This is a genomic window from Aeromonas encheleia (assembly GCF_900637545.1).
GTDB classification, from domain to species: domain Bacteria; phylum Pseudomonadota; class Gammaproteobacteria; order Enterobacterales; family Aeromonadaceae; genus Aeromonas; species Aeromonas encheleia.
In genome coordinates, this window is record NZ_LR134376.1 from 3,005,221 (window position 1) to 3,120,563 (window position 115,343).

General features: G+C 57.9%; 109 protein-coding genes, 1 tRNA gene and 1 pseudogene (2 of these 111 only partly in view). 31 read left to right on the forward strand and 80 right to left on the reverse strand.

Annotated elements, in window-relative coordinates:
- From EL255_RS13920 to EL255_RS13945, 4 genes are all read left to right on the forward strand, one after another.
- A protein-coding gene (locus EL255_RS13920) for a formate C-acetyltransferase/glycerol dehydratase family glycyl radical enzyme (RefSeq protein WP_042654908.1) crosses the window boundary here: on the forward strand, positions 1-2,399 show its 3' portion. Its footprint begins 34 nt before the window's first position; the window shows 2,399 of its 2,433 coding nt (coding positions 35-2,433); its start codon lies beyond the left edge, outside the window; its stop codon occupies positions 2,397-2,399.
- 500 nt (positions 2,400-2,899) lie between these two features.
- Positions 2,900-3,646: a DeoR/GlpR family DNA-binding transcription regulator gene (locus EL255_RS13935; RefSeq protein WP_042654943.1), complete on the forward strand. Its 747-nt coding sequence runs from the start codon at positions 2,900-2,902 to the stop codon at positions 3,644-3,646.
- 117 nt (positions 3,647-3,763) lie between these two features.
- Positions 3,764-4,657 (forward strand): EamA family transporter, encoded by an 894-nt coding sequence (locus EL255_RS13940; protein WP_042654909.1) that lies wholly within the window; start codon positions 3,764-3,766, stop codon positions 4,655-4,657.
- Between the two features lie 114 nt (positions 4,658-4,771).
- On the forward strand, positions 4,772-6,622 hold the full coding sequence (locus EL255_RS13945) for an extracellular solute-binding protein (RefSeq protein WP_042654910.1): 1,851 nt from the start codon (positions 4,772-4,774) through the stop codon (positions 6,620-6,622).
- Positions 6,623-6,691: 69 nt separating this feature from the next.
- Here EL255_RS13945 and EL255_RS13950 read toward each other — a convergent pair whose 3' ends face one another.
- Entirely contained in the window at positions 6,692-7,084 is a 393-nt protein-coding gene (locus EL255_RS13950; protein WP_042654911.1) for a DUF2750 domain-containing protein, read from the reverse strand.
- A gap of 91 nt (positions 7,085-7,175) precedes the next feature.
- The gene (locus EL255_RS13955; RefSeq protein ID WP_042654912.1) at positions 7,176-7,733 is read right to left on the reverse strand and encodes a hypothetical protein; all 558 of its coding nucleotides are present in this window, start codon (positions 7,731-7,733) and stop codon (positions 7,176-7,178) included.
- A 244-nt stretch (positions 7,734-7,977) separates the two neighbouring features.
- Between EL255_RS13955 and EL255_RS13960 the strand changes: the two genes are divergently transcribed.
- Positions 7,978-8,226 carry a TIGR02647 family protein gene (locus EL255_RS13960; RefSeq protein WP_042654913.1) on the forward strand — a complete coding sequence of 83 codons (249 nt, stop codon included), beginning with the start codon at positions 7,978-7,980 and terminating at the stop codon, positions 8,224-8,226.
- Here the strand turns inward: EL255_RS13960 and EL255_RS13965 are convergent.
- The 7 genes from EL255_RS13965 to EL255_RS13995 form a co-directional block, all read right to left on the reverse strand.
- Positions 8,213-8,518, reverse strand: coding sequence for a hypothetical protein (locus EL255_RS13965; protein ID WP_042654944.1), 306 nt, complete (start codon positions 8,516-8,518; stop codon positions 8,213-8,215). The genes EL255_RS13960 and EL255_RS13965 overlap by 14 nt on opposite strands.
- A 95-nt stretch (positions 8,519-8,613) precedes the next feature.
- A complete protein-coding gene (locus EL255_RS13970) occupies positions 8,614-8,823 on the reverse strand; it encodes a cold-shock protein (RefSeq protein ID WP_005331438.1) in 210 nt (69 codons plus the stop codon).
- 206 nt (positions 8,824-9,029) lie between these two features.
- The gene (locus tag EL255_RS13975) at positions 9,030-10,130 is read right to left on the reverse strand and encodes a dihydrolipoamide acetyltransferase family protein (protein WP_042654914.1); all 1,101 of its coding nucleotides are present in this window, start codon (positions 10,128-10,130) and stop codon (positions 9,030-9,032) included.
- Positions 10,127-11,110 (reverse strand): alpha-ketoacid dehydrogenase subunit beta, encoded by a 984-nt coding sequence (locus EL255_RS13980; RefSeq protein WP_042654915.1) that lies wholly within the window; start codon positions 11,108-11,110, stop codon positions 10,127-10,129. Before EL255_RS13980 ends, EL255_RS13975 begins: the two co-directional genes overlap by 4 nt.
- Positions 11,103-12,200, reverse strand: a complete 1,098-nt coding sequence (gene pdhA, locus EL255_RS13985; RefSeq protein WP_042654916.1) for a pyruvate dehydrogenase (acetyl-transferring) E1 component subunit alpha — start codon at positions 12,198-12,200, stop codon at positions 11,103-11,105. The genes EL255_RS13980 and pdhA overlap by 8 nt, the downstream gene beginning before the upstream one ends.
- 261 nt (positions 12,201-12,461) lie before the next feature.
- Entirely contained in the window at positions 12,462-13,487 is a 1,026-nt protein-coding gene (gene astE, locus EL255_RS13990; protein WP_042654917.1) for a succinylglutamate desuccinylase, read from the reverse strand.
- A gap of 285 nt (positions 13,488-13,772) precedes the next feature.
- Positions 13,773-13,982, reverse strand: coding sequence for a DUF1127 domain-containing protein (locus tag EL255_RS13995; protein WP_042654918.1), 210 nt, complete (start codon positions 13,980-13,982; stop codon positions 13,773-13,775).
- A gap of 523 nt (positions 13,983-14,505) precedes the next feature.
- Here EL255_RS13995 and EL255_RS14000 point away from each other — a divergent pair.
- The gene (locus tag EL255_RS14000; protein ID WP_042654919.1) at positions 14,506-15,399 is read left to right on the forward strand and encodes a DNA replication terminus site-binding protein; all 894 of its coding nucleotides are present in this window, start codon (positions 14,506-14,508) and stop codon (positions 15,397-15,399) included.
- A 131-nt stretch (positions 15,400-15,530) separates the two neighbouring features.
- On the opposite strand, the gene EL255_RS14005 is transcribed toward EL255_RS14000, so the two are convergent.
- The 25 genes from EL255_RS14005 to rfbB all read right to left on the reverse strand — a co-directional run bounded on the left by EL255_RS14005 (position 15,531) and on the right by rfbB (position 46,967).
- A complete protein-coding gene (locus tag EL255_RS14005; protein ID WP_042654920.1) occupies positions 15,531-19,373 on the reverse strand; it encodes a DEAD/DEAH box helicase in 3,843 nt (1,280 codons plus the stop codon).
- A 221-nt stretch (positions 19,374-19,594) separates the two neighbouring features.
- The gene (locus EL255_RS14010) at positions 19,595-20,248 is read right to left on the reverse strand and encodes a YceH family protein (RefSeq protein WP_042654921.1); all 654 of its coding nucleotides are present in this window, start codon (positions 20,246-20,248) and stop codon (positions 19,595-19,597) included.
- 296 nt (positions 20,249-20,544) lie between these two features.
- Positions 20,545-20,997, reverse strand: a complete 453-nt coding sequence (locus EL255_RS14015) for a glycine zipper 2TM domain-containing protein (protein WP_042654945.1) — start codon at positions 20,995-20,997, stop codon at positions 20,545-20,547.
- 179 nt (positions 20,998-21,176) lie between these two features.
- On the reverse strand, positions 21,177-22,868 hold the full coding sequence (locus tag EL255_RS14020; protein WP_170176011.1) for a PglL family O-oligosaccharyltransferase: 1,692 nt from the start codon (positions 22,866-22,868) through the stop codon (positions 21,177-21,179).
- 124 nt (positions 22,869-22,992) lie between these two features.
- Positions 22,993-24,063: an LPS O-antigen chain length determinant protein WzzB gene (locus tag EL255_RS14025; protein WP_048823243.1), complete on the reverse strand. Its 1,071-nt coding sequence runs from the start codon at positions 24,061-24,063 to the stop codon at positions 22,993-22,995.
- Positions 24,064-24,178: 115 nt separating this feature from the next.
- The gene (gene wbaP / locus EL255_RS14030) at positions 24,179-25,651 is read right to left on the reverse strand and encodes an undecaprenyl-phosphate galactose phosphotransferase WbaP (protein WP_084228425.1); all 1,473 of its coding nucleotides are present in this window, start codon (positions 25,649-25,651) and stop codon (positions 24,179-24,181) included.
- Positions 25,652-25,702: 51 nt separating this feature from the next.
- Positions 25,703-27,133, reverse strand: a complete 1,431-nt coding sequence (locus tag EL255_RS14035; protein ID WP_042654923.1) for a phosphomannomutase — start codon at positions 27,131-27,133, stop codon at positions 25,703-25,705.
- A gap of 108 nt (positions 27,134-27,241) precedes the next feature.
- On the reverse strand, positions 27,242-28,639 hold the full coding sequence (locus EL255_RS14040) for a mannose-1-phosphate guanylyltransferase/mannose-6-phosphate isomerase (protein WP_269746812.1): 1,398 nt from the start codon (positions 28,637-28,639) through the stop codon (positions 27,242-27,244).
- A 14-nt stretch (positions 28,640-28,653) separates the two neighbouring features.
- Positions 28,654-29,574, reverse strand: a complete 921-nt coding sequence (locus tag EL255_RS14045; RefSeq protein WP_084228418.1) for a glycosyltransferase family 2 protein — start codon at positions 29,572-29,574, stop codon at positions 28,654-28,656.
- Positions 29,571-30,638: a glycosyltransferase family 4 protein gene (locus EL255_RS14050; protein ID WP_084228419.1), complete on the reverse strand. Its 1,068-nt coding sequence runs from the start codon at positions 30,636-30,638 to the stop codon at positions 29,571-29,573. The genes EL255_RS14045 and EL255_RS14050 overlap by 4 nt, the downstream gene beginning before the upstream one ends.
- Positions 30,616-31,164, reverse strand: a complete 549-nt coding sequence (locus EL255_RS14055) for a polymerase (RefSeq protein WP_126623369.1) — start codon at positions 31,162-31,164, stop codon at positions 30,616-30,618. The genes EL255_RS14050 and EL255_RS14055 overlap by 23 nt, the downstream gene beginning before the upstream one ends.
- A 700-nt stretch (positions 31,165-31,864) precedes the next feature.
- Positions 31,865-33,013 (reverse strand): glycosyltransferase family 4 protein, encoded by a 1,149-nt coding sequence (locus EL255_RS14060; protein ID WP_084228420.1) that lies wholly within the window; start codon positions 33,011-33,013, stop codon positions 31,865-31,867.
- Entirely contained in the window at positions 33,010-33,615 is a 606-nt protein-coding gene (locus EL255_RS14065) for an acyltransferase (protein WP_084228421.1), read from the reverse strand. The genes EL255_RS14060 and EL255_RS14065 overlap by 4 nt, the downstream gene beginning before the upstream one ends.
- Before the next feature lies 1 nt (position 33,616).
- Positions 33,617-34,444 (reverse strand): glycosyltransferase family 2 protein, encoded by an 828-nt coding sequence (locus EL255_RS14070; protein WP_084228422.1) that lies wholly within the window; start codon positions 34,442-34,444, stop codon positions 33,617-33,619.
- Entirely contained in the window at positions 34,441-35,790 is a 1,350-nt protein-coding gene (locus EL255_RS14075) for an MATE family efflux transporter (protein WP_126623370.1), read from the reverse strand. The genes EL255_RS14070 and EL255_RS14075 overlap by 4 nt, the downstream gene beginning before the upstream one ends.
- A 577-nt stretch (positions 35,791-36,367) precedes the next feature.
- The gene (locus EL255_RS14080; RefSeq protein ID WP_042654925.1) at positions 36,368-37,300 is read right to left on the reverse strand and encodes an NAD-dependent epimerase/dehydratase family protein; all 933 of its coding nucleotides are present in this window, start codon (positions 37,298-37,300) and stop codon (positions 36,368-36,370) included.
- A gap of 2 nt (positions 37,301-37,302) precedes the next feature.
- Complete coding sequence (locus EL255_RS14085) at positions 37,303-39,006, reverse strand: thiamine pyrophosphate-binding protein (RefSeq protein ID WP_042654926.1); 1,704 nt, start codon at positions 39,004-39,006, stop codon at positions 37,303-37,305.
- A 69-nt stretch (positions 39,007-39,075) separates the two neighbouring features.
- Positions 39,076-40,389 carry a lipopolysaccharide biosynthesis protein RfbH gene (rfbH, locus tag EL255_RS14090; RefSeq protein WP_042654927.1) on the reverse strand — a complete coding sequence of 438 codons (1,314 nt, stop codon included), beginning with the start codon at positions 40,387-40,389 and terminating at the stop codon, positions 39,076-39,078.
- 143 nt (positions 40,390-40,532) lie between these two features.
- Entirely contained in the window at positions 40,533-41,612 is a 1,080-nt protein-coding gene (rfbG, locus tag EL255_RS14095; protein ID WP_126623371.1) for a CDP-glucose 4,6-dehydratase, read from the reverse strand.
- Entirely contained in the window at positions 41,612-42,385 is a 774-nt protein-coding gene (rfbF, locus tag EL255_RS14100; RefSeq protein WP_042654928.1) for a glucose-1-phosphate cytidylyltransferase, read from the reverse strand. Before rfbF ends, rfbG begins: the two co-directional genes overlap by 1 nt.
- Positions 42,386-42,397: 12 nt before the next feature.
- On the reverse strand, positions 42,398-43,372 hold the full coding sequence (locus tag EL255_RS14105; protein ID WP_084228424.1) for an FAD-binding oxidoreductase: 975 nt from the start codon (positions 43,370-43,372) through the stop codon (positions 42,398-42,400).
- Positions 43,373-43,375: 3 nt separating this feature from the next.
- Positions 43,376-43,924, reverse strand: a complete 549-nt coding sequence (rfbC, locus tag EL255_RS14110) for a dTDP-4-dehydrorhamnose 3,5-epimerase (protein ID WP_042654929.1) — start codon at positions 43,922-43,924, stop codon at positions 43,376-43,378.
- 61 nt (positions 43,925-43,985) lie between these two features.
- On the reverse strand, positions 43,986-44,864 hold the full coding sequence (gene rfbA, locus EL255_RS14115) for a glucose-1-phosphate thymidylyltransferase RfbA (RefSeq protein WP_042654930.1): 879 nt from the start codon (positions 44,862-44,864) through the stop codon (positions 43,986-43,988).
- A gap of 130 nt (positions 44,865-44,994) precedes the next feature.
- Positions 44,995-45,882: a dTDP-4-dehydrorhamnose reductase gene (gene rfbD / locus EL255_RS14120; RefSeq protein ID WP_042654931.1), complete on the reverse strand. Its 888-nt coding sequence runs from the start codon at positions 45,880-45,882 to the stop codon at positions 44,995-44,997.
- Entirely contained in the window at positions 45,882-46,967 is a 1,086-nt protein-coding gene (gene rfbB, locus EL255_RS14125) for a dTDP-glucose 4,6-dehydratase (RefSeq protein ID WP_042654932.1), read from the reverse strand. The genes rfbD and rfbB overlap by 1 nt, the downstream gene beginning before the upstream one ends.
- A gap of 774 nt (positions 46,968-47,741) precedes the next feature.
- On the opposite strand from rfbB, the gene EL255_RS14130 reads away from it, so the two are divergent.
- Together EL255_RS14130 and EL255_RS14135 are read left to right on the forward strand one after the other, a co-directional pair.
- On the forward strand, positions 47,742-48,416 hold the full coding sequence (locus EL255_RS14130; protein ID WP_042654933.1) for a response regulator transcription factor: 675 nt from the start codon (positions 47,742-47,744) through the stop codon (positions 48,414-48,416).
- A 39-nt stretch (positions 48,417-48,455) separates the two neighbouring features.
- On the forward strand, positions 48,456-49,814 hold the full coding sequence (locus tag EL255_RS14135; RefSeq protein ID WP_042654934.1) for an ATP-binding protein: 1,359 nt from the start codon (positions 48,456-48,458) through the stop codon (positions 49,812-49,814).
- Positions 49,815-50,438: 624 nt separating this feature from the next.
- Here the strand turns inward: EL255_RS14135 and glk are convergent.
- Entirely contained in the window at positions 50,439-51,407 is a 969-nt protein-coding gene (gene glk / locus EL255_RS14140) for a glucokinase (RefSeq protein ID WP_042654935.1), read from the reverse strand.
- Positions 51,408-51,754: 347 nt separating this feature from the next.
- Here glk and EL255_RS14145 point away from each other — a divergent pair, with 347 nt between their 5' ends.
- On the forward strand, positions 51,755-52,609 hold the full coding sequence (locus EL255_RS14145) for a MurR/RpiR family transcriptional regulator (RefSeq protein WP_170176012.1): 855 nt from the start codon (positions 51,755-51,757) through the stop codon (positions 52,607-52,609).
- A 161-nt stretch (positions 52,610-52,770) separates the two neighbouring features.
- On the forward strand, positions 52,771-54,210 hold the full coding sequence (gene pyk / locus EL255_RS14150) for a pyruvate kinase (protein ID WP_042654937.1): 1,440 nt from the start codon (positions 52,771-52,773) through the stop codon (positions 54,208-54,210).
- A 59-nt stretch (positions 54,211-54,269) separates the two neighbouring features.
- Here pyk and EL255_RS14155 read toward each other — a convergent pair whose 3' ends face one another.
- The 4 genes from EL255_RS14155 to EL255_RS14170 form a co-directional block, all read right to left on the reverse strand.
- Positions 54,270-55,304 carry an efflux RND transporter periplasmic adaptor subunit gene (locus tag EL255_RS14155; protein WP_042654938.1) on the reverse strand — a complete coding sequence of 345 codons (1,035 nt, stop codon included), beginning with the start codon at positions 55,302-55,304 and terminating at the stop codon, positions 54,270-54,272.
- A gap of 13 nt (positions 55,305-55,317) precedes the next feature.
- A complete protein-coding gene (locus tag EL255_RS14160; RefSeq protein ID WP_042654939.1) occupies positions 55,318-58,380 on the reverse strand; it encodes an efflux RND transporter permease subunit in 3,063 nt (1,020 codons plus the stop codon).
- 162 nt (positions 58,381-58,542) lie between these two features.
- Entirely contained in the window at positions 58,543-60,867 is a 2,325-nt protein-coding gene (locus tag EL255_RS14165) for an acyl-CoA dehydrogenase (RefSeq protein ID WP_033129884.1), read from the reverse strand.
- A gap of 48 nt (positions 60,868-60,915) precedes the next feature.
- Positions 60,916-61,569, reverse strand: coding sequence for a TetR family transcriptional repressor PsrA (locus EL255_RS14170; RefSeq protein ID WP_033129885.1), 654 nt, complete (start codon positions 61,567-61,569; stop codon positions 60,916-60,918).
- Between the two features lie 488 nt (positions 61,570-62,057).
- On the opposite strand from EL255_RS14170, the gene EL255_RS14175 reads away from it, so the two are divergent.
- The 3 genes from EL255_RS14175 to EL255_RS14185 all read left to right on the forward strand — a co-directional run bounded on the left by EL255_RS14175 (position 62,058) and on the right by EL255_RS14185 (position 64,059).
- Positions 62,058-62,798 carry a phosphatase gene (locus EL255_RS14175; RefSeq protein WP_042654940.1) on the forward strand — a complete coding sequence of 247 codons (741 nt, stop codon included), beginning with the start codon at positions 62,058-62,060 and terminating at the stop codon, positions 62,796-62,798.
- Between the two features lie 86 nt (positions 62,799-62,884).
- Positions 62,885-62,960, forward strand: a tRNA-Thr gene (locus EL255_RS14180).
- Between the two features lie 541 nt (positions 62,961-63,501).
- Positions 63,502-64,059: a hypothetical protein gene (locus tag EL255_RS14185; protein WP_197720894.1), complete on the forward strand. Its 558-nt coding sequence runs from the start codon at positions 63,502-63,504 to the stop codon at positions 64,057-64,059.
- On the opposite strand, the gene EL255_RS14190 is transcribed toward EL255_RS14185, so the two are convergent.
- From EL255_RS14190 to sctW, 32 genes and pseudogenes are all read right to left on the reverse strand, one after another.
- Positions 64,048-65,252 (reverse strand): IS3 family transposase gene (locus EL255_RS14190; RefSeq protein ID WP_126623264.1). Its coding sequence is split into 2 segments (ribosomal slippage): positions 64,048-64,934 and positions 64,934-65,252, totalling 1,206 coding nucleotides; the frame shifts between segments, so codons are not numbered across the junction. The two genes, EL255_RS14185 and EL255_RS14190, sit on opposite strands and share 12 nt — an antisense overlap.
- 260 nt (positions 65,253-65,512) lie before the next feature.
- Positions 65,513-65,768 (reverse strand): annotated as a pseudogene (locus EL255_RS21625) (IS3 family transposase); the annotation flags it as partial.
- Positions 65,769-65,954: 186 nt separating this feature from the next.
- Positions 65,955-66,353, reverse strand: a complete 399-nt coding sequence (locus tag EL255_RS14200) for a type III secretion system chaperone family protein (RefSeq protein WP_042654950.1) — start codon at positions 66,351-66,353, stop codon at positions 65,955-65,957.
- 2 nt (positions 66,354-66,355) lie between these two features.
- Entirely contained in the window at positions 66,356-68,365 is a 2,010-nt protein-coding gene (locus EL255_RS14205; protein WP_197720895.1) for a patatin-like phospholipase family protein, read from the reverse strand.
- Between the two features lie 95 nt (positions 68,366-68,460).
- Positions 68,461-69,099 carry an HrpE/YscL family type III secretion apparatus protein gene (locus EL255_RS14210; protein ID WP_042654951.1) on the reverse strand — a complete coding sequence of 213 codons (639 nt, stop codon included), beginning with the start codon at positions 69,097-69,099 and terminating at the stop codon, positions 68,461-68,463.
- A complete protein-coding gene (locus EL255_RS14215) occupies positions 69,078-69,704 on the reverse strand; it encodes a Yop proteins translocation protein K (RefSeq protein ID WP_042654952.1) in 627 nt (208 codons plus the stop codon). Before EL255_RS14215 ends, EL255_RS14210 begins: the two co-directional genes overlap by 22 nt.
- Complete coding sequence (sctJ, locus tag EL255_RS14220; protein WP_197720896.1) at positions 69,704-70,441, reverse strand: type III secretion system inner membrane ring lipoprotein SctJ; 738 nt, start codon at positions 70,439-70,441, stop codon at positions 69,704-69,706. Before sctJ ends, EL255_RS14215 begins: the two co-directional genes overlap by 1 nt.
- Positions 70,442-70,447: 6 nt before the next feature.
- Positions 70,448-70,786 carry a type III secretion system inner rod subunit SctI gene (gene sctI / locus EL255_RS14225; RefSeq protein ID WP_042654954.1) on the reverse strand — a complete coding sequence of 113 codons (339 nt, stop codon included), beginning with the start codon at positions 70,784-70,786 and terminating at the stop codon, positions 70,448-70,450.
- Positions 70,786-71,343 (reverse strand): YopR family T3SS polymerization control protein, encoded by a 558-nt coding sequence (locus EL255_RS14230; RefSeq protein WP_042654955.1) that lies wholly within the window; start codon positions 71,341-71,343, stop codon positions 70,786-70,788. Before EL255_RS14230 ends, sctI begins: the two co-directional genes overlap by 1 nt.
- Entirely contained in the window at positions 71,340-71,693 is a 354-nt protein-coding gene (locus EL255_RS14235) for a YscG family type III secretion system chaperone (protein ID WP_042654956.1), read from the reverse strand. The genes EL255_RS14230 and EL255_RS14235 overlap by 4 nt, the downstream gene beginning before the upstream one ends.
- A complete protein-coding gene (gene sctF / locus EL255_RS14240) occupies positions 71,693-71,962 on the reverse strand; it encodes a type III secretion system needle filament subunit SctF (RefSeq protein WP_408608776.1) in 270 nt (89 codons plus the stop codon). The genes EL255_RS14235 and sctF overlap by 1 nt, the downstream gene beginning before the upstream one ends.
- The gene (locus EL255_RS14245) at positions 71,959-72,162 is read right to left on the reverse strand and encodes an EscE/YscE/SsaE family type III secretion system needle protein co-chaperone (RefSeq protein WP_042654958.1); all 204 of its coding nucleotides are present in this window, start codon (positions 72,160-72,162) and stop codon (positions 71,959-71,961) included. Before EL255_RS14245 ends, sctF begins: the two co-directional genes overlap by 4 nt.
- Positions 72,125-73,426 carry a type III secretion system inner membrane ring subunit SctD gene (sctD, locus tag EL255_RS14250; RefSeq protein WP_042654959.1) on the reverse strand — a complete coding sequence of 434 codons (1,302 nt, stop codon included), beginning with the start codon at positions 73,424-73,426 and terminating at the stop codon, positions 72,125-72,127. Before sctD ends, EL255_RS14245 begins: the two co-directional genes overlap by 38 nt.
- Complete coding sequence (gene sctC, locus EL255_RS14255; RefSeq protein WP_170176013.1) at positions 73,423-75,276, reverse strand: type III secretion system outer membrane ring subunit SctC; 1,854 nt, start codon at positions 75,274-75,276, stop codon at positions 73,423-73,425. Before sctC ends, sctD begins: the two co-directional genes overlap by 4 nt.
- Positions 75,249-75,674 (reverse strand): YscB family type III secretion system chaperone, encoded by a 426-nt coding sequence (locus tag EL255_RS14260; protein WP_042654961.1) that lies wholly within the window; start codon positions 75,672-75,674, stop codon positions 75,249-75,251. Before EL255_RS14260 ends, sctC begins: the two co-directional genes overlap by 28 nt.
- Positions 75,675-75,689: 15 nt before the next feature.
- Positions 75,690-76,370 (reverse strand): T3SS regulon anti-activator ExsD domain-containing protein, encoded by a 681-nt coding sequence (locus tag EL255_RS14265; RefSeq protein WP_269471657.1) that lies wholly within the window; start codon positions 76,368-76,370, stop codon positions 75,690-75,692.
- Positions 76,371-76,624: 254 nt separating this feature from the next.
- On the reverse strand, positions 76,625-77,440 hold the full coding sequence (locus EL255_RS14270) for an AraC family transcriptional regulator (protein WP_042654963.1): 816 nt from the start codon (positions 77,438-77,440) through the stop codon (positions 76,625-76,627).
- A gap of 336 nt (positions 77,441-77,776) precedes the next feature.
- On the reverse strand, positions 77,777-78,181 hold the full coding sequence (locus tag EL255_RS14275; RefSeq protein ID WP_042654964.1) for a YscW family type III secretion system pilotin: 405 nt from the start codon (positions 78,179-78,181) through the stop codon (positions 77,777-77,779).
- On the reverse strand, positions 78,178-78,411 hold the full coding sequence (locus EL255_RS14280; RefSeq protein ID WP_042654965.1) for a T3SS regulon translocated regulator ExsE family protein: 234 nt from the start codon (positions 78,409-78,411) through the stop codon (positions 78,178-78,180). Before EL255_RS14280 ends, EL255_RS14275 begins: the two co-directional genes overlap by 4 nt.
- 2 nt (positions 78,412-78,413) lie before the next feature.
- The gene (locus tag EL255_RS14285; protein ID WP_042654966.1) at positions 78,414-78,857 is read right to left on the reverse strand and encodes a type III secretion system chaperone; all 444 of its coding nucleotides are present in this window, start codon (positions 78,855-78,857) and stop codon (positions 78,414-78,416) included.
- 135 nt (positions 78,858-78,992) lie between these two features.
- Entirely contained in the window at positions 78,993-79,889 is an 897-nt protein-coding gene (locus EL255_RS14290) for a YopD family type III secretion system translocon subunit (RefSeq protein ID WP_084228427.1), read from the reverse strand.
- A 12-nt stretch (positions 79,890-79,901) separates the two neighbouring features.
- A complete protein-coding gene (sctE, locus tag EL255_RS14295; protein WP_042654967.1) occupies positions 79,902-80,945 on the reverse strand; it encodes a type III secretion system translocon subunit SseC family protein in 1,044 nt (347 codons plus the stop codon).
- Entirely contained in the window at positions 80,926-81,423 is a 498-nt protein-coding gene (locus EL255_RS14300) for a SycD/LcrH family type III secretion system chaperone (RefSeq protein ID WP_042654968.1), read from the reverse strand. The genes sctE and EL255_RS14300 overlap by 20 nt, the downstream gene beginning before the upstream one ends.
- A 15-nt stretch (positions 81,424-81,438) precedes the next feature.
- Complete coding sequence (locus tag EL255_RS21695; protein ID WP_042654969.1) at positions 81,439-82,557, reverse strand: virulence-associated V antigen; 1,119 nt, start codon at positions 82,555-82,557, stop codon at positions 81,439-81,441.
- Positions 82,558-82,566: 9 nt separating this feature from the next.
- Positions 82,567-82,854, reverse strand: a complete 288-nt coding sequence (locus EL255_RS14310) for an LcrG family type III secretion system chaperone (protein WP_042654970.1) — start codon at positions 82,852-82,854, stop codon at positions 82,567-82,569.
- Positions 82,855-82,893: 39 nt separating this feature from the next.
- Positions 82,894-83,334 (reverse strand): LcrR family type III secretion system chaperone, encoded by a 441-nt coding sequence (locus EL255_RS14315; RefSeq protein ID WP_042654971.1) that lies wholly within the window; start codon positions 83,332-83,334, stop codon positions 82,894-82,896.
- Positions 83,331-85,496: a SctV family type III secretion system export apparatus subunit AscV gene (ascV, locus tag EL255_RS14320; RefSeq protein ID WP_269471658.1), complete on the reverse strand. Its 2,166-nt coding sequence runs from the start codon at positions 85,494-85,496 to the stop codon at positions 83,331-83,333. Before ascV ends, EL255_RS14315 begins: the two co-directional genes overlap by 4 nt.
- Complete coding sequence (gene ascY / locus EL255_RS14325; protein ID WP_042655014.1) at positions 85,429-85,773, reverse strand: type III secretion system chaperone AscY; 345 nt, start codon at positions 85,771-85,773, stop codon at positions 85,429-85,431. The genes ascV and ascY overlap by 68 nt, the downstream gene beginning before the upstream one ends.
- A gap of 8 nt (positions 85,774-85,781) precedes the next feature.
- Complete coding sequence (gene ascX / locus EL255_RS14330) at positions 85,782-86,147, reverse strand: type III secretion system protein AscX (RefSeq protein ID WP_042654973.1); 366 nt, start codon at positions 86,145-86,147, stop codon at positions 85,782-85,784.
- Entirely contained in the window at positions 86,144-86,515 is a 372-nt protein-coding gene (acr2, locus tag EL255_RS14335; protein ID WP_042654974.1) for a SycN family type III secretion system chaperone Acr2, read from the reverse strand. Before acr2 ends, ascX begins: the two co-directional genes overlap by 4 nt.
- Entirely contained in the window at positions 86,512-86,793 is a 282-nt protein-coding gene (gene acr1 / locus EL255_RS14340; RefSeq protein ID WP_042654975.1) for a type III secretion system gatekeeper subunit Acr1, read from the reverse strand. Before acr1 ends, acr2 begins: the two co-directional genes overlap by 4 nt.
- A complete protein-coding gene (sctW, locus tag EL255_RS14345; protein ID WP_042654976.1) occupies positions 86,774-87,652 on the reverse strand; it encodes a type III secretion system gatekeeper subunit SctW in 879 nt (292 codons plus the stop codon). The genes acr1 and sctW overlap by 20 nt, the downstream gene beginning before the upstream one ends.
- A gap of 189 nt (positions 87,653-87,841) precedes the next feature.
- Here sctW and ascN point away from each other — a divergent pair, with 189 nt between their 5' ends.
- The 11 genes from ascN (at position 87,842) to EL255_RS14400 (ending at position 96,988) form a co-directional block, all read left to right on the forward strand.
- On the forward strand, positions 87,842-89,164 hold the full coding sequence (ascN, locus tag EL255_RS14350) for a SctN family type III secretion system ATPase AscN (protein WP_042654977.1): 1,323 nt from the start codon (positions 87,842-87,844) through the stop codon (positions 89,162-89,164).
- The gene (gene sctO, locus EL255_RS14355) at positions 89,161-89,622 is read left to right on the forward strand and encodes a type III secretion system stalk subunit SctO (protein WP_042654978.1); all 462 of its coding nucleotides are present in this window, start codon (positions 89,161-89,163) and stop codon (positions 89,620-89,622) included. The genes ascN and sctO overlap by 4 nt, the downstream gene beginning before the upstream one ends.
- 570 nt (positions 89,623-90,192) lie before the next feature.
- Positions 90,193-90,759 carry a type III secretion system needle length determinant gene (locus tag EL255_RS21635; RefSeq protein WP_269471659.1) on the forward strand — a complete coding sequence of 189 codons (567 nt, stop codon included), beginning with the start codon at positions 90,193-90,195 and terminating at the stop codon, positions 90,757-90,759.
- Positions 90,756-91,676, forward strand: coding sequence for a type III secretion system cytoplasmic ring protein SctQ (sctQ, locus tag EL255_RS14365; RefSeq protein WP_042654980.1), 921 nt, complete (start codon positions 90,756-90,758; stop codon positions 91,674-91,676). The genes EL255_RS21635 and sctQ overlap by 4 nt, the downstream gene beginning before the upstream one ends.
- Positions 91,673-92,326, forward strand: a complete 654-nt coding sequence (gene ascR, locus EL255_RS14370) for a SctR family type III secretion system export apparatus subunit AscR (protein ID WP_042654981.1) — start codon at positions 91,673-91,675, stop codon at positions 92,324-92,326. The genes sctQ and ascR overlap by 4 nt, the downstream gene beginning before the upstream one ends.
- 1 nt (position 92,327) lies before the next feature.
- Entirely contained in the window at positions 92,328-92,594 is a 267-nt protein-coding gene (ascS, locus tag EL255_RS14375) for a SctS family type III secretion system export apparatus subunit AscS (RefSeq protein ID WP_042654982.1), read from the forward strand.
- Positions 92,591-93,379 carry a type III secretion system export apparatus subunit SctT gene (sctT, locus tag EL255_RS14380; protein WP_042654983.1) on the forward strand — a complete coding sequence of 263 codons (789 nt, stop codon included), beginning with the start codon at positions 92,591-92,593 and terminating at the stop codon, positions 93,377-93,379. The genes ascS and sctT overlap by 4 nt, the downstream gene beginning before the upstream one ends.
- Entirely contained in the window at positions 93,376-94,434 is a 1,059-nt protein-coding gene (gene sctU, locus EL255_RS14385; RefSeq protein ID WP_042654984.1) for a type III secretion system export apparatus subunit SctU, read from the forward strand. Before sctT ends, sctU begins: the two co-directional genes overlap by 4 nt.
- 119 nt (positions 94,435-94,553) lie before the next feature.
- Positions 94,554-94,979, forward strand: a complete 426-nt coding sequence (locus tag EL255_RS14390; protein WP_170176014.1) for a type III secretion system chaperone — start codon at positions 94,554-94,556, stop codon at positions 94,977-94,979.
- 3 nt (positions 94,980-94,982) lie between these two features.
- Positions 94,983-96,164, forward strand: coding sequence for an anthrax toxin lethal factor-related metalloendopeptidase (locus tag EL255_RS14395; protein ID WP_048823247.1), 1,182 nt, complete (start codon positions 94,983-94,985; stop codon positions 96,162-96,164).
- Between the two features lie 440 nt (positions 96,165-96,604).
- Positions 96,605-96,988, forward strand: coding sequence for a type III secretion system chaperone family protein (locus EL255_RS14400; protein WP_042654986.1), 384 nt, complete (start codon positions 96,605-96,607; stop codon positions 96,986-96,988).
- A gap of 110 nt (positions 96,989-97,098) precedes the next feature.
- Here the strand turns inward: EL255_RS14400 and EL255_RS14405 are convergent, their stop codons facing one another.
- The 3 genes from EL255_RS14405 to EL255_RS14415 are packed head-to-tail and all read right to left on the reverse strand — an operon-like array spanning position 97,099 to position 102,861.
- Positions 97,099-98,511, reverse strand: a complete 1,413-nt coding sequence (locus EL255_RS14405) for an efflux transporter outer membrane subunit (protein ID WP_042654987.1) — start codon at positions 98,509-98,511, stop codon at positions 97,099-97,101.
- The gene (locus EL255_RS14410; protein ID WP_042654988.1) at positions 98,504-101,653 is read right to left on the reverse strand and encodes an efflux RND transporter permease subunit; all 3,150 of its coding nucleotides are present in this window, start codon (positions 101,651-101,653) and stop codon (positions 98,504-98,506) included. Before EL255_RS14410 ends, EL255_RS14405 begins: the two co-directional genes overlap by 8 nt.
- Positions 101,654-101,670: 17 nt before the next feature.
- A complete protein-coding gene (locus tag EL255_RS14415; RefSeq protein ID WP_042654989.1) occupies positions 101,671-102,861 on the reverse strand; it encodes an efflux RND transporter periplasmic adaptor subunit in 1,191 nt (396 codons plus the stop codon).
- A gap of 153 nt (positions 102,862-103,014) precedes the next feature.
- Here EL255_RS14415 and EL255_RS14420 point away from each other — a divergent pair, with 153 nt between their 5' ends.
- The 3 genes from EL255_RS14420 (at position 103,015) to EL255_RS14430 (ending at position 105,750) form a co-directional block, all read left to right on the forward strand.
- Positions 103,015-103,656 carry a TetR family transcriptional regulator gene (locus tag EL255_RS14420; protein ID WP_042654990.1) on the forward strand — a complete coding sequence of 214 codons (642 nt, stop codon included), beginning with the start codon at positions 103,015-103,017 and terminating at the stop codon, positions 103,654-103,656.
- 126 nt (positions 103,657-103,782) lie between these two features.
- Positions 103,783-104,454 carry a class I SAM-dependent methyltransferase gene (locus EL255_RS14425; RefSeq protein ID WP_048823250.1) on the forward strand — a complete coding sequence of 224 codons (672 nt, stop codon included), beginning with the start codon at positions 103,783-103,785 and terminating at the stop codon, positions 104,452-104,454.
- 117 nt (positions 104,455-104,571) lie between these two features.
- A complete protein-coding gene (locus EL255_RS14430; protein ID WP_042654991.1) occupies positions 104,572-105,750 on the forward strand; it encodes a dicarboxylate/amino acid:cation symporter in 1,179 nt (392 codons plus the stop codon).
- A 61-nt stretch (positions 105,751-105,811) separates the two neighbouring features.
- Here the strand turns inward: EL255_RS14430 and tesB are convergent, their stop codons facing one another.
- The 6 genes from tesB to rnm all read right to left on the reverse strand — a co-directional run bounded on the left by tesB (position 105,812) and on the right by rnm (position 111,063).
- Entirely contained in the window at positions 105,812-106,675 is an 864-nt protein-coding gene (gene tesB, locus EL255_RS14435) for an acyl-CoA thioesterase II (RefSeq protein ID WP_042654992.1), read from the reverse strand.
- A 144-nt stretch (positions 106,676-106,819) separates the two neighbouring features.
- Positions 106,820-107,743, reverse strand: coding sequence for a 23S rRNA pseudouridine(2605) synthase RluB (gene rluB / locus EL255_RS14440; RefSeq protein WP_042654993.1), 924 nt, complete (start codon positions 107,741-107,743; stop codon positions 106,820-106,822).
- Between the two features lie 151 nt (positions 107,744-107,894).
- Complete coding sequence (gene scpB / locus EL255_RS14445; protein ID WP_042654994.1) at positions 107,895-108,464, reverse strand: SMC-Scp complex subunit ScpB; 570 nt, start codon at positions 108,462-108,464, stop codon at positions 107,895-107,897.
- Positions 108,465-108,532: 68 nt separating this feature from the next.
- Positions 108,533-109,417 carry a segregation and condensation protein A gene (locus EL255_RS14450; RefSeq protein WP_408608777.1) on the reverse strand — a complete coding sequence of 295 codons (885 nt, stop codon included), beginning with the start codon at positions 109,415-109,417 and terminating at the stop codon, positions 108,533-108,535.
- Positions 109,410-110,030 carry an L-threonylcarbamoyladenylate synthase gene (locus tag EL255_RS14455; RefSeq protein ID WP_033129896.1) on the reverse strand — a complete coding sequence of 207 codons (621 nt, stop codon included), beginning with the start codon at positions 110,028-110,030 and terminating at the stop codon, positions 109,410-109,412. The genes EL255_RS14450 and EL255_RS14455 overlap by 8 nt, the downstream gene beginning before the upstream one ends.
- A gap of 151 nt (positions 110,031-110,181) precedes the next feature.
- Entirely contained in the window at positions 110,182-111,063 is an 882-nt protein-coding gene (gene rnm / locus EL255_RS14460; RefSeq protein WP_042654995.1) for an RNase RNM, read from the reverse strand.
- A 441-nt stretch (positions 111,064-111,504) separates the two neighbouring features.
- Here rnm and EL255_RS14465 point away from each other — a divergent pair, with 441 nt between their 5' ends.
- The 4 genes in view from EL255_RS14465 to trpCF are tightly spaced (at most 9 nt apart) and all read left to right on the forward strand, a layout consistent with a single transcriptional unit that may run on beyond the window.
- Positions 111,505-113,169, forward strand: a complete 1,665-nt coding sequence (locus tag EL255_RS14465; protein ID WP_042654996.1) for an anthranilate synthase component 1 — start codon at positions 111,505-111,507, stop codon at positions 113,167-113,169.
- On the forward strand, positions 113,162-113,761 hold the full coding sequence (locus tag EL255_RS14470; RefSeq protein ID WP_033129899.1) for an aminodeoxychorismate/anthranilate synthase component II: 600 nt from the start codon (positions 113,162-113,164) through the stop codon (positions 113,759-113,761). The genes EL255_RS14465 and EL255_RS14470 overlap by 8 nt, the downstream gene beginning before the upstream one ends.
- A gap of 9 nt (positions 113,762-113,770) precedes the next feature.
- Entirely contained in the window at positions 113,771-114,784 is a 1,014-nt protein-coding gene (gene trpD, locus EL255_RS14475) for an anthranilate phosphoribosyltransferase (RefSeq protein ID WP_042654997.1), read from the forward strand.
- A protein-coding gene (trpCF, locus tag EL255_RS14480; protein ID WP_042654998.1) for a bifunctional indole-3-glycerol-phosphate synthase TrpC/phosphoribosylanthranilate isomerase TrpF crosses the window boundary here: on the forward strand, positions 114,784-115,343 show its beginning. The gene runs 937 nt beyond the window's last position; 560 of the gene's 1,497 nt are visible here — the first part of the coding sequence; it begins with the start codon at positions 114,784-114,786; its stop codon lies off the right edge, out of view. The genes trpD and trpCF overlap by 1 nt, the downstream gene beginning before the upstream one ends.

The following is a 115,343-nucleotide window of genomic DNA, read 5'->3' on the forward strand; positions in this document are numbered from 1 at the left end:
GGATCCGCGCCCACAAGGAGAGCCTGATCCACATAGTCCAGCCGCCGGTCTGCACCGAGCGCGCCCGCCACTACACGCAAGCCTATCAGGCGCACCTGGCCCGGCCGCTGCCGGTGCGCCGCGCCCTGGCGCTGGCTCACCACCTCAAGGAGCGCAGCATCTGGATCAAGCACGACGAGCTGATCGTCGGTAACCAGGCGAGCCAGGTGCGCGGAGCCCCGCTCTTCCCCGAGTACACGGTGGGCTGGATTGAGAAGGAGATAGACGAGCTGGCGGACAGGCCCGGCGCCGGCTTTGCGGTGAGCGAAGCCGACAAGGCGACCATTCACGCCCTCACCCCCTTCTGGCGCGGCCAGACAGTGCAGGATCGCTGCCTCGGCATCTTCACCGACGAGCAGAAGGCGCTGCTGGAGAGTGGCATCATCAAGGCCGAGGGCAACATGACCTCGGGGGATGCCCACCTCGCGGTCAACTTCGAGGAGTTGCTCGCCAAGGGGCTGGCCGGGGTCAAGGCGCGGGTGGCCGAGCGGCGCACCCGGCTCGATCTCGCCGACTGGGCGGATCTGCGGCGCGAGCAGTTCCTGCAGGCGGTGGCCATCACGCTCGATGCGGTGAGCGATCAGATAGAGCGCTACGCCACCCTGGCCCGCGAGATGGCCGAGAGTGAATCCCGTACAGAGCGTCGCAACGAGTTGCTGGCCATGGCCGCCAACTGCGAGCGCATCGCCCACCAGCCGCCGGAAACCTTCTGGCAGGCGCTGCAGCTCTGCTACTTCATCCAGCTCATCTTGCAGATCGAGTCCAACGGCCACTCCGTCTCCTTCGGCCGGATGGATCAGTACCTCTATCCCTGGTATCGCCGCGAGGTTGAGCTGTCAGAGACCCTGCCCCGCGAGCGTGCCATCGAGCTGCTGCAAGGGTGCTGGCTGAAATTGCTGGAGGTGAACAAGATCCGCTCCGGCACCCACTCCAAGGCCTCCGCCGGCAGCCCGCTCTACCAGAACGTCACCATAGGCGGCCAGAACTGGCGCGATGGCCAGGCCCATGACGCGGTCAACGGTCTGTCCTATGCCATCCTCGAGTCCTGCGGCCAGCTGCGCTCGACCCAGCCCAACCTCTCGGTGCGCTACCATGCCGGCATGAGCGAGGCGTTCCTCGACGCCTGCATCCAGGTGATCCGCTGCGGCTTCGGCATGCCGGCCTTCAACAACGATGAGGTCGTCATCCCCGAGTTCATCAGGCTGGGGGTGAGCGTGGAGGATGCCCACCACTACGCCGCCATCGGCTGCATCGAGACAGCGGTGCCCGGCAAGTGGGGCTATCGCTGCACCGGCATGAGCTTCATCAACTTCGCCCGCATCCTGCTGGCGGCGCTGGATGGCGGCCGCGATGCCACCACGGGCCGGGTGTTCCTGCCCCAGGCCCAGTCGCTGCGCCAAGGCAACTTCGGCTCCTTCGAGGAGGTGATGGCCCGCTGGGACGAGCAGGTGCGCTACTTCACCCGCAAGTCCATCGAGATCGACTGCGTGGTGGACAGCGTGCTGGAGGAGCAGGCCCACGACATCCTCTGCAGCACGCTAGTGAATGACTGCATCGAGCGCGGCAAGACCATCAAGCAGGGCGGCGCCGTCTATGACTGGGTCTCAGGCCTGCAGGTGGGGATAGCGAACCTTGGCAACAGCCTGGCGGCGCTGAAGAAGCTGGTGTTCGAGCAGGGCATCGTCGATCAGGCGGTGCTGGCCGAGGCTCTGGAGCAGGACTTCGCCGGACTGGCGGGGGAGCAGTTGCGCCAGCGCCTCACCCACGCGGCCCCCAAGTACGGCAACGATCTGGACGAGGTGGATCTGCTGCTGGTGCGCGCCTACCAGAGCTACATCGATGAGCTCAAGGGGCTGCACAACACCCGCTTCGGCCGGGGTCCCATCGGCGGCACCTACTACGCCGGCACCTCCTCCATCTCCGCCAACGTGCCCTTCGGGGCGGCCACCCAGGCCACCCCGGACGGCCGTCACGCCCACACCCCGCTGGCGGAAGGGGCCAGCCCGGCCTCGGGTTCGGATCGCCTCGGCCCCACCGCCGTGTTCAATTCGCTGGGCAAGCTGCCCACCGCCGCCATCCTCGGCGGGGTGCTGCTCAACCAGAAGCTGAGCCCGGCGAGCCTGGAGAACGAGCAGGACAAGGCCAAGCTGATGAGCCTGCTGCGCACCTTCTTCGAGGTACACAAGGGCTGGCACGTGCAGTACAACATCGTCTCGCGCGAGACCCTGCTGGCGGCCAAGGCTGACCCCGATCAATACCGGGATCTGGTGGTGCGGGTGGCGGGCTACTCCGCCTTCTTCACCGCGCTCTCCCCGGATGCGCAGGATGACATCATCGCCCGTACCGAGCACAGCCTCTGACGGATGTGCCGAAGGCAACTGAGGGTGGCGACGATCTACCCGATCTTCTTCACGGCGCTCTCCCCGGATGCGCAGGATGACATCATCGCCCGTACCGAGCACAGCCTCTGACGGATGTGCCGAAGGCAACTGAGGGTGGCGACGATCTACCCGATCTTCTTCACCGCGCTCTCCCCGGATGCGCAGGATGACATCATCGCCCGTACCGAGCACAGTCTCTGACGGATGTGCCGAAGGCAACTGAGGGTGGCGACGATCTACCCGATCTTCTTCGCCGCGCTCTCCCCGGATGCGCAGGATGACATCATAGCCCGCACCGAACACAGCCTCTGACGGGCATGGCAGGTGCAAGCGGCGACCTGCCACTCGCGCGCCGGCGCCATCTTATCGCCGGATGCGCGAGGTGATATCATCGCCGCGCCGAGCAGCATCGCTGATCGGCGACCCTCATGGCGGCACTGGCCGCCATGCTTCTCCATCGTTCGAATCGAGCCATCACCATGAACCTACGCCGCCAACAGATCCTCACCCTGGTCCATCAGGCTCGCAAGATGAGCGTGAGCGAGCTGGCTGAACAGACCGGTGTGTCCGAGGTCACGGTGCGCAACGACCTCACCGCGCTGGAGAAACAGGGGCTGCTCAAGCGGGTGCACGGCTCGGCCATGGCGCTGGACAGCGATGATCCCGATGCCCGCATGAACATCAACTACCTGCTCAAGGAGCGCCTCGCCGAGCGGGCCGCCCAGCTGGTGGACGATGGCGAGACGGTGTTTATCGAGGGGGGCAGCGCCAACTCCCTGCTGGCCCGCCATCTGGCCCTGAACAAGCGGGTCACCATCATCACCATCAGCAGCTTCATCGCCCACCTACTCAAAGACACCCAGACCCCGGTGGTGCTGCTTGGCGGCCTCTACCAGCAGCAGAGCGAGAGCGTGGTGGGGCCGCTCACCCGGCTCTGTATCGAGCAGGTGCACTTCTCCAAGGCCTTCATCGGGGTCGATGGTTTTCATCCCGAGGTGGGCTTCACCGGCCGCGACATGATGCGGGCCGACGTGGTCAACAGCGTGCTGGCCAAGGGGGTGACCAACGTGGTCATCACCGACAGCAGCAAGTTTGGCGCCATCCATCCCAGCCAGCTAGGCCGACCCGGTCAGATCGGAGTGCTGGTCACCGACGATGCCCTGTCCGCCCCCATGCGTGAGGCACTCATGGCCCGTGGCGTGACACTGCACTGCGTCGCCGCCTGATGCCCTGATTGCACAGTGCCGGCTTGACGCCGGTCACCCCTTAGAGGTTATGCTCGAGTCTCTGTCGACTCACCGGCCCGTCCGGCGAGCGCCTCCCTGATCCAACAAGGAAGTGTCATGCAAACCAAGGACAAGTGTCTGGCCGCCCTGGTCATCCTCTGCTGGGGGCTCAACTTCGTGGTGATCAAGTGGGGGCTGGACGGCATACCGCCGCTGCTGCTGGGGGCGCTGCGCTTCATCGGGGTGGTCTTCCCCGCCATCCTGCTGGTGCCCAGGCCCGCCATGCCCTGGCGCTGGCTGCTGGCCTACGGCGGCGCCATCAGCCTGGGGCAGTTCGCCTTCCTGTTCAGCGCCATGAAGTTCGGCATGCCGGCGGGCATGGCCTCCCTGGTGCTGCAATCCCAGGTGCTGTTCACCCTGCTGTTCGCCATGATCTGGCTGGGGGAGCGCTGGCAGACCCACCACTGGGTCGCCCTGCCCCTGGCGGGGGGCGGCCTCTATCTGATCGCCGCCAACGGCGAGGGCAACCTGACCCTGCTCGGCTTCGTCTTGACTCTGTGCGCCTCCGCCTGCTGGGGGCTTGGCAACGTCATCAACCGCCAGATAGGCCTGCGCTACCAGACCTCCCTGCCGAGCCTCATCGCCTGGGGTGGCCTGGTGCCCATCTTGCCGTTCCTCGCCCTCTCCTGGTTGTTCGAGGGGCAGGCGCGCATCGTCGACAGCCTGCAGCACTTCAGCTGGCAGGGGTTGCTGTGCGTGCTTTATCTGTCGCTGGTCGCCACCTGGCTCGGCTACGGCCTCTGGGGCCGCCTGCTGATGCGCTACCCGGTGGCCCAGGTCGCGCCGCTCTCCCTGCTGGTGCCCTGCGTCGGCATGGTGACCGCCGCCATCCTGCTCGATGAACATCCCACCCCCTTGCAATGGCTGGGCTCAGGGCTGGTGCTGCTCGGCTTCGTGGTGCACCTGCTGGGGGGACGACTGCGGCTGTTCAAGGCACAGCCCAACCACTGAGTCGTCACGCCGCCCATTGACCAATGCGGGGAAAGTTCCCATTCTGAGACAGGCCCTCGCGGGCCTGATATCGTTTGATCCCGGCAGGACGCCGAACCTCAGGAGAGCAAGGACATGCTGCACAATTCATCATCGGCTAGCCACCCCTTATCGCGCGTGCTCCGCACCACGGCGATGGCCCTCACCCTCTGCTGGAGCGCCGCCGGCTGGAGTGCCAGCCTGCCGGCGGATCTCGCGTGGGAGAGCAACGACACCGACCCTGTCTACGCCGATCCGGCCGCCCGGCGTGGTGGCACCTTCCACGACTTCATGATCAGCTTCCCGCTCACCTTGCGTAAATTCGGGCCGGATTCCAACGGTGGCTTCGCCGGTTACATCAGGGAGACCACCCTGCCCCTGCTCGCCACCCATCCACTCACCGGCAAGCCCATGCCCATGCTGGCCAACCAGTGGGCTTTCGGTGCCGATCACAAGACGCTCTACTTCAGGATCAACCCCAAGGCTCGCTGGTCAGACGGCCAGCCGGTCAGCGCCGACGACTGGCTGTTCACCCTCAAGATGATGCGCAGCAAGGAGATCAACGATCCCTGGTACAACAACTACTACTCGACCCAGATAGTGGAGGTCACCAAGTTCGACGACAAGACCTTCTCCATCACCAGCGGCAGTGAGAAGAGCCGCGAGGATCTGCTCGACTCGCTCCCCTTCGCCCCCGAGCCGAGCCACGCCATCGCGCTCACCGCCAACTGGGTCAAGGAGTACAACTGGAAGGTGCTGCCGGTCACTGGCGCCTATCGGATCGACCAGGTGAAGAAGGGCAAGTCCGTCAGCTTCGTGCGGGTCAAGGATTGGTGGGGCAGCGACGAGCGTTACTTCCAGCACCGCTTCAACCCGGACAGGATAGAGATCAAGGTGCTGCGGGATCAGAACATCGCCTGGCAGCACTTCCTGCGCGGCGAGCTGGACAGCTTCCCGCTGACCATCCCCAGCTGGTGGCACGACAAGAGCAAGACCGCCGAATTCGAGAAGGGTTACATCGAGAGGCTCTGGTTCTATACCCGAACGCCGCAATCACCCACCGGGCTCTACCTCAACACCGCCGATCCGCTGCTCAAGGATCTCGATGTGCGGCTCGGCATCCAGCATGCGCTGGCCATCGACAAGATGATCGCGACCCTGCTGCGCGGTGACTATCAGCGCCTCAACAGCTATGGCTCGGGCCAGGGTGCCTTCACCAACACAGATCTCAAGGCACGCCCCTTCGATCCCAAGCTCGCCCGGGAGTACTTCGCCAAGGCGGGCTTCACCAGCACGGGGCCGGATGGCATCCTGCAAAACGCCAAGGGGCAGCCGCTGAGCCTCAGCATCACCTACACCACGGCGGAGCATGCCCAGCGCCTGACCCTGCTGCGGGAGGAGGCGAAGAAGGCGGGTCTCAATCTGGAGCTGAACCTGATGGATGCCTCCGCCGGCTTCAAGTCCATGCTGGAGAAGAAACACCAGAGCGCCTGGATGGCCTGGAGCGGCAGCCGCTACCCCGCCTATTGGGAGTTCTTCCACAAGATCAATGCCAACAAGCCGCAGACCAACAACATCATGAACATCGACGACGACGCCATCTCGGCCCTGGTGGAGCAGTATGACAAGGCGTTCGACTTCGCCAGGAAGGCCGAGCTGTCGCGCCAGATCCAGCAGCGGCTCTTTGAACTGGCAAGCTTCGTACCCGCCTATCAGGTGCCCTACACCCGGGCCGGCGCCTGGCGCTGGGTGCGCCTGCCCAAGATCCCAGCGACGCCCCAGAGCGATGTGCTCTACTGGCCGCTCGATGGGGCCAACTCGGGTTACAGCTTCGGCGGCCTGTTCTGGCTTGACGAGAAGCTGAAGGCAGAGACGCTGGCCGCCATCAAGAGCGGGCAGCGCTTCCCCCCCGTCACCCTGATCGACACCCGCTATCGGCAGCCTTGAGCGCAGCTGCAAACAAAAAGACCCCGCACAGGCGGGGTCTTTTCATGGTGACAGCACCAGCGACGAGGCTTAGCCGCGCTTGGCCTGTTTCTGGGCGATGGCGTCGGCCACGTCGGCCGGCTCCAGCACTATGCCTTCCTGATCCGGGGTCGGGAACACGGCGACGCAGAGTTCGTCCTGCTCCATGCCATCGACCCAGCGCTCCAGCCACACCTTGAGGGTGATGGATTGCGGCTTGCAGTCGGCCCACTCGCCTTCGGCCCACGCCTTGGCGTATTCCGGGTGCGGCCAGACCGGGATGCAGTCTTCATCTTCGGTGGTCAGCATCATGACGCCGTGTTCGTCGGTCAGGACATACAGCTCTTCGTGCTCGACCAGCTTGCTGATGAAGTGATCGAAGCGGTAGTCGGCGTTCAGTTGCAGCGCTGCATTGCGCTCGGTGTCGCTAAGTTCATAGCTCATCGGTCAAGTCTCTCATTCAATAAAGGGCGACATGTTCACATCTTGCCGACGGCTTGTCCAGCATGAGCATGCGGTCGACCGGCTGGATGGCTCAACCCAGGGCCGGGGTGATCAGGGTGATCTCCGGGGTTTCGGTGAAACGCTGGCGCAGCCAGTAGGCAGACTCCACCTCCACGAAGCAGAGCTGGGAGCGGCCGGCCTGCACGCCCTGCATGATCTGCTCGAAACGAGCCTGCTGCTGCTGCTCCCAGGCGGCCGCCAGTTTGGTGCCATGGGCTTCATCCACCACCCCACGGCGCAGCTCGAACAGGTTATCGGTGATCGGGCTGTTTATCTTGCCCGGGCTGTGCCAGTACATCAGCAGGTTGTCCAGCATCTCTTCATCGTAACTCGCCAGCCCATCGAGCTCGGGGGTATCGCCCGCCTCGCCGGCCGCGAAGTCACACCACCCCGCCGCCAGCGGCGCCAGCAGCTGAGCACTCTTGGCTTTGGCATGCTGACGCAGGGCTGTCATGTCCCCCCCCTTGATGGCCGGCAGCCAGAGATCGCCCTGATGCTCATCGAGCAGGGGGAGCAGCAAGGAGGAGGCATAGACCGGAAAGCGGGGACCTAGGGAGTGCAGCAGAGAGACCAGAGTGACTGTGATCATGAGAGACGCCTTGAGCTGGAAGACCGGTGTTCAACCTGGCCAGAAAGACAAAAGTGGGACTATCCTACCATGTTTGGCGACCCGAGGCCTGAGCCATCACGCCTGCCAGACGCGGGCTTGCGGCCAAAAAAGCAGCATTCGCACCGCACCGGTCCGGACAAAGCCCAATAGTTTGAGCCAGCGCCCACTAAAGTAAAACCGGGAATGCTAGTTTGCATACATCTTTAGCGTAAGGAGTGCATCCATGAGTGGGATCGACCAGGTTTCTGACGATTTTGTGAATGAGCTGAAAATACTGGCATGCTTTGATCCGGCCAACATGAGTCTGGGGATCAAGTTACGCAGCGACATGTCTGACGAGCTGTGCCTGGCGGCGGAGCGTCTGCATCAGCAAGGCCTGATCAGCGCAACCGATGGCGGCTATCTGACTCCTTTCGGCATGACCATGCTCGAGCACCTCCAACACCTGCTGGTGGCACTCAAACCGAGTTGATCTCCTGCGGCGCCCAGAGCGAGAAGTTGAGCAACTTCCAATGCTCCCCCTGCTGCAGCAGACAAGCAAACAGCAAAGGACCTTCGGGTCCTTTTATCTTGCCGTCGATCAACCACTCCCCCGCCCGTTTCGGCACAGGCAGCGCCCTGATCTCCTCGGGCAGTTCAGCCTTGCCCAGACGTACCTGCACGAATTGCTGGCACACGGTCACGGCCTCGCTTGCCACAGGATCCGGCACGGGGGACTTGGCAAGAGTGGACAGCGTCACGGCGAACAAGAGTGATGAGAGCATGATGATCATCAGAAGCAGATGTGGTGTATGAATATGCCATAAAACAAAAAGCCGTGGCACCAGAGGTACCACGGCTTTCTTAAATTCTGTAAGAATTACAGAGCAGTTACGTTCTCAGCCTGCGGGCCTTTCTGACCTTGGGTCACGGAGAACTGTACGCGCTGACCTTCAGCCAGGGTACGGAAGCCGTTACCGCTGATAGCGCTGAAGTGAACGAAAACGTCCGGGCCGTTTTCTTGCTGGATGAAGCCAAAACCTTTGGTTTCGTTGAAAAACTTAACGGTACCGGTGATCATGTTAGACATATCTTTAACCTGTATTCAAAATAATTACTTAATGCTTTTCAGCGGGTAAAGCTCAAAAATGGGATTAACTTATGAACAACAGGGAAAGATGCAAAACATCATACTCATTGACATAACTAATGCCCTTTCAAGCTGGTTTAGATTATACGTGCCTTTGTTGATTACGCAACCAAATTTGCACCCTGCCAGGGGCAGGGTGCAATCGCTTACGCATCCGCTGCTTCCAGTGCCTGAACCAGAGCTTTGAGGAAGCGCGCCGCCTCGCCGCCGGTGCAGGCGCGGTGGTCGAAAGTCATCGACAGTGGCAGTGCCCGGACCGGCCGCGCCTCCCCATGGATGAAGACCACTTTTTCAAACAACTTGCCCGCCCCTATGATGGCCACCTGTGGCGGCGTGACTATGGGACTGGCGTAGCGACCCGCGATGGCGCCGAAGTTGGTGAGGGTAATGGTCGCCCCTTGCAACATCTCCCGCGGCACGGCTCGCGCCTTCACGTCGGCGATCATCCGGTCCAGCCCCTGGCGGATATCCGCCCTCTCCCGCTCGGCCACGTTCTCCATCACCGGCACATAGAGCCCGTGTTTGGAGTCAACCGCGATGGCCACGTTGACCTCCCTGAACAGCCGTCTCGACAGGGTATCCCCGTCAAACCAGGCATTCATGGAGGGCTCGGCGCGACAGGCCACACCGATGGCCTTGATGAGGCGCACTGTGACGTCCTCATCGGCCCGCCAGTGGCGCAAGTCCACCTCGTCGGTGATGCTGACCGGCACCACCGTCTGGTGGGAGAGCTCCATCGCCTTGGCCATGGCCCGGCGCGAACCCTTGAGGAACTCGTTGCCGCTGCTCTGCAGCGCTTCGAAGGCGGTCTGCACATCCTGCTCGGTCACCATGCCGGCATGGCCGCTGCCCTTGAGCCTGTCGATGTCCAGCCCCAGCTTCTGCGCCAGCAGGCGCACCGCCGGCATGGCCTGCACCAGGGAGCCTCCGGGCGCCATTGTCCCCACCACGAAGTGATCCTCGATGTGTTGCTGATGGGCGCTGACCTTGCCCACCACGGTGCCATCGTCTTCGCCCCCTTCAAACTCCACCAGCGGCGCGCCGATATGGAGTATGTCCCCCTCCTGGCCGCAGAGTCGGGCGATCACCCCCGCCACCGGCGAGGGCACATCCACCAGCGCCTTGGCGGTCTCCACCGACAGCAGCACCTGATCGACACTCACGGTATCGCCGGCACTCACCTTCCATTCGACGATCTCGGCCTCGGCCAATCCTTCGCCCAGATCCGGTAATTTGAAAAATTTCATGACCATTTCTCCATCAGCTGGTGAGCCGCATCCGCAATATCCTGCTCGGTGATGAGGTAATACTCTTCGTTGCGATAGTAGGGCACGGCGGCATCCACCCCGGTGAGCCGTTTGGGCGGCGCCTTGAGGCTGGTGAGCGCCTCCTCGGTGACCCGCGCCACTATTTCGGCACCGACTCCGAAACTGCCGCACGCCTCGTGCACCACCAGCAGGCGGCCAGTCTTGCGCACCGAGGCCAAAATGCTCTCCATGTCCAGCGGCTTGATGGTGGCGAGATCCAGCACCTCACACTGGATGTCCTGCTCCGCCAGCAGCGCGGCGGCCCGCATCACCTCCTGGATGCAGGCGCCCCAGGCGACTATGGTGAGATCCCGTCCGGGCCTCAGGGTGAAGCAGACATCCAGCGGCAGGCCGACGCCGTCATCCACCACGTCCGACTTCATGGAGCGATAGATGCGATCCGGCTCGAAGAACATCACCGGATCCGGGTCGCGGATGGCCGAGAGCAGCAAGCCATATGCCCGTCTCGGGCTGGAGGGGATGACCACCCGCAGGCCCGGAATATGGGCGAACAGCGCCTCGACGCTCTCGCTGTGGTGCTCAGGCGAGTGGATACCGGCGCCATAGGGCGAGCGGTAGACGATGGGGCAAGAGAGTCGGCCACGGGTGCGATTGCGCATCCGTGCCGCCTGGCAGATGATCTGCTCCATGCCGGGGAAGATGAACCCCTGGAACTGGAACTCGGCCACCGGCTTGAGCCCCTGGGTCGCCATGCCGACCGCCACCCCGGCGATCAGCCCCTCCGCCAGCGGGGTGTCGATCACCCGCTTGAAACCGAACTTGTCGCGCAGGCCCACAGTGGCGCGAAACACCCCGCCGTTGACCCCCACATCCTCACCCAGCACCACCACGTCGGGGTCGCGCGCCATCTCATGGTGCAACGCCAGATTGATGGCTTCGAGCAGTGTGATGTCACTCATGGTGTGTCTCCCCGCCGTGCAGCTGCATGCCCTTGGCGATGATGCGTTGGCGCTGCGCCCGATAATCCTTGGGCAGCTCGGCAAACTGGTAATCGAGCACGGTTTCCGGCACCTGCCGTATCGTGCTCTCGTAAGCGGCGACGGCTCGCTCGACCTCCCGGCTGGCCTCCGTCAGCAGCGCCTGCTCCTGATGCTCGTCCCACCAGCCCTGCGCGGCCATGAACTGGCGCAGCCGCTTGACCGGCTCCTTGGCCCAGGCGGCTTCCACCTCGGCGGCATCGCGGTAGCGGGTCGCATCATCGGCGGTGGTGTGATCCCCGAGCCGGTAGCTGATGGCCTCGATCAGGGTCGGCCCCTTGCCGGCACGCGCCCGCTCGACGGCGGCGCGGGTCGCCTCATAGACGGCCACCACGTCGTTGCCGTCGACCTGAATGCTGCGCACCCCGGCCCCTATCCCTTTCTGGGCCAGAGTGGGGGCGCTCGACTGCAACTTGCGCGGCACCGAGATGGCCCACTGGTTGTTGTTGATGACCATCACCATCGGCAGATGCCAGACGCCGGCGCAGTTGAGCCCCTCCAGGAAGTCTCCCTTGGAGGTGCCGCCGTCGCCTATGGTGACCACGGCGACGCGGGGCTGGTTGCGCAGCTTGAAGGCAGCCGCGATGCCGGCGGCGTGGGTGATCTGGGTGGCGATGGGAACGCAGATGGGCAAGTCTTCCGACAGCTCGCCATCGGCCTTGTAGAAGACGCTGCCCCGTTCATCCCCACCCCAATACTGCAGGTTCTGCTCCATGGGCACGCCCCGCACATAGAGGGTGGGCATGTCCCGGTAGTAGGGCACATAGACATCCTGAGGCTGCATGGCGAGACCGACCCCAATCCCGACCGCCTCTGCCCCCAGGTGGGAGGGAAAGGTGCCGAGCTTGCCGGTTCGCTGCAGTGCAATCGCTTTCTTGTCATAGCTGCGCACCATCACCATGTTGCGGTAGAAGGTGTGCAGGGTCGCCTTGTCCAGCCAGGTCGGTAGTGTCTCGACCGGGCGCCCTTCCTCATCGAGGTAGCGAAGGAAAGGGATGTCGACATGGGTCATAACTGGCTCCTTGCCGTTGTCAACGTCACCACCATGAGGTGACACCTGAAATGTAAACAACATGTTAAGCAAAGGGCAATGGGATTTAACCAGGTAAGACCAGTAGAAACTTCTTTAATTTCAGAAAGAAGATAAGATTTTCGGCGAGCGGAAACGAAGAAGGGAGCCCTTTCGGGCTCCCTGTCATGCTGAGTTCGGGATCACTGCCATAATCCGATAGCCGCCAGGGGCGCAGGTTCGGCGTGCAGAGGTAGGCTCAGATCACTCCCACAGGCGGGTCGGCACCACCAGCAGCATGGTGCGCTGACCGATGGCCACGCTGGCATTGGGGAACACCACCGCCTCCCGCGGTTTCTCTACCCTGTATTGCAGATCGCCGTCTTCTGCCAGCACAAATCCCTGGGGAAACTCGGTGAAATTGTCCACATCGCTGGCGAACAGGAAACGAAACTGCGCCGAGCGCTTGTTGATCACCCGATCGATGGCAAAGATGGTGAAGTCATCCGCCCGCCAGGGCTCGAGCACCACTTCTTCTTGGGTCACCAGCTCCTGCAACGCCTGACGCGCCTCGATGAAGCGAGTCATGTCGTTCTCGCCAAAGGGACGCACCTTGCCGAGCTCCACCGTGAAGGCATGGGCACCATGCTGGTGCGAGCTGTAATAGCTGAAGGTGGTGGTCGGGCCGCTGGAAAGCAGTATGGTACGCACCCCGCAGGCGCCGAGGAACTGCACCTGCTCCTTGCAGTGCGGCCGCTCGTGGGGGAAGGGATAGACTGCAAACTTCTCGTGACGCGAGCCGCGGATGGCGGTGTGCAGATCGTAGTGATAGCGGGGCCTGGCGGGATCGGCGAAGAAGCGGCTCACATACTGCTCGAGGCGCATGGCGCGGATCCGCTCCCTGTTGCACAACCCCTCCCCCTTGCCGCCTGTGCCAGAATGCGCGCCGGAGAAGAGCCGGTTCATGTTCTCCTCCACCTCCCGCAGCCCCAGGTTCATGGCCGCCGGGTTGCCAAACAGGAACAGCACCCGGTGGCGAGCCCTGAGTTCCCCGCTGAGCAGCCGGGTCAGCAGCTGGTTGCAGATCTCGATGGGGGCAGTCTCGTTACCGTGGATGCCGCAGGAGAGCACTATGTCCTTGCGTCCCCCCGCCCCATTGGCGGGCTCCAGGCAGAGCACGCCGGTGTCCCACACGCTCACCCGGGAGCCATCCGGCAGATCGAAGGCAAAGGGATCAAGCTGCCATTCGTGGCGGCGGGTCAGGGCCAAAAAGTCATGCTGGGGAATCATCCGTCTCACCCTCTTGTCTGGAATGCTATGGCCGGATTATACCCAAGGCGGGCAGGCTTAAAATCGATTTTTAAACAAATTCAAACAGTAAGGATACAAAGATGGCGATAGCTGGTGACAAGTCGAATTGCACGGGGAACAGATGAGGGAGATTTCAGGACTGAGGCTTCAAGGGGAAAAACGCGTCATGGGGCTGGAGTGGCAAAGCGCCACATCGGCAAGCGGGATGCCGGGGAAGACGGAATACGGGATCAGCAGAAAAACGAGGCATCCATGCCCGGCTGATCAACCACGCCAGAACGGCTTGGTGGTCTCTTGATAGCGGTCGGCTTCGTTCAGGCCGATGTCCTTGAGCAGATAGGCGGGCAGCTCGGAGAGCTGGCGACGGCTGCGGCTGCGTTCCAGCCAGGTCACTACGGTCGTTTTCACGCGAGCAGCCAGATTCGATTGGCTGGAATGCTGATAACCGGCTTCGGTATACGTCATGTTGGCCATGATATGGCTCCTCTCTCTAGTTCTGCGCAAGGCTCGGATTTGATGCGCAAAGCTTAGTCAGGCGGAGGGAGTGGCTCAATTGACGAATTTTGATACAACACATGAGTAAAACTAATGGCTGATATGGCCAATCACCAAGACATAACCGATTGATTCTAAATGATTAAATTGTGGTCTCATTTCCCTGCACGACCGGGCAGCATATTCTCCTGCATGCGCTACTTCTAACTATGCAGTTTCCAGCAGTAGCTATGCAGCCCAGGTATTTTGGGGAGGACGCTGTCACGGGGCATTCACATCCAGTTGTTAATCAAGAGATCTTTTATTGATCCTTATTTAACAGACAGATACAAAATATACACTCTCAAATGGCTACCATTTTCAGGCCGCACCGAATCCTCATAACAGGAGACACTTGGCGCGCTTTCGGCATGCTGGTATGGTTATTTATACAGTAGTTTAGCCATGTATCCCGTCGGCCTCATTGCGAGCGCCGGATCGGATGCGATCACAGGATAAGCCGATGGACACCTTTACCCCGACCGCCGCCTTGCGTCAACAGATGGAGGCCCTCGAAGCGGCGCTGGCCCGCCTGGCTCAGCAGTTGAGTCGACTCCCGCTGCAAGAGGGCCATGTCTATCCCCTCCCCGCCGTGCCGCAGGGAGAGGAGCACGATCCCATCGCCCAAATAGAGGTCGGTTATCTGGGGGGCGACGCGGCGCTGGCCGCCGCGATCGCCGCCTATCAGGATCACAGCGCCCGCCCCGGCTGCTCAACCAAGGCGACCCACCGGCTGCCCGGCTGGCTACGCTTCCCCGCCGCCAGCGCCAGCCTGCTGCGCCCGCTGCTCGATGAGATCAACGCCCACAAGCTCGCCTTCAAGGCCCTGGTGCAGCAGGCGGGAGGGCGGGATGAGAAGTTCGAGTTGGTGCACCAGGCGTTGCCCGGGGTCATCACCCTGCAGGTCTACCGCAAGCTGACCCTGCTGGAGGGGGAGCTGCATTCGCTGGGCTTTACCTGGGCCGACAAGCAGAGTATCAGTCGCCTCAGCCGCGATCAGGTGCTCGAGATGCTGGAGCGCAGCCGCCGCTATATCCCGGCGCTCTCCAACAACGAGGAGTGGAGCAAGATGGTGGATCAGGAGGTGTATGACATTCGCCGTCTGCCCGCCGACGCCGAGCTGCGGATCCGGCGGCCGGTCAAGACCCATCCCATGATCAACCTGCTCTGGCAGGACAGGGAGCCGCGCAAGCAGCAGCTCAAGGCGAGCCTGCCGCTGCTGCTCTGCTCGGACACCCCGCCCAGCGTCACCCACCTCGGCCACTACCCGCCCAAGCTGCGCCAGGCGCGGCGGGATCGCAAGATAGGCGGCGAGGCCATCATAGAGCGACTGCACCTCTATCGCTATCAGGGCTAGCCGCTCCCTCAGCCAGACATATTGCAGAGATGCCCTGACGCTGGAAATGAGCGCCCTGAAGCACTGAAAAAAGACGAGGGGGATGGTCACCGGACCATCCCCCTCTCGCACACAGGCAACCACCGCCGTCATCAGCTCATCAGCAGGGCGCGCAGGCTCTCCACATCCAGGCCACGGACCTCGGACTGACCGCTGAGCAAGCCATCGGCCAGTGCCCGCTTCTCGTCGTGCAGCGCCACTATTTTCTCCTCCACCGTCTGCTCGCACACCAGCCGATACACGGTCACCGGCTGGGTCTGCCCCATCCGGTGGGCCCGATCGCTCGCCTGATCCTCCACCGCCGGGTTCCACCAGGGATCCAGGTGCAACACGGTATCGGCCTGGGTCAGGTTCAGACCGGTGCCACCGGCCTTGAGGCTGATGAGGAACAGCGGGACAGGTTCGTGACGGAACCGCAGGATGGACTCCTGGCGGGACTTGGCGGAGCAGCCGCCGTCCAGATAGCAGTAGTCCCACTGCTTCTGCTCGATGCGGGCCCGCAGCAGGCTCAGCAGATCGACGAACTGGCTGAACACCAGCACCCGATGACCGCCGTCGATGGCCTCCTCGAGCAGCCCCATGGCCTCGTCCAGCTTGCTGCTGGTCTGACTCCACTCCGGCATCACCAGCTTGGGGGAGCAGCAGAGCCGGCGCAACCGAGTCAGGCCGCTCAGCACATGCATCAGGGCGCGGCCATCGGCGCTCTGCACCTGCTGCACCACCTCGCGCCGGGTCGCCTCGTAGAGCTGGCGCTCCTCGGGGGAGAGGCTGATGTGATGGATGATCTCGGTTTTGTCCGGCAGCTCGGTCAGCACCTGCTGCTTGAGGCGGCGCAGGATGAAGGGGCTGATCACCGCCCGCAGCAACGCCATGTGCTGGGGATCCTTCACCGCCTTGCCGAAGCGACGCTTGAACTCGCCGAGGCTACCGAGCAGACCCGGGTTGATGAAGGTGAACAGACTCCACAGTTCCCCCAGATGGTTCTCGATGGGGGTGCCGGAGAGGGCCAGACGAAAATCCCCCTCGAGCTGGAACAGCAGCTTGGCGCGCTGGGTGCCGGCATTCTTGATCTGCTGGGCCTCGTCCAGCACCATGCTCGCCCAGCGGCGGGACTTGAGTGCCTGCGCCAGGCTGCCGAGCATGCCGTAGTTGACCAGGATGATCTGGCCGGCCCTGGCATCGCGGATCAGCCCTTCCCGCTCGGAGGGCTGCTCGAACACCACCACCTCCAGCTCGGGGGCGAAGCGAGCCACCTCCTCCTGCCAGTTGGTGACCACTGACTTGGGCACCACCACCAGCGCCGGGCCCAGATGCTGGCGCATGCGCAGCACGACCAGCGCCTGCAGCGTCTTGCCAAGCCCCATGTCATCGGCCAGACAGGCGCCGAAGCCGTGATGGGCCAGGGTCGCCATCCAGCGCACCCCGTCCTTCTGATAGTCCCGCAGTGCCGTCAACAGCTCGGGGGCACAGTCTACCTCCTGCTGCCACTCCTGCTGCAACGACTGCCAGGCATCATCCCCTGCGGTGGTCACCGCCGACAGCAGGCGGGCCAGCGGATAGGCCAGCTTGTTGTTGATGCGCTGATCGGCGTCCAGCATGGCACCCAGCATGGTGAGTCGCTCCACCAGCTTGTCGCTCAGCATCAGGCTGGTCTTCTCGTCGAGCTGGACGGTGCGCTGACCCGGGGTCAGCTGGCGCAGGATGAGGCGAAGGTCGAGGATCTGGTGCTCGTCCAGCGCCAGGGCACCTTCAATCTGGAACCAGTCCTGGCGCCGCTCGATGCGCAGGCTGAGGGCCGCCTCGTCGAGGCTCTTGAGGCGAGCGCTGTCCTGGTGCCAGTGAATGACCACTCCGGCCTCCACCAGCTCGGGCAGCGAGTTGACCAGGGTCAGCGCCTGCTCACCCTCCAGCTTCCATTCGTTGCCTGGCAGCCCGATGGGCAGCTGGTTGCGCAGCAGCTGGGCCTCGCCCTTCTCGGCGGCGAGATCCCGCTGCCAGTAGTGATAATCCCTGACCCCCTGCCGCACTATGGCCTCCCCCTTGCCGAGCGGCAACGGTGGCAACTCCCCCTGCCGGGTCACCAGCTGGACCACCAGCTGGCCATCCTGCCAATCCAGCTGGACCGAGGGCACCCCGGGCCAGGGGGCGAGTTCGGCATTGCCCTGCAGCCCCGCCACCTGGCTGTGCCATGGCAGCTCGGGGATGGCGTCCAGGGTGCGTTGCAGCTCCGCCAGCCCGGCCTCGGGCAACAGGGGAATGGATTCGAGCGCGGGCAGTCTGTCCAGCAGGGCTTGCGGAGTCAGGATGAGCTGCCACAGGTCCTGGGCCAGGGGCACTATGTGCGCCCCGCGCGCCGCGGCAAGCGGGCTCAGCACGGCGCTCATGCCCTGCTCGGTGGCCACTATCTGCAGCAAGGGGGCACTGATGGCCAGTTGCAGCTTCTGCCCCTTGGCGTTGAACAGGCGGGGGTGCTCGGCGAGCGGCGCCCAAGCCTCCCGCGGCAGCTTGCTCATCACCCGCGGCAGGGTGCGCACCAGCGCCCAGTCCGCCTCGTCGAGCATGGCGGCGTACTGGGTGGAGAGCAGAGCCGGATCGACCCGGCGACCGGCGGTCCACTCCCCCTTGGTGCTCTGCTTCTGGATCTTGCACTCCAGCTCGGGGCCATCCGCATGGAGCAGCCATACCAGCCGCTCTTGCGCCTTGCGCACGCCGCTGGAGCGCCCCAGCCCCTGCAGCCAGTTGAGCCAGCTGGCCGAGGCGGGCGTCTTGTCTTCGTCATCCTGCTCATCGGCCGCGTCCACCTCAGCGGCGGCGCGCAGCCGCTGCAACGGGGCGTGCTGCGCCCCCATGCCCAGCAAGAGTCGCAGCAGATCCTGACAGAAGGCCATCAGGCGGTGACGCGGGCTCGCCTCCAGCACATGGGAGAGATCCCACTTGTGCAGTATGGCCACCTGGGGGCTCTGCTCACCGTGCCGCGCCAGGGCGCAGAGATCGAGCCAGAGATAGCCCCAATGGAGCTCCTCCAGCGGCAGTTGCAGGGTATCGAACAGACCGACCGACTGGCCGTGGCGATCACCGGCCCACTGGCCCAGCAGATCGCTCAGCAGCGGGAAATGATTGCCCAGACTGCGCTGCCACTTCTTGCGCTGCTCGCTGGCGAGCACGGGATCGGCCTGTTGCAGCCAGCCCAGCCAGAGCAGGGCGCTGAACAGCCGGGGCCAGGGCTCTTGCGCCGCCGGCGCCTGCCACTGCCCCAGCGCGCTGAGCAGCCGCTCGGCCAGGGGTTGATCTCCCCCCCGCTCGGCCAGCTGCTGCAGAGCCGGCCAGTAAGTGGTTACCTCGCCGTCCGGCGCGCCACAGAGCCAGCTCCACTCCGCGGCCAGCGTCTCGACCCGGCCCGCCAGCGCAGGGGCACAGGCCGCCGTGACGCGCGCCAGCGGCCAACCGTCCTCGGGCTCGGCGTCGAGCAGGGTCTGCAGGGCGAAATGCTCGAGCAGCAGCCCTTGCCACTCGGGGCTTGAGCCCGGCAGCAGGCGGTGAGCATCGGGCAAGTCCAGCAGGCTCAAGAGCTCCGCGCTCTGGTAATAGGCCGGGATCTGACCCGCCTCCCCCAGGCAGAGTTCACGCACCAGGGCCTGCGCCAGCTCCTGGCCGGTGACCGAGGGGACCCGGGTCCAGTCCGGCATGGGGCATTCCCCCGCCCGTACCGCCAGGATCAGGGCCAGGGTACCTTCCGCCGTCAGGCTCCACTGCTGCTCCCCGCGCAGCCGCACCAGCCCTTGCTGCTGCAGCTGGTTCAGCCGGTCAGCCAGCGCCAGCCCGGGCGAGTGCTGGGCGTGCAGCATCTCCTGCAAATAGCGGGTACTGGCGGCGCGCTGCAGTTGCAGCTCGCTGAGCAGGGCATGGCAATCCGAAGAGAGGGTGAAGGCTGACATCAGAACTCGCGGGCAGGTGCAAAGGCGGAATTTTAACGGGAAAGCGGCGGCGGCTCGACCCTTAACCGCGAATTAGTACAAAAAAAAGCGCAGGGCGCATAAAACGAGGGGATAGTGCGGGCAGAGATCGCCGCCATGACGCGGTGAAGAAGAGCGGAAATACCCCACCAAAGCGCCATAAAAAAAGGCGCCTGAGCGCCTCTTTGCAATGACGGGATGATTCAGCCTTCCAGCTGGGCCAGCCGTGCCTCCAGGGCCTGTAACTGGGCCTTGAGGCTGTCTACTTCCTCTTCCAGCACGCTCAGTCGATCGGCGGCGGGAGAGGCAGAGTGACTGGCGGGGGCGGCCTCGGCCAGCGCTTGCAGATCGATCTCGCCGCTGAACAGGTGGGCGTAACGGGATTCCCGTTTGCCCGGCTCGCGCGGCAGCTTGACCACATAGGGTCCCTGCTCGCTGAGCTCGGCCAGCACGGCATCCACCTGGGTCACATCATCGAAGCTGCACAGGCGGTTGGTGCGCGAGCGCAGCTCGCCCGGGGTCTGCGGGCCACGCAACAGCAGCTCGCAGAGGATGCCGAGCGCCTGCGCCGAGAATTTCAGCTCGCCGAATTCGGTATTGCAGAAGCGGTGTTGATAACGGGGCACCCGCGCGTTGAAGCCGGCGGTGTTGACCACCAGCCGACGGCGGATCAGTTCATCCACCACGGCGCGGATATCCAGCTCGGAGAGCTCCAGCACGGGTTCGCGGTTGCTCTTCTGGTTGCAGGCATTGACCAGCGCGTTGAGAGAGAGGGGGTATTGATCCGGCGTGCAGATCTCTTTCTCTATCAGGCAGCCGATCACGCGCGCCTCGAGTGGGCCTAGTACTAACTCCATTTCAACCTCCCTTGCCAAACGTTAAGGGCCTCATCTTAACCAAGGCGTCCTCCTCGTCCAGCAGAGAAACCTGTTTTTGCGAGCCGGTGAAAACCTTGATGAAACATCGCACAACCCAGAAGGCAGCACCCGGTGAACAGCCAGCCTCTTTCGGGGCCTGGTATCGGTTCACTCAGAGTCGCACATCAACCGTACTGAACCCGGATGGTGCCATAGCCCGGCAGCCGAGCCCTCCTCTCCCCGGTTTATGCTCGCCATGGGACACGGCCTGGATGCCATGACCGAGCAAAGCCCCCTTAGACCGACTTGTCGACCTGGGTATCCGTCCCCGTGGTCAGGATGCGCACCTTGTCGCCCTTGTTGAAGATGAGATTGGGATCGTTCTCCTGCACGACGTTGAGCAGTTTCCCTGCCTGAGTCTTGATCTGCAGCTCGACCGTCTGCTTGCCCTGGGTGGTGCCCTGTTCACTCTGGCGACGGCGTGAGGCCTCGGCCCCCGCAACCGCTCCCACTGTGGTGGCGACGGTCTGGCCCGAGCCACCGCCGAATTGACTGCCGACGGCAGCCCCCAGGGCGGCGGCGCCTATGGTGCGCAGCGGTCGGGCGCCCTGATGAGTGGCGGTATTCGCCTGGGTGATGATGCGGCTCTCCTGCACTGTCCCGTATTCCACCTGGCTACTGGTGCCGGCCATGCCGGGTGAACTGATCAGGATGAGCAGGCTGGCGGCGATAGATGCTATTTTCTTCACGATGTCGACTCCGATGACAAAGGCGCCCCGGCGTTGGGCACCTGGCTTGCGGATGGCTGCTAATTGCTGCCATTTTTTCAAGAGACTACACCGCCGATCCTGACTGTGAGCTTGCCCGAAACAAAAATGGCGGCAGCCTCTTCCTTGTCATAGAACCAGAATAAATCCTTGGCACAACATCAACTTGACGGCTTGCGCTCCAGGGTCGCCGCGACCGACTTGGCCGCCGAGCCGGTGAGCAAGGGCTCACCCGGATAGAGCATCAGTGCCTGGGTACGCAGGCGCTTCGCCTCCTCCTGCCGCCCCAGCGCATCGAGGGCTAGCACCATGTTGGCGTAGATGTTGGCTCTGGGGGTGTGGTGCACGAACTCCTGCCCCCAGTCGAGATACGCCTCCAGCTCCGCCTTATTGTGAGCCTGCAGGCCGACCATCAGGCGCACCGCATTCACGTCGAACTCCACCCGGGTCAGCCAGGCCATGGGGTTGATGATGTCCAGCAACAGGGTCGGCTGCTTGTAGCCACCACGCTCATACTTGGTCACCACCCAGGCGGTATGAATGGCCGTGAGCATGAAGGGCACCACGACCAGTGGAATACCGATGGCCAGGAAGCGCAGCAACAGCCAGGGGCGATAGACATATTCCCGCCAGTTGGCGTGGCCAAAGGCCTGCGCCCCCTCCTCCACTTCCGCATCCAGCACATAGATGAGCAGCAACAGGGCCCACCACAGGGCGATGGCATGATAGAGGGGATACTCGGTCTGGGTATGCAGCAGGATGGGCGTGATCAGCGCCAGCAGCGCCAGGCCCTGCGACCAGCCGGCCTTGGTCAATCGCCACAGCAGGGTGCCGGCCATCAGCAGCATGCCGAGCATGGAGGCAAGCCCACCTTCCACCGCCCAGTAGAGAAACTCGTTGTGGGGGTGATCCAGGTTGTATTCGATCTGCACCATGGCGGGATTCTGCGCCTTGTCGGCCATGTAGTGCTGCAGGAAGACGGGCTCGAAACTGCCGTAACCCCAACCGGTCCAGGGCGCCTCGGCGATCAGTTTGGCGCAATAAACCCAATAAATGGGCCGATAACCTCCGGATTGATAAATCTCGACACCGCGTTTCAATCCCACTATCCCGTATTGAGAAGCCAGCCCTAGCACAACCCCTAATCCAACCAGACCCAGAACATGCGCCAATAGCCGCTGACGATAAAGTTGCGGTGCAAGCAGGAGCAGTGCCAGCAAGCCACCCAGCTGCCCCACCCGCGACTGCAGCACCACCAACAGCAGGCTGGCGGCCAGGATCACGCCATAACGCAGTCCCCGCAGCCAGCCACGGGCCTGCCCCCGCAGCTCAAGCCAGATGGCGAGGGATAACCCGGTCGCCATGAAGCTGGCCATCACATTGGGTTGCTGAAAGATGCCGTAAGGGCGGTTGGTCTGGGTGTCATAACCGAGCCAGTTGCCTGGCGTCAGCAGGTAGTACTGCACCAGCCCAAGCAGTGCCTCAATAACCACCGCCCCCAGCAGCAGATAGAGCAGCCGGTCACGCGCCTCGCGAGCCAGTTGCCACTGGTAGAGGCAGAACAGAAACAGCAAGCCGGTGAACAGCCCCAGCAGACGGGGAATGGCGTAATCCTTGAGCTCAAAACTCGGGTATGCCATGGGCAGCAGTAGCAGCAATCCACTTAGCCATAGCCCGGCCTGCAAGGACGAGAAGACCAGCTTCTGCTGCAGCGTGACCTGCCACAGTCCCATACCGATGACCAGACTGGCAAAGATCCAGCCCCAGGCATTGAATGGCAGATAGAGCCCGGCGCCCCCCGGGTTGTGCATGAAAAAATGCATGCCCAGCAGCCAATAGAGCACACTGACCATCCCAAAGGCCTTTATGGTTACCTTCATTTTCCCTGACCCCCACGCACTCAGATTCATAGCACCATCACCAGTATCCCAAGAAGCAAAAAGGGGGCTCAGCCCCCTTTGATTCACATAGCAACGATTATGCCTGTTCTGGCCTGCGAAAGGCATGCCGAACCAAGACAATACCAACTCCCAGCATACCGCCAAGCAAAGTGGCCAGCACCACGATCAGGGGACGCTTGGGCTTATCGCGGCTCATCGGCTCGTCGGGTGCATCCAGATAGGAGAAGGGACGGAAGCTTATTCCTTCCAAAGAAATACGCTTGAGGCGCGCCATCTGTGCCTGCAGCGCCTGCAACTCGGGTTGGTAATACTCAAGTTCGATGGATTTTAACAAGCTCAGTTTTGCTTCCAGCCCCTTCGAGCCCAGTGAGATGGGAAAACGCTCCTGGTTGGTGTAGTTTTCCAAAGGTGCGGTAGCCCCTGCAGCCTTGGCCACGCTATTAGCCAGTCTGGTCTCGGAGATATCCTGCTGCAACATGCGTTTGGCATCTTCTTGCATCACGGCATAGCGGGTTGCTACCTCTTCCAGTTGCAGGGTGCGTTTCTCATTCAAACGCTGGATCAACTGTTGCTGCTGTCGTTTGATGACGTAATCGATATACCCTTCCAGCAGTGTCAAAGAGGCATCCGCGGTGGGTGCGGCAAGAGTGAGCTCAATCCCCGGATCCTCACCTTTCTTGTCAACGGGTTGGGCCGTAACCAGCTTGCTCCAGTCGCGCAACCAGCGCCGCTGAGACTTGTCGTCCAGTCCCTTATCTTTTATCTGCTCGGCAAACAGCGGGCTGCCCTTAAGGTAATCCCGGCGGTTCTCAAAAGAGTTGAACTCCTGAACAAAGTCTTTGTAAAGCTTTTCACCCGTAGGAAACTCTTTGAGTCCCAATGCGGTAGCCTGAGCCTCCACCTTCTGCATCGGCAACAGCTCTTCCGGCTTGGGCTCCGCGATCACCGCCTTGGCGGACCACTGCTGGGGGGCAAACAAGGCATAGCCTACCCCCACAGCAGCAAACAGCGCCGTGACCAGCAGGATCAACAGTTTCTGGCGCCACAGCACAAGTGCCAGCTCACGCAGATCAATTTCGCCGGAAGCGACTTGCCAACCCTGTGGTAGATGAGCATCAGGTTTGGGGGTTATCTCTTTATTGGTCATAACGACGCTGGTTTCCTAGTCAGTTTGGAGAGGAAATAAAACATACTAAATAGTATGGTTTCACCATTTAGTATTGAGTAAATCAACATATAGAGTTAAATCCAAAACTTTTAAATTAATACGCTCCATCACGTTTCAAGACTACATTTATTGTCTTGAAAAGAATCGCGATGTCATTCCACAATCCCCAGTTCTTAACATACCAGCTATCAAAATAAACACGAGTCGCATAATCAACATCATTACGGCCACTTACCTGCCAGAGTCCGGTCATACCCGGCTTTGCCATCAGATAATAGGTTTTATCATCACCATAGCGTTCAAGTTCTTCTTCGACAACAGGTCGGGGGCCGACAAGGCTCATCTCACCACGTAATACATTAATGAGCTGTGGTAATTCATCGAGACTGGTTTTCCGAAGAAAATGCCCAATAGGAGTGATTCGTGGATCATTTCTTAATTTAAAATCCTTTTCCCACTCAGCTCTAGCCTCAGGGTCTGTCGCCAACAACTGAGCAAGCACTTCTTTGGAATTGATAATCATGGAACGGAACTTGAGGCATTTAAATTTATTGCCAAACTGACCAACACGTTCATGCCCATAGAAAGGAGAGGCACCATCCCTAGATACTTTAAACCCAATATATACAAAAAAGGGCGACAACAATACAAGCAAGGATATCGAAGTCAGAATATCAAAGCCTCTCTTTATAATTCGAGAAGATAGTCGCGCCAAGTTATTTTTAACTCGTAACATCATCAATTCATGGCTAAAGAAGTGCGACATATCAGTTCCATACAAAGGCACACCACGCATCGCCGGAATGACTGATATGTTTCTCACACCGTGAGAGCATAAATATCTCAGCCATTTATCGCCAAGGTCACTCTGCTCATATTCAAGCGCAATAAAGAATTTGCAGCTTCTGTATTGATTAACCAAATCATCTGCATCTCCCATAAACAAGGGTATGGAAGACATTGGAGAACTCGTACAATGCTGACCAGGTGCAACAAATGCTATCACTTCAAACCCAAGCATTTTCTCACTGTTAATCGCTAAAAAAGCCTCTTTGGCATTATTATCGCACCCAATGATCAAGCTTGGCATCCCCCAACATCCAAACTTGATCAATTGACATTTAACACCCCAACGGAATAAGGGCAGCAGTAAGATACTAAGCGACCAGAAAGAGAACCATTGATAGCGAGAAAAGTTCCATTTTGAAATAGCCACCACGGCTAAATCAGCAATAGCAAAACAGATTAGCATAAGCAGAATTTCTTTTAACTCACTCCAAAACGGTTTGCGGTAAGTATAATGACGCAGATAGACCCATGAACACAAAATAAGCGCAATAGCGATGACCAAAAAGCTCCAGACACGATCTAAATCAGAACCTGTTCGCATTACCTGCGACAATGACAAACCGGTTCGTAAGCTTTCAAACCACCATGAAAGTACAAACGCAGCTGCCATAGCAACAAAGTCGCTGCTCATGATAGCCAAGCGGTTGATATTTGCCGAGTATCGACTTGATAGAGTTTTAACCTCATCCTGTAAATGGCTAAAATTCTTGAATTCCATATATTCTACCCGATTATTAATAATAACGACAATGACACAAACCATGATGTATCAAATGTTTTTCTTTTGTATCACGCTCAGCACATTGACAACGATTTGATAAGCCACATTAAAATTATCTGCTTCGGCATAACAACGTAGTTCTGGGGCATTTCCAGAGGGACGAAGGTGGATAATTGTCTTATCATCCAGATACAATCTCAAACCATCGGTGAGATCTATTGACTCTACTTGGTGATGAGTCAGAGCCAGTTCATTTAACAAAGATTGAGGGGATATTCTTCCCTGCTCCATAATATTTTTACTGAGTGTTGCCGGGAAATTAGTCAGGCGATCAGAATGAGTGAATCGCTGAGGGAGACCTTCACTTAAGTGTGATATTCCCTGTTTATATCCCGACTTGATGACCATCAGGGCTGGCAACACGGCATCACGAGTCGGCAATGCGCTCAAAAGGCGGCCTGACACCTCTATATTACTGCCAAGCAAGAAACCACCATTAGCCTCAAAACCAGCAACCCGCTCATATCCCTGTCTCAATTGGACAAACTGCTCAATCACATAAGGCGACCCGATTTTGGTCAATGAAACAGTTTTGAAGCGTCCGCAATGCACGACTGACGTATTGCAACTGATTGGAACAGCCAGTGCCTCTATCGACAAGGCATCTGCACAGAGCAAGCCCAGAATATCCCCACGTAACCACTCCCCTCTTTCATCAGCCAACAAAGGGCGATCCCCATCGCCATCGGTCGAAAAAATGGCATCCAGACGATACTCTCTGGACCAAAGACGAGCTCGATTTTTGTCCTCTTCGCTGACCGCCTCCGTGTCGATGGGGACAAATTCATCGCTGCGACCGATCCGAATTACCTCAGCGCCCAGTGACTCAAAGAGCGGTGCATAAAGATCCCGGCCAGCACTGGAATGCTCATAAATACCGATCCGCTTGCCAATCAATAAGTCAGGGGAGAACAGCGAACGGTAACGTTCACAATAGGACTCCGCAGCACGGGTGCTGACCACCAACGGGGACAATTTAAAACACGATGAAAAATCGACATTGGCTGAAAGGATCGCCAGTTCATCATCCTTTGTGATCTCGCCATCGGGGCGATAGAACTTGAGACCATTGCGATCAAAAGGAATATGACTGCCCGTCACCATGATACAGGACATATTGTCTTGCATTGCTTGATATGCCAAAGCAGGGGTGGGTATTACACCATAATAAACCGGCTCAATCCCCACTTGCATAAGCGCAACAGCGCAAGCTTGCGCCATCTCATAACTGCTTGGCCGGTTGTCTATCGCAATAGCCATGTGCGTCACTTCAAACTCACGTCGCATCACAGCAACAAAGGCATGAGTGAATGCCGCACAGATTTCAGGTGTGAAATCGGTAACCAGCCCACGGGCACCGCTGGTACCAAAAGCAACGCCGCCACTGGATATCAGAGATGAGCTATTGAGAACTGTCATGATGGGAATTTCCTACTAACGAAACAAGAACAGCGAGAGAGCTCAATTAGAGCACACTGGCAGCCTTAGGTAACCAAGGTAAAATAAAAAAAGGAGGCAGGCAGACGATCACTCAATACGAACGATATCATCTTCACCTAAATAAGAGCCAGAACGAACCTCGATGAGTTCAAGCGGGAGCCTGCCAGAGTTTTCTAAACCATGTATGACACCGATGGGGATAAAGGTGGACTCATTCTCGGTAATAAAGAACACATCACTACCATTTGTCACCTTGGCTGTTCCGGACACAACCACCCAGTGTTCCGCACGGTGATGGTGCATCTGTAGAGATAACTTCTCACCCGGTTTGACCGTGATGCGCTTGACCTCGTAACGCTCCCCTTTATCAATGGCATCCTGGCGTCCCCAAGGGCGATAAATTTCACGATGAACTTTATGTTCACTGCGCCCAGCGGCTTTGAGTCCATCGACGATCTTCTTGACGTCTTGTACCTTGTTCTGGTTAACGACCAGTACGGCATCCTTGGTTTGTACCACGACGAGATCCTCGACCCCAACCAGGCTCACCAGGCTGCTCTCGGCAAACACATAGTTGTTCTGGCTGGCGTGTTGCATCACATCACCACGAAATACGTTACCAGCTTTATCTTTATCGGAGATCTCCCACAACGATGACCAGGAACCGACGTCAGACCAACCGGCATCCATCGGCACCACCATCGCATCCGCCGTCTTCTCCATCACTGCATAGTCGATGGAATCACTCGGGCAGGCTAAAAATGCAGACTTATCAACGCGAACAAAATCCAGATCAGGGTTGATGGTCCCGACTGCCTGCACGCAGGCAGCATGGATATCCGGACAAAATGCCTTCAGTTCTGCCAGAAAGCGGCTGGCACGGAACAGGAACATGCCGCTGTTCCAGTAATATTCCCCGCTGGCCAGATACTCTTTGGCGGTCGCCACATCAGGCTTTTCAACAAACTGCGCTACTGCAAAGGCTCCGCTCTGCTCGGCACCACGGCGGATATAGCCATAACCCGTCTCGGCATGGGTCGGCACAATGCCGAAGGTCACCAGCTTGCCAGCCTCGGCATGGGGAATAGCCTGCTGCACGGATGCGGTGAACGCAGCATCATCACGAATGACGTGATCGGCAGCCAGTACCAGCAGCAAGGGATCCTCAATTTCGCTGGCCCTTTGCAGCGCCGTCAGTGCAGCCAGTGCGATAGCGGGCGCCGTATTGCGCCCGGCTGGTTCCAAAATGATGTTATGGGCCAGCTTATTCAGATGACGAAGCTGCTCAGCTACCAGAAAACGGTGTTCTTCGTTACAGATCACCAATGGTTGAGCACAGGCAAGCTTATTTAAACGGTTGACCGTCGCCTGCAACAGGGTGACATCACCATCGAGTGCGAGAAATTGCTTGGGATAATGTTCACGAGAAAGTGGCCATAAGCGGCTGCCAGAGCCGCCAGCCATAATAACAGGCAGAATAACCAATATTTGTCCCTTATCTATTTGCTTTGTTGCAGCCAGTAGCTCTTATACATGCTTAGTTTTGGCCGCCAAGACTTGGGTAGCTTCTTATAGTTTTTACCCAATTTATAACCGACCAATTTACAAGCTGTTGTCAATAAAGCACGTGGAATCCACAGGGGAGCATGACGCCATAGGTAACTCAGTTCAGATTTGACAAACCGCAACCCTTCACCCGATGCCCCACCGAGCTTTTCCTGTATCCAGGGCTCACAAGCATGAAAAACACCGATATCAAAATAACGCCGAAACTCTTCCCATGGGGTGTAATTATGGGAGTGCCTAACCGCAGCCTCAGCGCAATAAGCGACTTTATAGCCAGCTAGGATCATCTTGCTCGCCATATACATATCTTCAGCAAGAATGGTGTTCTCAGGAAAGCCGCCTAACTTTTCAAATACGTCACGACGATAGGCTGCAAATGAGTTAGACATAAATGCAACCTTTAACCCTAGCCTTGTAATATCATCTGTATTTTTCGTTTCACTTTCCAAGGGATAGTTAAAGAGTCGAGCATGTGCAGCTAATGGATTCGCATCAAGGTGGGGTAACTGGCGACCACAGACCGCCGCTACATGTGGATTTGAAAAACAATCAAGGATTTTTGCTAATGCATCTGATTCATTAAGAATGGCATCCTGAGTAAAATAAATAATAACCTCTGAATCAAATGCATATTTTACAGCGAAGTTTCGTGTCCCCCCATGATTGAAATCATTAGGAGATATAATGATTGGCTCAATACCAACCTGACGTGATAAAGATACTGTGTTATCTGTAGAACTTGAGTCGACCATTATAATCTGAGATGGATAAATTAGCTGCATCTTTAACGATTCAAGCCATTCAGTCCAGATGTCACCTGCTTGATAAGTCAAAACAATCAATGTGAACTTCATTTTTCTATTTTCTCAATCCATGAACCTAACATATTTCGCATAACATCTGAAGTATATTTTCCAGCGCATGCTTGAGCGTAAAAAAGAGATGCATTATCGAGAGGTAATTTCTCTAATGCTAGTGTCCAACTTATCGTTGAACATGGATCAACATAAATTGCCGCATCACCTAATATTTCATGAAATACTTCAATGTCAGAGACAATCACAGGAGTAAGAGAAGACATAGCCTCAACAGGTGGAATTCCAAACCCTTCATCTAAGGAGGGGTAAACTAATGCCGAAGCGGCACTATATAAATCCACCAAATCAGTAAACTCTATATTGTGTCTAAATTCCACACATTCTGAAAGATTATTTTCGATAACGTATTTTTTTAAATCAGACACATAAACCGTCTCCCCACAAACGATTACCAGCTTAAACTTATCAATCCAGAGAGAATGTACTTTTAGGAATGAATCAATGTTTTTATGATGCCAAGATGAGCCAACAGCAAGAAGAAAAAGCTGCTTCTCTAATGAAGGCTTAAACTCTTTTGCATTAATTGAATTATAAATCACCGAAATTTTATCCATAGGGTATTTATAGCACTGTGATATTTTCTGCTTCACTGTCTGCGAAACGGTAATAATATGACAACAACGCTTCAGAGTGATCGGCAACAAAATACGGAAAAAACATCGCTGAAGTAGCGAATCAGGATATTTATAAGGCCGTAGATCATGTATTGTTATAATCTGTTTTTTAATAATTGGCAAGGCATGATGAGTGGTTGAAACTATAACTTCACTGCCTTCCCTACACATGATGCGCAATGAAATAAAAAAACTGTATACGAACCAAAGTAAAGGTCTTATCTTTGAAATTTTAGAGGTATTAGAAACCAAATCAGGCACTCGTATTATTTCAACCCCAAACTTTGATAACTTCTCAACATTACCTTCTGAACAGATAATTGCAGATAATACATCTAGCTTTTTAAGCTCCTCAATAAAATTCAAAGAGTAATTCCACATGCCTGTTCCAGAACGACCTATCCTAGAAAGATTTACTATAAACATTTAATAGTCTCACAAAAAAAAGTATACAGATAAAAATAAACACAGCTAATAATATATGCTCTATAAAAAGCCATCCAGTTCCAAGAGTAAGCAATTCCACGCCAGCAAGAAAAATAAATGGAACAAAGAAATACGCCCCACCATCTATTCTAAGCTGATTTCTGAACATTCCAACGAGGGTGCCTTTTAAAAAAAACAGAATAGATATGATGATATGGGTTAAATATCCGAAATCCGCATAGTAAGAACCGAAGCCAAACGATGGCGCGCCTTGATTCAAATAAAATGCCTCAGGAAAATAGACCTTCGCTAGCTCAAGATAGCCAAAGTCATTAGGTTTATCAGGAAAAAGTGCTCGTGGCACTCGAGAATAAAACTCTGTTTCAATCAATAACCGCCCCATTTCGAAGTCAATGTTTTTCTCATAAAGCAATATAGCATTTCTTGTGTAATCGGAATATCCAGCCATGGCCAAAAACACTTGCGTAATTTCAATGTTATATGTCAACCAAAAAAACATAGACATCAATAATGCTATTAACGAAACAAATAAAATAACATACTTAAAATTATAAGTTTTGTTGCTAATGGAGCTTTTATACAATAAATATATTAAGAAAACAGATAGAATTGCCGTCTTTGAACCATGTAAGTATATTACAATTAGACTGAGTGAAAATGAAATTAAAATTAAAAGCTTGTATCTATGATAGCTATACAAACAAAACAACAATGATAACAAAGCCAATAAATTAGATATGAAGAATGATAATCCGTAGCCGGTTCTTGTTAGTTCATATATTCGCCTGGGATTTACTAAATACTCTTTAAATTCAATAATTATTGGTAAATATAATAGAAAACCAAGAAAAGATGACAGTACCGCCATTACCATATAACACTGTGACAACCTATAGTCACTATATCGATGCATTGTTCTTTGTTGGAATATTACTACTTTATTAGAAATAGAGTATATATACCCTAAAACCAATGCTACAGCAGAAAATGAGTATAAAGAAAAGAAATAAAAATAAGCAGATAAATTTAGGCTTTTAGGTGTCAAGTATACATAAATAAACTCAAAAAAATAACACGTAGGGAAAAAAGTAAAAAGTGCTGGAGTCATAAAATTTATAGAGTTTCTTTCGACTCGAGATACAATATAATACCCACCCATCCATAACAAAGCTGAAAATACAATAACAAACAAAACATTTAAATTATTATTGTTCTCTATCACGACTACAACCCCCTAAAAATGCACTGAGATCAACTCTATGCTCATCTTCCGAATGCTTGAATTGTCTACATCGTGCTAAATATTGGGGGTCTGTAAGACAATTAAATAGGCATTCAACAATAGTCTCCACATCAAGTTTAAATAGAGCGCACTCATTTAGGTAATCGACCATGCCATCAGCATTAGAAGCGACTATTGGAATTTCTAAAGCTATGGCTTCTAACATTACTAATGGCACTCCTTCAAAATGCGAGGGTATAACCAGCAAATTAGGCTCAACAGAAACCATCCACCATTTGTCAGCCCAACCATGAAAGATAAACGCATCACTCTCTTCTGTATTGTCATAGATATATTTCTTAAGCAAATCTAAATCTGGGCCATCACCAACAAAGTGAAAGTTCACTTTGTTATCAAAGCAGTTCTTATAACGCTGAAGCAATTTTATAAATGCCTCAGCCGCAATATCCTGAGCTTTTTGTGAAAAAACCACTCTGCCAACCACAAATATATTAAAAGTGTTGCTTTTAATTGTACAGCTAGAAGTGCATTCTATTTCATTAACCCTCTCAGGCGTAATGAAGTTCCTACAAATATTTACAACTGCGGTTTTATTATAACAAAGCAATTGATCCTTAAACACATCGGAAATAGTTATATAGTTACTGCACATTTTGTAATAAAATTTAGAGATGAGTTCTCGAATATAAGAAAACTTTAATTTTAGTCGAATGGCTGAATGTGCAAAGGGAACGTATGACACCAACGGTATATTTAATATCCAGCTCCAAAAAATAAAATCCGCCCCTAGTTCAATACTTCCTTGAATCAAGTAAACATTTCTATCACTTGAAAAAAACGCAGCACGCTGAAGAACATCAATCACAGTGATTGAATTTTTTACATGTAATAAATGCGTTACGGGTTTCATTTTTGAGGTGTATCCAACAAACTCCTCATAATTAATATTTGCTTTAAGCAAAGCATTCTTTAGTGAGATATTCTCTTTGTTGATGTAAGCTAAAACCGAAACAGAGTGGCACGTCTTTAAACTATTTATAATTTCCATAGCCATTATTTCATGGCCACCAAAGTAAACAGAAGGAAAAACAAAAGCAATTTTTTTGCTCATGACAACACTCTCGCTCGGAGTAGCTTAGCTGGAGCACCAACCACTATCTGATTATCAAGAACATCATGTGTTACAACAGAACCCGCAGCAATGACACACCCTGAGCCAATCGTCACTCCTGGCAATATAATACTACCAGCACCAATCCATGTATTATCACCTATTGAGACATTCCGTTTAACATTATCCCATTCATGCTCTATCATATTCCCCCCTAAATCTACCACATGGTTTGATGCAACAATGGTGACAAATTGAGCAATCATACAGTGTTTTCCAATATAAATATCCCCTCCCGCGGCACGAATATTAGTGTATTCATTGATTGATGTTCCTTCCCCAATCCGTAGTGACGAAGTAATACCATTCGCAGACTTTTCATCCGAAACAATAATAAGAGAACCATGACCAATACAAACTTTTGGTTCAAGCGTTAACTTATACCATGAGTCGACTTGAATGATTGCTGATGATGAGCAATGACATTTAAGCTCGAAAATTTTCGCCCTTAAGATCGCCGCTTTAAAATATTTAATTAGGGGTATAACAACCTGAGCTATAATGTATATAGATCTTGACATCAATAAAGAAACACTCTTCATATTAAAATGCCCTCAACCTATGAAACCATGACTTTACTTTAAGTATTGAACGTCTAAAAATAAACCTATGCTCTCTGCGATTATCATTGATAAATGTAAGCCACTCATGTGTTTGAAGCCCTTTTTTCCGAGCAATAGCTTCTGTATCAGTATTGGAATGTCGTCTATATAAAAAACCTGGCTGTTCAATATACACAAAGTCACCCGCAGATTTTTTTAAAATATCAAACGCAAACTGCAGATCACTTAGCCAGCTAAATTTAGCTTGAAACCGAACATCCCTAATAGCAATAACTCGAAGCATGGTATTGCTTGGCCCACCCAACAAATTTTGAGCCTTTTCCATACTTTTAAACATTATGGTCTCAGGGTTTACTCTGAGGACCTCTTTTCCTGCTTCCTTCAAAAACGAATAGTGGATTCCACTATTAAGATCTTCATTTGTGATCATCATAGAACAGGAGGCGATATCAACCCTATCATCGTTAGATAATATCTCGACCTGCCGATTTATTATATTAGGTAGCAAAACATCATCAGATGATAATATTTTCAGAAAATCATAGCCAAACTCTATTGCGTATTCTATGCATAAATTATGATTAGGGATAGCCCCCACATTAATATCATTGCAAATTAATGATACAGATTCATATTTACTTGCAATAGTTCTTATCACATTAACACTATCATCTGTGGATGCATTATCAAACACAACTACATCAATATTAAACCCAACTGAGAGCTGCTGATTCAACACACTAAAAATAGCATCTTTGATAAAAGGTGCATTATTGAAGTTCGGTATCGCAATCAATATTTTTTTCATTTTAAAACTACACCTTGACGATATCTAATAAAAATAAACAATACCCAAGGGAACGATATGAATGTTGTCACTATGCAATAATATAATATTGTCATGCTATCGCTATGCAGGCTGCCAATAAATACCAGCGATGATGTAACAATACCAGAAATCAGTGAGCACTTAACTAATGGCTCCTCTTTAAATGCTCGCATGTATAGTGCCATACAGAAAATCAAGTGGTTTATAATTGTCACGAAAGATAACATAGCAATAATGCCTAGTGATGGCAAACGCTGTACTAGTGGAATTTCATACGCCCCTAATAGAATAACAAAAAAATCAAACAACATAACTACAATCAAATTTACTAGAGAAGACCTGAAAACTAGCGCTCGAAAAATTTCATTAACGGTAGAAAAATCTTTTTGGGCGATCAATCGACTCATTGTAGGTATTTTGGCATTAACCCAACTCATTGAAATTGACAACATTGTGGAATAAATAGTCAATGCAAGGCCGACTTTCCCCGCAATGTCAGCTCCTTGATTTTTGAACAAAAAGGGGTTGAACAACTGAAAAATAAGATATCCACTAAACCAACTAATTGCTAACTTTGATTGCAAAGGCCGAATATCACGCCACCAAGACACTTTATCAGAAATAAAATTGTGACTATGTCGATATTTATAAAAAGCATCAGGATATGATAAAGAACGGAAAGTTCTAATTACCCAAAAGGTGCTAATTAAGGCAGCAATCCCACTAACGAAAGGTAGAGAATAAAGCCCACAATTAAAGAACAACGCTAATATAAATAAAGTATACCCAACTACAGATTGAATTAAACGTATTTTGGCAACTCTGGCAACATAACCGAATCCTTCCATAACTGAAAGATATGGGCTAAGAAAAAGACACACTGCCGTGAAAAAAGTTACAAGCCCCCATACAGGCAACCATTTATAAAAACCTAGTGCACTACCCCAAAAAAACATTACTCCAAGAGAGAACACAACTATAAAAAAAATGGATGCGATATTTATATACCATTTTGGAATTGCTTCAATCAACGAACTAACTTTATATAAAGATTTAAAGTTTCCATCTAGCGCCAAATTATTACACATCTTAATGTGTGCCATTTCATGGCTTATTGTCTGTGTTATTACAAAGTTAAATCCGAGTTCAAAAAACACTTGTAACGCAATAAGGCTAGAGATCGTAAAATAATACCCTTGTTCATCAGGGGAAAGATAAGTTGGTATGATGAACAGTAAGATGCCTCCAGCTAAAATGGTCCACACTCGGTATAATAATGTCACTCCGATATCTATATCTACACCCATTCTATTTAGAAGTTTCATCACAAACCCAGTGTTATAATGTAGTGAATTGTTAACAATAAAAGCACATCATGATTAACTGTATTTAAATACACCCTATGAGGTCATACTTGACTGTACAGTTTTTCTATACAACCCTATAATTCCTGACAAAACCACTTACTCTAAATAAGCGTTATTCACAGACACAATCTTTTACTTGATAAATGCTGACATGCCCAGATTGCAGTAGAGCGAACATTGATATAATTCAGATAGTGGCAATGCTGAAAATGGCCTAAGAGATATCCTCTATCTTGAATCACAACAAATGAAATGACACTTGGGCTACGCCAATACAGTCAGATATAAATAACTTAACAGCTCAATTTAATATGGGAGTACAAAAACTTTTCATAAAAAGTATCGGTTAACATGGCGTGACTCCGAAATAATAATATCAGGATAAACGCATACGAACTTTATTCGTATCCTTACATCAATACTACACTCAGAAAGATAACTTAATACAGAACATATGCTACACAAGAATATTTACTGTTTTGATAATACGTATGCGTAAAAATGTAAAAATGTAAAAATGTAAAAAGTGGTATCACTAGGCACCTAGAATTGCAGATACTTCCATTACTATATTTTCTAAAGATGTATACTTAGGTATGAATCCAAATTCAGCTAATTTATTATTTTTGCTAAAATAGTTAACTTTGTTCCCAGTGGCACAAATTACATCAGGATTGTCTAAAATACAATATTGCAATCCAAACCTGCTTTTCATTTCTGCAAGCAGGTGGAATTTATCTATTTCACCTGCAGAATAGCAGTCTACAGCCAAATTCATTTTTGGAGATGATAATATACAATCGATTATCTGCTTGAAATCCTCCGGATGTAAATAGTCTCTGACCATAACCTCTGCGCTAACTTCACATTTTTTATTGTTTTGTATTGCTCTTATCAAGTCAGATAAAAAAAATCTAGTTGACAGGTCTTGATTTCGGCTGAAAAAGCTAAAAACCCTGACGTCAACAATTGACATATTGTATAAATCTCTGTGCTTTACTTCAGTAATAAATTTTGCGAGACTATATTTTTCGCTATTGACACTAGAGTTTATATTGAAGGTTGCCATTTTACTTGGTGTTGCCGGTTTAGAAAAATCATGACCGTAAACAGCACCACTACTTAAGAATAAGTATTTACAGCTTGGTCTATCTTTTAAGTACTTGATGACTAAATCATCATAAAACGATGTTATTGATAATATACTGTCTCCCATTTTTTTGGCCTTTGCGGGGTCTCCCACACCAATGAAATTAATAATTGCATCATAATCACCATCCACAGGAAATAGTTTTAAATCTAGTGGAAATAAATCTATTCCTGCATGATTTATATCATAAAGAAATTTATTAACTTTTTCTATATCCCTTGCATAGAGATGGACTTCATGGTTTATTCCACAGATAACCCACTGCCTTAGTAATTCTTGGGCAATAAAACTTGTCGCACCCATTATAGCTATTTTCATCATTAACCTTTTAATGGAAATTGTTTGTCAATCGGCTGACCAAATGCAAGACGGGGACGACACTCTCTCGCATCACTCATCAGCACTTCTATCAACATGGGCTCGGGATGAGAGGCAAACCTGAGAAGCAATGACTCGAACTCAGCAATATTTGAGGTAGAGAATGAGAGGATATTATAAGCCCGCCCAAGGCTACAGAATGAAGAGCTATAACCATTCCAGTATGTTGATTCATTTCTGCCATCAAAATACATTTCTTGGAATGCTCGCACCATGCCCAACGATTCATTATTAAAAACAATCGTCAATACTGGTAGCCGTTCACGAGCAATAATATCCAGCTCTTGGATATTAAGTTGTGCGCCACCATCACCAGTCAAGACAACAACAGGATCTTTGGTCGCATAAGCCACACCAATGGCTGTCGGAATGGCAAAGCCCATTGCACCCAAGCCACCGGAATGGTGAATTGCCTGCCCTTGGTTCAATAGTATTGAATGAGCAGCCCACATCTGATTGTTACCGACATCGGCAACATAATGAACAGGAATAGACTTGAAACTTTCTTCCAGTTTTTTACAAATATCAAATGGGCTCATACTCCAGTCTTGATACTCATCAACATAATTATCAGACCAGTGCTTATGCAACTCTGATGTCCACCCCTCGGTCATAACAAGACCATTGGCAAGCTCATCGTCATAACAGGAGAAAAATTTCTCACAGTCTGCATTTACATCCAGATCAGCTTTAATTCTATTAGCAAGTTGGGCTGCATCTATATCAATCTGGATAATGTCTGCATTACGGGCAAAATCATTCGTATCTGCCCCAGTTTGACGAACATCCATTCTACTGCCCAAAACAACTAACAAATCACAATTTTGAATAGCGTAATTCGCCGTTCGAGTGCCGTAGCTACCGATCAGACCATAATAACTTTGAAGTGATTGGCATTTCTCGCTGCCTTTCAGGCTAGCGACATGGGGTATGCCCATGCGGGCTATTTTTTGTTGCCAAAGAGAAAAATTGTCAGCATTCACCGCACCACCACCGATCAAAAACAGCGGCTTTTTTGCTTGCGCGAGCCGTTGAAAAACAGAAGAAAAATTCGCGGTGTTCGAAGTCACAGCACTGGGTTCTGGCGATGACTGCTTCAAATAGTCGAGAACATCATCTGGCAACTCAGCACGCTGTAAATCCATCGGTATATCTAATAAGACAGGTCCAGGGCGGCCACTTTTAGCAATATTGATTGCTTCCTGCAATTTTGGAATTAATTCATCCTTAGTCTTAATTTGATAAGAAAATTTAGTAATACTTTTTACTATGCTGATAATATCCAGTTCTTGGAAACCTTGCTGCCTAATCGCTCTATCTTGCTTTAACTCATAGGTGTTCACTTGCCCGGTAAGAAAAATACAGGGGTAGCTATCCAACCAGCAATCTGCAATTCCCGTTACTAGATTTGTTGCACCTGGCCCGCTAGTGCCTAAAGCCAGTCCAATCTGTTTGTTATTACTTGCCCGAGCAACACCCCCCGCAGCGAATGCAGCAGCTTGTTCATGATGAAGTGAGATCAGTTTCGTTTTGCCAATTTGATTAATGCTGTCAACCAAATGAGCAATCATGCCACCAATCAGCTCAAAGCCGTGAGTGACATTATTAGCGCCCAGTACATGAGCCACCGCATCAGATGCTTTCATCAACAAACCTCAATGTAAAATAGGAGCCAACTATTGTTGGCTCACTGAATTATCTTTTGTTCAAAAAATTTAGAAACTAACGCCAAAGAACTCTTCAAACTTGGCAATCACGTAATCCAAATGATCATGAGCCAAGCCTGGGTAGATACCGATCCAGAAAGTCTGATTCATCACACGGTCAGTGTTGGTCAGCTCACCAACAACACGATATTCACGACCAGCGAAATACGGCTGACGAGTCAGGTTCCCAGCGAACAGCAGGCGAGTACCCACCTTGGCCTCGTCAAGGAACTTGACCAGCTCAAGACGACTGACACCTGCAGTTTCCTTCAGCGTTATCGGGAAACCAAACCAGGACGGTTCAGAGTTTTCGGTGGCTTCCGGCAGTTCGAGGAAATCGACACAGTTGGCCAAGCCCGCCTTCAGGTATGCGAAGTTAGCTTTGCGCTGCTCGACGAACTCTTCTACACGCTCCAACTGGGCCAGACCACAGGCCGCCTGCATGTCAGTGATCTTGAGGTTGTACCCCAGGTGGGAGTAGGTGTACTTGTGGTCATAGCCTTCCGGCAGGGAGCCAAGCTGTTGACTGAAACGCTTGCCACAGGTGTTGTCGCAACCCGGTGCGCAGTAGCAATCACGACCCCAGTCACGGAAGGATTCGATAATCTTCTTCAGTTCGCTGGACTTGGTGAACACGGCCCCACCCTCACCCATGGTGATATGGTGCGCCGGGTAGAAGCTGACGGTGCCGATATCACCAAAAGTACCGACCATTTTGCCATCGTAACGGGTACCTAGGGCATCACAGCAATCTTCGATCAACCAGAGGTTGTACTTGTCGGCGATGCGACGCACCTCGGCCAGATTGAACGGGTTACCCAGAGTATGGGCGACCATGATGGCTTTGGTTTTATCCGTTACGGCGGCCTCGATCAGAGTGGGATCGATATTATAAGTCGGGATATCTACATCCACGAATACCGGGATCAGGCCATTCTGGATGGTCGGATTGACCGTGGTCGGGAAGCCGGCCGCAACGGTGATCACTTCATCACCCGGTTTGAGTGCACGTTCACCCAGCTTGTGGGAAGTCAGCGCCGTCAGGGCCAGCAGGTTGGCGGAAGAGCCTGACGTGGTGGTCAACACATGGGGTACGCCGATGTATTCACCCAGCTTCTTCTCGAAAGCATCGTTGAAACGACCGGTGGTCAACCAGCCATCCAGCGAAGCCTCAACCATCAGCTGCAGTTCACGGGCACCGATCACCTTGCCAGACGGCGGGACGACGCTACTACCCGCCACGAACGGCTTGGGTGCCATCGCCTGCTCGGCATACTGAGCTACCAGTTGGGAAATTTGTTCACGCAGAGCTTGTGCACTCATTTATCTCTTCCTGTTAAAAGTCTTGCCAATGCCTGGTTTCGACATCTGTTTCGACAATGGGTTGTGGTTCGTTGATCGAAGGGGCCGGATGTTACCTAGCTAATGCTATTTAGCCAACGGGAAAACCACCAGACCCGTTGGTATCAGTGGGCTGCCATATAGTCGCGGATCTCGTGCAGGGTAACCTCACGCATATCTTCACCGGCCAGCCAGGCCTTGTGCCACTTGATGATGCGATCCAGAGTGGTGACAAGATCCCAACGCGGTTGCCAGCCCATCCGCAGCTTGGCTTTGGAGCAATCGAGCTTGAGGTAATGAGCTTCGTGAGGATGATCGGCACCATCGAGTTGCCAGCTGGCGTTGCCGCCCCACAACTGCACCATCTTCTCGACAATAAACTGCACCGGCTGAGCATCGTTGTCGTTGGGCCCGAAGTTCCACCCTTCTGCATAGGCACAGCCATCGCGATAGAGATGCTGTGCAACCAGCAAATAGCCTGACAAGGGTTCGAGCACATGCTGCCACGGTCGGATTGAATGAGGATTGCGAATAACCACCGGCTGGTCGTTCTGGAAGGAGCGCAAGATATCCGGGATCAAACGATCTTTGGCCCAATCCCCGCCGCCAATCACATTGCCAGCGCGTACCGATGCCAAGGCCACGCCATGGCGTGCATAATCCTTCGGATTAAAGAAAGAGCTACGGTACGCAGAGGCGATCAACTCCGCACAGCCCTTGCTGTTGGAATAGGGATCATAACCCCCCATGGCCTCATCTTCACGATACCCCCACACCCATTCGCGGTTTTCATAACACTTGTCGCTGGTGATATTGACTACCGCCTTGACGCCACCGACCGCCTTGATGGCTTCAAGCACATAGACGGTACCCATGACATTGGTGGAATAAGTCTCGATAGGATCGTCATAGGAGAGTCGTACCAACGGTTGGGCAGCCATATGAAATACGATCTCGGGTTTGAAGTCGGTCATGGCTTCTCGCAGATGGAAGAAGTCACGAATATCGCCATCTTCCGACAACAACCCCTGCCGAACCTTGGCCACGTCGAAGAGGCTGGGTTCAGTGGGAGCAGGAAGAGAGTAGCCACGCACTATGGCTCCCATTTCCTCCAGCCACAGCGCCAGCCAGCCACCTTTAAAACCGGAGTGGCCGGTCATAAAGACCCGCTTATTTTTCCAGAAATCAGGATCGATCACGCTCATTACTCCCATACCTTCCAGGGGGCCTTGCCTTTTTCCCAAAGCCCTTCCAGATAGTGCTTATCACGCAGGGTATCCATCGGCTGCCAGAATCCACCGTGCTCAAATGCCATTAGCTCATTTTGTTCAGCAAGGCTCATTAGCGGCTCTTGCTCCCAAGTGGTCGCATCATTGTCTATCAAGTCGATCACCTTGGGACTTAATACAAAGAAGCCGCCATTGATCAAGGCACCATCACCTCTTGGTTTTTCTTTGAAGGAGAGGATCTGATTATTCTGGATATCCAGCGCACCGAAGCGACCTGGGGGATACGTTGCCGTAAGTGTCGCCAATTTTCCGTGGCTCATATGAAAGTCGATACTCGCCCTGATATCGACATCTGACACACCGTCCCCATAAGTAAACAGGAATGCTTCATCATCTTTCACATACTCAGCAACACGCTTAAGACGGCCACCCGTCATGGATGCATCCCCAGTATCAACCAGAGTCACATTCCATGGCTCTGCACGTTTCTCATGCACTTCCATCCGGTTTTCGGCCATATGAAAAGTGACATCAGACATATGAAGAAAATAGTTAGCGAAATATTCCTTGATGACATATCCCTTGTAACCACAGCAGATGATGAAGTCATTGATACCGTGTGCAGAATACATCTTCATAATGTGCCAGAGGATCGGCTTGCCCCCGATCTCGACCATCGGCTTAGGTTTTACAATAGTTTCTTCACTTAGACGGGTGCCCAGGCCACCGGCAAGAATTACCGCTTTCATGTTTTCTCCCACTTATTTTGATACCGTAAAGGCATCAGAAAAAAATTGTTTTTCCGAAAGTCCAACTTTGACGAAATCTTCTTTCGCGGCCGCGATCATCTGAGGTGAACCGCAGGCATAAACACAGTAATCAGATAGACTACCAAAATCTTGCAATACTGCTTGATGGACAAGTCCAGTGCGTCCACTCCAGCCTGAATCGCTACCAGAAACAACCGGAATGAAGGTAATATTTTCATGCTTATTTTCCCACTCGGAAGGAAGCTTAGAATAGAAGTCCTGAGATTTACTCATGCCCCAATAGATATTAATTTTTCGTGCTGAATTGCTATTTATGAGGGCCTCTACCATAGACTTAACCGGAGCGAATCCGGTACCACCAGCCAAGAAAATAATGGGGCGATTATCCTCTCTGATGAAAAAGGTACCAATAGGGCCATCTATTCTCATCAGAGAATCTAGCTTGACGCCAGCACAAAGCAATTTACTCATTGCACCATCGGGAACAAGGCGAATATGGAGTTCAATTCCATCTTTACTGTTGGCATTGGCGATGGAGTAGCTTCTGGTGATTCCTTGATAGCTAAGGTTGATATACTGTCCAGGTAAATAATCAAAGCCCGCAGCAGGAGGAAGTCTGAACTTTAAGATCAGAAATTCATTATCAATCTCTGCCAATGTCACTTTACATGGCACGGTTTTACGAGAGAGGCAAGCCAGTTCGGGGTAGTATTCAGCTTCAATAATTAACTCTGCACAGGCACTCTTGCATTGACATGTCAAAAAATTCTGCCCTGCAGAGAATACATTACCTTGCTCATTAATCACTTTACCTTCTATGAGCTTTGACTCACACAGTCCACAAGAACCATTTTTACAACTATGTTCCAGTATGACTCCAGCACGAATTGCTGACTCCAGAATCGTTGCATTCTCAATTGCATGAAAATTAATATCTGATGGTTTTATTCTAATAATCGGTGTCATAAATCACTCAAAACAAACAGCATCTTGTAAACAGATACCTTGCAAATCTTTAGAGGATAATTGTGGTTCAAATTCAAACGGCCATTCAATCGCAATATCTGTATCGTCCCACGTTATGCAGGCCTCACATTGAGGGGCATAATATTCTGTCGTCTTGTATAGAAACTCGGCTGTCTCACTTAACGTAACAAAACCATGAGCAAATCCTTCCGGAATCCATAATTGGCGCTTGTTCTCGGCTGACAAATGCACTCCAACCCACTGACCAAAAGTGGGGGAGCTTTTGCGAATATCGACCGCGACGTCAAATACCTCACCAGCGACACAACGCACCAGCTTGCATTGCGCGTGGGGCGGTAACTGATAGTGCAAGCCGCGCAATACCCCTCTGGATGACTTGGAGTGGTTATCCTGCACAAATGTCACTTGATGGCCAATCGCTGCTTCAAATTGCTGGTGGTTGAAACTCTCAAAGAAAAAACCACGTTCATCACCAAATACTTTTGGCTCAAAGATAAGGACTTCAGGTATCGCTGTCTTGATTACATTCATCTTTAATATCCAAATCGAATTTATATAGTATTGTGGGAGGGAACCTCCTCTCAATATCACATCAGGCTTTGGCAACCATTTTAAGTAGATATTGACCGTACGCATTTTTGATCAGCGGGGCGGCTAATTTCCTCACCTGATCTGCATCGATGAATTTTTGGCGATACGCAATCTCTTCCGGACAGGCCACTTTCAACCCCTGGCGAGTCTCGATGGTCTGAATAAAGTTACTCGCCTCAATCAGGCTCTCATGGGTGCCGGTATCAAGCCAGGCATAACCACGGCCCATCATGGCCACCGACAGATTACCCTGCTCAAGGTAGATGCGGTTGACGTCGGTGATCTCCAGCTCGCCGCGGGGGGATGGCGTCAGGCTCTTGGCAATCTCCACCACGCTGTTGTCATAAAAATAGAGACCCGTTACCGCGTAGTTGCTCTTGGGCTCCAGCGGCTTCTCTTCCAGCGAGATGGCCGTCCCCTTGCTGTCAAACTCCACCACCCCGTAGCGCTCCGGGTCATGAACGTGATAGGCAAAGACGGTGGCACCATTTGGTTGGGCGGCAGCGGCTTCCAAGTGCTTTTGTAGGTCGTGGCCGTAGAAGATATTGTCGCCCAGCACCAGCGCACAGGGATCTGAGCCGATGAACTCTTCCCCCAGAATAAAGGCTTGTGCCAACCCGTCCGGACTTGGCTGCACCTTGTACTGCAAGTTCAGGCCCCACTGGCTGCCATCACCCAGCAACTGTTCAAAACGGGGGGTATCTTGCGGTGTGCTGATGATCAAGATATCGCGGATCCCCGCCAGCATCAGGGTGCTCAGCGGGTAATAGATCATCGGTTTGTCATAGATAGGCAGCAGCTGCTTGCTGACGGCCATGGTGACGGGATAGAGACGGGTGCCAGAGCCTCCGGCCAGAATAATGCCTTTACGTTTAGTCATGATGTTTAATTTCTTATATTTGAATTACGCAACCATCAAAAAGAGTGTGCCTAATAGCTACTCTTGTTGTGTTTTATCCCTGTTGGCGAGAGGTGTATATTCCCATGCCACTCACCCTCTTCTTTACTTGTTACTTGCCGAGGATCTCGGTCAGCATCCGATCGACGCCTACGCTCCAGTCCGGCAACACCAGATCGAAGGTGCGCTGGAACTTGGTGGTATCGAGCCGTGAGTTATGGGGGCGCTTGGCGGGCGTCGGGAAGGCGCTGGTCGGCACGGCATTGACCTGAGTCACGGCCAACTCGACACCGGCTTTCCGCGCTTTGGCGAAGACTCGCTGGGAATAATCAAACCAGGTGGTGGTACCGGAGGCGATCAGATGATAGAGGCCCGCCACCTCGGGTTTGCCTTGTGCCGTGCGGATTGCATGGGCCGTGCAGTCGGCCAGCAACTCCGCACCGGTCGGTGCACCGAATTGGTCGTTGATGACCGACATCTCGCTGCGCTCCTTGCCAACTCGCAGCATGGTCTTGGCGAAGTTGGCACCGCGGGCGGCATAGACCCAGCTGGTGCGGAAGATGAGGTGGCGGGCACACAGTGCTGCTGCATGCTCACCCGCCAGCTTGGTCTCGCCATAGACGTTGAGCGGCGCTGTCTGGTCGCTCTCGACCCAGGGGCGCTCGCCACTGCCATCGAACACGTAGTCGGTGGAGTAATGCACCAGCCAAGCGCCCAAGGCCTCTGCCTCTGTGGCAATCGCCTCGACACTGGTGGCATTGAGCAGCTCGGCAAATTCCCGTTCGCTCTCGGCCTTGTCGACCGCGGTGTGAGCCGCGGCATTGACAATTACATCCGGCTTGAGCAAGCGTACCGTCTCGGCCACCCCGGCCGGGTTGCTGAAATCACCGGAGTAGTCGGTGGAGTCAAAATCAACGGCGGTAATGCGCCCCAGTGGCGCCAAGGCGCGCTGCAGCTCCCATCCCACCTGGCCGTTTTTGCCAAACAGCAAAATATGCATCAGGCACGCTCCCCGTAGTTCTGTTCAATCCAGGATTGATAGGCACCGCTCTTGACGTTGCTGACCCACTGCTGGTTACCCAGATACCACTGCACCGTCTTGCGAATGCCGGACTCGAAGGTCTCTTGCGGTTGCCAATCAAGCTCGCGACTCATCTTGCTGGCATCGATGGCATAGCGGCGGTCGTGACCGGGACGGTCTGTGACATAGGTAATTTGATCGCGATAAGAGCCCGCCTTGGGCACCATCTCATCGAGCAGATCGCAGATGGTGTGCACCACCTCCAGGTTCTGCTTCTCGTTGTGGCCACCGATATTGTAGGTCTCACCCATCACACCCGTGGTGACCACGGCATAGAGAGCCCGCGCATGATCTTCCACATAGAGCCAGTCACGGATCTGGTCGCCCTTGCCATACACCGGCAGCGGCTTGCCATCCAACGCGTTCAAGATCACCAGCGGGATCAGCTTCTCGGGGAAGTGATAGGGGCCGTAGTTGTTGGAGCAGTTGGTGACCACGGTCGGCAGACCGTAAGTCCGGCGCCAGGCGCGCACCAGATGGTCGCTGGAGGCCTTGGAGGCAGAATAGGGGCTGCTGGGGGCATAGGGGGTGGTTTCGGTAAAGAGCGGCAGCACCTCGCCGGTATGCACCTCATCCGGGTGGGGCAAGTCCCCATATACCTCATCGGTGGAGATATGGTGGAAGCGGAAAGCGCTCTTGCGACTCTCATCCAGACCGTTCCAGTAAGCACGGGCCGCTTCCAGTAACACATAGGTGCCGACGATATTGGTCTCGATAAAATCGGCGGGCCCGGTGATGGAGCGATCGACGTGACTCTCGGCAGCCAAGTGCATCACGGCATCGGGTTGATGCGCGGCAAACACCCGGTCCAGCTCGGCGCGGTTGCAGATATCCACCTGCTCGAAGGCATAGCTATCACTGGTCGAAACTTCGGCCAAGGACTCCAGATTGCCCGCATAGGTGAGTTTATCGAGGTTGACGACGGCATCCTGCGTATCACGGATGATGTGGCGAACAACGGCAGAACCGATAAAGCCGGCGCCACCAGTCACAAGGATTTTCATATAGATTAGTGCTCTCGCAAGATAATTAAATTGAACGAAGAGAATGAGACATGATAGGGGGAGTGGATGATGATCATACCGCTGTGATGGCATAGAAAATCGGTAAAAGGAAACCAGATAACGCTCTTATCCTGACCGCGACGTTGGCTACCGCCCCTGAGTTTCAGCTCCCAGCATGCTGCCTTTAACCTGATTGCGCGCGCTGTTGGTCATCATATCCTCCAGCTTCTTGTCTTGATTGATGCTTAGCAATGATTCCCTATCACCTTACGCATCGGAAAATGCAGGATGCGTGCACTACTCACATCTAGGCCAGATAGGGCCATCAACCCGATTTAACCTCGGATTCTACCTCGTTTTCCCCAAGAATGAACAGTCAAAACATAGGAGGCCGACAACCCAAGAATGTACGAAAAGAGGCATCATACGAACACCTGTAGGAGCAGGTTCAACTTGTACACCCACTAACAATTACACAATGTGTCTGTATAACCATACGAAAAACACCAATTTTTCAACTTGTTAAGATCTTATCTTTGCTGTTGGAAGATGAACTAGGAGGCTACTCACCCACAAGTTTTCACCACCTCATCCACCCATCAACCACCGACCTTCCGGCAATTGGCCACCACTTTCATAGTCAGGGAGTGACGCATCCTCTAAAGGGTTATGTGATTCAGTCCCGATACAGGGGTGACTGGTTAGGATCCGCATTGACTCTCCTTCCTATACACCCTCTAATTGACAGCCTGGACCCTCATAATCATGCATCTTATGAAAATTCTATTGGTCGAAGACGACAAGCTGCTCAATCACCATCTTACTACGCTGTTGACCGAGGCCCAGAATCAGGTCCACAGCACCGACAGCGCCCAGATTGCGCTGCATTATGCTCGCGACTATCCCATCGATGTGGCCATCATCGATCTCGGCCTGCCGGACATGGACGGTCTGCAACTCATCAGCCAGTTGAGGGAGCAACAGATCCCCTTCCCCATCATCGTCTTGACTGCCCGTGGCAACTGGCAGGACAAGGTAGAGGGGCTGGAGGCTGGTGCCGATGATTATCTGGTCAAGCCGTTCCAGAAAGACGAGCTGCTGGCCCGTCTCAACGCCCTGGTGCGCCGCAGCGCCGGCTTCATTTCCCCCAGGGTGAAGGCGGGTGAATACGAGCTTGATCTGTCTCGCAAGGAGCTGAGCATCGCTGGGGAAGTCACTGTGCTGACCAGCTTCGAGTACCTGATCCTGGAGTACCTGATGCGCAATGCCCGCCAGGTGGTTTCCAAGCAGCAGTTGCTGGATCAGCTCTACGGCGATGGTGAAGGGGACCCGAATACCATAGAGGTCATGGTAAGCCGGCTGCGCAAGAAGCTGGATCCGGAAGGAACAGTCTCCCCCATCTCCACCATCCGGCGTCAAGGCTATATCTTTAACCTTTCATGCAGTTGAGCGCCGCATCTTGCCGCCCTCTCCGCCAATGAGCGCCCTATGTATCTGATCAGCCGATCCCTCCACATCAAGCTGATGATGAGTGCCATGCTGGTCATCGCTATCATCATGTCCTTCTCGGTCTATATCCTCTACCTCGGTCACACCGAGGAGCAGGCCCAGAAGGCCAGCACCCGCATGCAGGAGAATCTCTCCAAGCTGTTCTCCTCCAAGCAACCGGATCCCCGTGCCATCACGGATCTCGGCAACATCACCCCGGATGCCATCGACCCCAACCTCGATACCCTCATCTGCCGGGCCGATGGGGAACTGAGCTGGTCCAGCCTGCATATACCTGAGGTGATCTCGGTCAAGAAGACCATCTGTCAGGATCTGATGAAACACCTGGGTGGGTTGGATCAGGACTACTTCTTCAAGCTCCATACCATCAAGAATGGCGAGAGCTACTTCATCTACAGTCTGCGCTTCCTGCGCAATCATGGTAAGGGCCCCACCACCTACTACGTGGTAATGGTCGATTCCGCCAAACGCTATCTGGCCCAGACTCAGGCCTATCTCTACCAATGCATCCGCCAGGCGCTGCTCTCCTACTGCCTGCTCGGTGCCTTGCTGCTGCTCACCAGCTTCTGGAGCCTCTCCTCCCTGCGCACCATGGCGCGGCAGATAGACGAGATCCGGGCCGGCAAGCGGGAGGCACTCTCCAGCGACTACGAACGGGAGCTGCAGCCCCTGACCGAATCGGTCAACCAACTGCTGGAAAACGAACGCCAGCAGACCCAGCGCTACCAGCATGCCCTGAACGATCTGGCTCACAGCCTGAAGACACGGCTGGCACTCATCCAGATCACGGCCCAGGAGCTCAAGCTCGGCCACGACATCCATGACAACATCAACGAACAGATCACCACCATGGATCAGATCATCCAGTACCAGCTGCGCCGCGCCGTCACCGGCCGCAAGCGCCTTGCCAGCAAGGGCACCGAGCCGGTACCGCTCATCGAGAAGCTGCTGGCCAGCCTCTCCAAGGTCTATCGCCACAAGAAGCTGCAAACCAGCTTCCAGTTCGATGACGACGTCTTCTTCAGCGGTGAGCAGGGCGATCTGATGGAGTTGATGGGCAACCTGCTCGACAACGCCTGCAAGTTTGCCATCAGCGAGATCCGGGTGCAGGTGCGTCGCCAGGAAAACAACCTGCTCATCGTGGTGGAAGACGACGGCCCCGGCATCGATCCCGGCAAGTCACAGCAGATCTTCCAGCGCGGGGTGCGGGCCGACAGCTCCTGTGGCCAGGGCATCGGCCTCGCGGTGGTGACCGAGATAGTGCACAGCTACGGCGGCAAGATCCGGGTGGACGAGTCACCGCTCGGCGGCGCCAGATTCCACATGACGCTTCCCTGATACCGCAGGGGCCCAAGGCATGGGCTATGGATCAGTCCATGGCCCATGCCGGCCCGTCTAAGCGCGAAAGCGTATCTCTCATCGAGCTACATCAGAAAGCTCATCTGCGCCGTGGCGTGACTCAACATCAGCGACTATCGCACGGCTGTTATCGGTCGACTGCCATCCCCCTCTTCCGGCCTCAACAACTGCTGCTTCTGCTCACAAGGGCCAGCACCAGCCGCACCGCCCCATAACTCTCAGACCATCGATTCCCGTATCGATCAGACCCGCCTTCTGGCCAGCAACCTCGCCAGCAGTGCAAGGCCGGCAAAACCGCCCTAGCCAGCCGTACCATGGCCGAACTGGCACGGCTTGCAGGATGAAGTGACCACTGAGTCGCTCGCCCTGTGATGGCGGGAGAATGGCGGCTAGGCAAAGAAATTCGAGGCGAACAGGCATAAAAAAACCGGCCGCGAGGGCCGGTGAAACAGTTCAGGCTTGTCAGGTGACAAACGCACCCAGCGGGTGAGAGCTGGTTTCAATTCCTTATGAAGACCCGCCCTCTTGAGTACGTGGGATCACTCTACACCAGGGTCACTGAATCAAGGCTGAACCATGGTGAAATCGTTTTCTTGGCCTGTTTCAGAGCCAGATCCCGAGGGACTGGCGCAGATAGGCGCCGGCGCCGAGCAGACCCGGCCCCTCGTGGGTGATGAGGAAAACAGGAATGTCTTTCAGATAGGGTTTGAAGCGTCCTTTATCTTCGAATGACACTCTGAAACCAGAGCCGAGGAAGAACTCCTGGAAGCGGGGCACTATGCCGCCGGCGATATAGACGCCGCCGAAGGTGCCCAGGTTGAGCGCCAGATTGCCGGCAAAGCGCCCCATCAGCACGCAGAACAGGCTCAGGGTGCGGCGACAGTCGAGGCAGGAGCCCGCCAACGCCCGCTCGGTGATGTCTTTGGGCAGCAGCGCCTCGGGCTCACGGCCATCGGACTTCACCAGGCCGCGGTAGATGTTGACGAGGCCGGGACCGGAGAGCAGCCGCTCGGCCGAGACGTGGCCGAGCTCCGCGCGCATCACCTGCAGCACCGCATCCTCTTCCTCGCTGTTGGCAGCGAAATCCACATGACCGCCCTCCCCCGGCAGGCTGAGCCACCGCTCGCCGGCCTGCACCAGGTGCGCGACCCCCAGGCCTGTGCCTGCGCCATAGATGGCGATGGGCTTGCCGGCCACCGGTGCCGCCCCCCCCAGCTGGATGCGATCGGCCTCCGTCAGCACGGGCACCGCCATGGAGACGGCGGTAAAGTCGTTGATGACCTGCAGCCGGGTCAGGCCGAGATTGGCCTGCATCTCGCTGATGGAGAACTCCCAGCTGTGGTTGGTCATGGCGACCCAGTCGCCGTTGATCGGGCAGGCAATGGCGATACAGGCCTCGCCAACCTTGGCGGAATGCTCTGTCAGATAGAGGCGCACCACGGCCTCCAGGCTGGGATGAGCCAGGCCGGAATAGGTCTTTGCTTGGGAAATGACACCGGTTGCCAGCTCACAGAGGGCCAGCCGGGCGTTGGTGCCGCCGACGTCGCCGACCAGCGCATGGGTATGCTGCATAACAAACTCCTTCGTTACCGACTCGGGGCGGCCCTTACCGTCCCGACATTGTTATTTGGCTGCGATTCTACCCGAGCCCTCCCCCGGGCGGCGCCTTTGATGAATGCATCTGTGCACTCGCTCACAGTGTTGTTGCTTTGCAACATTTGTAAGCGTTTTCAGGGGCTGAATGAAAGTTTGTAACCCAAAATACGAAATAATTAGACATGAGTCATACTTTACAGGGCCGAGATTAGTTTCGGTAAGAGCTTGTCTTGTATAGTCATCGGGTCGATAGGAAAGCTGCTTGACCGTGAATTTAGTGCATAGACACTGAAGTTAAATTACAAAAATGCCTGGTGGTAATGATGAATACCCTCGATAAGATCACTAACAACTTAGAAAGTTTCAGTAAATCAGAGCGTAAGGTAGCGGAGGTGATTCTGGCATCGCCCCAGACCGCCATCCACTCCAGTATTGCCACCCTGGCCAAGATGGCTGATGTCAGTGAGCCGACCGTCAACCGCTTCTGTCGTCGCCTCGATACCAAGGGTTTCCCCGATTTCAAACTGCACCTGGCCCAGAGCCTGGCCAACGGCACGCCTTATGTGAATCGCCATGTCGAGGCGGAAGACGGGCCCGATACCTACACCGCCAAGATCTTCGAGTCCACCATGGCCTGCCTCGATGCCGCCAAGAACAGTCTGGACATCTCCGCCATCAATCGCTGCGTCGATATCCTTACCCAGTCCAAGAAGATCAGCTTCTTCGGCCTCGGTGCCTCCTCGGCCGTGGCGCGGGATGCCCAGAACAAGTTCTTCCGCTTCAACATCCCGGTGGTGAGCTTCGAGGACATCGTCATGATGCGCATGAGCTGCATCAACAGCAGCGAAGGGGATGTGGTGGTGCTGATCTCCCACACCGGCCGCACCAAGGCGCTGGTGGAGATCGCGGCCCTGGCCCGTGAAAACGACGCCACCGTGATCGGCATGACCGCCAAGGATTCCCCGCTGGCGCGCGAGTGCAATCTGGTGCTCTCCATGGATGTGCCGGAAGACACCGACGTCTACATGCCGATGGCCTCCCGCATCGCCCAGCTGGCGTTGGTAGATGTATTGGCGACCGGTTTTACCCTGCGCCGTGGCATGAAATTTCGCGAAAACCTGAAGAAAGTCAAAGAAGGTTTGCGCGAATCCCGCTTCGATACCCCGCACAATTCCTGAAGGTTCGGGGGCCCGTCCCCCGGCTGTCTATGCCATTCAGCTTGGTGTAGTATTGTAATTTAATAACATAAGGCCACTCAGATGGCCTGCAAGCGGGCGCCATGCCATGTGCTTGACGGGGCAGTATTTCAAGTCATATCAACTTCACATTGGAGTCTTTCATGCCAAGACGTACAAAGATTGTAACCACACTCGGTCCGGCGACCGATCGCGACGGCATCCTCGAGGGGATCATCCGCGCCGGTGCCGACATGGTGCGGATGAATTTCTCTCACGGCACTCCTGAAGATCATATCCTGCGCGCCACCCAGGTGCGTGAAATCGCCGCCAAGCTCGGCCGCCACGTCGCCATCATGGGCGATCTGCAAGGCCCCAAGATCCGCGTCTCTACCTTCAAGGATGGCAAGATTTACTTGGCCATCGGTGACAAGTTCGTGCTCGATGCCGCGCTCGGCAAGGGCGAAGGCTGCCAGGAGCAGGTCGGCATCGACTACAAGAGCCTGCCAAACGACGTGGTCCCGGGCGACATCCTGTTGCTGGATGACGGCCGGGTACAGCTGAGAGTCGAACAGGTCGAAGGCACCCGCATTCACACCGCGGTGACCGTGGCTGGCCCCCTCTCCAACAACAAGGGCATCAACAAGAAAGGCGGCGGTCTCTCCGCCCCGGCCCTGACCGAGAAGGATAAGGAAGACATCAAGACCGCGGCCCGCATGAACGTGGATTACCTGGCTGTCTCCTTCCCCCGTAACGGCGACGACCTGCGTTACGCCCGCGAACTGGCCCGCGAGGCCGGCTCCAACGCCAAGATAGTGGCCAAGGTCGAGCGCGCCGAAACCGTCGCCACCGACGAGGCGATGGAAGACATCATCCTCGGCTCCGACGCCGTCATGGTGGCCCGTGGCGATCTCGGCGTCGAGATCGGTGATCCCGAACTGGTGGGCGTGCAGAAGAAGCTGATCCGTCACTCCCGTCGCCTGAACCGGGTGGTGATCACCGCGACCCAGATGATGGAGTCCATGATCAATGCCCCGCTGCCGACCCGTGCCGAGGTCATGGACGTGGCCAACGCCGTGCTGGACGGCACCGATGCGGTGATGCTCTCAGCCGAGACCGCCGCCGGTCAGTTCCCCATCGAGACGGTGACCTCCATGGCCAGCGTCTGCGTGGGCGCCGAGAAGCACCCGAGCCTGAACGTCTCCAACCACCGCATGAGCTACACCTTCACCTCGGTAGAAGAAGCCGTGGCCATGTCCACCATGTATGCCGCCAACCACCTGGAAGGGGTCAAGGCGATCGTGGCACTGACCGAGTCCGGCACTACCCCGCTGCTGATGTCCCGCATCAGCTCAGGCCTGCCGATCTTCGCCATGTCTCCCCACAACAAGACCCTGGCCTGGACCAACCTCTACCGTGGCGTCACACCCGTGCTGTTTGACGGCGACGAGAGCAAGCCGGTCTATGAGGTGTGCCGCGAGGCACTGGATGCCCTCAAGGCCAAGGGCCTGGTCCAGAGCGGTGACATGGTGCTGCTGACTCACGGCGACAAGATGGAAACCGTGGGCAGTACCAACACCTGCAAGGTGATGATGGTCGAGTAACTCGCCCGTCAACAAAAACGGCTCCCGCGGGAGCCGTTTTTCATGGGGCCATGGCCGGATCAGCCGCGAAACAGCTCCACCTTGTCGCCGTCCTGCAGGCTGCCGGCGCCGCGCACCACCACCCTGTCCCCCTGCTTGAGCGCGCCGCTCACTGCCACCTGCTGGCTGTCGCCAAACAGCACAGTCACCGGTACCCGGTTCACCTTCAGCTCCTTGCCGCTCTGCTCCACCCTATAAACCACGCTGCCCTCGGTGTTGAGCACCAGCGCATCCCGTGGCAGCAACATGGTCTGCTGCTGCCCGAGCGGCAGCGCCACCCGCACCGGCGAGCCGATGATGAACTGACCCGGCTCGGGCTTGAGGCGCAACTCGATGAGGCGGGACTTGGGGTCTGCGCTCGCCGCACGCTGATAGTAGACCGCATGGCTGCTGAGCTGATCGCCCTCGACCCGCAGCCGGGCCTGGGCTGGCAGCTGCCCGGCCCAGATGATGGGCGCCCGCAGCCGGATGTCCGGTTGATCCGGGTTGACCAGCTCCAGCGCCCGCTCGCCCGCATCCACGTGTTCCCCCGGCTGGATAAAGTGATCGTTCACAACTCCGTCGAACGGGGCGAAGATGTGGGTCCTGCGCAGCTGCTCCTCGATCTGGCGCACCTGCACCCGGGCCAGCCGCTCGGCCAGCTCGGCCTGCTCCACATCATAGCGCGCCTTGTCATGCTGGCTGAGGGAGGCGTTGTTCTGCTGGCGCAGCCGATCCAGGCGCTGGAACTCGGCGCGGGCGTAGCGCACATTGCTGTCCCACTTGGCCTGCTCGGCCTGGGACTGCTCCAATGAGAGCCGCAGCGCCGCACTGTCGAGGCGCAGCAACTCATCCCCCGCCTTGACCCGGCTGCCGAACTCGGCGATCCACTCCACCCGCCCGCTCACCTCGGCGCTGAGCGCCGCCTGCTGACGGCTCGCCACGGTGCCGCTGACCCAGATGCTGGCCGCCGCGTCCCCCTGGGTCACGTCCGCCAGGGTCACCATCTTGGCCTGGCTCGGCAGGCTCAACCCCAGCACGCCGACCAGCACCATCCTTGTCATCACTCGTTTCATATGAGCTCCTTGCTCAGGCCCGCTGCCGGAGGGCGTGCGGCACGTCGACCTGCTCACCCAGCCGCAGGAAGGCGGGTAACAGGATCAGGGTAAACAGGGTGCTGCAGCTCATGCCGCCGACGATGACGGTGGCCAGCCCCCGATAGATCTCGCTGCCCTCGCTCGGGCTCAGCATCAGCGGCAACATGCCGAAGATGCTGGTCAGGCTGGTCATGGCGATGGGCCGCATCCGGCTCTGCAGCGCATCAGCCACCGCCGACTGACGATTCATGCCCTCCCTCTCGGCCATCCGGGTCTGATGTACCAGCAGGATGGCGTTGTTGACCACCAGCCCCAGCAGGATGACGAAGCCGATGATGGTCAAGAGATCCATCGGCAAGGGCACCAGCAGGCCGCTCAGGTGCAGCGCCAGCACCCCGCCGACGGTGGCGAGCGGCAGGGTCAGCAGCACCAGGATGGCATCCTTGAGGGAGGCGAAGACCCCCCACAGCAGGATCAGCAGTATCATGATGGCGAACAGGAAGATGCCGCCGAGGTTGTCCAGCGCCTGCTGCAGGCTGTCGGCGTTGCCCGCGACCTGCAGCTCGCCCCCCGCCGGCAACAACGGCCGGATGGCGGCGAAGCTCTTGGTCTGCAGGGTGTCGAGCACCTGTTCCATGCTCATGCCGGCCGGTGGCTCTATCAACAGCTGGATGCTGCGCCGGCCATCGGCCCGGAAGATGCTGGCCGGCCCCAGGCTGTGCTCCACCCGCAGCAGCTCGCCGAGCGGCACTATGCGACCGGACGGGGTGGCCAGCGGCACGGCCTTGAGCTCATCCGGGTTGGCCGAGCTCTGCCCCATCAGCAGGATGTCGAGCCGGTCCTCGCCGTCGAAATATTCGCCGACCCGCAGGCCATCGCCGAAGGTCTGGATGATGGTCGGCATGGGGGTACGATCCCAGCCCACCTCGGCGAGGCGCCGATCCTGCGGCACCAGCCGCAGCTCGGGGGCGGTGAAGTCGAGCCCGGGCTCCGGCCTGATCTGGGCCCCCGGCAAGTCGCGCTGCACTATGGCCATGCTCTCGCGGGCCGCCTGGTAGAGCTCGGGCAGGGTCCCGCCCTGGATCAGCAGGGAGATGCTGTTCTCGCTGTCGAAGCCGCCAAACAGCGAGCCCTGGCCACCGAACGCCTTGGTATCCGGGATATTGGCCAGCAAGTCGTCCATCAGCAGGCGCTCCAGCTCCTTGATCCTGGCCTCATCCCTGGGGCGCACCCCGATCTGGGCACCGCCCGGATAGCGCAAAATGTAGTAGTTCTTGAGGGCGGGCTCCTTTTCTCCCTTCATGTAGGGCGCGAGCCGGGCTATCAGGGTGTCGATCACCTCCTCGCGCTGGGCCTTGAGATTGACGCCCGGGGTGAAGGTCATCCACACATCGATGGCATCCCGCTTCACGTCCGGCAGATAGTTCATCTTGGGCAGCAGCAGCCAGCTCGCCAGCACGGGTCCGCTCATCATCAGGGTGATGATGGCCCAGCGTCTGGGGGCCGTGTTGGTCCAGCGGATCACCCGCTGGGTGGTACGCCGCCACAAACCATCGTAGGGATCGAGCAGCCGCTCGCGCCCCATCCAGCGCGCCGCCACCGCTGGCAATACGGTCACCGCCACCAGCATGGAGACGGTCACGGCGCAGGCGATGGTGAGCGCGAGATCCGCAAACAGTTGCCCCTCCACGTCGTTGAGCAGCAGCACCGGCAGGAAGATGGCGACCGTGGTCAGGGTCGAGGCCACCAGCGCGGTCCACACCTGCTGGGTACCCGCCAGCGCCGCCTCGGCCTTGCTCAGATCCCCCCGCTCATGGCGCCGATAGATGCTCTCCAGCACCACTATGGCCGCATCCAGCACCATGCCGACCGCGAAGGCGATGCCCGCCAGCGAGATGATGTTGAGGGTCCTGTCCAGAATCTTGAGCAGACAGAAGGTGAGCATGATGCTGATGGGGATGGCGAGCGCTATCATCAGGGTCGCCTTCAGCTGGCGCAGGAAGAGCCAGAGGATGGCGCAGGAGAGCAGCACGCCGAGCCCCAGGTTGGCGGTCACCATGCCCACCGCCCGGTTGATGTAGAGGGAGGCATCGAACGACTGCTCCATGTGCAGCCCGACCGGCTCCAGCACGTCGCGATTGAGCTCGCCGACCTTGGCCTTTATCCCCTCCAGCGCCGCCAGCGCATTGGCCCCGCTCTCCTTGAAGATCTGCGCCGCGATGGCGGTGTTGCCATTCTGGATGCGCAGCACCGGGTTCTCCTCCCGGGCCAGCCGGATTTCGGCCACGTCCCTCAGATAGATGGGCAGGCCATCGCGCCAGTCCACCACCTTGTCACCCAGGGTCGCCACGTCATAGCGACCGGCGAAGCGCAGCTTGTACTCCCAGCGCCCGATGTCGAGGGTGCCGGCCGACACATCCCAGCCGGTGCTGGCCCGGCTGGCGAGCACGGGGATCTCCACCCCCAGCTCGGCGGCGCGATAGGGGTCGAAGCGGATCTGGATCTGGCGCTCGTTGATCCCCTCCACCTCCACGGTCGACACCCCGGGGATCCGCTCCAGCTCGGGCTTGACCCGCGCCTCGATCAGCGCCTGATGATCATCTATCTCCCCCTTGGCCCCCGGCAGCTGCTGGATGAAGAAGAAGGTGAGGGTGTCGTTGCTGCTGTAGTTGTTGACGTAGGGGCCATCGATGCGGTCCGGCAGGCCGGAGACCCGGTTCAGGCGCGAGATGACGTCGAGCTGGGCCCGCTGCATATCGGTGCCGAGCGCAAATGCCATGTTGATCTCGGTGAAACCGGGGTAGCTGTTGCTGCCGAGGCTCATCAGCCCCTGCACCCCCTGCATCTCCTGCTCGATGGGGTCGGTTATCTCAGACTCCATCTCCTGGGGCGAGGCCGAGCGCCAGCTCACCGAGATGTTGAGGTGGGGACGTTCTATGTCGGGGAACAGCTGGACCGACAGCCCCCGGATGCTGAGCAGGCCCAGCAAGAAAACAAGCACGACCGAGACCACCACCCAGATGGGGCGTTCGATCGCCGTTTTGGCGAGGTTCATTCACTCTTCCTGAGTTGTTGTTATCGGCCATTCCGCTGGCCTGGCTTCCTGCCCCAAGGGTGGGGGCCATTGCATTAAACTGGAATTAATCGATATTGTAAATGCTTGGTTAACAAACGAAAAAACCGGCCACTTGGGCCGGTTTTCGGTTCGGGTTCAGACTCAGGCGGCGTGCACCACCGGGGCCGGTTGAGACAGTCCTTCCAGCTCGCCCGGGGCGAAGTTGTCAACCTGGATCGCCTCGTAGCGCAGGGCGTCGGCGGCCAGCAGCTTGTCGGCCTCCTCCTGGCTCAGGATGGACTGGGACAGGGCGGCAGCCACCAGCTCAGGCAGCGCCATCTTGCGTGGCAGCCTGCCCTCTTTCTGGGCCTGCACCAGCTTCTTCTCGATGGGCTGTACCGACACCATGGCCAGGAAGGCACGCTCCATCTGGCCGACCGGATCCGACTCCTCCTTGCCCACGTAGCAGAGCGCGGTCAGACGGTCGCGGAACTCGCCCGGCTTCATCATGGCCGAGCAGATGGCGTGGCAACGATCGTCGGCCGGCATCTGGTAACCGACGCCGAACGGGAACACCACCCGCTTGAGCACGGCCCCCACCACCTTGTTCGGGAAGTTCTGGAAGAAGCCCTCGAACGCCTTGCCGATCAGATAGAGGTTGCGCTCCACCGCATACTGCACGAACGGCAGATCCGAGACCATACGGCCCTGATCCTCGTAGTGCTTGAGGGTGGAAGAGGCCAGATAGAGGTGGCTCAGCACGTCACCCAGGCGGGCGGAGATCATCTCCTTGCGCTTGAGATCGCCCCCCAGCATCAGCATGGATACGTCGGCGCAGAGCGCCAGCCCCTTACTCATGCGGGACAGCTGCTTGTAGTAGCGGGCGGTCTCTCCCCCCACCGGGGCGCCGTTGAACTGGCCCAGGGTCAGCCCCTGGAACAGGGCGCCGAAGAAGTTGCCGGCACCGAACGCCACGTGCTTCATCAGCAGGCCGTCGAACTTCTCGAGGCCGCGCTCCACGTCGGTGTCGGCCGCCGCTTCCAGCTCGGCAAACACGTAGGGATGGCAACGGGTCGCCCCCTGGCCGAAGATCATCAGGTTGCGGGTCAGGATGTTGGCCCCCTCCACCGTGATGGCCACCGGAATGCCCATGTAGGCGTAGCCGGTGTAGTTCTTCGGACCCAGCTGGATGGCGCGCCCGGCGTGGATGTCCATGGAGTCATCCATGATCTGGCGCGCCATTTCGGTCATGTGGTACTTGGAGATGGCGGTGACGATGGCCGGTGCCTGGCCCAAGTCCAGCGAGCCTGCGGTCATGCGACGGGCCCCTTCCAGCTGATAGGTCAGGCCGCCGATGCGGGCCAGCGCCTCCTGCACCCCCTCGAACTTGCCGATGGACATGCCGAACTGCTTGCGCACATAGGAGTAGGCGCTCACGGTGCGGCTCGCCATGTGACCACAGGCGGTACCGAGCGCAGGCAGCGAGATGCCGCGGCCGGCGGAGAGGCATTCGACCAGCATGCGCCAGCCGCGACCGGCGTATTCCGGGCCGCCGATGATCCAGTCGAGCGGGATGAACACATCCTTGCCGAAGGTCGGGCCATTCAGGAACGCCAGCCCCATGGGATAGTGGCGATCGCCGACCCGCACACCCGGGTGGCTGGTCGGGATCAGGGCACAGGTGATGCCGAGCTCTTCCTTGCCACCCAGCAGTTTTTCCGGGTCATACAGCTTGAACGCCAGCCCCAGCACGGTGGCGCGCGGCGCCAGGGTGATGTAACGCTTGTTCCAGTTCAGGCGGATGCCGAGCACTTCCTCACCCTTGTACAGCCCCTTGCAGACGATCCCCTTGTCCGGGATGGCGCCCGCATCGGAGCCCGCTTCCGGGCCGGTCAGGGCGAAACAGGGCACCTCTTTGCCATTGGCCAGCCCCGGCAGCCAGAAATCCTTCTGGGCCTGGGTGCCGTAGTGCATCAGCAGCTCGCCCGGGCCGAGGGAGTTCGGCACCATGACGGTGACCGCCACGCTCAGGCTCTTGGTGGCGATGCGGGTGACTATGGTGGAGTTGGCGATGGCGGAGAACTCACGGCCACCGTAAGATTTCGGGATGATCAGGGCGAAGAAGCCTTCCTTCTTCAGATAATCCCAGACCTGCTCCGGCAACTCCTTGGTCTCGTTGACGATCTTGAAGTCGTCCACCATGGCGAGCAGGGTCTCGACCTGATGGTCGATGAAGGCCTGCTCCTCGGCGCTCAGCTCGGCCTTGCCGTAGCCGTGCAGCTTCTTCCAGTCGGGGTTGCCGCGGAACAGCTCGCCATCCCACCAGACGGAGCCGGCTTCCATGGCCTCCCGCTCGGTGGCCGACAGGGGCGGCAGTATCTTCTTGAAGACGCCGAACACGGGACGGGTCACCACCTTTTTACGGATGGCGGGCACGCCGAGCACAACGGCTATCGCCAGCACCAGCAGGATAAGCAATGTGATCATACTCAAGTTCCTTCTATTTCACTGTTTCCGTTGATTTATTGTTAGCTGTTACACGGCCAGGGATAGCCTGGTCGACTCCACGGGCGCCCCGACACCGGACGCCAGGTAAGGAATAACGTTGCGCACCAGCCCTTCCACATCGAGCTGCTGACCGAAGTCGGCCTGAGCGATGTCGCGCAGGGCATCGGCGGAGGCCATGGTGAACACGACCGTGCCCAGGGTGAAGTGCAGGCGCCAGAACAGATCCGCCGGCGACAGCGCCGGATTGGCCTTGGAAATCGCCTGGGTGATCCGCTGCAGGGTCGCGCCATAGTGGGTAGTGATGAAGCGACGCAGGTGACCCTGGCTGTCGATGTAGCCACGGCCCAGCAGTTGCATGAAGATGGCGGGACCATTGGCACGCACCGCCACCAGCTTCATCAGGGGCTCGACAAAGCTCTCGAACACCTGCAGCAGGGTCAGCTGCTCCTGCGCCATCAGGGTATGCAGGCGCGCATCCAGCTCCGGCATGAACAGGCTCAGATAGCGATCGAGCACCGCCTGGATCAGCTCCTTCTTGGAGCCAAAGTGGTAGTTGACCGACGCCAGGTTGACGTCGGCTTCGCTGGTGATCAGACGCAGGGAGGTATCGGCGAACCCCCGTTCGGCGAACAACACCTCGGCGGCATCGAGAATACGGTTTTTGGTATCGATTTTGCTCACTGGACACCTCACTTAAACGAATGTTTAAAAAGTACGTTTCATGCACATCCATGTCAAGAGAATGTGAACAGGCGTTAGCGAAATGTTTTAATCAAAAAAGGGAGAACAGGGTGGGAACTTAGCTGACCAACGGGACTCTATATCTATGCCACTGCAATTAAACATTAAGTCTCGCCCAACCTGCGCCATGCTCGTTGGGCCTTTTTTTATACGGCTTTTATCCGGCAAGGCACGATGGCGGCCCTTCGGTGAAAAATCGGGCAAAAAAAACCGTCGCAGGGGCGACGGTGGGGAAAAGAGAGCCAAACCATCCTGATCCGGCTCATCGATGGGTGTTCAGGCTTGCATCGATGGCTCCATCCTGACAGGCAAAGATGGTCAGACTTTGTCAGTCTCGCCGTAATTTGTGACAAAGTATGGCAGGCCACCACATGGCCCGACTCCGCTAATCTTGCTATGCTGACGCCTCATGCCAGAGGGGAGATAAGATGAAGTACCAGGTCGATACCCACACGCACACCGTCGCCAGCACCCACGCCTACAGCACCATTCATGACTACCTGCCCATCGCCAAGGCGAAGGGGATCAAGCTGTTTGCCACCACGGATCACGGCCCGGATATGGCCGACGCCCCCCACTTCTGGCACTTCGTCAACCTGCATGTGTTGCCCAGGGTGGTCGACGGGGTCGGCATCCTGCGCGGCATCGAAGCCAACATCAAGAACATCGACGGCGAGATCGACTTCCCCGAGCGCTACGAGTCGCGGCTCGACATGATCATGGCCGGTTTCCATGAGCCGGTGTTTCCCCCCTGCGATCAGGCCACCCACACCCAGGCCATGATCAACGCCATCAAGAGTGGCCGGGTCGACATGATAAGCCACCCCGGCAACCCTGCCTTCCCCATCGACATCCAGGCGGTGGTCAAGGCAGCGGCCGAATATCGGGTAGCGCTGGAGCTCAACAACTCCTCATTCATCCACTCCCGCCCCGGCAGCGAAGGCAACTGCCGCGCCATCGTCGAGGCGGCGCGCGATCTGGGCGCCTATCTCACCTTTGGTTCCGACTCCCACGTGGCCTTCAGCCTGGGGGATTTTGAACACTGTCAGCGACTGGTCAACGAGGCCGGCTTCCCCGAGGAGCGGATCCTGGCGCGTTCCCCTCGCGCCCTGCTCGAGTTTCTCGAGAGCCGTGGCCGCGCCCATATCCCGGAGTTTGTGGATCTCTGAAGAGCGCCTGTAACTCCATGAGCTGACACATGAAATTGATTCAGGCTCATTGACTTGCCAGGACATTTTCGGGAATCTAACGACAGGCCGGTATAGCTCAGTTGGTAGAGCAGCGCATTCGTAATGCGAAGGTCGGGGGTTCGACTCCTCTTACCGGCACCAGATACAACAAGGCCCGCAGCGATGCGGGCCTTGTTAATTTCATGCCTGGGGTTACATGTCGGGTAAGGCAATAGCCCCGTTGATCCACTACAAGCCGTCGAATTGAACCAGCAGGAAACTATCAACGCTTGGCCCGGGACTACTCGTACCGGGTGTGGGAGGTCAGTTCCAGCAGCGTTGGTTATCCGAAATTCGGGATGGGTCGAAATGGCCGTCGTTCTTAGGGCCTCAACTGACTGGATCTTTTAATTGGCATTTGCGCTCGGATGGCCTTGAACCGGTACTGACGACGGAAGGCCGCAGTCACCGGGTACATGGCCCACTACGCAAACCCCACTTCCTACTCCACACCACCGGCATCAATAAAAAACCAAAACACCGTTACAGAAGAAAAGCTGGCCACATATCGTAATGGGTTTTTATATGTGCCTTAACGAACCGACAGCCCTCCGTATACCCCTCATAGTCTCCGTATTTGCAGAAACCTCGATTGCAAGAGAGCCCATCCCAGACCCATCCATGATGCCTTGACAGGTAAATCATGAGCCTTCATGCCTCTTCAGCGAGCTGCAGACAGTGGAGCAAGCATGCATATTTCAAACCGGGAACAGAGCGAATTGATGTCTCATCATGGCCCATCATCGAGGGCAAGCCGATGAGTAGCTGGCACACCAGGCTGTTTGGCCATCAAGCGCCTTGGCAAAATGACGTGCCCATCCGGGAAGAGCTGTTCGGTATCGAGCGGTTGGAACTTCATGCCATGACGTTGGCAGCGGCGCAAGCTGTCACGACCCAGCCCATTGCGGTGCAACCGCTACATCGCCGTTTGAAAGAAAATGAGAGGGTCTTGCTCACCGCCTACCGAGCCAGCGCGGCCGAGCTGGAGCAGGGGCGCGAACTGACTCATGCGGCTGAGTGGTTCCTCGATAATTATCATCTGGTCGAAACCCAGATCCAGGAGATCCGCAGCAGTCTTCCCGCCGCTTACTACCGCCAACTGCCAAAGCTGGCGGAGGGGCCACTGGCCGGTTACCCCAGGGTCTTCGGGATTGGATTTGACCCCATAGATCCAGACACTTTTTCCCGCTTAGGGTTGTGATACCCGACTGCGCAGAAATTCCCGGGGTGAACGGTATCCCAAGGCGCTGTGCGGGTGGTGCTCGTTATAATGCTCAAACGCGATGGCCAAATTGCCTACCGCTGTTCGGCTATCTGGTTTCGGCATCATCTCGATATAGTCTCGCTTCATCGTCTTCACGAAACTCTCCGCTATACCGTTGCTCTGTGGGCTTCTCACCGCAGTCGTTCTGGGCTCCAAGCCGATTTCTCGTGCAAACGCGCGAGTCTCATGGGCTCGATACGCCGAACCATTATCAGTCAGCCACTCCACCGGTGATGCCGGCAACACATCCCCGAAGCGACGTTCGACAGACCTCAGCATGACATCTTGCACCGTGTCACTGTCGTAACCCCCAGTACTGGCAGCCCAGTCCAAGGTTTCCCTGTCACAGCAGTCCATGGCGAACGTGACACGTAGTTTCTCACCGTTATCGCAGCGAAACTCGAAGCCATCTGAGCACCAACGTCGATTGCTCTCTTTGACGGCAACACGCCCCTTATGTGCCTGCTGGGTCAATGATGCTGCCGGTTTTCTTTCGAGCAGCAGGCCATGATCGCGCATGACGCGATATACCCGCTTGGCGTTTACCACAGGCTGTCGTGTTGCCTCTGACTGACGCCGTAACAGCGCCCAGACTCGGCGATAGCCATAGGAGGGAAGCTCTGCCATCGCCTCCATGATCCGGCCAAGTAAGGCAGCATCATCACGCTGGCGATGATGACGACCATCTTGCCAACCCGGTTTTCGATGAACACGAACGGATAGCTGCGCACGCGATACATTAAGGGCCTGGCTCACAGCACTTAATCGTCGTCCCCCGGCAACAAGGGCGCATGCGCAATCCATTTTTTTGCTCGGCCATACTCCACGGCTTCTTTGAGGATCTCGTTCTCCATGGTCTTCTTCCCGAGCAGACGCTGGAGCTCTCGGATCTGCTTGATGGCAGCAGCCAACTCTGAGGCTGGAACAACATCCTCACCGGCGGTGATCGCCGTGAGAGAGCCTTCCTGGAATTGTTTGCGCCATTTGAAAAGCTGGTTGGCGTTGACGTCGTGCAAGCGAGCAACATGAGAGACGGTCATCCCGGGCTCAAAGGTCTGCTGCACAATGGTGATTTTTTCTTGCGGAGTCCGGCGTCGACGGCGCTCGGCTCCTGTTAACACTTCGACCATCTTCTCGTTGCGACTAGTACTGAACATAGTTCCAAGACTACCTCTTAAGTTAAGAGGGGCGAAGTGTCAGGATCCTCCAGGGGCCAATCTAGACAACGGGTACGATCAATGTGTCGCCCTTGCGTATGAACTTGAACAGTTCGGCGAACTCTGGACGCAGTATGAATCGCCGCCACTTTCCTGCCAGGACTGTTTGACCAATCCAATTAACCGCTCGCCCTCTCGCTGGCGCGTAGGTCAATTGAATCTACAGTGGCCTCCTTTAAGATATTTCTCTCTTCGGTACCTTGACGCAGTTCGGCTTTATAGCCGACGAATTGCAGCTTGCAGCTTGCAGCTTGCAGCGCAGACTCTTCATGTCGCGGCTCTGGGGAACTCCCATATTACTTGAGCCCAGCATACCCCCTACGGCAAAAGACCCGCGGGTACGGAAAACATCCACCACCAGCGACCACGCTCGGTGGTCTGCTTGACGGACTCGCTCTTGAATATTTCTGGATAACGCTGACGGGTCATAACCCCCCCAATAGTCACCTCATTTTAAGGCATTGGAGTGTCTAGAGAACTGGGGGAAATTCAGGGAGCAATTCACTTTTTCATGCTTTGGTGAAGCTCAGAACAAAATGGCGTCGACGCCAAAAACGTTCGAATAACTCCGCGCATCCGCATAATAAAAGAGGGCGGTAGCCCTCTTTTATTTACTTAGACAAACAGACTACCTCCCCGGACAGGAATGCTTTCCTCCGGAGCCTGCAATAAAGGAAGCAGCGCGTGGTACCCGCCATGCAACAGATCGCAGGCGGACTGACACGCCGATTGCTCCGCCTGTTCATCCAAGGCATACCACAGCAGCAGCTGGCCCTGACCATCGACGGTCAGTCTGGCCGGTTGCAATGTAGAGAGTGGACTGTTGACCTGCAACAGCAGCAGCATGACACCGACGAGCATCTTGGAGGGAAGCGGTGCCAGCGGCAGTGCCAGCACATATTGCCCGCCAATCTTCTCGAGCCATAACTCTGGTGCGTCCTCAAACCGGATTAAGCGGCTCTCACCCGCCGCAGGCAAGGTCAGTCCTGACGCACTCAACCAATCGGCCAGCATGCTCACTCCTTCATCATCCAGGATCGGGCCTGGGTAACAGTGGTGGATGAGAGAGGCTTGCTCCAGGGTTTGTTGCGGGCCCCATAGTTGTCGGCCAGCTCCCCCAGGGCCGCATTGACTTCGGCCGGTGCAATGGCGTCGATGAGGGCGTGTTCGGTTTTGCGCAGCAGCGCAACATTGGCGTCTGGCTGGCCAGGACGGAACAAGGAAGGATAAATCACCTCCTGAATGATGTTGTGGGCCACCGTCGCCACCTCACGACGTTTGGCCTCTTCCTTGCCCTGATCCAGCACAGTGAAACGCCCGGTCGGACTCGGGGTATCGAGCAGCCGTGCCAGCGCAGGGTTGTCCCCTTGGTTAAACTTAGTGGCAAGCCAGTCCCGCCGGGCCGGTGAATCTACCAGCTCACCAAGCTGCCCAAGAGCCTGGGCCAGGGAGCCCGACAGCTCGAGTCGGACCGACGGGTCCTGACTCAGAACCGATGCCACGACGACGGAGAGCTGCTCCTGAGCGGCCTGACGAAAATGAGCCGTCGCCTGCACCTCGGGGGAGCTCTCCCGGGCCACCGCAGCAAAATCCCGCTCGGAGAGCGCCAACAGGGCCGATTCCAGATCCTGGAACTGGTAAGCCTTGCGGTCGCTTGCTCTGACGTCCAGATGTTGTCCCACCGCCTCGGCCAGCTTCTCCTGCAGATGCTGCTTGTCGGCATCGCTCATGGTGAAGTTGAGTGTGCCGCTCAAGGTCCCGGTGAAGTCGCCGTGCTCGCTCTTGAGAGGCACTGTCACCATCTGATCGGCAAACGCATCCAGCCCCCTGGTTTGCAGCGCAGAACGGGCGCCGACCGGCGCACCAACCACCCAGTCCGCCACCGCCCCCTTGAGAGTACCGCGATCGGCCGCTTTGCCGCTGTCACCCTCGAACTTGAGGATCAGGTTATCGTGCTCGGAGATGGTCGCCCCCCTGGCCTCGGGATGGATGAGTTCGGGCACCGGGACATTGAGCATGACGCCGCCATCTTGCAGTGACAGCCGGTCGCCCTGCGCCAGGAAAGGCTGGTGTTGCTCCTCTGGACGACTGAAGACGATCGGGAACGAGCCGGAGATATGGGCGGCGCGAGCAATCTCCATGTCCGGCGTCAGGCTGGCGTTGAACAGGATCATCTGGGGACGGCCATCGAACATGCCGGTACCCGTGATATTCAGCTCCTTGATGGCCGGGATGTGGCGGCTAAGCCGGGCCAGATCGCCGAAGGTCACACCGCCCCCCTGTTCGAGGCGCTGCCGAATGCTTGCAATTTCGGGTCGGCTGGCCAGCTCAGGATGCGCCTTCAATTGCGCCAGTACAGAGCGACCCGACTCCTGCTTGAGCGTCTTTTCAAGCGGGACTGCCTCCGATTTCAGGCGCGGCAAGATGTTGCTCAGCAGTTGTACGAAGCTGCCCAGCTTGCCGAGCTTGAGCTTTTCGAGCACGCCGGCGATCGTCTTGCCACTCTCCCCGCTCATGTGCTGCGCCAGATTGATACTTTTCACCGGCGAATCGAGCAGACAGATGAAGTCCATCTTGTCGGACAGGGCCTTGAACTCGCTGGCATTCATGCCTGCAGCAAGCAGGGCTGCCGTGATGGCCCCGGCGGAGGAGCCGGAAAGAGTGCGGATCCCCTCCAGTTTGCCCTGTGCCTCCAGCGCCTGAATGGCACCAGGATAGGCCGCCCCCTTGGCGCCGCCGCCACTGAGCACCAGGCTGGTGAGCGGCGGTCGCTGCAGGGTGACGGACGCCGAACCATCCTGCTGACGGGTGATGGTCACCTGGCGGGGACCACAACCTTCGCAGATCATGTCGTGCTTCGAAGATGCGGCCAAGGGGGCGTGGCTCACCGACTCCAGTTGTGGACCTGCTACGCCTCCCAGCGTAGCCGCAAGGCTGGGGGCGATCTCCTGCCGTTGACTCGGGGATGGTTCAACCACACCTGACTGGGTCGGGTGGGAAAGACGGGGGGCTTGCTGAATCTGCATGGCGCTTCTCCTGTTACGATGGAATTGTGTCCATTTTAGGGAAGCGATCGGTGGTCGTTTGGCAACAAAAGCCGCGATTTTGTCGATGCTGGCGTTTATTTCATCCCGTGGGCTTCGGCTCGATCCAAGGTTGCCGACATCGCCCGCGACAAGGCGTCCAGTTGACCATCAAGGCTGGCATCGATGATCCCCACCTCCGTCTCCAGGATGCAGCCTCCCTGATCGAGCCGCGCATCGGCCGAGATCTCCAGATAGCCAATCTCGGGAAAATCCTTGTGCACCAGGGCAATCTGCTCACGTACGGCCTGCACTTGGTCGGGATGAATGCGCACCGTCACCTGCTTCTGGTTACTCACCAGAGAGAGCGCCTCACGTACCACCTTGAGGGTGAGTGCCACCTGATCATAATCTTGCAAGATCTTGCGCACGGCCTGCAGCACGACCTCGCTCATCTGCTGCTCGACCGTGCGGTAGTATGTCTGGCACTGCAACTGGGTCTGGTGAACGAGCACCGCCTGTTCACAGCGGGCCTCTTCAATGCCCGCCTGCCAGCCGAGCGCCTTCTGCTGCTCGTAAACCGCGTGGGCCTCCTGCACTATCTCGGCCGCCTGCGCCCGGGCCGCCTCCACCAACGCCTGGGCGCTGAGGTAGGATTGGTAATCCTGACTGCGCAAGATGCGCTGGCTCGGCGCCAGTTGCAGGTGCTCACTCTTTATTTCAACAAATGGCAGCATTGTGGTGTTACCTGTTTGGCTATCTTGAGACAGAGCGCCCGAGCCAGCGGCAGCTGTTCGGCAACCAGGCGCCACGATGAAGCCTGCGTCGCAGGCGGGAGCCGCAGGGCGAGACGGCGAGCCCAATCAGGATCCGCATCCCCCACCGCTGCCAGCCAGAATTGCAACCCAGCCTGCTCCAGATATGCCCCATCCAGCTGTGCTGGCAGTGGTCGCTGCCACCCCGCAGGCCAGGGTCCTATGAGCAGATCGAGCTGGGAGAGCACGGTCTTGTGCCCCTCCTCCCCCAGCAAGGCAATGATCTCGCGCAGGGCGGGAGCCAGCAGACAATGCCGAATCCCCTCCCCGTGCAGCACGGCGCCGAGACGGCGCAGCACCAGCGCAAGTTCCGCCAGGGGGAAGAGGGCCAGCCCCCCCAAGCGAGCAGGCATCTCGTAATCAATCCCCAAGGCCAGCTCGTCGAGCAGGGCACCGTTGATGGCTGGCAGCCTCCGCCAATCCGATAACGGCGCCTGCAGCCAGCACCATGCGGCGGGAAAGTGGGCCTCATGGAGGTAGCTGGCCGGGCAGAAACGCAACTGGTAAGGCGTCAAACCGACGGCCATCAGCGACTCCGGCTCCGATGCCACAGGTATTGGGCCAGGTTGGTGGTCACCAGCAGTGCCAGCAACAGGGCTATCAAGCCTGACAGGCGCCACTTGGACGCTTCGCTCACCTCAATGGCGAAGAGACTGGTGTTGCGCGACATCAACGGCATCTGGCGGATATCGGCCGACGGTACCAGCACCACGCTGATCCTGTCGTAAGCCAAGCCCTCGATGCTGTTGTTGACCAACTGCTTGATCTGCGGGATATAGGTGTCCAGCTGGATATCTGCGGCATGCTTGATAAAAACGGATGCCGAGGCGGGAGAGGTCTTCTTGCCGAACCCCTCATTGCCTTCCGGCAGCACCACGTGCACCCTGGCCACCAGCACGCCGTCTATCTCGGAAAGGGTATGTGAGATCTCCTGCGCCTTGGCGTAGTTGAGGCGGGCCCGCTCCTCGGTCGGTGAGGAGATGAGGCCGTCCTTGGGAAACACATCCTGCAGGGTGGAGAAACTTTCACGCGGATACCCCTTGCGCTTGAGAGTCTCGATGGCTTGCGCCACATCGGACTCCTCCACCAACAGCTTGATATTGCCGTCCTTGTCCGGCTGCTTGTCCGAGGAGATCCCCTCGGTACGCAGCAACGCCAGCATCTCGTTGCCCTCTTTCTGGCTGACCCCGGTATAGAGTTCCACTTTGCAGCCACTGAGGAGCAGGGAGGTGAATACCACCCCCATCAGCATCGATCTCTTCACACTACCTCACTGGGTCTTCAACAGGGTTTCTACGTTCTGGCTCATCTTACCCACCGTCTTGGCGATCAACTCCTCCTGCATGGTGATGCGCATCAGCGACCACTGCATCTGCATCAGGCTGTTGGGATCATCCCCCGGTGTGGCCAATTCGGCCTCAAGGCTCTTCTTGGCCTCGACGAACTGCTGCTTTATCTCTCCGAGATCCCCCAGCAGCGAGCCTCCCAACCCCTGTGAGGATGCCCCCATCGCCTGCTCGAAGCTGGCAACCTGGGCAGAGGAGGCGTCCGCTGTTTTCAACTCATCCAGGCTGGTCACGACCGCCTGGGCAGACTGTGCAATTTCCATCACGCCTCCAGATCAAGTTTGTGCGAATAGCGCATCAGATTATTCACCATGCTGTTGAGCGGGATCAGGGTCATCAGCTCGCGGCGAGCCAGTTCCCCCAGATACTCCCGCTCGGGAGGCAGTGTCCCCTGCTCACCCTTGAGGTCCGCCATCATATTCAGCAGTACTTTTTCCCGTCGTGATGCCAGCGGATCAAATTCCCGCATCATGGCCCGTAATTCGGGCAAGTCGATGGCAGAGACGACGGGTAACTCGCGCCCACCGAACCGCTCGATCAGTTGCTGAGTCACCGGTTGGAACAACTGCTTGCCAATCTCCTGTGCCGGTTTGCCCTCCTGCTGGTAGATCTGCCACAGCAGATCCCGCTGTGCGGCCGGGGGAACCTTGTCCAACAGGTTCTTGAGCGGCTCCCCCTGTTGCCGGCGAGCAAACAGATCAGGTTCTACCCCTTTGACCAGCAATCGTTCGAACTGACGCTGGGCTGCCGGCTCGGGGGGGCGCGCCTGCAACTCCTGCCCCCCCTGCCGAGCGGAATGCTCGTTGCTGTCAATTTTCATGACGCCATCTGCTCACGCAGACCCGCCGCAAACTGCTGCAGGGTCGGCTGGGTGCTGGTTTCCAGCCGGGCGAGTCGCGCCGCCAACGCATCAGACTGGCCAAGCCGCCATTCACAGAGCGCCAACCAGGGCTCGATGTCCGGGCTCCCCTGCGCCGCGCCCATCAGCAACGCGCCCTGGTAGTCTCCCTGATTCATCAGAGATGAGAGGCGGATCAGCGTCACACACTCCGCCATGCCAGTTTCACCCGCCAGCCAATCGGCTATGGTTGCCGCCTCTTGGTGACAGTGATGTCCAGTACCTGCCAGCGCCAGTTCGGCAAGCTGTCGTTTGAGTTGAGCGTTCATCATCAGATCTTCTGCAAGATGCCCTGCATCAGGTCTTTCATGGCGCGGGTCACGGTGGAGTTGATGTTGTAGATAACCGACCACTTGTTGATCTTGTGCTGCAGTTCGGCAAGCAACGCGGGGTTGTCCGGGGTAGACTTCATATCAGCAATAGCGTCATTGACTGCTTTATTGCTTGCATTTGCCTGTTCTTTCAGAGAATTAGCAACACTATCTAGGGTGTTGTTATTCTCTCCTCCACCTACAAAAATTGGGCTACTAGCCATGGTCATTCTCCCTTTATTTTCTCAATGATCTTCAGTCCCGCCTCGATGGCGTCGACTTCCTGCTGCCACTGCCGGTACTGCTGCGGGGTACCACCACGCAGCAGTTGCCGCTTCAACGTCCCTTGTGCCTGGATAAACTGCCCATGCAGCTCACGGACAAACGCGGGATCAGCGCCTGACAGTTGCACTTCCAAATGGGTCATCATGACGCTCGTCTCCTGTTAACCTGACGATGTATTGCTGTTTGCCCTTGCTCACCACCACCGCATCACGACGAATGGCCAGTACCCGCACCCCGTTGGTGGTCGCCCCCCCGACGGGGTAGCGCAGATTGTTCGCCAGGATCACGTAGGGAACCCGGCCAAGCGACACGCTGCGCACATCAAACTCCAGTTCATCCTGGCGGGGGGTCCGATCCGGGCTGAGCAGCACCAGCACAGGATGGCTACCAAACTCCTTGCGAAACTGCTGCTGAACCAGTTGAAGCTGCCCCATCCGACCCTCATCCAATGAGCCTGAGACTTCGATGCGATCGCCAACCTCCTTCACCCGCAAGAGCCCCGCCAGCCCATGACCCTGCAACAGGGCATCGAGCCGTTTGCGAGAAACGCCGGCAATCTGCACCTGATTCTCGACCCCCAATACACCGGGGACTTCCTGTTTGAGCAGCGACTCTATCTGGCTCCACTTCGCATGCTGTGTATCGATCTCACCGCTTAGCCGTAGCCAACCCGGCGCCTTGCCATTGCGAACCTGAAGCTGCTCATACCCCAGCTTTTGCAGGATGAAACCGGCCCCCTGGCGCAAATCCTCCATGCTGCGCAGCTCGAGCCGGTAACTGAAACCGTTGCCCTCGAGGTATTGCTGCAGTGCGAGGCGGGAGCTGTTCTCATCGACATAACCAGACAGCTGCCAGAGCCCAGATTCCGCATGCTTGAGCACCACCTGTTGATAGGCCGGGGCCGCAAGAAAACGCTTCAACATCTGCTCACCACGGGCGACGTCACTCTCATCACGGCCCTGCCACCAGCCATAACCGAGCAGGGTCAACACGCCCCCGACCATTGCCAGACAGAGCATCACCATCCAGATGTCGGCACGACCGGCACGCGGCCGCTGGCGAGGGGGGGCGGCCAGGATAGTCGACACCTCCAGCTGCTCAGGCAGCGAGCGGCCACTGTCGCAGAAACTCCAGAGCAAGGTGCCAGCCTCAAGCCGTGTCCCGGCCATGAGCAAGGCGCCGGCCTCAAGCGTCATGCCATCCTGAGTCGGGGTAATGCCCTCGGCCCACTCCTGCAGGGTGATCCCCTCGGCAGTCACCATCAGCACCAGATGCACAGGTGCCATGCCTTCATCCACCAGCACCAAATCGGCCTGCAGAGGATCGGCCCCTATGACCAGGCGCCCCTCCGGCAAGGGGACTTCGACCCCGCGGTTGAGCCCGCGATACACGCGGCATTTCCAGCTCATCGGGCTGCACCGTCGTTGACTGCCTGCATGCACCATTGGGCGGCAGGGCTGCACTTCTGTTCCTTGCTCATCTCAACCAGTCGCCAGCCCAGCTCGCCACCCATCCGGCATTGCGTCAGGGAGGAGCTCTTGCCCGCCTGGCGCATCAGTTGCTGCACCTCGCGAGCGGCCGCCAGTGGCTGGCACTGGGCGCCACTCAACACCTTGCCAAGAGAGAGGCTCTGGTTGGAAAACTCATCGGCCCCCAGCACGCCGGCCCGCAGATCCTGACCATTGCCCAGAGACAGATAGTGGGCGATGCCATCATCGATCAGCTTCGGTTCGATGATGAAGAGTCGTACCGAGCGCCGGGTCTGACTCTCCTTGCTCCGAAACAGCACGCCCAGATAGGGAATATCGCCAAGGAAAGGCACCTTGCTCAGACTCTCGCTCAGCGCGTCACGGTAGATGCCCCCAATCAGCAGACTCTGGCCGTGCCCGACCCTGGCTATGGTGTCCACCACGGTGCGGCTGATCGTTGGAATACCGTCCGTGCCGGAGCTGTTGGGCTTTTGACTACCATCCTCGATATGCAGGCTCAGGCTGATCTCGGGTCTCTCACCCATCTGGATCACCCGTGGCGTCATCCGCAGCATGGTGCCGTAGGTGATCCCCTGCAGTTCGGCCACCCGCTCACCGCTGATCTTGACGTAGTAAGTCTCGCTGTGGTCGATCACCGCCTGAGTATTCTCCTGGGTCAACAGGGTCGGACGGGAAATCACCTGGGCATTTCCCTCGTTTTCCAGCAGATTGACCCTGGCCAGCAGATAGTCGAGTCCTTTGGTATCTACCAGGCTACCCAGTGCAGCCCCAGCATCAATCCCCTCGCGATCGCCGGTGGTCTTGATGATCACCTGCTGGTTGGAACCGGTGCTGATCCCGACTCGCCAGTCCACCCCCAGTTGGGAGAGATCCTCGGCATTGATGTCGATGATGGAGAGCGCCACTTCGATGCGCGCCGCCGGTTTATCCAGCGCCGCAATCAATTTGCCGTACATCGCCATCCGCTCCGGCGCATCGCGCACTATCACGGCGTTGAGAGAGGGATCGGCCTGGACTATGGCCTGACCCGACACGGAGGCACCGCCCTTCTTCCCTTCCCCGTTGACCATCTGCACCCCGGCATCGCTGAGCAGCCGAGCCAGAATGGTCGCCACACCGGGAGCCTCCACATCGGTGTCGCGATACTGGATAGAACGATCGACCGCCGAAGCATATTTGAGCGGGAAAACCTCGATGGCCAGCGGACCCGTCTTCTCACTGCGCAGTTGAGACTGCTGCTCCAGCGCCACCGCGGTCTGTTCAATCAATTCGAGGTAGCGCGGTGGGCCGGAAACATAGACCAGGCGGTTGTCCGCATCGGGGCGCCAGCCAAAACGGGGCTCCCAGATCCCGGCACGCTGCAATGCCTGTTTCAACTCGGCCGCACCTGTCTGCTCCAGATTGATGAGACGGGACTGCACCTCGCTGTTCTTGAAGACATAGAGCACATTGCCGTCGTAGTACCAGACCAGATTGTAGAGGGAGGCGAGTTGCTGCAAGAAAGCCAGCGGCTCGTCATGCTCGAACTGACCATTGACCTGATCATTGACCTTGTCGCTGACCACCACCGACACCTCGTAGTTGGCTCCAAAGTTGACCAACACATCGCGCAGACTCTCCCCTTCCGCGACGTAGCTGTACGGCATGGGTATCCAGTCCAGCTCCTGGGCCACGACGGGCCGCAGCCAGGCGGTCGCACCTATGCAGAGCCACAAGAAAGGGCGAACCAGTCTTTGCACACTCAAGGGTGCCATATCATCTGTCTCCATTGGGGGGCCAATGCGGCCTCGGTCAATTGGGGTTCCAGCCGCTCCAGCAAGGTAATATGCTGGCTCAGGTGCTCTTCCAGGCGCTGCTCATCCAACCCCTCCAGCCCAAGCCTGGCTTCCAGTTGCAGGTTGCCCAGCTCGTCCAGCACCAGGGCATGAGGAGCATGGCGCCCCCAGGCCACCACTTGTTGCAGCAAGCGCTTCAACAGCGCCGGATCATAGGCCTCCCCCTGCGCGGCCTGACTGCTTTCTAGGGGGGTGCTCAGCAACAATTCACCCGCCCTCGGCGTCAAGAAAAGAGGGTAACCATCGAGCCGCAGATGGTATTTACCCTGTGCATCGGCAATAAAAGCCCCTTGGCCAAGCTTTGCGGCCAATCGATTCAGTAGAGTGTGCATAATTCCTCGGGCTATCTAACGCGCGGGCGGTTGCCAGTAGAAGTGATCCTGAGCCAGGGAGATCCCCCGGCTAGCCAGCCATTCGTGCAGGGTCTGCGCCGCAGCGGGTTGATGAGGCAGAGCCTGCAGGGCATGCCAGAATGCGCCGAGCTCCAGCGGTACCGGCATCAGGCTATCCGGATCACCTTCTTTGCTCTGCAGCTCATACCAGGCAGGCCAGGCCAGCTGGAGACGCTGCTCACACTGTGCCTGCAACTGCTGTAACTCCTGCTCACGCTGGTCCAACTGGGCAAGCTGGGCCTCAATCCGGGTCTCAAGATCCACCGGCACATCGACGACCGTCTGCCAGAATACCGCCTGAGCACGGAGCTGCCGCCGCATGACCTGCAGCTGTTCCTTCTCGTTGAGCCAGCTACCGTAGAGGGGCTCCAGACGCTGAACCCACCAGTGATGCAGGGGATAGAGCACCCAGTGCCACAGCAGGCTGCGATCCGCCAGATTGATGCTGTCCCCCAGTTGTTGCAACCAGTCGTGGCCTTCACTGCCCGCCAGTCGCAGGATCTGCTGCAGTTCCTGGCGCGACACGACCAGCGCCGCATCCAGGCGACGTTGGAACCAGATAGAACCCAACAAAGTCTCCAGCTGGGTTCTTGGCAACAAGCGTTGCAGTAACCCCATCTGCTGCGATGTGATCACTCCGGCATCCTGATAACGGAGCGCGGACAGTCGCCCGACCAAGCGATCCCGACTCAGGGTGTCAGCTTGGACAACGGTAACCCGACGACCTGCAAACAGGCCCTGGTTAGGTGAATGGTGATCTTGCTGACTCATGCTATGCCTTGCTCATCTTGCTGCGGGCAATAATGGGATAATGCTGCGATATGTGGGTCATTCTATACATTGCCCCCTCTCCTGGCTTATAAAAAACGTCAGATTATTTTAGTCCGGCGTTAATCTCCGCCATGCCTGGCACGGCTTGGTGTGCACCCGAAACGACGGCGATAGCTCTGGGTAAAATAGGACTGACTGGAGAAGCCGGCCTCCATTGCAATATCGACGATGCTCATTTCACTATTGAGCAATAACTGATGAGCGTAGAGGATACGCCGTTCACTGATCCAAGCCCGGGGGGAGACGCCATATATCGAGCCAAATAACTCCTTGAAGGTAGTCAATCCCATGCCAAATTCTTTGGCAAATACGCTCAACTTCCACTCCATCAGATAATGCTTTTCCATGAAGTGTTGTAACCGCTCGACCTGGCGATTGCTCAACTGCCGTAAGATGGACATCAATTGGGCACCCTGCTCGCCAAATGCCAGCAGGAATAACAACTCCTCGGTGCGCAATTGGGCAAGAGCGGGTGGATGCGCATGCTCCGTCAAGCCGCACAAACCCTGAATACACTGCGTCAGCAAGGGGGACGTGTTGAAAGGCAATAAGCTGGGTGCCATGCCATCGACTCTGGCTACTTCACTGAGCAGTGAGCCAAAACGTTGTAAGAAGCCTTGCAGGAAGGTACTGGAAAAGGGTAGCCAAAGCAGGCGACAAGGGCCTTCACCGGTACAGACCGCATAGTTGCCACGGCGCACGAACATCAGTTCGTTGGAGGATAACTCGTAGGTGTCGGTGCAGTCTTGCCACTTCATCGAGCCTTCCAAGAGAATATATATTCCCTCTTGTGAATGTTCGATGACGTTAAAAGCAGACATGCGCCACTGGAGCAGGGCTATATCGCCCTTCTCTGCGGTAGTAATGCCCTTCATATGTCGTTTTCCTGAATCTGCGCGTAGTGCCAGTAACATCTCAGCTGAATAAGGCTTCCGCTGGACATCTTATTATTGGCGTTTTATTTATTTTTGTGTGACGTAATCAATTTCAAGGCGACAAATTAATCACCATTGAAATTCGGGAGGGCATCCTACAACAGCCATCAACAGAAAAACCAGCCAAATATTAGAGCTAGTGCACTATTTGTGCATTTATCTAATTATTACAAAAAGTAACCATCCCATTGGAAGATAGTTCGTTACAAAAAAAAACATTTAATACCGCATGATAAACAAATAACTGTTTGATTTCAGACTTGTTTATTAATCACCTTACTGCTGACATTGTGGATAACAGGTTTTTGGCTGCAATTTAATAACTATTTTCTCATTATTAAAAGCCTTAAAAACTTTCTGCTGATGAGTGGCTTGTATCCCCGAACTGCCGCTGAAACGCAAGCGGGTACGCAGATAGAGCTCCCCTTCTGCAAGCTGCAAGGGTGTCAGCCGCACATCAAATGCCAGCGGCAATATGCTCACCTCATATTCGGTGGCCGCAACCTGCAGCAGACGCCCCTTGATCACACTCAGCACCGCCACCTCCACGATGGCTGGTCGTGGCAATACCCCGGCAAGCTGCACCTCCCCCTCCAGTTGCAGCAGGGGGGGTTGCACCACCGGTGTCGAGACGCAGCCCGACAACATGACTATCAGCAGCAAGGCAAGCAGGCGGCTCATAGCACGCGGATCTTGCGTTCGGCCAGCGGCATGTGCTCGCCCTGTTGCAAACGCTGAAGTGCCAACTCCTGCACCCGATTAAGGATAACGGCAGGACGTAGCAAGGCCGACAAGGGCAGCTGACCAGCGGCAACCTGCATGGAGCTCATTGCTCTGCCGGCAAAGTCTTTCGCCGTGTTCTGGCCAATAGTCTGCAGCGCGGCACTACCGGGTGATTCCTGAATCTTCATGGTTATACCCGCACCCCCATCACCTCATCACTGCTATCACTCGGCTGCTCTTGGGATCGCAGCAACTCCTGCCAAAACTCGGCATGCTCGAGCATGCTGGCGAGACTCTCTTCAAACTGCACCAGCGTCAGTCGGCTGGCCGCCATCTGGCGATAGAGTTGTACCGTCAGGCTCTCTTCATCGAACCCGAAGTGCAGATTGAACTGATACCAATGGCGGTTGAAGCTGGCCAGCTGGCGAAAGATCCCCTCGCCCACCTGGTGCAGCTCGGCCACATCGGCCTGCAACACCAGATGATCCCGCTCCGACACCAGGATCAGGCTCAACTGCAGTCGCTCATCAAAGCAGAGTGCAGCGACCCCCTCCTGATTGAGGACAAGGGATGGCAAACCATATTTGGTGGCAAATTCGGCTAGCAGTTGATTGATGATGACAGTTACATCCATGATTTCCTCCAGCAGAGAGGGAGGGATGTTAGCCTGTCGCAGCAATCCTGGCTGTCACTCAAAGGCGGCTCTTTTAAGAAAAAAAGCCAGAAAAACAAAAAGGCGCCCGGGTGGGCGCCTTGAGCAACATCATGATTATGCAACGCCGAATGCGGCTCGCATGGCCTGGTTATGGCTCTGGGCGTATTGCTGCATCATCTGCAACACATCCTTCATGAAGCCGCTGTTGAAGTTCATCTGATCTTCCACTTTCTGCTTCTGCGTCTGGGCCACGCTGGAACGCACCTCGTCTTCCTTGGCATCCGCCTGGGAGAACCCTTGGCTAACCTGAATGGAGCTATTGGCCATCTGGGTACCTCCTTGCAGCACGGTACTGACGAGCTGCTGGCGACTGTTGTTGGCATCAAACTTCTTGTTCAGGGTCTTCAGGGCCGCCTTGTCGTTACTGATCCTTGCAGTCAGCTCCTGTCCGGCATCCCCTATATCCAGGCCAGCCGCTTTCTTCATGTCCCCAAGCTGCTGTAGATCCTTCTGCCGACCTGTGATGTTAGCGTTGAGGGCCTTGTCCTGTTTGACGGCCTTGGCCGATTTGCTCATGGAGAAGCCTCCCATGACGGCCGAAACTGCGGTCATCACCCCGGACACCACCGCCATGGCAATCATCAGCTTGGCGCCACTGCGCATCTCGTTCACCTGATCCTTCTGGGCGGAGATCACGGCCTGGTTCTCCATGTCCCGCTGCTGCAACCCCATCTCGCGGGCTCGGCGCGCCATCTCGAACAGCAGGCTCATGATGCTGAGAGTGCTATCGAGCTCTGAACTACCCTTGGTCAGCAGACTCGCATCTAACCCCTGGCGCGGCCGGATCAACTCGGGCATAGCCTGAGATTGAGATCCTTTGACAGACTTGTTGTTACCCGCCTCATGGGTCGTCCGCTGGCCGGTAACGCCCTCCTTGCTCTGCACCCCATCATTGCCGGTGGGAGCGACATAGCTGCTACCCTGGGTGTTGTTGGTATTGACACTGCTCATATCGAACTCTCCTTAAATGGCTGCCGGTCTGCTGGCGAGGTTATTGAACATGGCCCCTCTGGCCGTGATCATCTGGAAGATCATCTCCATCACTTGCTGGAACGCCTCCGTCATCTGGGACAGGGCCTCCTTGAGCTTGTCCATCACCCCCTCCAGCAAGGTCATTGCCTGACGGTTCTCCAGCAGATCCGCCTGCTTGGTCTGCAAGTGGGCCTGCATCGCACTGTCGACTGTCTTGGTCACGCCGCCGCTCACATCGAGCACTAGATCAGCCGCCTGGGTAGCGAATTTGACGGCTTTCGAGGCGGTACTCGCGGCGCTGGTTCCCAAGGTGACCACAACAGTGATAATGGCAATCAGAATCTCCGCAGCCATCATGATAGGCCCCAGAATCTTCATATCCTCCGGGGAGATGCGACCATCCTCGGCGGCCTGCTGCACTGCCATATTGGCAATACCAACCGCACCACCGACGATCATCATGGCGCCGGCCGCAGCACCGATACCGGTGGCGATCATGATGGCCCCGAGAACGATGGAGGCGATGGCGCTGATCCAGCCGAAGATTTTGGCGGCCAGACCGGATTTCTTGGCTTTATCGGCGGCTTCCCCGGCCTCCTTCATCTTGGTCTGGTTTTCATCGATCTTTTTCAGGTTTTCGGCGCGAGCCCGCTCAATATCGGCCAGCTTCAATTTCTTCTGGGTCTGCTCCAGCTCGCTGGTCATCTTCCCCAGCTCGATCTCGAACTCTTCGGGAGAGGTAAAGGCCAGTTTGGTCAGCAGGGAGGAGTAGGCCAACAGCTTGGAGGCATTGGCCGCCCCCTGCTGGACCGTCTTCATCACTTGCCCCAGCTCCTGCTGCTGAGCAGGAGTCACCTGCTGATTGATACCAGGCTTGGGCTGCGGTAGATCCACCCCCTGACCCCGTCCCTCGCTTCTATTATTGAGCTCACCGGCCGCTACCTGGGTGGTCTGAGCGGTACCCTTGTTGTCCTCAACCAAGGGGAGCTGGGCCCCTCCGATGGGAAGAGGGCGATCACTGGTTATCGGATGCATTCTGCATATCCTTTTTTGCTTTAACAGCTTCCAACATGATGCCGGCGCGGGTGGCTAACTCCGCCAGTTCAGGCTTTGCTGCCACCAACAATTGGGCCGAGTGGAAGCCACTCTCGGCCCCTTCGAGCTCTCCCATCTGCAGGAGACACTCGGCGGCATGGAAGGGGAATCTGGGTTCCTGGAGATCCATCATGGCGCCATAGCTATAGCTATCGATGGCCAACTGGAATTGGCCCAGCGCCTGACGGCAAGCTCCCAGCCCCAGAAAGAAACGCGCCTCGTAATGATCCAGCACGCAGAGGGCCTGAAAGATCTTGTGTGCCTCGTCGTACTTGCCGGCGCGATACTGGTTGAAGCCCAGGGTGTAGAGCTGCTCCAACGTATCGCTGGACACCTCGTTGAGCATGGCGAGGGTGCCCCCATCCTGCAGGAAGGCCTCTACCGCCTGTTCGTCTACCTGAGTCATATCGTGTTCCATTACTGCTCCTGAGAATTAAATAGCCTGAAGGATCTGTTGCATGACACTCTCGTATTTCTGGATAAAGCGATTAAGTGCCTCGATGACAGCGTTATAACGAGAGCTGATATCATTAAGCTCGGTGGTTTTTTGACTGAGCTTGTCATTAAGTGGCTTGGACCTATCATTGACCGTCGTCGCAAAATTGCTTAATGGATTATTATCTTTAGCGTACGCATAGGAATGGTTTACCTGACTTAAGGCACCGGTATCCTTCTTGGTCGACACCAAGAAATCTCTAGCCGACAAAAATACTGGTTTATCGTTTCTCAAATCGGCTAACTCTGCTCTTAACTTGGTTCGGTACTCCTCACTAGAAATACCTAACTCACCGGCTTCATGATTCACAACACTGTTAACGTCAGCATCCCCTGTAACCAACAGGGCGTTTTTTCTTTCAATGGCAATCTCTTTCAGTAATTGATACTGAGGGTTATATTGACCATTCGCATCCTTCTTGACAAATTCCGCATGACTGCCGTAGCCATAAAGCTTATAGTCAAAAATATCTGTCCCTTTCCTGCCAACCTGCACGGTACCACTATGCTGCTGTGCTGTGCTTATTTCTGACTGTATGATCGAATATATTCTCAGCTCGGCGGTCAGCCTGCCCACGTCATTCTTAAGCACATCCCGCTTATTGCTATGGTTATTCATGGTGTCAAGAAACACCCCAATAACATCATCATCAATACGGTCAGGTGTGAGTGAGAAATGGGTCACAGCCAAAAATTCTCGCAGAGAATAACTCGTCTTCCCTGCGGCAGCGGCATCAGTGATTATTTTCTTGAATTGCTCAAAGCCCGCCTTTATTTGGCTATCATATTGCCCACCAGGATTTACAGAATCGGCAGGCATAAAATAGGCAAGCACTTTTTTTAATAGCTCTTCGTCGTCACTCACCACTTTATCTGTAAATTTCGCGCTATCTATTTTTTGATCATAGGTGGCGGTGATTTTTATTTTTTTCTCTTTGAGAGAATCAACTAAATCCTTTAATAAAGTTGACTTTCCACCTTGTAGATCATCCAACTTGACTTTGCCAAGATCAGACAGAAATATTTGGGGGTCTTTGTTATATGAGCTGATTTCCATCGCTATATCCTATATTACCAAACCGCGCATCATGGCCGGGCGTCTGGGGCGGACTCCGTTATTCGTTTCTGGTGGGGAAAGCTGGCGGCGGCGATAAAGCTCACCCAACAACTCCTGCTCAGCCTGTGACTTTTCTGACACTGAGCCCTCTGCAAACAACAAGCTGGTCACCTGCGGGCTGATATCGAGGGCGTTCCACATCTCGTTCAATAAGGCTGTACGATGATCACTGTCTCTGATGGCCAGTTCCGCCTTCGCAATCGCCTCGTCATGCTCGCTACCTTGGTGCTCCTTCATCTTGCCTCCTATTTTATTTTCGGGTGCCAATCGTTCCTATCAAGAGAGGTCGTTGTTTTGTTGTTTTCTCATGGATGTCAATGAGATAACCTCCGCCACATCGAGTGAAAACCAGCCAGGCAGGGGCTCTGTCGCCCCGGCCCAGCGACGGTAGAAACGGGCAAGCCGCTCACCGCTCAAGGTGCTGCCATTGAGCACGCTGACATTGCCGTACAGGTGGAAACCGCCCCCCAGCACGGCAAAACCGGCTTGAGCCAAGAGATACAGGGCAGAGAAGGGATTGATCAGCCCCTGCCTGGCATGAGCCCTCTCGATAAGCACAATCCAGATGCGTCGCTCCGACGGCTCGACGCGCCAGGCGACCCGGAGGCCGGCATGCTCGAAGACATGCCCCAGCGGGATCGGAGTGCTGCACAGGGTATGCCTGGCGCAGGCTATTCCCCGCGCTTCAAACCAGGGCAACAGAGGATCGCGGGTCACAGGCAGACCCTCCCCAGCGGCTGGATGTTGATCTGCTGGGTCAGCTCCTGATAGGAGAGTACCGGCAGGGCGTGATAGTCCCCTTCGATGAGCTTGCGCACATAGCGGCGAATATCCATGGAGACGATGAGTACCGGCTTGTTCTGCATCTGGGCCAGATCCCCCACGGTATGGCGGACCTGATCCAGAAAGCCCTGGGTCACGGTAGGATCGAGCGCCAGGTAGCTGCCGGCACTGGTCTGGCGGATACCGCCCCGGATCTGCTCCTCCACCTGCTGATCGAGTAGGTAGGCGGGCAGGATGTTGTTGCCGTTCGCGTACTTGTAGCAGATGTAGCGTTTGAGACTGCTGCGGATGTACTCGGTGAGCTGCACCACGTCTTTCTCCTTCTGGCCCCACTCCACCATGGCCTCCAGGATGGCCCGCATGTTGCGGATCGAAATGTCCTCTCCCACCAGTCGTTGCAGGATCTCGGTCATCCGCTGCAACGGGATGATGCGTTGCGCCTCCTTGACCAGCTCGCCATAGCTCCCCTCCATCTGCTCGAGCAGATACCGGGTCTCCTGAATGCCGATAAAGTCTTCGGCATATTCGCGCAGCACATGGGAGAGGTGCCAGGTCACCACCTGATCTGTGGTGAGTGCCGCCAGACGGGATTTTTCGAGCCGCTCCCGGTGTTCATTGGCCACCCACAAGGTGGTCTGCCCCGGTAATAGCGGTGCCCCTTCCTCATAGGGGATCCCCAGCAGATCGAGCTGGGAGGCATTCTCCTGCACCAGCTGATGACCCGGTCGCAGCAGACCGCGAGCCACCGGCACCTCCTGCAGCTGGATCAGATATTCCCCAGGCCCGATCCCCTCGTTGAAGCGCAGATGGATGCCGGGGAACGGCACCCCGAGATCGAGATAGAGTGCCCGCCGCACCCGCACCAGTTCTTCATTGAGGGCTATCGCCTCCAGATCGGCCTGCAAGGCGGCATCCACATCGATCAGCAGGGGCACCGTCATGGCAAACTCCTCCTTCTCGCCGAGCTTGCCTCTGGGCTTGCCGCCCGGTTTGGGCTTGCTGCGCGCCGCTGGCGCGCCGGCCCCCTGAGCCAGCACAGTAGGCAAGTCCTGACTGTTGCCGCTCTGCTCCTTGCGCTGGCGCAGCCCGATGAAGTAGCCGCCCGCCGTCACCACGGCGGCCAGGGTGAAGAAGGTCACCATGGGGAAGCCCGGTATCAAGCCGAACAGCAGCAACAACATGCCACCGATCAGCAGCGCCTTGGGCTGGGCCACCACCTGGGCGCCGATGTCGGTACCCAGGTCGGATGACTCCTCAGATGAGACCCTTGTGACTATGATTCCTGCGGTGATGGCGATCAGCAGCGCTGGCACTTGGGAGACCATGCCGTCCCCCACCGTCAGGATGGAATACAGCTGAAGCGCATCGGCCGCCGACAGCCCCTTCTGGGTCACCCCTATGGTGACGCCCCCCAGGATGTTGACGAAGATGATGATGAGGCCCGCGATCGCGTCCCCCTTCACAAACTTCATGGCGCCATCCATAGAGCCAAACATCTGACTCTCCTTCTCGATGACCCCGCGCCTATCCCTGGCCTCGTGCACGTCTATCACTCCGGCGCGCATGTCACCGTCGATGCTCATCTGCTTGCCGGGCATGGCATCGAGGGAGAAGCGGGCACTGACTTCCGCCACCCGCTCCGAGCCCTTGGTGATCACTAGGAACTGGACGATGGTGATGATGAGGAAGATGACGATCCCCACCACCAGATTGCCCCCCACCACGAAGTTGCCGAAGGTGTAGACGATCTGGCCGGCATCGGCCTGCAGCAGGATCATCCGGGTGGTGCTCACCGAGAGCGCGAGCCGGAACAGGGTGGTGATCAGCAACACCGCCGGAAAGGCGGAGAACTGCAGGGGGGAGTTGATGTAGACCGCCATCATCAACAGCACCACTGAGATGGTCATGTTGATGGCGATGAGGATATCCAGGGCCACCGGCGGCAGCGGCAAGACCATCATGAAGACGATGGCAAGCAGCAGCACCGCCAGCATGATGTCCTTGCGCTCGCCTATCCGGCGCAGCAGCTCAAGGGAGCGTTGATTCATTCTGCTCTTCCAGTTCGAGATAATGTTGATAGGCGAAACGGGCTTCATCGAGTCGTCCTGCCAGCTGGCAGGCCCGGCTGCGGCAGAGCCAGAGCGCCCCATCGGCATCCCCGTCCCGCATCAGGCGCTCGGCGTGGCTCAATGCCTCCTCTCCCTTCTCCGATCTGAGCAGGGCCACCAGCAGGGCGCGCCGTCCGGCCTGATGCTCGGGGTGAAGCTGCAGCAGGGCGGCAAGCAGGGTGCAGGCCCGATCGGGATGGCCATACTGCAGGTGCAGCCAACCGGTGAGCAGCAGCAAGTCCTGCTGCCGTGACGAGAGGGTCATGGTCATGGTCATACCTTGTGCAACAGATGAAGGGTCATCTGCATTAGTTGTTCATCCAGATGCATCTGCTCAAGCAGACTGGCGGCAGCCTGCAACTCGGCCGACTGCCCGCCGGCCAGGGTCGCCCGCAGTCCCTGCATCGCCTGGTTGAAGTCCCGCGGTCGCAGCAGCTCGTGAAAGCCGCAGGCGGGAGCAGCAAAGTCGAGCAGTGCCCGCTCCGCCAGACGCTCGGGGTAGAGGCGGTTGATATGGGGCTCGATGGACTGGCCGTCCGGCAGCAGGGCATAGCGCCCCGGCAGGCTCTGCTCCTGCTCGTCGAGCGTGATGGCGCTGAGCTGCTCGATACCGATATGCGCGGCGGTGATGCGGCTCATGAGGCCAGTACCTCATGTTGCAACCGGGTCAGGGTACGCAGCGCCTGATGGAGCAGCGGCAAGGTGAGTGCCCGCTCATCCAGGGTGACAAACAGGATCAACTGATCCTCTGCCAGCCAGCCTGCCCGTACCGGCAAGGCCGGTGCCTGTGCCGCCGCCGTGAGGGTCATGGCCCTCCTGATCGCATCATCGCTCCGATGCCACGGCAGGCTGCGGGCCAACCAGAGGCTCAACTGCCCCTGATGGCGTTCCAGTTGCAAGGTACCGCTCTGCTCCAGCTCAAGCTGGAGCAGGTGGTGGGGGTTGTCCCCGATGGCAATTCCCAGATCCTGGCAAAACTGCACCAGCAGGGGTTCAATCCAGTTCATAAAGGATCTCCAGACAGCTCATCCTCTTCCCGCTCAATGGCGTTATCGAGCGCCCCCTGGCAACACTGCAACAGGTTCTGGCGCTGCTCCTCTTCGCTGAACAGCTCCACCGGCAACAGGCGGATCAACCGCTTCAGCTCCTGATAGAGCAGCACCTGCTCGCGGCACACCGTCAGCTCGAGCGCCACGCCTACCTGCTCCACATCCCGCACGCTGGCCCAACGTTTCTCGACCAGCGCGATCAGGTCTCCCATCAGATCAGAAGGCCCGTATGCCATGGGCCGACCCCTCCTTCACCCGTTGCCACAGCTCGTCAACCTGAGCCGAGAGGGTATTGAGCAGTCGTAGCTTGTGCATGTCGCTCATCACCCGCTCCAACTTGACCGGGTCGAGCCAGCGCTGCTGGGTATCGAGGTCGGCGCTCAGCGCCTTCATCATGAAACCGGTGACTTTTTCCAGCGCACCGTTACCAAAACGGCTGTGAATATCGCGCCAAGCGGCCGAGAGGGCGCGGTAGTCCTGCACCGCATCCCGGTAGAGGTCCCGCAGATCCTGCTCAGCCCCGACCCCTTGCCTGGCCGCCTCGGCCGCCGGGCCGCTGATGCGGGCCCCCAGCACTATGGCGGTGCCCTGCTCTTCGGCCAGCTTGGCCAGCGCCTGCTCGATCAGGGCGAGGGTCCCCTGCAGCTCGGGCCGCCCCGCCAGTGCATTGCGGGCCTGGCAGAGCGCCTCGAACTGTTCGCTCACCTCCCCCGAGAAGCTCTCGAGATAAGCCAACAGTTGGGAGAGGTTGGCCAGTCGGCCACTGCCAAGGTGGCTGACCATCTCCTTGATCTTCTGCTGGCGCTCAAGCCCGGGCACCTTCTCCAGGTAATCCCCCACCAGCTCCTCGAGCTCGCTGATCCTGGCGTGGCTATCGCTCAGCTTGCGTTTGGTCAATGAGATCTCGGAGCGCTCGGAGAAGACGAAGGTCAGCTCTTCGGCGGCATCGGCCAGAGACTGGGCCGCGCTGGCCAGCACGACTCGCTCTCCCTGAAACTGGCCACCCTGCTGGGGGACCGAGCGGGGGGTGGCCTCAGCCGCACGCGGTTCTGGCTGAGTGGTAGAGGCATAGGGGTTGCTCTGGATAATGGCCATGGACACTCCCGTGACAAATGGATTGACGATGGCGGCATTATAAAAATTGCCCCCCGTCGCCTATGCCAAAATCAGCCGTGAATTTTTAGCCCGCCCCCAACCATTTTCTAAAAAGTCCCGACTCGCGCTGAAATCCCGACGTGTCGGCATCGCCTATAGTGGCCACCAGTTTCACTATCGCCGATCCCTATGACCCTCTCCCTCGACCACCTCCCCGGCCAGCTTCGTCAAGCCATCGACGACTGCCGGTTGATCCAGATCCGTGGCCGGGTCACCCAGGTGACAGGCACCCTGCTCAAGGCCGTGGTACCCGGGGTGCGCATCGGCGAGTTGTGCCACCTGCGCAACCCGGACAACAGCCTCTCCCTGCTGGCGGAGGTGATCGGCTTTGCCCAGCATCAGGCCCTGCTCACCCCCCTTGGCGAGATGTTCGGCATCTCCTCCAACACAGAGGTGAGCCCGACCGGCGCCATGCATCAGGTCGGCGTCGGGGAGCATCTGCTGGGTCAGGTGCTGGACGGGCTCGGCAACCCCTTCGATGGCGGCCATCTGCCCGAACCCGCCGCCTGGTATCCGGTCTATCGGGATGCCCCTCCCCCCATGAGTCGCAAGCGGATCGTGCAACCCATCTCCCTTGGCATCCGCGCCATCGATGGGCTGCTCACCTGCGGCGAGGGGCAGCGCATGGGGATCTTCGCCGCCGCCGGTGGCGGCAAGAGCACCCTGCTCGCCTCACTCATCCGCAGCGCCGAAGTGGATGTCACAGTACTTGCCCTTATCGGGGAGCGGGGACGGGAGGTGCGGGAGTTTATCGAGGCGGATCTGGGGGAAGAGGGTCTCAAGAAGGCAGTGCTGGTGGTCGCCACCTCGGATCGCCCGGCCATGGAGCGGGCCAAAGCAGGCTTTGTCGCCACCTCCATCGCCGAATATTTCCGGGATCAGGGCAAGCGGGTGCTGCTGTTGATGGACTCAGTCACCCGCTTCGCCCGCGCCCAGCGTGAAATCGGCCTGGCCGCCGGCGAACCCCCCACCCGGCGCGGTTACCCCCCGTCGGTGTTTGCCGCCCTGCCCCGCTTGATGGAGCGGGCGGGTCAATCCGACAAAGGCTCCATCACCGCCCTCTATACCGTGCTGGTGGAGGGGGATGACATGACCGAGCCGGTCGCCGACGAGACACGCTCGATCCTGGATGGCCACATCATACTGTCGCGCAAGCTGGCGGCGGCCAACCACTACCCGGCCATCGACGTGCTGCGCTCGGCCAGCCGGGTGATGAACCAGATCATCGAGCCGGCCCATCAAGAACAGGCCGGCCGTCTGCGCAGCTGGCTCGCCAAATATGAAGAGGTGGAGTTGCTGCTGCAGATCGGTGAATACCAGAAGGGGCAGGATCCGGTCGCAGACCAGGCCATCGCCCGCATCGAAGTCATTCGTCAGTGGCTCAAGCAAGGAACCCATGAGCCGAGCTCACTGGAGCAGGCACTCGCCACCCTTGAGACGCTCACCCGATGATCGGTCGTTTGCAGCGGATCAAGGCGCTCAGGCTCGAGCAGGCCGAACAGCAGCTGGCCGCCCAGCAAGCCAGATTGCAGCTGGCTCACACCCGCCAGCGGGAGGCTGAGCAGGAGAGCCAGACATACCGCCAGTGGCGACTGCGGGAGGAAGAGCGCCTGTTCACCCTCTGTCAGGAGCAGCAGGTCGATCGCAAAGGGCTGGAGCAGTGGCAACAACAAGTGTCCCTGCTACGGGAAAAGGAAGCCCATCTGGAGCAAACTGCCGCCGAGCAGGCGGAGCGGGTGGCCGAGGAGCGCATCCGGCTGCAGGAGCGCCAGCAGGCCATGTATCGCGCCCGTCAACAGCAGGAAAAATTTGCCGAACTTCACCGTCAGGAGCTGGCTGCACAGCAAGCCCTGCGTGACTACAACGAAGAGCAGGAACAAGAAGAGTTCCGCCAGCAGATCAGGATGTAACCAGCCATGAACCGAATCATCTCCGCCGGGGAGCCACCCATCTCCTGCGGCGAACAGCAAATCACCCGGGCCAGTCGAGAGCAGCAACAGCGATTCGAGCAGGCGATGCTCCCGGATCGGGATCAGCGCAACACCCAGCACCAGTCTCAACGTACCGAGGAAGGGGAACAACGCCTTCTTCAGGAACAACAGCTCAGCCAGCTGGCATCTCAGCATAAAGACAAGCGGCAGAAGGCCGGGACCAACGACCCGCACACACCTGAGCGGCCCATGCTGCCGGCATCCCGACAGCCGATGCAGGAGTCGCCGTCTCGCCAAGAGGAAGCGTTTGGTTCATTGAGCGCCGCCCAATCGGAATTGAACGCCCCTGACCACAGGCAAGAGAAAAACAAAAGAGAACGGCCAGTCCCAGGTGAAGAGCCGACAAGCTCCGAGCTTTTCGTCGCTGGGTCATCGCTCCAGACCACTCAAGAGCTGATGCAACCATTACCTGTGCCACCGGTCAAGGATGTCTCTCACCATCCCGACTCAGACACTGGCACTGGCACTCTAGTACCCCAGGATTCACAAGTGGACAGCAACCCATCGATATCGGACACGACGATAACGACCGGCAAAATAGCGCAGCCACAGGGCGATACCCCACCCGCCGATAGCGGCGAGACAACCTCCCTGCTCGCAGCCGAGTCGGAAGAGACAACGCAAAGCCGCGAGGAACTCGTAGCCGTCGGGCAGCCGCTTCCCCCGCCAGCCAGGACCCCTGGCGATCTGCTGCTGGCTCGCGTCTCGCCTGCGCAGAGCAATCCAGAACTGGGACGACTGCTTGAGCGACTGGCGGTGGATATCCATCTCGAACTCGGGCGCCCGGATCGTCCCCCCCTGCTGCGCCTCAACCTGCCGGCACTGGGGGATCTCGCTATCCGCATCGCGCACCACGGTGGCGAGTTGCAGATCGAGATCCAGGCCAGCAGCCAGGGCCAGCTACTGCTCAATCAGGGGCGTAGCGAACTGTTTGACCGCCTGCAGCGCCTCTATCCGGATGAGCTGGTCAGGCTCGACCTGTTCTCTCAGGGAGACAGCGAGCAGGGCTCTCGCCAGCAGAGATCCATCTATGAAGAGTGGGATGCCGACGCATGATGCCAATGACCCTACCCACAGCGCCACTGGCGGAACTTGCTCTGCAACAGCGGCTCAGCCAGCACCGGCACCATTTTACCTGGACGGGCGGCGAGCTCACCCTCGGCATCGGCCTCCCACCCGCGAGTCTGGATACCACTCTGCAACTGCAGTGGCAGGGACTGAGCCTGCCCCTTAAGTGCCATGGTGCCGAACTGGCGCGCTGGCTGGCACCGGATCTGCAACAGGCGGCGCTGTTCAGCCTGCCTGCCACCCTGCAACTGGCATTGATCGAGCGACTCGGGCAGCCCCTGCCCGGCCTCAGCTGCTCGGATCTCGTCCACGAGGTGAGCGGCTCCGGCTCCCCCGCCTTGCAGCTCCTGCTGCGGCGGGAGGAGACCTGTCTCTCGCTCTGGCTGCATCAGCCCGAGCCACTGCTGGCCAGACTGCCACCACGCCCGCAGCAGCAGAGGCTGCCCCTGCCGCTGACGCTCTCCCTGCACTGGGGGGAGATGCGCCTGACCATGGCGGAGCTCGCCGCCCTTGCCGGTGGCGATGTGCTGCTGCCCCCGCCACAGCGCGCGCCGAGTCAACGGCTGCTGGCCTGCCTGGAGGGACGCCCCTTCGCCTATTGCCAACCCCACCAACAACATCTGGAACTGACCGACATGCACACCTCTGCCCCCGATGAACCCCTCAGCCCGACCGAGCTGGAGAGCCTGCCCATCCAAGTGAGCTTCGAAGTGGGCCGCCAGACCCTGGATTGGCACAGCCTCACCAGCCTGCAGCCGGGTTCCCTCCTCGATCTGGCGACCCCTCTCGATGGCGAGGTGCGCATCGTCAGCAACGGTCAACAGCTTGGTATCGGCCGACTGGTGGATATTCAGGGCAGGCTGGGAGTCCGTGTCGAGACCCTGAACAGGGGACCCCAGGCATGATCCAGCTACCGGATGAGCTCAATCTCATCGTGGGGCTAGCCTTGCTGGCCCTGCTGCCCTTTATCGCCGTTATGGCTACCTCCTTCGTCAAGATGGCGGTGGTCTTCTCCCTGCTGCGCAACGCCCTTGGGGTGCAGCAGATCCCCCCCAACATGGCGATGTACGGGCTGGCTATCATCCTCAGCATCTATGTGATGGCCCCGGTCGGCTTTGCGACTCAGGATTACCTACGCCAGAACGAGGTATCGCTCGCCAAGTCAGAATCCGTGGAGAAGTTCCTTGACGAGGGCATGGCCCCCTACCGCGCCTTCCTGAAAAAGCAGATCAAGCCGCGGGAGCACGCCTTCTTCATCGACAGCACCAAACAGCTGTGGCCAAGCGAGTATGCCGACCGGCTGGAGCCGGACAGTCTGCTGATCCTGTTGCCCGCCTTCACCGTGAGCGAGCTCAGCCGCGCCTTCGAAATCGGCTTTCTCATCTATCTGCCCTTTATCGCCATCGATCTCATCATCTCCAACATACTGCTGGCGATGGGGATGATGATGGTTTCCCCCATGACCATCTCGCTGCCGTTCAAGTTATTGCTGTTCGTGCTGCTCGATGGCTGGGCCCGTCTCACCCATGGGCTGGTCATCAGCTACGGAGGCTGACGTGAGTCACGCCGATATCCTGCATTTCACCAGCCAGACCCTCTGGCTGGTGCTGATCCTCTCGATGCCGCCGGTGCTGGTCGCCGCCCTGGTGGGCACGCTCGTATCCTTATTGCAGGCTTTGACCCAAATCCAGGAGCAGACCCTGGGCTTCGTCGCCAAGCTGATCGCCGTGGTGATCACCCTGTTTGCCACCACCGCCTGGCTGGGCAATGAGCTCTACAGCTTCGCCGACATGGTGCTGTTCAAGGTGCCGCAGATCCGATGACGCTGGAGACGCTTCAGGCCCAGATGCTGGCCTATACCCTGCTGTTGCCGCGCTTTATCAGCTGCTTCGTGATGCTGCCGGTCCTCAGCAAGCAGATGCTGGGGGGCAGCATGATCCGTAACGGTGTGGTCTGTTCACTGGCACTCTACGCCTACCCCATGGTCGCCGGCACCCTGCCCATGACCATAGGCGGGATGGAGCTGATGTTGCTGGTCGCCAAAGAGGTGCTACTGGGGCTGCTGATTGGCTTTGTGGCCGCCATCCCCTTCTGGGCCGTCGAAGCGAGCGGTTTCCTGATCGATAACCAGCGGGGCGCCGCCATGGCCTCCCTGCTCAACCCGAGCCTGGGCAGTCAGACCAGTCCAACCGGGCTGCTGCTGACCCAGACCCTGATCACCCTGTTTTTTGCCGGCGGCGCCTTCCTCGCCCTGCTGACCGCGCTGTTCCAGAGCTACACCAGCTGGCCGGTGGCGCATTTCTTGCCAACGGTGGGACCGCAATGGGTCAGCTTTTTCTACAGTCAGTTCAGTCAGATGCTGCTGCTCTGTGCCCTGCTGGCAGCCCCCCTGATGATCGCCATGTTTCTGGCCGAGTTCGGACTGGCCCTCATCAGCCGCTTTGCCCCCTCCCTCAACGTCTTTGTGCTGGCGATGCCGATCAAGAGTGCCGTCGCCAGCTTGCTGTTGGTGATCTACATCAAGCTGATGATGGATCATGCCTATGAGCAGGTGCTGGCGGTGATGAACCCGCTGAGCCTGCTTGGCCCTATCCTGGAGGCGCCATGAGCGGTGAAAAGAGCGAACAACCCACTGCCAAAAAACTACGGGATGCCCGCAAGAAGGGGCAAGTCGCCAAGAGCAAGGAGGTGGTCTCCACCGCCATCATCCTGAGCCTGATCGGCATGCTGATGGCGATGTCCGATTACTATCTGGAGCATCTTGGCAAGCTGATGATGATCCCCGAAGCCCACCTCGACCGCCCCTTTGCCCAGGCACTCAACCACGTTGTGGAGAATCTGATGCAGGAGCTGGCCTATCTCTGCATTCCGATCCTGGCGGTCTCGGTGCTGGTAACGATTATCTCTCATGTCGCCCAGTACGGGTTTCTGCTGAGTGGCGAATCGATCAAGCCGGATATCAAGAAGATCAATCCGGTTGAGGGGGCCAAGAAGATCTTCTCCATCAAGAGTCTGGTGGAGTTCCTCAAGTCCTTGATCAAGGTGAGCCTGCTCAGCCTGCTGGTATGGGTCACGATCCAGGGCAACCTGCAAGCCCTGCTGCAACTGCCCGGCTGCGGCATGGCCTGCATCACCCCGGTGCTTGGCGCCATGCTGGGCCAGCTGATGGCGGTCTGTGCCATGGGATTTGTGGTGATCGCCATCGCCGACTATGCCTTCGAACACTTCCAGCACATCAAGCAGCTCAAGATGAGCAAGGACGAGGTGAAACGCGAATACAAGGAGATGGAGGGGAGCCCGGAGATCAAGAGCAAGCGCCGTCAGTTCCATCAGGAGCTGCAATCGAGCAACATGCGCGCCGATGTGAAACGCTCCTCAGTCATCGTCGCCAACCCGACCCACATCGCCATCGGCATTCGTTATGAGCGGGGAGAGACTCCTCTGCCCCTGATCACCCTGAAATTTACCGATGCCCAGGCGCTGCAGGTCCGCAAGATCGCCGAGGAAGAGGGTATCCCAGTGTTGCAGCGGATCCCGCTGGCTCGCGCCCTGTATCGGGATGCCCTGATCCACAACTACATTCCGGCCGAGCAGATTGAAGCCACCGCCGAGGTTTTGCGCTGGCTGGAGCAGTGGCGCCAGAGCGAAGGGCCGCAACGGTAGCGCAATCCTGATCACCACTGCGCCGCATCACCTAAAAATACCCGACCCTAGTTAATATCCGGCCGGTTCCCCTTTTTGCGATCCTGTACACCTACATCATCAACCCCAGAGAGATGAGCATGGATCTCAATACTCGATTGACCCGACTGGCCAGGCAGCTCGATGTCGAGCAGCTCAATCAGCTATCTGCCGACGAGTGGCTGCTGCTTACCGATGAGCTTGCCCTGCAAATCACCCGCACCGATACCGGCATGGTGCTGGCTTGCAGCCCCAATGACCTCGAACTGGATGCACGCTGGCTACCGCTGCTGCTCGGCTATAACGGGTTGCTGACCACTACGGGGGGCGTCGTGATGGGACTGACGGGCAACCAGCGCCTAGTGATGCAATTGCCGATCACCGACGCTGATGACGAGGCGCTGGCCAGCGTGACACACAACTTCCTGCAACTGGTGAGGGAGTGGCAACAACGGCTGATGCAACCCTGCCAGACCGCCACACCGGCACTCCACTCAATGACTATGATCTCTGCCATCAAGGGATAACTCATGAACACCACCTCAGCGACCTCATTGACATCACTCTATCGTGACCTCCACCTGTCCACCGCCGACAGCCAGCAAGAGCTGCGCGCCAGCAATGGCAACCTCTACCTCAAGGAGGGCAAGGCGCGGGTCTCCGTCGAGAGCCATCGTCTGGCCCACCGGGAGGCGGCCATTGCACAAGTGATCACTGCCATGACCCAGGAATATGGCCTGAGCGGAGAAGACGCTGGCAGCCTGCTGCGCAGCGTACAGGCAGATAGCAGCAAAGTGACGGTGGCGGATGTCCGTCAGGTGCACAACGAACTCACCCTCGGGGCACAGCACAAGAGCGAACGTTCGCAGGAGCTGCAACAGGTTGCCGATCTGCGCAAACAGCAGCTAGTCTCAGCCACCAGCGCGCAGGGGCTCGCCCCCGATATCCGCACCCATGAACAGCTGCGCAGCGCCATCACCCGACAACATGGCGATCAAACGCTCGCCCTGCTCGATGAGAAGCTCCCCTCTTTTATGCATACCAAGGGCATGATGACCCCGCGTCATATCGAGACCATCGGCCAGTTGCTCAACTCCGGCGAAGTGGCCCGTTTCCAGAAAGCCATCACCATGGTGACGCTCAACCCCAACAGCCCGGTCGACAGTCAGGCCACGCGGGCCGTCGCCATCGAATTGGCCAAGTTACCGATAAACATGCTCAACCAAGCCGATGCCGAAGGGCTGACGATCCGGGTCACCCATGACAACGTGACCACCTACCATACCCATCTGGCAGGGACTGGCGCCCGTGGCCATGGTGGCGGCGGTTGGGACAAGTTGCCGGGGGTTGGCGCCTTCGGTGGCAGTAAAGAGACCGTCATCGCCATGGAGCAGGACGGCTCAGGCAAGTGGCGAGTGGGGACTCACCACGGTTCTGCCAATCTGGTACTGCACGAGTTCGGCCACTCCGTCGACCGCCTAGTGGGGGCCAGCACCACCGGCACCAACCTGAGCAAGGACAATGCCTTCTATACGGCCTGGTACAACGATTACAACAAGCTGGGGGATGCCTATTTTCAGCAAGCGGGCCCGAACGGCGATTACGAACCGGGACTGGAGGAGAGTTTTGCCGAAGGGCTGGCGCGTCTCTATGGTAACAACAATGCCTTTGCTCACTGGAATCATATCGAAGCCGAGCTATTGAAGCTCTGACCAGCCGTATCACAGGATCATTGGTCTTCTGCTGATCGGAATACCAATGATCTGTCATATCAATCAGAGCAATGCCCCCCTCCTCTATGTCAACCGCATCCATACCCTAAAAAGGCTGAAAACCTCCGTTCGAGCCCCGATATAGCGCACTACCACGGTTCATTATCATCCCCTTATCGTTCACCATGCAGGAGATCACATCATGGCCTACCAGCAATCTGTGAGCAGATTCACCGCCCCCAATTTAGTCCAATCAGGCAAACACCTGCCCGCTGCCGAGCTGGGTGCCATCACCAAAACACCGCAACATGGCTCGAAAGTGATCACAGGGGGAACCTATGCCTATATCTACGCTCAGACCTTTGTGCAGCCCGGCCACTCATTGCCAATTTGTGGTCGCCTGCAGTATCTACTTTTGACACAACGACCCAGGAGTCATGATGATGTTCAATGCCATGTTATCCGCGCTCTGCCGTCATCTGGCACTGCCACAAGAGGGCCTGCATAAAGATGGGCTGGATCTGCCGATAGGCCCTTTCAGCCTGCATATCCGGCAACAGGATGAGCTGGTCACCCTGTTTATTCCTCTGGGCAAGATACCCGTTGTCTCCCTCGCGGCCATGGCCGACTGGCCGGTGTTACAGCTCAGCCGCAGTGGTGAACAGGATGCCCTGCTCTGGAGCCGGGAGTGGCTGGACAAGCTGGATGTGGAGATCCTGGTCGACCTGATCAGCCGCATGCTGCACCAGGCCGAGACCCTGACCCACCCCCTCCCCGCGCCGCCGGTCGCCGTCAGCGGGTGCCAGCAGGGCATTCGCGGATAGTTGGGATCTCCCCGTTCCAAGGCGCTGCCGCCACTGGCTCACACATAAAAACAGGGCGAACCGGATGGTTCGCCCTGTGGCTGTCACGCAGTCAGCGCAAGGATGAGAAACTAGCCCTGGCTTGCGGGGGCCGATGCTTCCTTGGGTGGCTGCCAGCCGCCACCGACCGCCTTGTAGAGCGCGACCTGGTTGGTCAGCTGGGCCAGGCGGGTGCTGATCAGCCCCTGTCTGGCGCTGAACAGGGAGCGCTGGGCATCCAGCCTCGTCAGATAGCTGTCCACCCCTTGCTCGTAGCGGAACTCGGCCAGCTTGAAGTAGGTCTGGTTGGCATCCACCAGATCCTGCTGGGCCTGCAGCTGCTGCTGATAGTCCGCCTGGGCGCCGAGCGTATCCGCGACCTCCTTGAAGGCGGTCTGGATGCTCTTCTCATAGCTCGCCACCGCCTGCTTGGTGCCGACCTCGGCCACGTCCAGATCCGCCACCCGCTTGCCGCCGTCGAAGATGGGCAGATTGATCTGGGGCATGAAGGTCCAGGTGCCGGTGCCGCCGTCAAACAGCCCGCTCAGCTGGTTGCTGGCGGTGCCCGCCGTCGCGGTCAGCGAGATGGTCGGGAAGAAGGCGGCACGGGCAGCGCCTATGTTGGCGTTGGCCGCCTTCAGGCTGTGCTCCGCCGCCAGGATGTCGGGCCGCTGCTGCAGCAAGCTGGATGGCGCCCCCACCGGGATGGCCGCCAGTTGCACCTCGGCCAGGGTCGCCGGTTGTCCCTCCAGCACCGGCACCTGGGTGCCGAGCAGCAGGGCCAGACCGTTTCTGTCCTGTTTCACCTGACGCTGGAATTGCGCCTGGCTGACCCTGGCGTTCTCGAGGGCGGTGCGCCCCTGCGCCAGCTCCATCTCGGAGGCCGCCCCCAGCCGGTACTTGTGCTGGGTCAACGCATAGCTCTCCTGCTCGGTCGCGAGCGTCGCCTGGCTCAGCGCCAGCAGCTCCTGATCCGCCAGCAGGGTGAGGTAGGCATTCGCCACCGAGGCGATCAGCGCGATCTGGGTGCTGCGCTGGGTCTCGATTTGCGCCAGGTAATTCTCCAGCGCCTGATCTTTCAGGCTCTGGATCCGGCCGAACAGGTCCAGCTCGTAGGCGGTGATGCCGATGTCAGCCCCGTACTGGCTGCTGATGGTCCCCTGCCCCGTGCCGCTGAGATCGTCGGATCCCTGCTGGCGGGTGCCGGCGCCGTTGGCGGCCAGGGTGGGCAGCTGGGCCGCCCGCTGGATCCGGTATCTGGCCTCATAGGCCTCGACGTTGAGCGCAGCGAGCCGCAGATCCCGGTTGTTATCCAGAGCCGTGTCGATAAGCTTTTGCAGCGCCGGATCGAGGAACTGCTGCTGCCAGGGGGCGACCGCCCCCTGGGTGGCGAGGTTCTCTTGCCAGGAGGCGCCTTGCGGCACCTCCGGGCGTTGGTAATCGGGGGCCATGGAGCAGGCCCCCAGCAACATTGTCACACTCAAGGCGACCAGGGTCTTAGTCATGTTTGATCTCCTTGGCGTGGGTCACGCGCTCTTCGGCGCTGTGGTGTTCGGTGAAGTAACGCATCACCAGCACGAAGAACAGCGGCACGAAGAAGATGGCGAGCACTGTGGCCGTGATCATCCCCCCCATCACGCCGGTGCCGATGGCGTTGCGGCTGCTGGCGCCGGCGCCGGAGCTTACCACCAGCGGCAGGACGCCGAGGATGAAGGCGAGCGAGGTCATCAGGATCGGACGCAGGCGCTGACGGGAGGCTTCCACCACCGCATCGCCCAGCTTCATCCCCTTGTCATGGAGCTCCTTGGCGAATTCGACGATCAGGATCGCGTTCTTGGCCGAGAGCCCTATGGTGGTGAGCAGGCCCACCTGGAAGTAGACGTCATTCTCCAAGCCCCGCAGGGTGGCCGCCAGTATGGCGCCCAGTACCCCGAGCGGCACCACCAGCATGACCGAGAACGGAATGCTCCAGCTCTCGTACAGGGCCGCCAGACAGAGGAAGACCACCAGCAGCGAGATGGCGTACAAGGCAGGCGCCTGAGAGCCGGCCTGCCGCTCCTGGAAGGAGAGACCGGTCCACTCGATGCCGATCCCGTCCGGCAGCTGTTGCACCATCTGCTCGATGGCCGCCATGGCATCACCGGTACTCTTGCCCGGCGCCGCCTCACCGACGATCTCCATGGCGGAGACGCCGTTGTAACGCTCGAGACGCGGCGAGCCGAAGCTCCACTCGGTGCTGGCGAAGGCGGAGAAGGGCACCATCTGGCCGGTGCTGTTACGCACGTACCACAGCTTGAGATCCTCCGGGTTCATCCTAAATGGCGCATCCGCCTGCAGGTAGACCTTCTTGACCCGGCCGCGATCGACGAAGTCGTTCACATAGGAGGAGCCCCAGGCCGCCGACAGGGTGTTGTTGATGTCGCTGATGGAGAGCCCCTGGGCCAGCGCCTTCTCGTAGTCGATCTTGATGTCGAGCTGGGGCGTGTCTTCCATCCCGTTCGGGCGCACCCGCACCAGGTTGGGATCCTGCGCCGCCATGCCGAGCAGCTGGTTACGAGCCTGCATCAACTTCTCGTGACCCAGACCACCGCGGTCCTGCAGGAAGAAGTCGAAGCCGGTGGCCGTGCCGAGCTCAGGAATGGGAGGCAGGTTGAAGGCGAAGACCTGCGCCTCCTTGATGCTGAACAGATAACCCATGGCGCGGCCTATGATGGCGTTGGCGCTGCGCTCTTCCCCTTGTCGCTCGCTCCAGTCCTTCAACTTGATGAAGGCCATGCCGCTGTTCTGGCCGCTACCGGCGAAGCTGAAGCCCGCCACCGTCAGCACAGAGTCGACGTTATCCTTCTCGGTCTCGAGGAAGTAGTCGCGCATCTGCGCCAGCACCACCTCGGTACGCTCCTTGGTGGCGCCGACCGGCAGCTGCACCATGGACATGATGACCCCCTGATCCTCTTCCGGCAGGAAGGAGGTGGGCAGGCGCAGGAACAGCACCGCCAGCACCGCCAGCATGGCCAGATAGATGAGGCTGTAGCGGGTACCCTGCTTGATCACCTTGCGCACGCCGTTCTGGTAACGGTTGGCGTTGGTGTCGAAGAAGCGGTTGAACCAGCCGAAGAAGCCACGCTGGATGCCGTGCTCGCCCTGTTTGATGGGCTTGAGCAGGGTGGCACAGAGCGCCGGGGTCAGGATCAGGGCCACCAGCACCGACAGCACCATGGCCGAGACGATGGTGAGGGAGAACTGGCGATAGATGGCGCCGGTCGAGCCGCCGAAGAAGGCCATGGGCACGAACACCGCCGACAGCACCAGGGCGATGCCCACCAGGGCACCGGTGATCTGGGTCATAGACTTGCGGGTCGCCTCCAGCGGGGAGAGACCCTCCTCGCTCATCAGCCGCTCCACGTTCTCCACCACCACGATGGCGTCATCCACCAGCAGGCCGATGGCGAGCACCAGACCGAACATGGTCAGGGTGTTGATGGAGAAGCCGAAGGCCGCCATGACCCCGAAGGTACCGAGCAGCACCACGGGCACCGCTATGGTCGGGATCAGGGTCGCCCGGAAGTTCTGCAGGAACAGATACATGACGCAGAACACCAGGAAGATGGCCTCCACCAGGGTCTGCACCACCTCCTCGATGGAGATCTTCACGAACGGCGTGGTGTCGTAGGGGTAGACGATCTTCATGTTGGCCGGGAAGTAGTTCGCGAGCTCATCGAGCTTGCCGCGCACCTCGTCCGCGGTGTCGAGGGCGTTGGCGCCGGTGGCCAGCTTGATCGCCAGCGCCGCCGTGGCCTGACCGTTGTAGAGCGCGGTGGCATCGTAGCTTTCACCGGCAAGCTCGACCCGGGCCACGTCCTTGAGCAGCACCTTGGAGCCATCCTGGTTCACCCGCAACAAGATGTTGTTGAACTCCTCCGGGGTGGACAGACGGGTCTGCCCCATGATGGTGGCGGTAAATTGCTGATCGTTCACCGAGGGGGTGCCGCCCAACTTGCCGAAGGCCACCTGGGCGTTCTGGGCCTTGATGGCGGCCTGGATGTCCCCGGGGGTCATCTGTACCCGGTTGAGCTTGTGCGGATCCAGCCAGACGCGCATGGAGTACTGGCTGCCGAACAAGGTGATGTCACCCACCCCATCCAGTCGGCTCAGGGGCTCCTTGATGTTGGAGACCACGTAATCGGCGAGATCGTCGTTGGTCATGCTGCCATCGGTGGAGATGAAGGCGGCCACCATCAGGAAGCTGCTGGAGGTCTTCTGGACCCGCACCCCCTGCTGTTGCACCTCTTGGGGCAAGAGCGACATGGCCTGCTGCAACTTGTTCTGCACCTGCACCTGGGCGATGTCGGGATCCGTGCCCGGCTTGAAGGTGAGGGTCACGCTGACGTTGCCGGAAGAATCGGACTGGGCAGACATGTAGAGCAGGTGATCCAGCCCCGTCATGTTCTGCTCGATGATCTGGGTCACCGAGTCTTCCACCGTCTTGGCGGACGCCCCCGGGTAGCTGGCGGAAATGCCGACGGCCGGCGGGGCTATGGTCGGGTACTGGGCGACCGGCAGGCCTATGATGGCCATGGCCCCGGCCAGCATGATCACCAGGGCAATCACCCAGGCGAAAATGGGTCTGTCTATGAAAAATCGTGCCATGAGGCGACTACTCCATCCTACTGCTTGGTGACCTGGGTCTGATCGGCTTGTGCTGTCGTGGTGTTGCTGGCGCGCTCAGCGGGCGCCACCAGGGCACCGGGTTTGACCTTCTGCAGACCTGCCACTATCACCTTCTCGCCGGTCTTGAGGCCGGACTCCACCACCCAGCTGTCGCCAACGACGCGGCTGAGCTGCACTTCCCGCAGCTCGACCTTGTTGTCCGCGGTCACCACCATGACGGTGGCGCCGCCTTTGGGCGTGCGGGTCACGGCGGTCTGCGGCACCAGCAAGCCTTGCGGGCGCTCGCCCTCTTGCAGGGTGGCGCGCATGAACATGCCGGGCAGCAGCAAATCATGGGGATTCGGGACCAGGACCCGCAGGGTCACCATGCCGGTGGTCTCGTCCACTGTCACGTCGGAGAACTGCAATGAGCCCTCTTCGCTGTACTGGCTGCCATCTTCCAGCTGGAAGCGCACCTTGGCGCCCTTGCTCTCGTCCTGGACGAGCTTGCCGGCAGCAACCTGGCGCTTGAGGCGCAGCAGATCGGCGGTGGACTGACGCACGTCCACATACATGGGATCGAGCTGCGAGATGGAGGTGAGGCTGTCCGCCTGCTGGGCGGTGACCAGGGCACCCTCGGTCACCGCAGACTTGCCGATGCGACCGCTGATGGGGGCGGTGATGCGGGTGTAGGCCAGGTTGATGTTGGCGCTCTGCAGGGCGGCCTTGGCGGCCCCGATCTCGGCGACTTGCTGCTTCCAGGCCGCATCGGCGTCGTCATATTCCTGACGACTGATGGCCTTGACCTTCACCAGCTCGGCATAACGCTGGGCCTTGAGGCGGGCGCTGCGCTCGTTGGCCTCGGCCTTGGCCAGATTGGCCGCGGCCGAGGCCACGGCGGCCTGATAGACGGCCGGATCGATCTGATACAACAGCTGGCCGGCCTTGACGTCGCTGCCTTCGGTGAACAGGCGCTTGAGGATGATGCCGTTCACCTGGGGGCGCACCTCGGCGACCCGCAGGGGGGCCGTGCGGCCGGTGAGCTCGGACATGAGTTGCAGCGGGCTGGTGTGCAGGGTGACCACGTCCACCGCGGCGGGTGGCATCTCACCCGCCTGCTGGGCCTCGCCTTTTTCACCACAGCCAGCCAACAGGCCGCTTGCCAACAAGGCAAGGCCGACTGAACGTGCGAGAATATGTTTATGCATGAAGTCTCTGAGCCTCTGTTTCAATCAAAAAAAACAACAAAACCACAGGGTTTATAGGGCCCCTGTTGGTAAAACTGCGAAGATGAGGCAATATACATACATTCATAAATGTATGTAAGTAACTTTTCCCCCTTTTAAACAGGTACGGATCCGATGGCCAGAAGAACTAAAGAAGAAGCGCAGCAGACCCGCTGCCACATCATGAGCACGGCCCTGAATCTGTTCTGCCAACAGGGGTTGGCGAAGACCAACCTGACCGATATTGCCAATGCCGCCGAGCTGACCCGGGGGGCCATCTACTGGCATTTCAAGAACAAGGAGGAGCTGTTTACCTCCCTGTGGGAAGAGCTGTGCGCGCCCCTCTCCCATCAGCTCGACGCCTGTGTCGATGAACAGGAGCCGGATCCCCTCGGCAAGCTGCGCGCCTTCTTGCGGGAGGTGATGGTGAAGATCAGCTCCCATCCCGCCCACCAGCAGATGTTCACCATCATGTTCAACCTGGAATCGCTGGAAGGAGAGGCCATCTCCCTGCGGGATCACATGCGTCTGCAATCGAATAACTTCTTCCGGGATCTGGAGCTCACCCTGGCCAATGCCGTGCGCCGCGGCCAGCTGCCGGAGGGGATAGATCTGCGCCGCGCCGCCACCCTGCTGCACTGCACCCTGGATGGCTACATCATCAACTGGCTGCACTTCCCGGAGCGCATCGACCTGATCCAGGAGGCCGACTTCGTGCTCGACACCCTGTTCGGCCTGCTCGCCCAGCCACAGCCCTCCCTCCTGCGCCGCCCCTGACAGGCCGCCAGTCTCTCCCCCGTCACACCCGGCCCCAGGTCGGGTGTGACCGCATTTTCTGAGCGCGGACCTGAACTGCAGGGGGCAAATTTGCTAGAGTAGCCGCCCACCTTAGAGACGATCCCTATGCCATCTTCACAGCCACCCGCCCCCGACACCCACAGTTGCGCCCAGCTGGCGCCGCGCCCTGCCCTCCTCGGCAAGGCCCACGATCCCTTCCTGGCCCGCCTGCCGGCGGGGGCACACCTGCTGGAGGCGGGCTGCGGCGCGGGAGAGGATCTGCATTATTTTCGGGAGCAAGGGTTCGTGGTCACCGCCTTCGATGCCAGCCTGAGCCAGGCCAGGGCCGCCTCGCGCCTGTGTGGCCAGCCGGTGCGGGTCTGCCGCTTCGAGCAGATGCACAACGTGCTGCCCTTTGACGGCATCTGGGCCAGCGGCTCGCTGCCCTGCCTGGCCGAGGCCGAGCTGGCCCCCGCCCTGACGCATCTCGCCGGCCTGCTCAAACCCCAGGGGCCGCTCTACTGCTCCTTCCCCTATGACGAGGGGGAGCCCGGCGGCACCTTGCCAGCATCACCGGCCGAATACCCGCTGCAGACCCGGCTCGATGAGGCCCGCCTGCAACAACTGATCGCCCCCCTGCCGTTTGGCCTGCATCAGAGCTGGTGCAGCGAGGATGCCGTGCAGGGGCGCTGGTTGCATGCCCTGCTGATCCGCCTCCCCGATCTCGCCCCCACAATTAATCAATATCGCCGCCGTCGCTTCAAGGGAGGCATAGCCCGCGATTCATCATCCAGCTAACAATATTTAACTCTGAGTTAACCAGGTGTCGGCAGACAAGATGCGGATTTTGTGTTAAAAATCGGCATCAAAATCAAGATTAAATAACAAGACAGACACCAACACCTGGATTTTTCTATGAAACTTGTCCTTAAACTGATTGCCGGCATCCTCGCCGGTCTCCTGCTCGGTCTCTACGCCCCTGAATGGGTCGCACGCGTGCTGTTTACGGCCAAGACGGTCATCGGCCAGCTGATCACCTTCACCATCCCGCTCATCATCCTGTTCTTCATCATGAGCGGCATCGCCAGCCTGCCGAAGAACTCCGGCAAGCTGCTGGGCAAGACGGTGGCACTCTCCTACTGCTCCACCATACTGGCCGGCCTGTTCGCCTTCACCGTGGCGAGCCAGCTGATCCCGCGGCTGACCACCGCCGCCGAGCCCACGGCGCAGGCCGCCATCAAGCTCGGCTCCTACATCAATCTGGAGATACCGCCGCTGTTCGGGGTGATGTCGGCCCTGGCCGCCGCCTTCGTGTTCGGCATCGGCATCAGCGCCACCCAGGCCACGGATCTGCGCCGGGTCGCCGATCAGGGCCGTGACATCATCGACCGCCTGCTGGCGAAGGTGATCATCCCGCTGCTGCCGTTCTACATCGCCGGGGTCTTCGTCGAGATGACGGTGGAAGGCACCGTCTTCGCCACCCTCAAGACCTTCGGGGTGGTACTGGTGATGGCCATCGCCATGCACTGGCTCTGGCTCAGCGTGCTGTTCGTCGGCACCGGGCTGGCGCTCGGTCGCTCACCCGCCATGCTCATCAAGAACATGCTGCCCGCCTACTTCACCGCGCTCGGCACCATGTCCAGCGCCGCCACCATCCCGGTGGCGCTGCAGGCCAGCAAGAACAACGGCGTGAGCGACGGCATCGCCAACTTCACCGTGCCGCTGTGCGCCACCATCCACCTGTGCGGCTCCACCATCACCCTGGTGACCTGTGCCACCGCCGTGATGTTCCTCTCCGAGCACCTGGCCATCCCCGGGCTGGACACCATGCTGCCCTTCATCATGATGCTGGGCGTCATCATGATAGCGGCGCCGGGCGCGCCGGGCGGCGGCGTCATGTCGGCGCTGGGGCTGCTCACCTCCATGCTCGGCTTCGGCGAGGCCTCCATCGCCCTGATGATCGCCCTCTACCTGGCGCAGGACAGCTTCGGCACCGCCTGCAACGTCACCGGTGACGGCGTCATCGCGCTCTGGGCCGATCGCTTCGCCCAAGGCGGGGAAACCACGCGTTCCCCCGAGCGCGACGCGGTCTGATCGCACACGCCATAAAAAACGGGAGCCAGTGGCTCCCGTTTTTTATGGCTGACATTTGAGGTCAACCCCGCCGGCGGATCACCCCTTCCTGGGCGGTGCTCGCCACCAGCACCCCGTCGCGGGTGAAGAACTGGCCACGCACCAGACCGCGACCGGCACTGGCGCTCGGGCTGTCCACCACGTAGAGCAGCCAGTCATCCAGCCGGAAGTTGCGGTGGAACCACATGGAGTGATCTATGGTCGCTACCTGCATGTCCGGCTCCCAGTAGGAGACGCCGTGAGGCTGCAGGGCGGCGAACAGGAAGTGGAAGTCGGAGGCATAGGCCAGCAGGTAGTTGTGCACCCGCTGATCGTCCGGCACTGTGCCATTGGCCTTGAACCAGGTGTAACGCAGCGGCTCGTGCACATCCGGCCGGATCGGATCGACCAGGGTCACCGGGCGGATCTCGATGGGCTTCTCGCACATGATCTTGTCGCGCAGGGCCGGCGGGATCTGGTGTTCGTAGGGGCGCACCAGCTCCAGCTCGCTCTTGAGCTGCTCGGGTGGGGTGATGCCTGCCGGCATCTGGGCCTGATGCTCGAAGCCCTCGGCCTCCACCTGGAAGGAGGCGTTGAGATAGAAGATGGGCTTGCCGTTCTGGATCGCCTTGACCCGGCGGGTGGAGACGGTCTGGCCGTCACGGATATTCTCCACGTCGTAGATGATGGGTCTGTTGGCATCACCGGGGCGCAGGAAGTAGGAGTGGAAGCTGTGCACCTGGCGATCGGCGGCCACCGTCTGCTTGGCGGCTGACAAGGCCTGCCCCATTACCTGTCCGCCAAACACGGCCCGCAGACCGAGATCCTGGCTCTGGCCCCGAAACAGGCCCTCCTCGATCTTCTCCAGCGCCAGCAGTGCCAGCAGCTCATCAAGTACCTTGCTCATTATTATCTCCTCTATCAGTGCCGCAAAGGCTAACAAGCTCGCCGGCACAGAGCAACCAGGTGCAAGCAGTTGAACGTCATATAAAAAACAAGGCCCGCACCTATGGTGCGGGCCTTGTCAGGGCATATCGGTACAGGTGGCGGCTTATTTGCTGCCGGTGCCCGAGTTGCGGGTCGAGGAGGTCGGCTTGCGACGGGCGGTGGTGCTGCGCGCGCGCGGCTCCATGCCCTGCATGTCCTTGTGGCGCTTGACGGCGCGACGGATCTGGGCGGCCTGCTTGTGGCGGGTGCTCTTGCCCTCTTGCTGCAGATCGACCTTGGACTCGGTCTCGTAGTTCATGTGAACCAGACCGCGCAGGTAGTTCACCTCCTGCAGCTTCAGCTCTTTCCAGCCACCGCGGGGGATGCCGCGATCCAGGGTGACATCGCCGTAGCGGATCCGCATCAGGCGGCTCACCTGCACTTCCTGGGATTCCCACAGGCGGCGCACTTCACGGTTGCGACCCTCGGTCAGGGTGACGTTGAACCACTGGTTCAGTCCTTCACCACCGGCCGGCTTGATCTTGTTGAACTTGGCGACGCCGTCTTCCAGCTGCACGCCCTTGCGCAGGCGCTGCAGCATGGCTTCGGTGATCTCGCCAAACACGCGCACCGCGTATTCCCGCTCCACCTGGTGGCTCGGGTGCATCAGCCGGTTGGCCAGCTCACCGTCGGTGGTGAACAGCAACAGGCCTGAGGTATTGACGTCGAGGCGGCCGACCGCGATCCAGCGCGCCCCTTCCATCTTGGGCAGACGATCAAACACGGTGGGACGACCCTCCGGATCGTGACGGGTACACATCTCCCCTTCGGGCTTGTGATACGCCAACACGCGGCAGATCTGTTCTTCGGCAGCACGGGTCTTGATCTGGTGACCGTCTACCCGGATCACGGCGTTGACTTCGACGCGATCTCCCAGTGTGGCAGCCTTGCCATCCACACTGACCCGACCTGCGGTGATCAGGGCCTCCATCTCACGACGGGAGCCGTGACCCGCGCGGGCCAACACTTTTTGCAGTTTTTCACTCATCGGGGTTACCTGATTGTTGATCGCTGCCCGCTAACATAACGGACAACGGTTATTGCCATGCCGGATCCCGTCTGGGCGATCCGCCATCGCATTGATCATTTCACCCGGTCGCACTCTTTGCCAACCTTCATTGAGAAAGTGGCAGCGCAGACTAGGCATCGCTGCCCTCGCCCGGCAAACCGGGCAAGGGTTGTTGCAGCTCGGGATCCAGCTCGGGGAGCTGCTCCAGACTCTGCAGATTGAAATAGTCCAGAAAATCTCTGGTGGTGGCGAGCAGCTCGGGGCGACCCACCACCTCCTTGTGACCGACGCTGCGTACCCAGCCTCGATCCTTCAGGGTATTCACTATCTGGCTCGACACCGCCACCCCACGGATGGCTTCGATCTCGGCCCGGGTGATGGGCTGACGATAGGCGATCAGGGTCAGCGTCTCCATCACGGCGCGGGAATAACGCGGCGCCCGCTCGCTCCACAGCCGGGAGAGCTCGTCGGCATACTCCTGGCGCGCCTGGAAGCGCCAGCCGGAGGCGACCTCCTTGAGCTCCACCCCGCGTGCGCTGTAATCCTGTTTCAGCTCGGCCAGCAGCAGCTGTACATAGCGGCCGGTGACCGGGTAGTCGGCCAGCACGCTGGCCTTGAGCTCGCTCGCGGTCAACGGGCGCCCGGCGACGAAGAGCGCGGCCTCGATTAGCGTCTTGAGCCGTTCAGCGGGCAGCGCCACTGGTGCCCTCCTCACGCGGGTTTGCCAACACAACGGGCCGCTGGCGCGCTGGCGACCAGGAGGCTGACTCAATGCACATGTTCACGCTTCCCCTCCTCCTCTGCACTGGCCAGGGCGAAATGGATAGGCCCAAGGGGTTCCGCCTGCAGGATCCAGATCAGGGACTCCTTGCACAGCTCCAGCAGGGCCAGAAAGGTCACTAACACCCCCATCCGCCCCTCCTCTGCCCTGAGCACCTGCTCCAGGCGCAGGGTCTGCCCCAGGGAGAGCATGGCGAGGATCTCGGCCATCCGCACCCGGGTCGGGATCTGCTCGCGGCGGATCTGGTGATGTTCGAAATGAGTCGCGCGTTTTACCACACTTTGCATGTAAAGGGCGAGCTCAACCAGTGAAACATCGGGTGCCAACGGCTTGAGGGCTCCAAAATCCGGCGGCAGGGCGGCGGCGAGATAGATCTCCCGCTCCACCCTCGGCAGCTCGTTCACCCGCTCGGCGCCGACCTTGAAACGCTCGTACTCCTGCAACCGGCGAATGAGGGTGACGCGGGGATCTTCCCCCTCATCCTCCTCTTCCAGCTCCGGGGCCCTGGGCAGCAGCAGGCGGGATTTTATCTCCGCCAGCCAGGCCGCCATCAGCAGGTATTCGGCCGCCAGCTCCAGGTTGAGCCCCTGCATCAGCTCCACGTACTCCATGTACTGGGCGGTGATCTGCAGGATCGGCAGGTTCAAAATGTCCAGCTGCTGGCGCCGGATGAGGTAGAGCAGCAGATCGAGCGGCCCCTCGAAGGTGTCGAGGAACACCTCCAGCGCATCGGGCGGAATAAACAAATCCTGGGGCAGCTCATGATAGGGCTGCCCCAGGACTTTGGCGATGGGCAGGGGAAGGCTTGCCTCCCCGCCCACACCCGGCGCCGGCGTCAGCAGCTCGGGTACGGGCTCGGCGGTATCACTCAAACGGCGTGGGATCCCCGGCACCGCGACGGCGCAGCACGGGCTCGTCGTCGGAGAAGTCCACCACTGTGGTGGGCTGCTCGCCCAGATAGCCACCGTTGACCACCAGATCCAGCTGCTTGCCGAGCTTGTCGAAGATCTCTTCCGGATCGAACTCGGCCATCTCGGAGCCCGGCAGGATCAGGGTGGTGGAGAGCAGCGGCTCGCCGAGCCCCTCCAGCAGGGCCAGCGCTATGTTGTTGGCCGGCACCCGGATGCCGATGGTCTTCTTCTTCTCGTTCATCAGCCGGCGCGGTACTTCCTTGGTGGCCTTGAAGATGAAGGTGTAGGCGCCGGGGGTATTGTTCTTGACCAGCCGAAACGCCGTGTTGTCCACCTTGGCATAGGTGGAGATCTCGGAGAGATCCCGGCACACCAGGGTGAAGTCGTGGGTCGGATCGATGCGGCGGATGCGGCAGATGCGCTCCAGCGCGTCCTTGTTACCCATCTGACAACCCAGGGCGTAGCCGGAGTCGGTGGGATAGGCGATGACGCCCCCGTTTTGCAGGATCTGAACCGCCTGGCCGATGAGGCGGACCTGGGGATTATCCGGATGTACGTAAAAATGCTGACTCATAAACTGTTCTCGCGATAGCGACAGGGCAGGCCTGCCTGTAATTCCCAAACTAGAGCATGGTCACGGGCCCCTTGGCCCATGACACTACCTTAACCCCTTTGACGCAGACTCGCTCGCGCCGAAGGTCGAACCCGCCGGATCCGCGCCGCCGTCAGCGGCTGGCCAGCAGGCTGGCATGCTCCTCGGTGGTGAGACCGAAATGGCCGGGATACCCCAGCCAGAGTGGCATGCCCTCTTTGGGCAGCCAGAGGTGGCGGCCCAGCTCGGTCCAGTTGGAGGGGAAATGAAAATCCGATCCCACCGAAATGTAAAGATCGTGCTCCTTGGCCCACTGGCCCAGGTTGGCCCGCTCCTGGGGACTCTGCTGGGGCAAGGAGACCTCCATGGCATCCCCCCCGGCGGCCTTGAAGGCCACCAGCAACCGCTTGATCCACTTGGCGGTGAGGCCATAACGGCTGGGGTGCGCCAGCACCGCCAGGCCGCCGGCGCCATGAATGGCCTCGATGGCAACCGCCATCTCGAGCCACTCGGCAGGCACATAGCCCTTGTTGCCCCGGCTCAGGTATTTCTTGAATACCTTCTGCATGGTGTCGGCCACCCCGCGCGCCATCAGCACCCGGGCAAAATGGGCGCGGGTCACGGCGGCGTCACCGGCCAGGGCCTTGGCCTCTTCGTAGGTGCCAGGCAGCTGGCACTTCTCCAGACGGCGCCCTATCTCCTCGGCGCGCGCCTCGCGGCGGGCCAGCTGGGCGGCCAGAAAGGCCATCAGTTGCGGATTTTTTTCATCCACTCCCAGCGCCACTATATGAATCTCGTGATGCTCCCAACCGGTGGAGATCTCGACCCCGCTCACCAGCCGCAGCGGCAACTGCTCGGCTTTGATCGTTGCGCGGATCTCATCAAGCCCGGCGAGGGTATCGTGGTCAGTGACCGCTAACACCTCGACCCCTTTCTCGGCGGCGCGTCGCACCAGGTCACGGGGTGTCAGCACCCCGTCGGAGGCGGTGGTATGACAGTGAAGATCGAATCTCATCGGCTTATTTCGCTCTCATGAACAGGCCACTTTGGAAAAAAGAAGGCAAAAAAGCGACTTGACTTGGCCGCGGCTTTATCGTTTTCTGTAGACACTTCAACTGCAAACAGAACGTTACAGGATTCTATCATGCAAACGACAATCACCCTGAACCAGAACTGGTGGTGGCACATTCCCTAACATGCGGGCGTGTGGTCGTTGCTGTACCTGTAATCTGACAGCAAATTAAGAACCCAGAGAAAAAGCCCGCTGACCCCAGCGGGCTTTTTTATTATCCGGCAAATGGACATGTGATGAAACCGAGAATTCAGACCAGCACACAGACCTGGCGATGGCGACCCTACTGAAACCGCCTGAACCACCTTAATTTTCAAGGCATTTTTTCGAGGTATGCAACGTCATGAATATCGGTCATCACCATCTCACGCAAGGGAACGCATTATGACAGCCAGCAAGACCCGGTTATCCCTGGGCGAATTCGATACCCTCAGGCTCAATGCCCCCTATGTCACCGATCCCCTGGCGCTCTACAGCCAGCTGTGCCAGGGCCGCCCCAACAACCTGTTGCTGGAATCGGTAGAGATCGACTCCAAGGCCGGCACCCAGAGCCTGCTGCTGGTGGACGCCTGCCTGCGCATCGAGTGCCGTGGCCGCACCGTGCAGGTACGCGCCCTCAACGACAACGGCGCCCAGCTGCAGACCCTGCTCGGCGAGCAGCTGCCGGCCCTGATCCGCCGCAGCCTGGTGAAGGGGGAGCTGCACCTCGAGTTCCCGGCCTCCGATCGGGAGCTTGACGAAGACAGCCGCCTCAAGGGTATCAGCGTGCTGGACGTGCTGCGCACCCTGCAACAGCAACTGCAATGCCCAGTAGGTAAAGAAGCGCTGTTCATGGCCGGCAGCTTCGCCTACGACCTCATCGCCTCGTTCGAGGATCTGCCAGAAGTACCGGAAGGCAGCAACGACTGCCCCGACTACTGCTTCTATGTGGCCGAGACCCTGATCACCATAGATCACATCAAACAGAGCACCCAGCTGGTGGCCTGCCTGTTTGGCGGTAACAGTGGCGACGACGAGCAGGAAGAGAGCCAGCAGGAGGCGCGCTACGCTCGTCTGCTCAGCCGGCTCGAGAGCTTCAAGCAAGCCTGTCAGCAGCCACAACCCCGGCCGCAGACGACCCAGCCGCTGACCGGCGCGCTCTGCGTCGACAAGAGCGACAAGCAGTTCTGCGCCGAGGTGGAGAGGCTCAAGGGCTTCATCCGCCGGGGCGACATCTTCCAGGTGGTGCCCTCACGCAGCTTCTCCCTGCCCTGCCCCGAGCCCATCGCCGCCTACCGCCGCCTCAAGCAGACCAACCCCAGCCCCTACATGTTCTACGTGCAGGATGAGGGCTTCACCCTGTTTGGCGCCTCGCCGGAGAGCGCGGTCAAGTTTGAAGCCGCCAGCCGCCAGGTGGAGATGTACCCAATCGCCGGCACCCGCCGCCGTGGCCTCAATCCGGATGGCAGCATCAACCTGGATCTGGATGGCCGCATCGAGCTGGAGCTGCGCCAGGACGAGAAGGAGGTGGCCGAACACCTGATGCTGGTGGATCTCGGCCGCAACGACATCGCCCGCATCTCCGAGCCGGGCACCCGCTACGTGAAGGACCTGCTCAAGGTGGATCGCTACAGCCACGTGATGCACCTGGTCTCCCGGGTGGTCGGCACCCTGAGAGCCGACCTCGATGCCCTGCACGCCTATCAGGCCTGCATGAACATGGGCACCCTCACCGGCGCCCCCAAGCTGCGCGCCAGCGAGCTCATTCGCGCCGTGGAAGGTCGCAGACGGGGCAGCTACGGCGGCGCCGTCGGCTATCTCAACGGCGTAGGCGAGATGGACACCTGCATCGTGATCCGCTCCGCCTTCGTCAAGGAGGGCGTGGCCCATGTCCAGGCCGGTGCCGGCGTGGTCTATGACTCCAAGCCCCAGATGGAAGCGGACGAAACCCGTGCCAAGGCCGCCGCCGTGCTGGCCGCCATCGCCGCCAGCCATGGCACCTCCCTGCAGGCCCTCAGCCTGCAAGAACACCAGCAGTCCGAGAAAACCAAGGCGGCGCGCCATGACTAACATCTTCCTGCTCGATAACTTCGATTCGTTCACTTATAACCTGGTGGATCAGTTCCGCACCCTCGGCTACCCGGTGCGCATCTACCGCAACAGCCTGCCGGCGACCCGCATCATGCAGGAGATCGAAGCCTGTGACGGGGATGCGGTGCTGGTGCTCTCGCCGGGGCCGGGCGCCCCCCACGAGGCCGGCTGCCTCATCGATCTCATCAAGCTGGCCCGCGGCCGGGTGCCGATCCTCGGCATCTGCCTCGGTCATCAGGCGCTGTGCGAAGCCTATGGCGGCACCGTCGGCGCGGCGGAGGAGATAGTCCACGGCAAGCGCTCCCTCATCGAGCACCATGGCCACGGCGCCTTCGCCGGCCTGCCGAGCCCGCTGCCGGTGGCCCGTTACCACTCGCTGGTCGCCACCTATGTGCCGGAAGAGCTGCAGGTGATTGCCCACTACCAGGGCATGCCCATGGCCATCGAGCAACGGGACGAGCGGGTGCTGGGCTTCCAGTTCCACCCGGAATCCATCATGACCAGCGAAGGGGCCCGCCTGCTCACCCAGGCGCTCGCCCATATCACCCGCCCAGAAAGCCACGTGCGGTAAGGAGACCCCATGCATCATCATCTCAACACCCTCTATCAGGGGCAGTCTCTCTCCCGCGACGAAGCCCGTGACGCCTTCGGTCAGGTGGTACGCGGCGAAGTGGATCCCATCGTGCTCGCCAGCCTGCTCACCGCCCTCAAGCTCAAGGGGGAGACCCCGGAGGAGATCGCCGGTGCCGCCGACGCCCTGCTGGCCGAGGCCCGTCCCTTCCCGCGCCCTGACTACGCCTTCTGCGACATCGTCGGCACCGGCGGTGATGGCCTCAACACCATCAACGTCTCCACCACCTCGGCGCTGGTCGCCGCCGCCTGCGGCCTGAAAGTGGCCAAGCACGGCAACCGCTCGGTCTCGAGCAAGTCGGGCTCCAGCGATCTGCTGGACAAGATGGGCATCAGGCTCGACATGAGCCCTGAGCTGGCCCGCCGCTGTCTGGACGAGCTCGGCATCTGCTTCCTGTTCGCCCCCCAGTATCACGCCGGGGTGCGCCACGCCATGCCGGTGCGTCAGGCCTTGAAAACCAGGACGCTGTTCAACGTCTTGGGGCCGCTTATCAACCCCGCCCGCCCCAGCTACCAACTGATGGGAGTCTATGCCCCCGAGCTGGTGCGCCCCATCGCCGAAACCCTGCTGGCACTGGGACTGAAAACCGGTATGGTGGTACACGGCGCCGGGCTGGACGAGGTGGCCATCCACGGCCCGACCCAGGTGGCCGAGATCCGTGACGGTGAGATCCGTGAGTACCTGCTCACCCCGGCCGACTTTGGCCTCGAGACCTACCCGGTCAGCGCCATTCAAGGGGGGGAGCCGGAAGAGAATCGCGCCATCACCGCCGCCATCCTGGCCGGCGAAGGCAGCCCGGCCCACAACGCCGCCATCGCCGCCAATGTGGCGCCGCTGCTGGTGATGGCGGGCAAGGCCCCGGACTTCAAGCAGGCCGCCGCCCTGGTGCTGGCCAAGCTGGCCAGCGGCGAGACCAGCGCGCTCGCCCAGGCACTCGCCACCCTGAGCCATCAGGAGGCATGATGCCAGTCACCGCTCAGCACAGCGCCCAACAAGAGAGCCCACAAGGCAGTAGCCAGCTTCGCAAGGATAACGAGATGTCAGACCTTATTGCCCCCCATGGCTTCCTGAACATGGCCTCCATCAACCAGACCATACTCGGCAAGATAGTGGCCGCCAAACAGGCGTGGGTGGCGGCCCGCCAGCAGGCGCAGCCGCTGGAGAGCTTCCAGGCCGCGCTCACTCCAAGCGATCGGGACTTCGAGGGGCAACTTCGCACCGGCGGCACCCGCTTTATTCTCGAATGCAAGAAGGCCTCCCCCTCCAAGGGGTTGATCCGCAATGACTTCGATCTGGAGGCCATCGCCGACGTCTATGGCCGTTACGCCACCGCCATCTCGGTGCTGACCGACGAGAAGTTCTTCCAGGGGGATTTCGCCTTCCTGCCAAGAGTGCGGGCCAGGGTCAGCCAACCGGTGCTGTGCAAGGACTTCATGATCGACCCCTATCAGGTCTATCTGGCTCGCCACTATCAGGCGGACGCCATCCTGCTGATGCTCTCGGTGCTCACCGACGAGGGCTA

Coding starts and splice junctions, on each gene's coding strand:
- sctT (WP_042654983.1), top strand. CDS start 92,591: ATGACGCTGGAGACGCTTCAGGCCCAGATGCTGGCCTATACCCTGCTG.
- rluB (WP_042654993.1), bottom strand. CDS start 107,743: ATGAGTGAAAAACTGCAAAAAGTGTTGGCCCGCGCGGGTCACGGCTCC.
- EL255_RS14420 (WP_042654990.1), top strand. CDS start 103,015: ATGGCCAGAAGAACTAAAGAAGAAGCGCAGCAGACCCGCTGCCACATC.
- EL255_RS13980 (WP_042654915.1), bottom strand. CDS start 11,110: ATGAGTGACATCACACTGCTCGAAGCCATCAATCTGGCGTTGCACCAT.
- EL255_RS13955 (WP_042654912.1), bottom strand. CDS start 7,733: ATGATCACAGTCACTCTGGTCTCTCTGCTGCACTCCCTAGGTCCCCGC.
- EL255_RS14260 (WP_042654961.1), bottom strand. CDS start 75,674: ATGCACACTCTACTGAATCGATTGGCCGCAAAGCTTGGCCAAGGGGCT.
- EL255_RS14210 (WP_042654951.1), bottom strand. CDS start 69,099: ATGCTGCCATTTGTTGAAATAAAGAGTGAGCACCTGCAACTGGCGCCG.
- EL255_RS14080 (WP_042654925.1), bottom strand. CDS start 37,300: ATGAAAATAGCTATAATGGGTGCGACAAGTTTTATTGCCCAAGAATTA.
- tesB (WP_042654992.1), bottom strand. CDS start 106,675: ATGAGCAAGGTACTTGATGAGCTGCTGGCACTGCTGGCGCTGGAGAAG.
- EL255_RS14050 (WP_084228419.1), bottom strand. CDS start 30,638: ATGTTTATAGTAAATCTTTCTAGGATAGGTCGTTCTGGAACAGGCATG.
- EL255_RS14105 (WP_084228424.1), bottom strand. CDS start 43,372: ATGACACCGATTATTAGAATAAAACCATCAGATATTAATTTTCATGCA.
- EL255_RS14310 (WP_042654970.1), bottom strand. CDS start 82,854: ATGAAGGAGCACCAAGGTAGCGAGCATGACGAGGCGATTGCGAAGGCG.
- EL255_RS13945 (WP_042654910.1), top strand. CDS start 4,772: ATGCTGCACAATTCATCATCGGCTAGCCACCCCTTATCGCGCGTGCTC.
- EL255_RS14075 (WP_126623370.1), bottom strand. CDS start 35,790: ATGAAACTTCTAAATAGAATGGGTGTAGATATAGATATCGGAGTGACA.
- wbaP (WP_084228425.1), bottom strand. CDS start 25,651: ATGGAATTCAAGAATTTTAGCCATTTACAGGATGAGGTTAAAACTCTA.
- EL255_RS14425 (WP_048823250.1), top strand. CDS start 103,783: ATGCCATCTTCACAGCCACCCGCCCCCGACACCCACAGTTGCGCCCAG.
- acr1 (WP_042654975.1), bottom strand. CDS start 86,793: ATGGCATACGGGCCTTCTGATCTGATGGGAGACCTGATCGCGCTGGTC.
- rfbG (WP_126623371.1), bottom strand. CDS start 41,612: ATGAGCGTGATCGATCCTGATTTCTGGAAAAATAAGCGGGTCTTTATG.
- EL255_RS14175 (WP_042654940.1), top strand. CDS start 62,058: ATGAAGTACCAGGTCGATACCCACACGCACACCGTCGCCAGCACCCAC.
- rfbC (WP_042654929.1), bottom strand. CDS start 43,924: ATGAATGTAATCAAGACAGCGATACCTGAAGTCCTTATCTTTGAGCCA.
- EL255_RS14005 (WP_042654920.1), bottom strand. CDS start 19,373: ATGTCAGCCTTCACCCTCTCTTCGGATTGCCATGCCCTGCTCAGCGAG.
- rfbD (WP_042654931.1), bottom strand. CDS start 45,882: ATGCATATTTTGCTGTTTGGCAAAAACGGCCAGGTGGGATGGGAGCTG.
- EL255_RS14045 (WP_084228418.1), bottom strand. CDS start 29,574: ATGAAGTTCACATTGATTGTTTTGACTTATCAAGCAGGTGACATCTGG.
- EL255_RS14430 (WP_042654991.1), top strand. CDS start 104,572: ATGAAACTTGTCCTTAAACTGATTGCCGGCATCCTCGCCGGTCTCCTG.
- rfbH (WP_042654927.1), bottom strand. CDS start 40,389: ATGAGTGCACAAGCTCTGCGTGAACAAATTTCCCAACTGGTAGCTCAG.
- EL255_RS14025 (WP_048823243.1), bottom strand. CDS start 24,063: ATGACCAATAAAGAGATAACCCCCAAACCTGATGCTCATCTACCACAG.
- EL255_RS14070 (WP_084228422.1), bottom strand. CDS start 34,444: ATGAAAAAAATATTGATTGCGATACCGAACTTCAATAATGCACCTTTT.
- EL255_RS14060 (WP_084228420.1), bottom strand. CDS start 33,013: ATGAGCAAAAAAATTGCTTTTGTTTTTCCTTCTGTTTACTTTGGTGGC.
- EL255_RS14405 (WP_042654987.1), bottom strand. CDS start 98,511: ATGACTAAGACCCTGGTCGCCTTGAGTGTGACAATGTTGCTGGGGGCC.
- rfbA (WP_042654930.1), bottom strand. CDS start 44,864: ATGACTAAACGTAAAGGCATTATTCTGGCCGGAGGCTCTGGCACCCGT.
- EL255_RS14300 (WP_042654968.1), bottom strand. CDS start 81,423: ATGGAACACGATATGACTCAGGTAGACGAACAGGCGGTAGAGGCCTTC.
- acr2 (WP_042654974.1), bottom strand. CDS start 86,515: ATGAACTGGATTGAACCCCTGCTGGTGCAGTTTTGCCAGGATCTGGGA.
- EL255_RS14185 (WP_197720894.1), top strand. CDS start 63,502: ATGAGCCTTCATGCCTCTTCAGCGAGCTGCAGACAGTGGAGCAAGCAT.
- EL255_RS14155 (WP_042654938.1), bottom strand. CDS start 55,304: ATGAAACGAGTGATGACAAGGATGGTGCTGGTCGGCGTGCTGGGGTTG.
- EL255_RS14020 (WP_170176011.1), bottom strand. CDS start 22,868: ATGGTCAGTGTGCTCTATTGGCTGCTGGGCATGCATTTTTTCATGCAC.
- EL255_RS13995 (WP_042654918.1), bottom strand. CDS start 13,982: ATGGCCAACATGACGTATACCGAAGCCGGTTATCAGCATTCCAGCCAA.
- rfbF (WP_042654928.1), bottom strand. CDS start 42,385: ATGAAAGCGGTAATTCTTGCCGGTGGCCTGGGCACCCGTCTAAGTGAA.
- EL255_RS13950 (WP_042654911.1), bottom strand. CDS start 7,084: ATGAGCTATGAACTTAGCGACACCGAGCGCAATGCAGCGCTGCAACTG.
- ascV (WP_269471658.1), bottom strand. CDS start 85,496: ATGAAGCCCGTTTCGCCTATCAACATTATCTCGAACTGGAAGAGCAGA.
- EL255_RS14165 (WP_033129884.1), bottom strand. CDS start 60,867: ATGATCACATTGCTTATCCTGCTGGTGCTGGCGATAGCCGTTGTGCTC.
- EL255_RS14415 (WP_042654989.1), bottom strand. CDS start 102,861: ATGCATAAACATATTCTCGCACGTTCAGTCGGCCTTGCCTTGTTGGCA.
- sctE (WP_042654967.1), bottom strand. CDS start 80,945: ATGCATCCGATAACCAGTGATCGCCCTCTTCCCATCGGAGGGGCCCAG.
- EL255_RS14160 (WP_042654939.1), bottom strand. CDS start 58,380: ATGAACCTCGCCAAAACGGCGATCGAACGCCCCATCTGGGTGGTGGTC.
- pdhA (WP_042654916.1), bottom strand. CDS start 12,200: ATGACCCATGTCGACATCCCTTTCCTTCGCTACCTCGATGAGGAAGGG.
- EL255_RS14275 (WP_042654964.1), bottom strand. CDS start 78,181: ATGAGCCGCCTGCTTGCCTTGCTGCTGATAGTCATGTTGTCGGGCTGC.
- EL255_RS14410 (WP_042654988.1), bottom strand. CDS start 101,653: ATGGCACGATTTTTCATAGACAGACCCATTTTCGCCTGGGTGATTGCC.
- EL255_RS13935 (WP_042654943.1), top strand. CDS start 2,900: ATGAACCTACGCCGCCAACAGATCCTCACCCTGGTCCATCAGGCTCGC.
- EL255_RS14055 (WP_126623369.1), bottom strand. CDS start 31,164: ATGTCTATGTTTTTTTGGTTGACATATAACATTGAAATTACGCAAGTG.
- EL255_RS14145 (WP_170176012.1), top strand. CDS start 51,755: ATGAATACCCTCGATAAGATCACTAACAACTTAGAAAGTTTCAGTAAA.
- EL255_RS14130 (WP_042654933.1), top strand. CDS start 47,742: ATGAAAATTCTATTGGTCGAAGACGACAAGCTGCTCAATCACCATCTT.
- EL255_RS13940 (WP_042654909.1), top strand. CDS start 3,764: ATGCAAACCAAGGACAAGTGTCTGGCCGCCCTGGTCATCCTCTGCTGG.
- EL255_RS14290 (WP_084228427.1), bottom strand. CDS start 79,889: ATGAGCAGTGTCAATACCAACAACACCCAGGGTAGCAGCTATGTCGCT.
- sctD (WP_042654959.1), bottom strand. CDS start 73,426: ATGAGCTGGAAATGCCGCGTGTATCGCGGGCTCAACCGCGGGGTCGAA.
- sctU (WP_042654984.1), top strand. CDS start 93,376: ATGAGCGGTGAAAAGAGCGAACAACCCACTGCCAAAAAACTACGGGAT.
- sctF (WP_408608776.1), bottom strand. CDS start 71,962: ATGACCATGGCTAGTAGCCCAATTTTTGTAGGTGGAGGAGAGAATAAC.
- EL255_RS14200 (WP_042654950.1), bottom strand. CDS start 66,353: ATGCTGGCCGATTGGTTGAGTGCGTCAGGACTGACCTTGCCTGCGGCG.
- EL255_RS14270 (WP_042654963.1), bottom strand. CDS start 77,440: ATGAAGGGCATTACTACCGCAGAGAAGGGCGATATAGCCCTGCTCCAG.
- pyk (WP_042654937.1), top strand. CDS start 52,771: ATGCCAAGACGTACAAAGATTGTAACCACACTCGGTCCGGCGACCGAT.
- EL255_RS13960 (WP_042654913.1), top strand. CDS start 7,978: ATGAGTGGGATCGACCAGGTTTCTGACGATTTTGTGAATGAGCTGAAA.
- EL255_RS14395 (WP_048823247.1), top strand. CDS start 94,983: ATGAACACCACCTCAGCGACCTCATTGACATCACTCTATCGTGACCTC.
- sctI (WP_042654954.1), bottom strand. CDS start 70,786: ATGGAAATTGCACAGTCTGCCCAGGCGGTCGTGACCAGCCTGGATGAG.
- EL255_RS21695 (WP_042654969.1), bottom strand. CDS start 82,557: ATGGAAATCAGCTCATATAACAAAGACCCCCAAATATTTCTGTCTGAT.
- EL255_RS13965 (WP_042654944.1), bottom strand. CDS start 8,518: ATGCTCTCATCACTCTTGTTCGCCGTGACGCTGTCCACTCTTGCCAAG.
- EL255_RS14285 (WP_042654966.1), bottom strand. CDS start 78,857: ATGGATGTAACTGTCATCATCAATCAACTGCTAGCCGAATTTGCCACC.
- EL255_RS14280 (WP_042654965.1), bottom strand. CDS start 78,411: ATGAAGATTCAGGAATCACCCGGTAGTGCCGCGCTGCAGACTATTGGC.
- ascX (WP_042654973.1), bottom strand. CDS start 86,147: ATGAGCCGCATCACCGCCGCGCATATCGGTATCGAGCAGCTCAGCGCC.
- sctC (WP_170176013.1), bottom strand. CDS start 75,276: ATGGAGACAGATGATATGGCACCCTTGAGTGTGCAAAGACTGGTTCGC.
- EL255_RS14235 (WP_042654956.1), bottom strand. CDS start 71,693: ATGATGAACGCTCAACTCAAACGACAGCTTGCCGAACTGGCGCTGGCA.
- EL255_RS14230 (WP_042654955.1), bottom strand. CDS start 71,343: ATGAAAATTGACAGCAACGAGCATTCCGCTCGGCAGGGGGGGCAGGAG.
- ascR (WP_042654981.1), top strand. CDS start 91,673: ATGATCCAGCTACCGGATGAGCTCAATCTCATCGTGGGGCTAGCCTTG.
- astE (WP_042654917.1), bottom strand. CDS start 13,487: ATGATTCCCCAGCATGACTTTTTGGCCCTGACCCGCCGCCACGAATGG.
- trpD (WP_042654997.1), top strand. CDS start 113,771: ATGCATCATCATCTCAACACCCTCTATCAGGGGCAGTCTCTCTCCCGC.
- EL255_RS14390 (WP_170176014.1), top strand. CDS start 94,554: ATGGATCTCAATACTCGATTGACCCGACTGGCCAGGCAGCTCGATGTC.
- ascY (WP_042655014.1), bottom strand. CDS start 85,773: ATGACCCTCTCGTCACGGCAGCAGGACTTGCTGCTGCTCACCGGTTGG.
- sctO (WP_042654978.1), top strand. CDS start 89,161: ATGATCGGTCGTTTGCAGCGGATCAAGGCGCTCAGGCTCGAGCAGGCC.
- EL255_RS14035 (WP_042654923.1), bottom strand. CDS start 27,133: ATGACAGTTCTCAATAGCTCATCTCTGATATCCAGTGGCGGCGTTGCT.
- EL255_RS14215 (WP_042654952.1), bottom strand. CDS start 69,704: ATGGCCGTCGGTTTGACGCCTTACCAGTTGCGTTTCTGCCCGGCCAGC.
- EL255_RS14065 (WP_084228421.1), bottom strand. CDS start 33,615: ATGAAGAGTGTTTCTTTATTGATGTCAAGATCTATATACATTATAGCT.
- EL255_RS14470 (WP_033129899.1), top strand. CDS start 113,162: ATGACTAACATCTTCCTGCTCGATAACTTCGATTCGTTCACTTATAAC.
- EL255_RS14400 (WP_042654986.1), top strand. CDS start 96,605: ATGATGTTCAATGCCATGTTATCCGCGCTCTGCCGTCATCTGGCACTG.
- EL255_RS14455 (WP_033129896.1), bottom strand. CDS start 110,030: ATGAGTCAGCATTTTTACGTACATCCGGATAATCCCCAGGTCCGCCTC.
- rnm (WP_042654995.1), bottom strand. CDS start 111,063: ATGAGATTCGATCTTCACTGTCATACCACCGCCTCCGACGGGGTGCTG.
- EL255_RS14010 (WP_042654921.1), bottom strand. CDS start 20,248: ATGGAGTTAGTACTAGGCCCACTCGAGGCGCGCGTGATCGGCTGCCTG.
- EL255_RS13975 (WP_042654914.1), bottom strand. CDS start 10,130: ATGAAATTTTTCAAATTACCGGATCTGGGCGAAGGATTGGCCGAGGCC.
- EL255_RS14000 (WP_042654919.1), top strand. CDS start 14,506: ATGGACACCTTTACCCCGACCGCCGCCTTGCGTCAACAGATGGAGGCC.
- EL255_RS14205 (WP_197720895.1), bottom strand. CDS start 68,365: ATGCAGATTCAGCAAGCCCCCCGTCTTTCCCACCCGACCCAGTCAGGT.
- EL255_RS14135 (WP_042654934.1), top strand. CDS start 48,456: ATGTATCTGATCAGCCGATCCCTCCACATCAAGCTGATGATGAGTGCC.
- EL255_RS14245 (WP_042654958.1), bottom strand. CDS start 72,162: ATGATGACCCATTTGGAAGTGCAACTGTCAGGCGCTGATCCCGCGTTT.
- glk (WP_042654935.1), bottom strand. CDS start 51,407: ATGCAGCATACCCATGCGCTGGTCGGCGACGTCGGCGGCACCAACGCC.
- sctW (WP_042654976.1), bottom strand. CDS start 87,652: ATGGCCATTATCCAGAGCAACCCCTATGCCTCTACCACTCAGCCAGAA.
- rfbB (WP_042654932.1), bottom strand. CDS start 46,967: ATGAAAATCCTTGTGACTGGTGGCGCCGGCTTTATCGGTTCTGCCGTT.
- EL255_RS14085 (WP_042654926.1), bottom strand. CDS start 39,006: ATGAAAGCATCTGATGCGGTGGCTCATGTACTGGGCGCTAATAATGTC.
- ascN (WP_042654977.1), top strand. CDS start 87,842: ATGACCCTCTCCCTCGACCACCTCCCCGGCCAGCTTCGTCAAGCCATC.
- EL255_RS14465 (WP_042654996.1), top strand. CDS start 111,505: ATGACAGCCAGCAAGACCCGGTTATCCCTGGGCGAATTCGATACCCTC.
- EL255_RS13970 (WP_005331438.1), bottom strand. CDS start 8,823: ATGTCTAACATGATCACCGGTACCGTTAAGTTTTTCAACGAAACCAAA.
- sctQ (WP_042654980.1), top strand. CDS start 90,756: ATGATGCCAATGACCCTACCCACAGCGCCACTGGCGGAACTTGCTCTG.